Here is a 113,141-nt window from a genome sequence, read left to right on the forward strand (position 1 = left end):
TGAGATTGACAACAAAGGACATGGTCAAGCTCCCAACAAGTGCCGGACGATGAAGACAGTGGCAAAGGCTGTCGCCATGAAGGTTGCCGTCGCGACCAAAGAGCGGATGGAAAGCCGCGACAGCCCGCAGACGCCATGCCCACTGGTGCAGCCATTGCCGTAAACCGAACCGAAACCGACAAGCAGCCCGGCAAAAGCCATCAGCGGCATGTCGGAAGAAACGGTTTGAGGGGTCTCGTTGCCGGTGACCAGCAGATAGATCAGAGGTGCTGCCACAAGGCCCAGTATGAATCCCAGGCGCGACAGGAAGGCACCGTCAGCATATGGCGGCAGCAGTTTGCCGGCGATGCCGCTGACGCCAGCAATGCGTCCTTCCCACGCCATCAGCAGCACCGCCGAGAGGCCGACCAGAACGCCGCCCATGGTGGACGCGATGGGTGTGAATTCAGTCATTCTTGCTATCTTCCATTGAAATGGATTGGGCGCCCGGCTGGCAGAACATGCGGTAGAGCAGCGTTACGATCTCCACTACCCGCTCGTCGGCGAGACGATAAAAGACGGATTTCGATTCCTTGCGTCCGGCAATCAGTCCGGCATCACGCAGTTCGGCAATCTGCTGCGACAATCCCGGCTGACGTATGCCGAGGCTGTCTTCGAGATCGCGCACCGAACGCTCGCCGTCGACGAGTGCACAGACGATCATCAGGCGGCTGGGATTGGCGAGCTTCTTCAAGAAATCCGAAGCCTCCCCTGCCCGTTCAAGCAGATCTGACATCGCTGTATCGGGTTCGAGCTTCACGATATTGACCTTGGTTCGCCACCGCACCGTCCCGATTTCCGTTCTGCCAATCGGATTTGCCGGACGCTTCATTCATGCAGGCGTCACCACAACGGTGTCGCTGTTACGCTTACATATATATGATTGCATTTTTTTGCAATCGAAACTTTGCAATGATTGAGGCCTGATACCAAGCATCTACCCTGCCCGGCCGTCCCTCCCATTCAGGTCGGGAGCGATCGAGCTGCGTCCGGCAGAATGCTCAACGGACGGCACCGTGGACGGCTAGTCGTCGGATTGGCGGCGGTTGACCTTGTTGCGCGCCCAAAATTCCAGCCGCTTCTTGATATCCCGCTCAAAACCTCGCTCGTTGGGCGCGTAGAATTCCGGACGATTGGGGCCGGCCAGTTCGTCGGGCAGGAACTCCTGCCCGGAGAATGCGTCGGGATAGTCGTGGTCGTATTTATAGCCCTCGTGGTAGCCGAGTTCTTTCATCAGCTTGGTCGGCGCATTGAGGATGTGTTTAGGCGGCGCCAGCGATCCGGTCTGCTGTGCCATGGCTATCGCCTGGTTGAACCCCATATAGGAGGCGTTCGACTTGGGCGCCGTTGCCACATAGGTGATGGCCTGCGCCATGAACAGCCGTCCCTCTGGCCACCCTACCCGCTCGAATGCGGTCCAGGCAGCAACGACCTGCGGCATCGCCTGCGGGTCGGCCATGCCGACGTCTTCGGATGCCGCACATGCCAGCCGGCGGAAGATCGTGGCAGGCGATTCGCCGCCGACAACCATGCGCGCCGCCCAATAGAGGGCCGCCTGAACGTCACTGCCGCGCAAGCTCTTATGGAAGCAACTGAGCATGTTGTAATGCTCTTCCTGGCCCTTGTCGTAGACCGGCGCCCGCTTCTGGACGGTTTCGGCCAGCCCAGCAACGTCCAGCACTGTGCCGAAGGGAAGCGCGAGCAACTCCTCGCAGAGCCCGATCAGATAGCGGCCGTCGCCATCAGCCATGGTCAACAGCGCGTCACGCGCGGCTGCGTCGAGCGGAAGCGTCTTGCCGGCATGCGCTTCCGCACGCTCGGCAAGGACGGCGAGGTCTTCTTTTTCGAAGCGCTTGAGCGTGTAGACTTTTGCGCGCGACAGCAGTGCAGCGACCAGGCTGAAGCTCGGGTTCTCCGTCGTCGCGCCGATCAGCACAATCGTGCCGTCCTCGACATGCGGCAGCAACGCGTCCTGCGTGGTCCTGTTGAAACGGTGGAGCTCGTCGACAAACACCACTGTCTGCCGCCCCGCCCCGCTGCGGAGCTGCTTGGCGGCATCGACGACCTTTCGCAGATCCGCAACGCCTGAGAGAACCGCCGAAAGCTGGACGAAATCGAGGCCGACTTCCTTGGCGACCAGCCTGGCAATCGTCGTCTTGCCAACCCCCGGCGGCCCCCAAAGAATGAACGACGACACTTTCCTCGACTTGACCATGCGCCCGATCGGCCCGTCAGGGCCGAGTATATGGTCCTGCCCGATGACCTCGCGGAGGCTTTGCGGGCGCAGCGTTTCGGCAAGCGGACGCGGAACGGACTCGTCGAAAAGGGAGCTCAAAACCCAGCTCCCCTGACGATCCCGCTATTTGCCAGCTTTTCCAGCATGGTCCTCGTGCACTCAGTAACGCAGCATCTGCCGCATGATGCGACCGTCGCGCTCGACGGTGAACCGCCACCAGCGCGTGTCTTCCTCGGCAAGCTGCTTCAGCTTTTCGGCGGTGTCGATGGTTTCGCCGTTGAGTTCACGTACGATGTCGCCCGCCTGGAAACCAAAACCTGCAGCGGCCGAGCCGCCGTCAACGCCGACAATCACCACGCCTTTGGTGTCGGTCGCGACTCGCAGGCGCTGCGCCAGCCGCGGCGACAGCACGGCGACCTTGGCACCGGCAAACGGGCTGCGGCCGCCCAACAGGACCTCATTCGAGCTGGCGCCTTCAGGCGCGCGCTCAAGCGCCACTTCGACGGCCTTCTCTTCGCCCTTGGTCAGCACCGACAGCGTCGCCTTGCCGCCGATCGGCTGGGTCGCCAGACGATAGTCGAGCGCTTCCATGTGCTCGATTGCCGCACCGTTGAACGACAGCACGACGTCACCAGCTTTGAGGCCCGCTCGTGCCGCCGGACCATTCTCGTCGACCGACGAGATCAGCGCGCCCGAGGGATGATCCATGCCGAGCGACTCGGCGATCTGCGGCGTTACCGGCTCGAACGAGGCACCGATGAACGGCCGTTCGAAGAACTCCGCGCCGCCCTTGGCGGCTTCGGTGAAGGCACGCACCATGTTGGAAGGGATGGCAAAGCCGATACCGATCGAGCCACCGGTGCGGCTGAAGATCGCGGTATTGATGCCGATGAGTTGGCCGCCCATGTTGATCAGCGCACCACCGGAGTTGCCCGGATTGATGGCGGCGTCAGTCTGGATGAAGAAGCCGGAGTCGGACACACCGATATGCGTGCGGGCGAGTGCCGAAACGATGCCGCTGGTCGTGGTCTGGCCGACGCCGAAGGGATTGCCGATGGCAAGCACCAGGTCGCCAACCTGCAGCGCGTCGGAATCGCCAATGGCGATTGTCGGGAACGGCTTGTCGGAATCGATCTTCAGCACAGCCAGGTCGAGCGAGTCATCCTTGAGCAGGACCTTGGAGGTGAACTCGCGGCCGTCCGACAGCGCCACCTTCACCTCGTCGGCGTCCTGGACGACGTGATTGTTGGTGACGATGATGCCGCTCGCATCGACGAGCACGCCCGAGCCGAGCGACGACCGATTGCGCGGTGCGCCACGGCCGAAAAACTGTTCGAAGAACGGATCGCCTTCAAAAGGCGAACGCGCCTTCACCTGCTTGGAAGCGTAGACGTTAACGACCGCAGCAGCCGTATCCTTGACCAGCGGTGCGAACGAAAGCTGCATCTCCTCGCGGCCGAAGGGCACGCGACGATCGGGACCTGGCGTGGCTGTACCGTCCTTGCCGCCGTTCAGCAGGTCGGTCAGCACGTCCGACAGGCCTGGATCTTCGGCGGGCTTGGTCGCTTCCTGGGCCGCAACACCACCGGCAACGGCCATCCAGGCGCCGAGCGCGAGCAGCAAATATCGTTTCGCACGCATGGCGAATCCTCCAACGCATAAGTCGCGCCATTGTCGTGACGATTGTGCAAATTGAAAGGCTGTATGCGCGCGAAAGCGCTTATTTCCGCATAGTTGGCGCAGGATGCGGAAGAACCGCTGCAGCGTCGGGCAATCGCTCAAAACAAAAGGGGCCACAAGGGCCCCTTCGGTTCTAAACAACGGTGCGGAAAGCTTATGCAGCTTCGGCTTCGTTCGTAGCTTCGGCTTCGAGGCGAACGCGGTCGCCCGCACCCTTGGCCGAGGTGTCGCGCTCGACGAACTCGATGACAGCCATCGCGGCGTTGTCACCGCGGCGGAAGCCAGCCTTCATGATGCGCAGGTAGCCGCCGTTGCGGGTGGCGTAACGCGGCGCGACGATGTCGAACAGACGCTTCACGACGTCCTCGTTGCCGATCTGGGCGATCACCTGGCGGCGGGCATGCAGGTCGCCGCGCTTGCCGAGAGTCACCAGCTTCTCGACGATCGGACGCAGGTCCTTGGCCTTTTCGAGCGTGGTCACGATCTGCTCGTGCTCGATCAGCGAGACCGAGAGGTTGGCGAACATGGACTTGCGGTGGCTTACGCTGCGAGCGAAGCGGCGGCCTTTGAAACCGTGGCGCATGACTCTTTTCCTTCTTCAGTTGTTCAAGAGGCCACGGCCTCTAATGGTTTTCCGCAAGGCCGTCGGACCGGAATATCCGGTCCTCGGAACCATGCTCGACTAGGTCTTTTTAGTACTGGTCTTCGTATCGCTTGGCGAGGTCTTCGATGTTCTCCGGCGGCCAGTCCTGCACTTCCATACCGAGGTGCAGGCCCATTGCGGCCAGAACTTCCTTGATCTCGTTGAGCGACTTGCGGCCGAAGTTCGGCGTACGCAGCATTTCTGCTTCCGTCTTCTGGATCAGGTCGCCGATGTAAACGATGTTGTCGTTCTTGAGGCAGTTGGCCGAACGGACCGAAAGCTCCAGTTCGTCGACCTTCTTGAGCAGCGCCGGGTTGAAGGCGAGCTCGGTAACGGCCTCGGCTGCAACTTCCTTCTGCGGCTCGTCGAAGTTGACGAACAGCGCGAGCTGGTCCTGCAGGATGCGAGCAGCGAATGCCACTGCGTCCTCACCGGTGATCGAACCGTCGGTCTCGATGGTCATGGTCAGCTTGTCGTAGTCCAGAACCTGGCCCTCGCGGGTGTTCTCGACCTTGTACGAAACCTTCTTGACCGGCGAGTAGAGGCTGTCGACCGGAATGAGGCCGATCGGAGCGTCTTCAGCGCGGTTGCGTTCAGCCGGCACGTAGCCCTTGCCGGTGTCGACGGTGAACTCCATACGGATCTCCGCGCCCTCGTCGAGCGTGCAGATGACGTGGTCGGGGTTCAGGATCTCGACGTCGCCGACCGTCTGGATGTCGCCAGCGAGCACGGCACCGGGGCCCTGCTTGCGAACGACCATGCGCTTCGGGCCGTCGCCTTCCATGCGGATGGCGATTTCCTTGATGTTGAGCACGATGTCGGTGACGTCTTCACGAACGCCGCCGATGGACGAGAACTCATGCAGCACGCCGTCGATCTGGACGGCAGTGACGGCAGCGCCACGAAGCGACGAGAGCAGCACGCGACGCAGGGCATTGCCGAGCGTCAGGCCGAAGCCGCGCTCGAGCGGCTCGGCGACCAGCGTGGTCAACGTCTTCTTCTTGGAAGAGAACTCGATCTTGTTTGGCTTGATCAGTTCCTGCCAGTTTTTCTGGATCATATTCGCTTCCTTCCGTTTGCCCGACACCATCCAATCGTGACGGGCGACCTGGAAACCGCAGACGAGCGCACAAGGCGCTCGCGCGGGGGGTGAAATATTAGACGCGACGCTTCTTGCGCGGGCGGCAGCCATTGTGCGGGATCGGCGTCACGTCGCGGATCGACGTGATGGTGAAACCCGCAGCCTGGAGCGCGCGCAGAGCCGACTCACGACCCGAACCCGGACCGCAAACTTCGACTTCAAGCATACGCATGCCGTGTTCCTGTGCCTTCTTGGCAACGTCTTCAGCAGCCATCTGGGCAGCGAACGGGGTCGACTTGCGCGAACCCTTGAAGCCCTGCGCACCAGCCGACGACCAGGCAATCGTGTTGCCCTGTGCATCGGAGATGGTGATCATGGTGTTGTTGAAGGTCGAATTCACGTGGGCAACGCCCGACGAGATGTTCTTGCGTTCGCGACGGCGAACGCGGCCGGCTTCCTTAGCCATGGTAGTCCTTTCAGTTGATCTCTTCACCGCCGTAATACCAGCGGCTACACCAGCCTGCGTTTAAGGTGTCAGGCCGAACACCCGCCCATAAAAGGCGAAACCGGCGGGCCTAAACCCGCCGGGAATGAAATTACTTCTTCTTGCCGGCAATTGCCTTGGCCGGACCCTTGCGGGTGCGCGCATTGGTATGCGTGCGCTGGCCGCGGACCGGAAGCGAACGACGGTGACGCAGGCCGCGGTAGCAGCCGAGGTCCATCAGACGCTTGATGTTGATCGAAACTTCGCGGCGCAGATCGCCTTCGACCTGATAGTCGCGGTCGATCGTTTCGCGGATCGCCAGAACTTCAGCATCGGTCAGCTGGTTGACGCGACGTTCAGCCGGGATGCCGACCTTCTCGACGATCTCCTGGGCGAACTTCTTGCCAATGCCGTGAATGTACTGAAGCGAGATCACAACGCGCTTGTTGGTAGGAATATTAACGCCGGCTATACGAGCCATTTTTTCACTCCATTTGGGCCGGACAATGCCGGCGCTTCAAGTTGCCCCGCGTCCGGTGGAGGCCGGCCCATGCGGGTTTTCCGTATCAATATGACTATGCACCCTACCGGGCACACAACATCATGCCTGAATGGAAGACGGGCCGCCATACTCCAGTACGGCCCATCAGTCAAGCACGAGTGCTGTTTTTAGTGCGTGGCGTCCGCGAGGACAGCCTCGATCTGCACGGTAACCTCGTCCATATCGGCCATGCCGTCGACCTGCTTGAGCAGATCGTTGGCGTAGTAGTAGCCGATCAGCGGCGCGGTCTTCTTGTAGTACTCGCGCAGCCGCTCTTCGAACACCTCGGCGTTGTCGTCCTTGCGGACGGCTTGACCAGCTGCCTTCGCATCTTCGGCGCGCTTGAGGATCCGGCCTACGAGCGCCTTGTCGTCGACAACGAGTTCGATAACCACATCGAGGTGCATGCCACGTTCTGCCAGCATGTCGGCGACTGCGTCGGCCTGCGCCAGCGTGCGCGGATAGCCATCGAGGATGAACCCCTTGCTGCAGTCGTCCTGATCGATGCGCTCGGCGACGATCGCGTTGACGATCTCGTCCGAAACCAACTCGCCGGCGTCCATGACGGCCTTGGCGCGCTTGCCGACATCGGTTTCGGCCTTCACCGCAGCCCGCAGCATGTCACCAGTGGACAATTGCGGGATGCCGTATTTCTCGACCAGTCGTTGCGCTTGTGTCCCCTTGCCCGCTCCCGGCGGCCCAAGCAAAATCAGCTTCATCTTCCCCTCTTACCTCCACGGAGCTTCGACTTCTTGATCAGCCCCTCATACTGATGGGCAATCAGGTGACCCTGAATCTGCGCCACGGTATCAAGGGTTACATTGACCACGATCAGAAGCGAAGTACCACCAAGGTAGAACGGAACGCCAGTTGCCGAAATCAGGAACTCGGGCATCAAGCAGACGAAGACGAGATAGGCAGCGCCGATGACCGTGACGCGGGTCAGCACGTAGTCGATGTATTCCGCCGTGCGTTCGCCGGGGCGATAGCCTGGGATAAAGCCCGAATGCTTCTTCAGCTGGTCAGCCGTATCCTTCGGATTGAACACGATCGCCGTGTAGAAGAAGGCGAAGAAGACAATCATCGCGGCATACAGCAGCATGTACAGCGGCTGGCCATGGCCAAGCGCGGCCATGACGGTGCTCACCCAGCCTGGCAGCGTAGCGGTATTCGAGAAGCCCGCGACGGTTGCCGGCAGCAGCAGCAGCGACGATGCGAAGATCGGAGGAATGACGCCAGCGGTGTTGAGCTTGAGCGGCAGGTGCGACGTATCGCCCTGGAACATGCGGTTGCCAACCTGGCGCTTCGGATACTGGATCAGAAGGCGGCGCTGGGCACGCTCGAAGAAGACGATCAACGCGATGACGACGATCGCAAGCACGATGATCGCGAGAATCAGGCCAGTCGACAGAGCTCCGGTGCGGCCAAGTTCCAGCGTACCGCTGATGGCGCTTGGAAGGCCTGCGACGATGCCGGCGAAGATGATCAGCGAAATGCCGTTGCCGATGCCACGCGCGGTGATCTGTTCGCCAAGCCACATCAGGAACATCGTGCCGCCGACGAGCGTGATGACCGTCGAAGCGCGGAAGAACATGCCCGGATCGGTGACGATGCCGTTGCCGCCTTCGAGGCCGGCTGAGATGCCGTAGGCCTGGACAACGGCCAGAAGGACGGTGCCGTAGCGGGTATACTGGTTGATGACCTTGCGGCCCTGCTCGCCTTCCTTCTTCAGCGCTTCAAGCGACGGAACGACCGACGTCATGAGCTGCATGATGATGGAGGCGGAGATGTAGGGCATGATGCCGAGGGCGAAGATCGCCATGCGCTGCACGGCGCCGCCGGCAAACATGTTGAAAATGCCAAGCACGCCGCGGCTCTGCTGGGTGAAAGCCTGGGCGAATGCGTCGGGATTGATCCCGGGAAGCGGAATGTAGGTACCGAGGCGATAGACCAAAAGCGCGCCGAGGGTAAACCAGATGCGTTTTCTTGAGATCTTCGGCCTTGGCGAAGGCTGCGAAATTCAGATTGGATGCTAGTTGTTCAGCAGCCGATGCCATTCAGGGTACTCCGCTTGGTCACGCCGAAATGCCGCGATGGGCGCGGCGCGTGTCACCGAAGCCACGAGATAGGCTCCGGACGGCAAACATGCAAGCGGCGGTATCTCTACCGCCGCTTACTTTGCAAAGCCTTTTACTCGGCGGCTGCCACTTCAGGCAGCTTCACCGATCCTCCAGCCTTTTCGATCTTCTCGATCGCCGGCTTGGAAGCGCCGGCAACGTCAAAGGCCACCTTGGCCTTGAGTTCGCCGTCGCCGAGGATGCGGACGCCGTCCTTGACGCGGCGAATCACGCCGGCCTTGACGAGGGCTTCCGCCGTCACGGTCTCTTTCGCGTCGAGCTTCTTGGCATCGATCGCGACCTGGATGCGGGCCAGCGAAACGGTGTTGTAGCTCTTGGCAAAAATGTTGGTGAAGCCGCGCTTCGGCAGGCGACGATAGAGCGGCATCTGGCCACCCTCGAAGCCGTTGATCGCGACGCCGGAACGGGCCTTCTGACCCTTGACGCCGCGGCCGCCGGTCTTGCCGGTGCCGGAGCCGATACCACGGCCAAGACGCTTCTTGGAGTGGGTCGCGCCGGCGTTGTCACGCAGATCGTTGAGTTTCATCTTCTATCTCCTGCGATCGGCCTACGCCTCGTCCACAACGCGGACGAGATGCTGGACAGCTGCGATCATGCCGCGCACGGAAGGAGTATCCTCCAGGGTGCGCTTGCGATGCATCTTGTTGAGGCCGAGGCCGACCAGCGTGGCACGCTGTTCCTTCGGCCGGCGGATCGGGCTACCGATCTGCTCGACGGTGACGGTCTTGGTTACTTTCTTGGCCATGGTCATTGTCCCTGGTCAGCTCGAGCGACTATTCTTCAGCCGCTACGGCGGTGCCGCGGCGGGCCTGAAGCGTCGAATACTTGATGCCGCGCTGTGCAGCCACATCCTTCGGATGCATCTGGCTCTTCAGCGCATCGAAGGTCGCACGAACCATGTTGTATGGGTTCGACGAACCCATCGACTTGGCGACGACGTCGTGCATGCCGAGCGTCTCGAAGACAGCGCGCATAGGACCGCCGGCGATGATGCCGGTACCCAGCTTGGCAGAGCGCAGCAGAACGCGACCGGCGCCCCAACGACCTTCAACGTCGTGGTGCAGCGTACGGCCCGAACGGAGCGGCACGAAAATCATTTCGCGCTTGGCAGCTTCGGTTGCCTTGCGGATCGCTTCCGGCACTTCGCGCGCCTTACCGTGACCAAAGCCAACGCGGCCCTTCTGGTCGCCGACAACGACGAGTGCTGCAAAACCGAAACGCCGGCCGCCCTTGACGACCTTGGCAACGCGGTTGATGTGGACGAGCTTATCGACGAATTCGCTGTCGCGCTCTTCGCGGTCACGGCTACGGTCGCGACCACCTTCCCTACGTTCTTGTGCCATATTCCTATCCTTATTTTTTTCCGGAAGCACGGGGGTTAAAAACCAAATCCGGCGTCTATAGCGTCGCCGGATTTATTGCAACTGGTCAGTGATGCGGCGCAGCGCCACGCGCTACGCCGTAAACTGCATCAGAAGTTCAGACCGCCTTCACGGGCAGCCTCGGCCAGCGCCTTGATGCGTCCGTGATAGATGTAGGCGCCACGGTCGAAAACGACGTCCTTGACGCCAGCCTTCGAAGCGCGCTCGGCGATCAGCTTGCCAACCGCAGTCGCGGCAGCAGTGTCAGCGCCGGTCTTCAGCGTGCCCTTGAGATCCTTCTCGAGGGTCGAAGCGGCGGCGAGCGTCTTGCCATTGGCGTCGTCGATGACCTGAACATAGATGTTCTTCGACGTACGGTGAACCGACAGGCGCGGACGGCCGTTGGCGACCTTCTTGATCTGGCGGCGGATGCGCGAAGCGCGACGCAGAGTGGTTTCTTTCGAAGCCATGGTAGTGGTTCCTTGCCTTCTGAAACGGGCGCGGCCATCTGCGGTAAGCCAAAATGCTTCCCGCGACCGCGCACCGCGGCGTTGCTATTACTTCTTCTTGCCTTCTTTGCGGACGATCTTCTCGCCTGCATAGCGGACGCCCTTGCCCTTATAGGGCTCCGGACCACGATATTCGCGGATCTCGGCGGCGACCTGGCCAACCTGCTGCTTGTTGATGCCGTTGACCACGATTTCGGTCGGCTTCGGCACCGTGATGGTGATGCCTTCCGGCGTCTGGTAGACGACGTCATGGCTGAAGCCGAGTGCCAGCTGCAGGTTCTTGCCCTGGAGCGTTGCACGGTAACCGACGCCGGTGATCTCGAGCTTCTTTTCGAAGCCGTCCTTAACACCCGTCAGGATGTTAACGATCTGCGTCCGCGACATGCCCCACTTGGAGCGGGCGTCCTTCGACTGGTCGCGCGGCTGGACAGCGATTTCGCCATTCTCCAGCGTGACCAGAACTTCGTTGTTGACCACGAACTTCAGCTCGCCCTTGGGGCCCTTCGCCGTGACGGTCTGGCCGTCGACGGCTGCGGTAACGCCCTGCGGAAGCTGAACGGGTTTCTTGCCAATACGAGACATAGTCCTCGTGCCTTTCTTGTTTCAGCCTAGGCAGATCAGAAGATCTGGCAGAGGATTTCCCCGCCGACGTTCTGTTCGCGCGCTTCGTGGTCGGCCATCACGCCCTTCGGGGTCGAAAGGATCGAGATGCCGAGGCCGTTGGCGACGGGCGGAATCGACTTGGACGAGACGTAGACACGGCGACCGGGCTTGGAGACGCGTGCGATTTCACGAATCACCGGCTGGCCGTCGAAGTACTTCAACTCGATTTCGATTTCGGACTTGCCGTTGTCGAAGTCGGTCTGGCTGTAGTCGCGGATGTAACCTTCCGCCTTCAGAACGTCGAGGACGCGGGCGCGCAGCCTGGAAGCCGGGGTCGACACGGTCGACTTCTTGCGGCCATAGGCGTTGCGGATGCGGGTCAGCATATCGCCGAGAGGATCACTCAAAGACATATCAAATGCTCCTTACCAGCTCGACTTGACCAGGCCGGGGATTGCTCCCACCGAACCCAGGTCGCGCATGGCGATACGCGACATCTTAAGCTTGCGATAGTAGGCACGCGGACGGCCGGTGATTTCGCAACGATTGCGGATACGGATCTTGGCCGAGTTGCGCGGCAGCGCGGCGAGCTTGAGCTGCGCGCGGAAGCGTTCCTCGATCGGCTTGGACTGATCCATGATGATGTCCTTGAGAGCCTTACGCTTGGCAGCGTACTGGTCCACAAGCTTGCGGCGCCGGTTGTTCTTCTCGACTGAGCTGGTCTTTGCCATTTCAGATTTTTCCTTTTCTCGCTGCCGTTACTGCCGGAAGGGGAAGTTGAAAGCCTTGAGCAGAGCCCGGGCCTCTTCGTCCGTCTTGGCGGTCGTGCAAACGATGATGTCCATGCCCCAGATCTGATCAACCTTGTCGTAATTGATCTCGGGGAACACGATGTGTTCCTTGATGCCCATAGCGTAATTGCCACGGCCGTCAAAGCTTTTTGGGTTCAGACCGCGAAAGTCGCGAACGCGCGGCAGTGCGATGTTCACCAAACGGTCAAGGAACTCGTACATGCGCTCCTGGCGGAGCGTCACCTTGGCGCCGATCGGCATCTGCTCGCGCACCTTGAAGCCGGCGATCGACTTGCGGGCGCGGGTGACAACCGGCTTCTGGCCAGCGATCATCGCCAGGTCTTCAGCGGCAACTGCGGGCTTCTTCGAGTCCGCGGTGGCTTCGCCAACACCCATGTTGAGCACGATCTTGTCGATGCGCGGAATCTGCATGACGTTGTCGTACTTGAACTGTTCCTGCATCGCCTGGCGGATGGTCTCTTTGTAGACCGTCTTCAAGCGCGGCTCGATGGTTGCATTAGCCATTGATGACTTCTCCCGAGCGCTTGGCGACACGCACCTTCGTGCCGTCCTTCTGGACCTGGAAACCGACGCGGGTCGGCTTGCCATCCTTGGGGTCGGTGAGCGCGAGGTTCGACAGGTGGATCGGCGCTTCCTTGGTGATGATCCCGCCCTCTTGGGTCTGGGACTGCTTCTGGTGGCGGCGGATCATGTTCACGCCGCGGACAAGTGCCTTGTCTTCCTTCGGCTGGACAGACAGCACCTCGCCGGTGCGACCCTTGTCCTTGCCGGCCAGAACGACAACCTTGTCGCCTTTACGGATCTTCTGCATTGTTCCGGCTCCTTACAGCACTTCGGGCGCGAGCGAGATGATCTTCATGTGGTTCTTGGCGCGGAGTTCGCGCGGAACCGGCCCGAAGATACGCGTGCCGATAGGTTCTTTCTTGTTATCGACAAGAACGGCCGCGTTCTTGTCGAAACGGATCACGCTGCCGTCCGGGCGACGAATGTCCTTGGCCGTGCGAACCACGACCGCCTTCATCACATCACCCTTCTTTACGCGGCCGCGCGGAATGGCTTCCTTGATCGACACCACGATGATGTCGCCAACAGAAGCATACTTCCGCTTCGAGCCGCCCAGCACCTTGATGCACATGACACGACGGGCGCCGGAATTGTCCGCGACGTCGAGGTTTGTTTGCATCTGAATCATGACTGGCCGCCTTCTTCTTCTCTAACGGGATGGGCTACCGCCCTCCCCGGCTTGTCCAAAATTCGTTGTTACGCCTGGTCGGTGGAAATGACGACCCAGCGCTTATCCTTGGATATCGGCTTCGATTCCTGGATAGACACCTGGTCGCCCACCTTGTGGGCGTTGTTTTCGTCGTGCGCCTTGTAGTTCTTCGACATACGCACGGTCTTCTTCATCACTGGGTGCGTGAAGCGACGCTCGACCTTGACGACGACCGTCTTCTCGTTTTTGTCGCTGACGACCGTACCCTGCAGGATGCGCTTTGGCATGGTTCTCGTCCTTAAGCCTTCTTGCCGGCCGATTTTTCGGCGGCGATGGTCTTGATACGCGCGATGTCCTTACGAACTTGCTTCACGCGCGCCGTCTTTTCCAGCTGACCGGTCGCCTTCTGGAAGCGCAGGTTGAACTGCTCCTTCTTGAGGCTGGCGAGCTCGTCAGTGAGCTGGTCCTGGGTCTTCGTCCTGACGTCTGAGGCTTTCATGATCAGCCCTTCCTTATTCTGCGATGCGCTGAACGAAGCGCGTCCTGACCGAGAGCTTGGCAGCGCCGAGACGCAGCGCTTCACGCGCCACTTCTTCGGAGACACCATCGATCTCGAACATCACGCGACCTGGCTTGATGCGGCATGCCCAGTAGTCGACGGCGCCCTTACCCTTACCCATGCGGACTTCGGTCGGCTTCGACGTGACCGGCACATCTGGGAAAATACGGATCCAGACGCGGCCCTGACGTTTCATTTCGCGGGTGATCGCGCGGCGAGCCGCCTCGATCTCGCGCGCGGTGACGCGGTTTGGCTCAAGCGCCTTCAGTCCGAAGCCGCCGAAATCCAGGTTGGTGCCACCCTTCGCGGTACCGTGGATGCGGCCCTTGAACTGCTTACGGAACTTTGTGCGCTTTGGCTGCAGCATCGTTCTAACTCCAAATTCCTATGCGTGTCAGGCGTTTTCGCGACGGCGGCCGCTAGGGCGCTCGCCAGCATGCGAATGATCGCCTTCGGTTGCGCGACGCTCGGAAGCCATCGGATCGTGCTCGAGGATCTCGCCCTTGAACACCCACACCTTGACGCCGCAGATGCCGTAGGCGGTCTTTGCCTCGGCAGTGCCGTAGTCGACGTCGGCGCGCAGGGTGTGCAGCGGAACGCGACCTTCGCGATACCACTCCATACGAGCGATTTCAGCGCCGCCAAGACGGCCCGAGCAGTTGATGCGGATGCCCTCTGCGCCGAGGCGCATGGCCGACTGCACCGCGCGCTTCATGGCGCGACGGAAGGCAATGCGGCGCTCGAGCTGCTGCGCGATCGACTGGGCGACCAGCGTAGCGTCGGTCTCGGGCTTGCGAACCTCGACGATGTTGAGGTGCGTCTCGGACTTCGTCATCTCCATCAGCTTCTTGCGAAGCTTTTCGATGTCGGCGCCCTTCTTGCCGATGATCAGGCCCGGACGTGCTGCGTGAATGGTCACGCGGCACTTCTTGTGCGGACGCTCGATCACCACCTTGGAGATCGCGGCCTGCTTCAGCTCGTTCTCAAGATACTTGCGGATCTTGATGTCTTCGTGAAGCAGCTGGCCGTATTCGCCGGTGTTGGCGTACCAACGCGAAATCCCAGGTGCGGTTGATGCCGAGGCGGAGACCAATAGGATTGATTTTCTGGCCCATTATGCGGCCTCCCCTTTCTCTTCGACTTCACGAACAACGATCGTGAGGTGCGAAAACGGCTTCTCAATGCGGCTGGCGCGACCACGGCCACGAGCGTGGAAACGCTTCATGACGATCGACTTACCGACAAAGGCTTCCGCCACCACCAGTGCATCGACATCGAGGTCGTGATTGTTTTCCGCGTTGGCGATAGCCGATTCGAGGGTCTTTTTAACCGTTCCGGCGATGCGCTTGCGCGAAAATTCCAGATCCGAAAGCGCGGTCGCTACCTTCTTGCCGCGGATAAGCGCGGCAACGAGGTTGAGCTTCTGCGGGCTGACCCGGATCGTACGGAGGACCGCACGTGCCTCGTTGTCAGCAAGCCTGCGCGGAGCTTTGGCCTTGCCCATGTTACTTCCTCTTTGCCTTCTTGTCCGCGCCGTGACCGTAATAGGTCCTGGTGGGAGCGAACTCACCGAACTTGTGGCCGACCATGTCCTCGTTCACCGAGACCGGGACGTGCTTCTGGCCGTTGTAGACACCGAAGGTGAGGCCGACGAACTGCGGCAGGACCGTGGAGCGACGGCTCCACATCTTGATCACCTCATTGCGACCACCTTCACGAACCTTCTCTGCCTTCTTGAGCAGATAGCCGTCAATGAACGGGCCTTTCCAGACTGAACGAGTCACTGGCGTTACCTCTTCTTAGCTCTTGCGCTGATGGCGCGAGCGCAGGATGAACTTGTCGGTCGCCTTGTTGGACCGCGTCTTCTTGCCCTTGGTGGGCTTGCCCCACGGGGTCACCGGATGGCGTCCGCCCGAGGTGCGGCCTTCACCACCGCCGTGCGGATGGTCGACCGGGTTCATGGTCACGCCGCGGTTGTGCGGGCGCTTGCCACGCCAGACCGTGCGGCCGGCCTTGCCGTCGTTGATGTTGCCGTGGTCCGGGTTGGACACGGCACCGACGGTGGCGATGCAGAGACCGCTGACGACGCGCTGTTCACCCGAGTTGAGGCGAAGGATCGCCATGCCCTGGTCGCGGCCGACGAGCTGGGCGTAAGCACCAGCCGAACGAGCGACCTGGCCGCCCTTGCCGGGCTTCAGCTCGATGTTGTGGACGATCGTGCCAACCGGCATCGAAGCGAGCGGCATTGCATTGCCCGGCTTCACGTCGACCTGCTCACCAGCGATGATCTTGTCGCCAGCCTGCAGACGCTGCGGAGCAATGATGTAGCTCAACTCGCCATCGTCGTACTTGATCAGCGCGATGAACGCGGTGCGGTTCGGATCGTACTCCAAACGTTCGACCGTGCCGACAACGTCGAACTTGCGACGCTTGAAGTCGATGATGCGGTACGAACGCTTGTGACCGCCGCCGATGAAGCGAGCCGTGATGCGACCGTAGTTGTTGCGGCCGCCCGACTTCGTCAGGCCTTCGGTCAGACCCTTGACGGGCTTGCCCTTGTGGAGGCCCGAGCGGTCGACGATGACCAACTGACGGGTGCTCGGCGTTACTGGCTTGAATTTCTTAAGTGCCATTGTCCTGTCCTCGCGGCCTAGCTCAGAGACCCGTCGCGACGTCGATCGACTGGCCATCGGCCAGCGTCACTACCGCCTTCTTGACGTCGCTCTGGCGGCCGATCGTGCCGCGGAAGCGCTTCACCTTGCCCTTGCGGACGAGGGTGTTCACAGCAGTCACCTTCACGCCAAACAGCGCTTCGACGGCAGCCTTGATCTCGGGCTTGCTCGCCTTCTTGGCGACGTTGAAGACGACCTGGTTGTTTTCAGAAGCCATGGTCGACTTTTCGGTGATCGCCGGGGAGACGATCACGTCGTAGTGGCGGAGATCCATCATTTGAAGCGCTCCTCGAGAGCCTCGACGGCGGCCTTCGAAAGGACCAGCGTGCCGCGGCGCAGAATGTCGTAAACGTTGATGCCCTGGATCGGCAGGACATCGATGTTCGGGATGTTGGTCGCTGCGCGCTTGAAGTTGACGTCAAGCTCAGCACCACCGATCACCAGCGCATTGGTCAGCCCCAGCGTCGCGAAATTCGCGAGCAGTGCCTTCGTCTTGCCTTCGGCGAGCGTCAGCTCGTCGACGATGATCAGGTTCGATGCCTTGGCCTTGGCCGACAGAGCGTGCTTCAGGCCGAGAGCGCGGACCTTCTTGGGAAGATCATGCTCGTGGCTGCGAACGACCGGGCCGTGGGCCTTGCCGCCGCCGCGGAACTGCGGAGCGCGTGCCGAATGGTGACGGGCGCGGCCCGTACCCTTCTGCTTGTACATCTTGGCGCCGGTGCGAGCGATTTCCGCGCGACCCTTGGCCTTGTGCGTGCCCTGCTGCTTCTTGGCGAGCTGCCAGCGCACGACGCGCTGGAGAACGTCTTCGCGCGGGTCGAGACCGAAGATCTCTTCCGAGAGCTCAACCTTGCCGGCATCTTTGCCCGCAAGCGTGGTGATCTTGAGATCCATTATTCCGCTCCCTCTGTGGCCGGAGCCTCGTTCTTCGTGGCGGCGCGGATGCCAGCAGGCTTCGGAGCGTTAGCCGGAAGCGCAATCTTGGCAGCGTCGCGGACCAGGATCCATGCGCCCTTCGAACCCGGAACCGCGCCGCGGATCAGGATGAGACCGCGATCGGTGTCGGTCGAGACAACTTCGACATTCTGGGTCGTGACGCGAACGTCGCCCATGTGCCCGGCCATCTTCTTGCCCTTGAACACCTTGCCCGGATCCTGGCGCTGGCCAGTCGAACCGTGGGTACGGTGCGAAACCGAGTTACCGTGGGTGGCACGACCACCACCGAAGTGGTGGCGCTTGATGACGCCCTGGAAGCCCTTGCCGATCGTCGTGCCCGTCACATCGACCTTCTGGCCGGGGACGAAATGCTCGACAGTGATCTCAGAGCCGACATCGAGCATGTTGTCGGCGGAGACGCGGAATTCAGCGACCTTCGACTTCGGCTCGACGGAGGCGGCAGCGAAATGACCGCGCAGCGCCTTCGTGGTATTCTTCACCTTGGCCAGGCCAACGCCGAGCTGAACGGCGGTGTAGCCATTCTTCTCTTTCGTGAGCTGTGCCACGACCTGGCAGTTCTCCATGCGGAGAACGGTGACGGGAACGTGTTCGCCAGCGTCATTATAGACGCGGGTCATTCCCACCTTCTGTGCAATTACACCTGAACGCATCGGTTCGTTTTCCTTCAGAGGAGCCGGTTGGATCTGCTCGCGCGGCTCATGTTAGCTCTTAGAGCTTGATTTCGACGTCGACGCCTGCTGCGAGGTCGAGCTTCATCAGAGCATCGACGGTCTGCGGGGTCGGATCGACGATGTCCAGCAGACGCTTGTGCGTGCGCATTTCGAACTGTTCGCGGCTCTTCTTATCGACGTGCGGCGAGCGGTTCACCGTGAACTTCTCGATCCGCGTCGGCAGCGGGATCGGGCCGCGAACATTGGCGCCGGTGCGCTTCGCGGTCGACACGATCTCACGCGTCGAAGCGTCGAGAACCCGGTGGTCAAACGCCTTGAGGCGGATGCGGATATTCTGTCCGTTCATGGTCACTTCCTTGTTCTGGCGCGGCGCGGGCGTATTCCCGCCCGCGACAGATCGTTAATTCGGATTATTCTTTGATCGAAGCGACGATGCCGGCGCCGACGGTACGGCCACCTTCACGGATAGCGAAGCGCAGCTTCTCTTCCATGGCGATCGGCACGATCAGCTCGACATCGACGGTGATGTTGTCGCCGGGCATGACCATCTCGGTGCCTTCCGGCAGCGACACGATGCCGGTCACATCAGTCGTGCGGAAGTAGAACTGCGGGCGGTAGTTGGTGAAGAACGGCGTGTGACGGCCACCTTCTTCCTTGGTCAGGATGTAGGCTTCAGCCACGAACTTCTTGTGCGGCTTGACAGTGCCCGGCTTGCACAGGACCTGACCGCGCTCGACGTCTTCACGGCCAACGCCACGGATCAGCGCGCCGATGTTGTCGCCAGCCTGGCCCTGATCGAGCAGCTTGCGGAACATTTCAACGCCGGTAACCGTCGTCTTCGAGGTTGCCTTGATGCCGACGATCTCGACTTCTTCGCCAACCTTGACGATGCCGCGCTCGACACGACCGGTGACAACAGTGCCGCGGCCCGAGATCGAGAACACGTCTTCGATCGGCATCAAGAACGGACGGTCGATCGGACGCTCTGGCGTCGGGATGTAGGCGTCGACAGCGGCCATCAGCTCGCGGATCGCGTCTTCACCGATCTTCTTGTCGGAATCATTGAGCGCAGCAACAGCCGAACCCTTGATCATCGGAATGTCGTCGCCCGGATATTCGTACTTCGACAGCAATTCGCGAACTTCAAGCTCGACCAGTTCGAGCAGCTCGGCGTCGTCGACCAGGTCGACCTTGTTGAGGAACACGACAAGGGCGGGAACGCCAACCTGACGGGCGAGCAGGATGTGCTCGCGGGTCTGCGGCATCGGGCCGTCGGCAGCCGAAACGACCAGGATCGCGCCGTCCATCTGGGCAGCACCGGTGATCATGTTCTTCACATAGTCGGCGTGGCCGGGGCAGTCGACGTGAGCGTAGTGGCGGGCCGGCGTCTCGTATTCGACGTGGGCCGTCGAAATGGTGATGCCGCGGGCCTTTTCTTCAGGCGCTGCGTCGATCTGGTCGTAGGCCTTGAACTCACCGAAATACTTCGTGATCGCCGCCGTCAGCGACGTCTTGCCGTGGTCAACGTGACCAATCGTGCCAATGTTCACATGAGGCTTATTACGCTCGAATTTACCTTTTGCCATGTGAGGTCTCCATTCTTGCTAGCCCGATAAGGGCGTTGAATTAATAAAACGCTGCAATTCGTTGGAATTACGCGTATTTCTTTTGAACTTCCTGAGCGACCGCGGTCGGAACCGCCTCATAGTGGTCGAACTGCATCGTGTACTGGGCGCGGCCCTGCGACATCGAGCGCAAGCTGTCCACATACTTGAACATGTTGGCCAGCGGCACCATCGCGTTGACGACGACAGCGATGCCACGGCTTTCCTGGCCCTGGATCTGGCCACGACGGCTGTTCAAGTCGCCAATGACGTTGCCGACATAGTCTTCCGGCGTCACGACTTCGACCTTCATGATCGGCTCGAGCAGCTGAACGCCCAGCTTCGGAGCGGCTTCGCGAAGGCTGGCGCGACCGGCGATTTCGAAGGCCAGCACCGAGGAGTCGACATCGTGGTAGGCACCGTCGATGAGCGTCGCCTTGACGCCGATCATCGGGAAGCCCGCGAACGGACCCGACGACAGAACGCTGCGGAGGCCCTTGTCGACACCGGGGATGTATTCCTTGGGAACCGCACCACCAACGATCTTCGATTCGAAGACGAAATCTTCGCCCTCTGGGTTCGGCTCGAACACGATCTTGATGCGAGCGAACTGGCCCGTACCACCCGACTGCTTCTTGTGGGTGTAATCCTGCTCGTGGGTGCGGGTGATCGTCTCGCGATACGCAACCTGCGGCGCGCCGACGTTCGCCTCGACCTTGAACTCGCGACGCATGCGGTCGACGATGATGTCGAGATGCAGCTCGCCCATGCCGGAGATGATGGTCTGACCCGACTCTTCGTCCGACTTGACGCGGAACGAAGGATCTTCAGCAGCGAGACGATTGAGCGCGAGGCCCATCTTTTCCTGGTCGCCCTTGGTCTTCGGCTCGATCGCGATCTGGATGACCGGCTCGGGGAATTCCATGCGCTCGAGGATGACCGGGTGCAGCGGATCGCAGAGCGTGTCGCCGGTGGTCGTTTCCTTGAGGCCGGCCAGAGCGACGATGTCGCCAGCGAACGCCTCTTCGATGTCGGAGCGCGAGTTCGAGTGCATCTGCAGCATACGGCCGAGACGCTCTTTCTTGCCCTTGACGGTGTTTTCGAGCGAAGCGCCCTTGACCACCTTGCCCGAGTAGATGCGGCAGAACGTGAGCGAACCGACGAACGGATCGTTCATGATCTTGAAGGCCAGCATCGACAGCGGCTCACTGTCGTCAGCATGACGCTCGATCTCGCCCTCGGTCTTGGCATCGATGCCCTTGATCGCAGGAACGTCGAGCGGCGACGGCAGGAACTCGACGACGCCGTCGAGAAGCGGCTGCACGCCCTTGTTCTTGAAGGCCGAGCCGCAGAACATCGGGAAGAACTTGACGGCGATGGTGCCCTTGCGGATCAGCGCGCGCAGTTCGTCGTTCGAGGGCATCTTGCCTTCGAGGTAGTTTTCGAGAGCCGTCTCGTCCATTTCGACGGCGGTCTCGATCATCTTCTCGCGGAACTCTTCGGCCTTGGCCTTGAGGTCGTCCGGGATCTCGACGACATCCCAGGCAGCGCCCAGGCTCTCGTCGCGCCAGACCAGCGCGTTCATCTCGATGAGATCGACAACGCCCTTGAACTCCGATTCAGCGCCGATCGGCAGCTGGACAGCGACCGCAGTGGCGCCGAGGCGCGACTTGATCATGTCATAGGAGCGATAAGAAATCGGCGCCGATCTTGTCCATCTTGTTGCAGAAGATCATGCGCGGGACGTTGTACTTGTCCGCCTGGCGCCACACGGTCTCGGTCTGCGGCTCAACACCTGCGTTGGCATCGAGCAGCGCGATGGCGCCGTCGAGAACGCGCAGCGAACGCTCGACTTCAATGGTGAAGTCGACGTGGCCGGGGGTGTCGATGATGTTGAAGCGGCGCAGATTGCCGTCACGGCCCTTCCAGAAGGTCGTGGTCGCGGCAGACGTGATCGTGATGCCGCGTTCCTGCTCCTGCTCCATCCAATCCATGGTGGCAGCGCCGTCATGGACTTCGCCGATCTTGTGCGACTTGCCCGTGTAATAAAGGATGCGCTCGGTGGTCGTGGTCTTGCCGGCGTCGATATGCGCCATGATACCGAAATTGCGGTAGTCTTCGATCTTATATTCGCGGGCCATGGGAGGTGCCTCTCAGTCGTTCGGTCGCGCCGTTACCAGCGGTAGTGCGCGAAGGCGCGGTTGGCTTCCGCCATCTTATGGGTGTCTTCACGCTTCTTCACGGCGGTGCCGCGGTTGTTAGCCGCGTCCATCAGCTCGCCGGAGAGGCGGTCGACCATGGTGGTCTCATTGCGGTTGCGGGCGGCAGTGATCAGCCAACGAATGGCGAGAGCCTGACGGCGCTCGGGGCGCACGTCGACCGGAACCTGGTAGGTAGCACCACCGACACGACGCGAACGCACTTCCACATGCGGCGCGACATTGTCGAGCGCCTGATGGAAGACGGTGACCGGCTCCTGCTTGGTCTTAGCCTGAACCTGGTCAAGCGCACCGTAGACGATCGTTTCGGCGATCGACTTCTTGCCGTCATACATGACGGCATTCATGAACTTGGTGACAACCAGATCGCCAAACTTGGGATCCGGGTTGATTTCGCGCTTATCTGCACTGTGACGACGTGACATGGTTCTTGTCTCTCAAACTTGGCCGACGCTCTATTACGCGGAGAACCTCGCGCAGCGCCTAAATTGCAGAACCCGAATTACTTCGGACGCTTCGCACCGTACTTCGAACGGCGCTGCTTGCGGTTCTTCACACCCTGCGTGTCGAGCACGCCGCGGATGATGTGATAGCGCACACCCGGAAGATCCTTCACACGGCCGCCGCGGATCATGACCACGGAGTGCTCCTGAAGGTTGTGGCCTTCGCCGGGGATGTAGCCGATCACTTCAAAACCGTTGGTCAGGCGAATCTTCGCGACCTTGCGCAGAGCCGAGTTCGGCTTCTTCGGCGTCGTCGTATAGACGCGCGTGCAAACGCCCCGCTTCTGCGGGTTGGCCTGCATGGCCGGAACCTTGTTGCGCTTCACCGGCGCAATGCGCGGCTTGCGGATCAGCTGGTTGACGGTAGGCATTAAACCCTCTTGTCTCTCAATTCCGTGTCTCAAGCCCGTTCGGGGCGGCTTCAAGCGCAAAATCCATACGCGAATTCGGGCCCCAAACCGCGACTTGCGGTCTTGCCCGAACAAAGGCAGAGGAAGCGAATCCGCTTCATGCACGCCGGAAATGTCTTCTCGCTCGTAAAAAACGAACCCTGTTTGAGGTGAACTCCAAAGCTTGTCGCTTCGGAAAGACCAACCTCACATCGGCTCAGACGAGGCGGTATCTACTCGCATGACCGCGAACCGTCAAGCCCGTCCCCCCCAAAAACCTTAACGAAACCGGGGCTTCGGGCGGTGCAAGGGGCCTGGAGCAACTTTATTGCGCTGCAACATGGCGCCGAAGCCGGTTTGTGACACTGTTTACCCTGTCTCGCATCCGTTCTTCATGCGAAAATCGACGAAACCGGGGCGAATCCCCATGCTTGCGAATCTGAAACCAGGGAATCACTGATGAACGACAATGACGAAAGGCCGGTGACGATCATCACGGGCCGAGTCTGGCGCAAGAAGGGAGGCAAGCCCGAAGGCGCGCATATCATGCTCGTCGCACCAGACGACGACACCGCCGTGCGCCTGGCGCTCGACGCTCTTGCCAAGGAAGGTTACGCCGAGGCCGAGCTCGACCAGATCGGCGATATGCAAGGCGAGCCGGACGACGAGCCCCACATCTCCGCCTATCAAGGCGCACTCGAAGGCGAAGTCTCGATCGTTACCTTCAACGAGCCGTTCTGACCGGTCGCATCGAGGGGTGAGTTCAGTTGACCGGCCCTGCCCCGCCGATATCGGCCATCTCCGGTTCGGCGGGTTTCTGCCCGGTGGCGCGATTGACCAGGACAGTCACGAACCACAACACCACGCCGATGCCGATCAGGATGCCGGCGATCTTGTATTGAACCGGATCGCGCCCGGTCCACGGACCAGCGAGGAAGGCGCAAGCCACGGCTCCCAGGATCGGCAGCAGCGTCGGGGTGCGGAAATGGCTATGAGCGACCGTATCCTTGCGCAACACCAGCACTGCGATATTGACCACCGTAAACACGCACAGCAAAAGCAGCGCCGTGGTTCCGCCCAGCGCGGGAACCTCGCCGACGAAAGTGATGAGCGCGAAGGCGAGCAAGGTGGTGAAGCCGATCGCGATGTAAGGCGTGCGGCGTGACGCATGGACCTTGCCGAGCGCCTCCGGCAACACACGCTCGCGGCTCATGCCGTAGACCAGCCGGCTGGCCATCAGCATGTTGATGAGCGCGCTGTTGGCGACCGCAAACATGGTGATGAAGCCGAAGATCTCCACCGGGAAGTTCGGTGCGCCGGCCTGGACGACCTTGAGCAAAGGGGTCTCGCCCTCGCCCAGCTCTTCTGGCGATACCAATGTGATCGCCGAGATAGACACCAGCACATAAATCACCCCGGTGATCAGCAGTCCGGTCAGCAGCACCTTCGGGAAGATGCGCGTCGGGTCCTTGCACTCCTCCGCCATGTTGACCGAGTCCTCGAAGCCGACCATGGCGAAGAAGGCGAGCGTCGTCGCCGCAATCACCGACCAGAAGGCGCTGCGGTCAGGCGCGGAATGGAACTGGGTGATCCGTGAGACATCGCCCTCGCCCGCGCCGATTGCCCAAAGGCCAATGACGATAATGATCATCAGGCCGGTGAACTCGACGCAAGTCAGCACGACATTGGCTTTGACGCTTTCGCCAACGCCGCGGAAGTTCACCGCCGCGACGATCGCCATGAAAGCCAGGCCAATCAACGTGATGCCGTAGGTTCCGGTAAGCCCGAGATCAAAGGCGCCTGACAGATTGGCGGCAAAGGCGCGCGAGGCCGTCGACGCCGAGGTGATGCCCGAGCACATCACCGCGAAAGCGACGATGAAGGTGATGAAATGGATGCCGAACGCCTTGTGGGCATAAAGGGCGGCACCCGCCGCCTTCGGATATTTGGTGACCAGCTCAAGGTAGCTGAAGGCGGTGATGACCGCCACGATGAAGGCGACAAGAAACGGCAGCCAGACCACGCCGCCAACCTGCTTGGCCACCTGCCCGGTCAGTGCGTAGATGCCGGTGCCGAGAATGTCGCCGACGATAAAGAGAAGAAGAAGCCAAGGGCCCATGACCCGATGGAGGCTCGGCTCGACCGCAACCGCCTGTCCTTTCGCATTGGAGGGGACGTCGGTCATCGGGCACTCCTCTCAGGGCTGATGCGCTTCAAGGAGAAGGCTATTTTCGTAAATTCACGATGTCAAACAGCCCCCAATACATTAGTCGCACCTTGCGGATTGCAGAGTAAACCCGCCATCGGTGCCAGGCTGGCGAGATCGTCAAGAAGAACCGCCGGATTGCTCCGGCGATACTCTGTGAAGGGGCGACACTTCATCTGCCTGTGCAGGCAGATCAGTTCGTGGCAGCATCCAGTTTCAGGACAACGAACTGGGTGAACTGTTCTGCGTTGAAATTGTTGTCTGAAGCGATGACCAGCGTGCGCTGGCCATCGACGTCCGGCCCCCATGTCACCGACTCGATGTTGTCGATGTCGAGCCCAAAATCGCCCTCCCCGATCTTCAGTATCTTGCGCTTGGACATCGGCTTTGCCGCAACGTCCTTGATCGAGGCAGCGCCCTTGACGTCGGTCGCACCGGTGAAGCTTGCCAGGTAGAAATTGATCTCGCTGCCGATACCAAGCGCGAAGGAACGTTCGATCGTCACAAGCTCATCAGGCCCAAAGAACAGGAATTCGGAAAGGCCGTTGTCATTGTAGTATGGGTCCTGGGTCGCCTTGGTGAAGATCGGGCCGTTGTCATAGACATACTCGGCGGCCACGGCGCCGCTGGCGATGTCGAACCCGATGATGCGCGACGGGCTGCCGGCCTCCAGCGTCGCCTTCTCGCCGTCTTGAACCAACGCATTCTCGGTTCCAGCCCAAAGGGTCTTGCCGTCAGGGGAAATGGCGAGGCTTTCGAAGGAGAGATTGCCGCGCACGCCGCGCGTCTTGTCGGCATTGGGCAGGTAGGCTTCGGGAATGGCGAAGCTCCTGATGTGGCTGCCGTCGGGCCTGGCTTCGTAGATCGCCGGCTGGCCGCCAGCATCGCCCTCGCTCGACCAGAAAATCCGGCTGGCCGACGCGTCGAAGCGGATCGCCTCCGGGTCAACGTCCTTCTTGGCGAACAAGGCCCCCTCAGCATTACGCAGATCAGAACTCGACACGATATCGATGCCGTGGACGCCCTTGCCGTCAATTGCAAGCTTGAGCGTGTAGAGCCGCGCTGGCGCGCGTTCCGAGCGATCGTCCGAAATGGCATAGAACAGCCCGCTGGCCGGATCGTAGTCGAGGCCGGAAATGCCGCCGAACTCGGTTCCCGCGATCTTCAGTCCGGTCGGCAGAACGACCTGGCCGAGCAGCGTCGCCTTGAGCGGCGCAACATCCTGCGCGTGGGCGGGCACCGCTGCTGAAGCCAGTAAGGCAGCGATGGCGGAAACAAGAAACTTCATGATGACGATCACCTGCAATGCGCGTTGAAGGAGCATTGCTAGCGGCGGCATTTGACAGGGACATGAAGCCTGAGTGTCACCGAAATGAAAAAAGGGGGCCGAAGCCCCCCTTTCCCAGTTCTTGCTGACGACGCCCTTACTGAGCGGCGTTGACCATGTCGGTCAGGATCGGCTCGGCGATCTCGACACCCGAGAGCTTGCGGCGCTCGTCGAGGATCAGTTCGTCGCGCGAGGTGGCGATGCGGCGGATCTGGCTCATCATGCCGCCCGTGCCGGCCGGGATGAGACGGCCGACGATGACGTTTTCCTTGAGACCCTGCAGCATGTCGGTCTTGCCGGCGACAGCAGCTTCCGTCAGCACCCTGGTCGTTTCCTGGAAGGAAGCGGCCGAGATGAAGGACGGCGTCTGCAGCGATGCCTTGGTGATACCGAGCAGAACCGGCTGACCTTCGGCAGGCTTCTTGCCTTCCTCGATCAGGCGATCGTTGACCTCGTCGAACTCGATGACGTCGACATGGTCGCCCGGGATGTAGATCGAGTCGCCCTGTACGGTGATCTCGACCTTCTGCAGCATCTGACGAACGATGACCTCGATGTGCTTGTCGTTGATCGACACGCCCTGCAGACGGTAGACTTCCTGGATCTCGTTGACGAGGTAGGACGCAAGTGCCTCCACGCCCTTGATGGCCAGAATGTCGTGCGGCGCAGGATTGCCGTCGAGGATGTAGTCGCCCTTTTCGATGGCGTCGCCGTCCTGAAGATGGAACGGCTTGCCCTTTGGGATCAGGTATTCGACCGGCTCAAGCGTCGAGTCATGCGGCTCGATGATGATGCGGCGCTTGTTCTTGTAGTCGCGGCCGAAGCGGACAGTACCGTCGATCTCGGCGATGATGGCGTGATCCTTCGGACGACGCGCTTCGAAGAGCTCGGCAACACGCGGCAGACCGCCGGTGATGTCCTTGGTCTTCGCGCTTTCCATCGGGATACGCGCCAGAACGTCGCCGGGGCGAACCTGGGCACCCGGCTCGACCGAAAGAATGGCCTCGACCGAGAGCAGGAAGCGGGCGTCGCCGCCCTTCGACAGCTTGCCGACCTTGCCCTTGGAGTCCTGAACCACCATTGCGGGCTTCAGATCGTTGCCACGCGGGGTCGAACGCCAGTCGATGACCTCACGCTTGGTGATGCCGGTCGACTCGTCGGCCGTTTCCTGAACGGAAATGCCGTCGACCAGATCCTCGAACGCCACGCGGCCTTCGATTTCGGTGAGGATCGGACGGGTGTAGGGGTCCCACTCGGCCACACGCTGGCCGCGCTTCACCTTGTCGCCATCGTCCACGAAGATACGCGAACCATAGGTGACACGGTGCGTGGCACGCTCCTTGCCGGCTTCGTCGAGGATCAGGATCGCCATGTTGCGGCCCATCACGACGAGGTTGCCGTCGGAGTTGCGAACCACGTTGCGGTTGCGGATCTCGACCTTGCCCTCATAGGAGGCTTCAAGGAACGAGCTGTCCACCACCTGCGCGGTTCCGCCCATGTGGAAGGTACGCATGGTAAGCTGCGTGCCCGGCTCGCCGATCGACTGCGCGGCAATGACGCCGACAGCTTCGCCCTGGTTGACAGGGGTACCGCGTGCCAGATCGCGACCGTAGCAGACCGCGCAGACGCCGACCTTGACTTCGCAGGTCAGTGCCGAACGGATGCGGACCGACTGAACGCCAGCCTTCTCGATGACCTCGATGTCGCGCTCGTCCATCAACGTGCCGCCCTTGACCAGCAGATCGCCAGTGACCGGGTGGTTGATGTCGTCGAGCGACGTACGGCCGAGGATACGCAGGCCGAGCGAAGCGACCACCTGGCCGGCATCGACGATCGGCTGCATGGTGAGGCCCTTGTCGGTGCCGCAATCAACCGAGTTGACGATGCAATCCTGTGCCACGTCGACGAGACGACGGGTCAGGTAACCGGAGTTTGCCGTCTTCAGAGCGGTATCCGCGAGACCCTTACGGGCACCGTGGGTCGAGTTGAAGTACTCGAGAACCGTCAGACCTTCCTTGAAGTTGGAAATGATCGGCGTCTCGATGATTTCACCCGACGGCTTGGCCATCAGGCCGCGCATACCTGCGAGCTGACGCATCTGGGTGGGCGAACCACGCGCACCGGAGTGCGACATCATGTAGATCGAGTTCATCGGCTTCTGACGGCCGTTGTCTTCGAACTCCACCGCCTTGATGCGGGCCATCATTTCGTCGGCGACCTTTTCCGAGCACTTGGCCCAGGCGTCGACTACCTTGTTGTACTTTTCGCCCTGAGTGATCAGGCCGTCATTGTACTGCTGCTCGTATTCCTTGGCCAACGCCTCGGTGTCAGCGACCAGCTTCTCCTTGCTATCCGGGATCAGCATGTCGTCCTTGCCGAACGAAATGCCTGCGCGGCAGGCATGAGCGAAGCCGAGAGCCATGATGCGATCGCAGAAGATGACCGTCTCTTTCTGACCGCAGTGGCGGTAGACGGTGTCGATCATCTTGGAGATGTTCTTCTTGGTCATCTCCTGGTTGGCCGTGTCGTAAGGCACGTTGACGTTCTTCGGCAGAAGTTCGCCAATGATCATGCGGCCCGGCGTCGTGTCGTGGATCTTGGACACGACATTGCCTTCGGCGTCGACCGTACGGAAACGACCCTTGATCTTGGCGTGCAGCGTGACAGCCTTGGTCTCAAGCGCGTGCTGGAGTTCGCCCATGTCGGCAAACGCCATGCCCTCGCCCGGCTCGTTCTGGTTGACGATCGAGAGATAGTAGAGACCGAGAACCATGTCCTGCGACGGAACGATAATCGGCGCGCCGGAAGCCGGGTGCAGGATGTTGTTGGTCGACATCATCAGCACGCGGGCTTCGAGCTGAGCCTCGAGCGACAGCGGAACGTGGACAGCCATCTGGTCGCCGTCGAAGTCGGCGTTGAAGGCCGTGCAGACGAGCGGGTGCAGCTGGATTGCCTTGCCTTCGATCAGAATGGGCTCGAAGGCCTGGATGCCCAGGCGGTGCAGCGTCGGCGCGCGGTTGAGCAGCACCGGATGCTCGCGGATGACCTCGTCGAGGATATCCCAGACTTCCGGCTTTTCCTTCTCGACCAGCTTCTTGGCCTGCTTGACGGTCGAGGAGTAACCCTTGGCGTCGAGGCGGGCATAGATGAACGGCTTGAACAGCTCGAGCGCCATCTTCTTCGGCAGGCCGCACTGGTGCAGCTTGAGTTCCGGACCGGTCACGATGACCGAACGGCCGGAATAATCGACGCGCTTGCCGAGCAAGTTCTGGCGGAAGCGGCCCTGCTTGCCCTTGAGCATGTCGGACAGCGACTTCAGCGGACGCTTGTTGGCACCGGTGATGACGCGGCCACGGCGGCCGTTGTCGAACAGTGCGTCGACGGCCTCCTGCAGCATGCGCTTTTCGTTGCGGATGATGATGCCAGGCGCACGCAGTTCGATCAGCCGCTTCAAGCGGTTGTTACGGTTAATGACGCGGCGATAGAGATCGTTCAGGTCGGAGGTCGCAAAGCGACCGCCATCCAGCGGGACCAGCGGACGCAGGTCCGGCGGGATCACCGGCACGACCTTCATGATCATCCACTCGGGACGGTTGCCCGATTCCATGAAGTTCTCAACGACCTTGAGGCGCTTGAGATACTTCTTCTGCTTCAGCTCGGACGTGGTCGTTGCAAGTTCCGAGCGCAGATCGCCAGCGATCTTTTCGAGATCCATTGAGGCAAGCAGGTCGTGGATGGCCTCAGCGCCGATCATGGCGGTGAAAGAATCCTCGCCATACTCGTCGACTGCGATCTGGTATTCTTCTTCGCCCAGGAGCTGGTGCTCCTTGAGCGCGGTCAGGCCCGGCTCGGTGACGATGTAGTTCTCGAAATAGAGAACACGCTCGATATCCTTGAGCGTCATGTCGAGCAGCGTGCCGATACGGCTCGGCAGCGACTTCAGGAACCAGATGTGGGCGACGGGCGCTGCGAGCTCGATGTGGCCCATGCGCTCACGGCGAACGCGCGACAGCGTCACTTCCACGCCGCACTTCTCGCAGATGACGCCCTTGTACTTCATGCGCTTGTACTTGCCGCACAGGCACTCGTAGTCCTTGATCGGGCCAAAGATACGGGCGCAGAACAGCCCGTCACGCTCCGGCTTGAAGGTGCGGTAGTTGATCGTCTCCGGCTTTTTGATTTCGCCGAACGACCAGGACAGAATCTTCTCAGGGCTGGCGAGCGAAATCCGGATGGAATCGAACACCTGCGCAGGCGCCTGAGGGTTGAAGAGATTCATGACCTCTTGGTTCATGCCGTTCTCCTTTTCGGGGCCCACGAAAGCCCCTTTTCATCTTGTGCGGGCCAGAGCGCCCGCCTGCTGTGTCGGCCGTCGCCGAAGAATTCTCGTCGAGCGAGCACGATCTTGACCGAAACCGGTACCCAAATCTGGGGATCATGCTCAACGGCGACGCCGCGGGGAAAAAATCCCGCGGCGCGCCTTGGTGCTTACTCGGCCGCGTCGGGCAGCCGGTGCGTTTCGTCGACCTTGGTGTTCTCAAGCTCGACATTGAGGCCCAGCGAACGCATTTCCTTGACGAGAACGTTGAAGCTCTCGGGGATGCCCGCTTCGAACGTGTCGTCGCCGCGCACGATCGCCTCGTAGACCTTGGTACGGCCTGCCACGTCGTCCGACTTCACGGTCAGCATTTCCTGCAGCGTGTAGGCGGCACCGTAGGCTTCGAGTGCCCAGACCTCCATTTCGCCGAAGCGCTGGCCACCGAACTGTGCCTTGCCGCCCAGCGGCTGCTGGGTAACGAGCGAGTACGGTCCGATCGAACGGGCATGGATCTTGTCGTCGACCAGGTGGTGAAGCTTGAGCATGTAGATGTAGCCCATGGTCACCTTGCGGTCGAACGGCTCACCCGTACGTCCATCGTACAACTGCGACTGGCCGGAGGTGTGAAGACCCGCCTGTTCCAACATGATGTTGATGTCGGCTTCATGCGCGCCGTCGAACACCGGGGTCGCGATCGAGACGCCACGCTTCATCTGCTCGCTGAGGCGAACGATGCTTTCGTCGTCATAATCACGAACCGGCTCGTTGCGGTCGTTGGCCGGAATGAAGCTCTCGAGCGTATCGCGCAGCGGCTGGATATCGCCACCAGACTTGTACGCCTCGATCAGTTCACCGATCTTCTTGCCCATGCCTGCGCATGCCCAGCCCAGATGCGTTTCCAGAATCTGGCCGACATTCATGCGCGAAGGCACGCCGAGCGGGTTGAGCACGATGTCCGCATGCGTTCCGTCTTCGAGGAACGGCATGTCCTCGACCGGAACGATACGCGACACGACACCCTTGTTGCCGTGACGGCCGGCCATCTTGTCGCCGGGCTGCATCTTGCGCTTCACCGCAACGAAGACCTTGACCATCTTCATGACGCCGGGCGGCATCTCGTCGCCGCGCTGCACCTTTTCGACCTTGTCCATGAAGCGCTGCTCGAGCTGCTTCTTGGAGTCGTCGTACTGGCCGCGCAGAGCTTCAAGCTCACCCTGCATCTTCTCGTCTTCGACGGCGAACTGCCACCACTGCGAACGCGGATAGTCGTCCAGCGTCTCCTTGGCGACGGTCGAGCCCTTCTTGAAGCCCTTCGGTCCAGCGATCGCGTCCTTGCCGATGAGCATGTCGCTCAGGCGGCTGTAGACGTTGCGATCGAGGATCGCCTGCTCGTCGTCACGGTCCTTGGCGAGACGCTCGATTTCCTCGCGCTCGATCGCCATGGCGCGTTCGTCCTTCTCCACGCCGTGGCGGTTGAAGACGCGCACTTCGACGACGGTGCCGAAGGTTCCGGGCGGCATGCGCATGGAGGTGTCACGGACGTCGGACGCCTTTTCACCGAAGATGGCGCGCAGAAGCTTCTCTTCCGGCGTCATCGGGCTTTCGCCCTTCGGCGTGATCTTGCCGACCAGGATGTCGCCCGGCGCCACTTCAGCGCCGATGTAGACGATACCGGCTTCGTCGAGGTTCTTCAGCGCTTCTTCCGAGACGTTCGGAATGTCGCGGGTGATTTCCTCAGGCCCAAGCTTCGTATCGCGGGCCATGACCTCGAACTCCTCGATGTGGATCGAGGTGAAGACGTCGTCGGCCACGATGCGCTCGGAGAGCAGGATCGAGTCCTCGTAGTTGTAGCCGTTCCACGGCATGAACGCGACGAGCACGTTACGGCCGAGAGCCAGATCACCGAGCTCGGTCGACGGACCGTCAGCGATGATGTCGCCCTTGTTGACCCGGTCGCCCATGCGAACCAGCGGGCGCTGGTTGATGCAGGTGTTCTGGTTCGAACGCTGGAACTTCATCAGACGGTAGATGTCGACGCCTGATTTGCCCGGATCGAGGTCTTCGGTCGCACGCACAACGATACGGGTCGCATCGACCTGGTCGACGATGCCGCCGCGGCGAGCGCCGATGGCAGCACCCGAGTCACGAGCGACGATCGGCTCCATGCCGGTACCGACGAACGGAGCCTCGGCGCGCACCAGCGGCACGGCCTGACGCTGCATGTTCGAGCCCATCAGAGCGCGGTTGGCGTCGTCGTTTTCCAAGAACGGGATCAGCGCAGCTGCGACTGACACCATCTGCTTGGGCGAAACGTCCATCAAGTCGACGTTTTCGCGCGGCGCCATCATCACTTCGCCGGCGTTACGGCAAATGACAAACTCGTCGACGAAGTGGCCGTCCTTGTCGAGCTCGGCATTGGCCTGGGCAACGAAGTGCTTGGCCTCTTCCATAGCCGAGAGATAGACGACCTCATTGGTCAGCGTGCCATCGACGATCTTGCGGTACGGGCTCTCGATGAAGCCGTACTTGTTGACGCGTGCGAAGGTAGCCAGCGAGTTGATCAGACCGATATTCGGGCCTTCCGGCGTCTCGATCGGGCAGATACGGCCGTAGTGGGTCGGATGCACGTCGCGGACTTCGAAGCCAGCGCGCTCGCGGGTCAGACCACCGGGTCCAAGCGCCGAAAGACGACGCTTGTGGGTGATCTCCGACAGCGGGTTGGTCTGATCCATGAACTGCGACAGCTGCGAGGAACCGAAGAACTCGCGCACGGCGGCAGCCGCCGGCTTGGCGTTGATCAGATCCTGCGGCATGACCGTGTCGATCTCGATCGAGGACATGCGTTCCTTGATCGCGCGCTCCATGCGGAGCAGGCCGACGCGGTACTGATTTTCCATCAGTTCGCCGACCGAACGGACACGGCGGTTGCCGAGGTTGTCGATGTCGTCGATTTCGCCCTTGCCGTCGCGCAGTTCGACAAGCGTCCTGACCACGGCAAGGATGTCATCCTTGCGCAGGACACGGACGGTGTCCTCCGCGTCGAGTTCGAGACGCATGTTCATCTTGACGCGGCCGACGGCCGAAAGATCGTAGCGTTCGCTGTCGAAGAACAGCGAGTTGAACATCGCTTCGGCGGTGTCGATGGTGGGTGGCTCGCCTGGGCGCATGACACGATAGATGTCGAACAGCGCGTCCTGGCGGCTCTCGTTCTTGTCGACCGTCAGCGTGTTGCGGATATAGCCGCCGACATTGATATGATCGATGTCGAGGATCTTGATCTCTTCCTCGCCAGCCGCGAGCAGAACCTTCAGGGTCTTTTCGTCGATCTCGTCGCCGGCTTCGAGGAAAATCTCGCCGGTGGCGTAATTGACGATGTCCTCGGCGAGGTAGCTGCCGAAGAGATCGTCTTCGGTCGCCTTGATCGCCTTGAGGCCCTTTTCGGCAAGCTGCTTGGCCTGACGCGCAGTGATCTTCTTGCCGCCTTCGACGACGACTTCGCCGGTGTCGGCGTCAACCAGGTCGCCGACAGCCTTGAGGCCACGGAAACGCTCGACCGAGAACGGAATGCGCCAGTGGTCGCCCGACTTCTTGTAGGTGATCTTGTTGTAGAAGGTCGACAGGATCTCTTCGCCGTCCATGCCGAGCGCCATCAGCAGCGACGTCACCGGGATCTTGCGGCGGCGGTCGATACGGGCGTGGACGATGTCCTTGGAGTTCGAACTCGATGTCGAGCCAGGAACCGCGATAAGGAATGACGCGCGCGGCAAACAGGAGCTTCCCCGACGAGTGCGACTTGCCCTTGTCGTGGTCGAAGAAGACGCCCGGCGAACGGTGCATCTGCGAGACGATGACGCGCTCGGTGCCGTTGACGATGAAGGTGCCGTTGGACGTCATGAGCGGCATGTCGCCCATGTAGACATCCTGCTCCTTGATGTCCTTGATCGACTTCGCGCCGGTATCCTCGTCAATATCGAACACGATGAGGCGCAGCGTCACCTTGAGCGGCGCAGCGAAGGTCAGATCGCGCTGACGGCACTCGTCGACGTCAAATTTCGGTGCTTCGAACTCATACTTGACGAATTCCAGCATCGACGCGCCGGAGAAGTCAGAGATCGGGAAGACCGACTTGAAAACGGCCTGCAGTCCTTCATCCGGACGGCCGCCCTTGGGCTCGTCCACCATCAGGAACTGATCGTAGGATGCCTTTTGAACCTCGATGAGGTTCGGCATCTCCGCAACTTCCGGGATCTTTCCGAAGAACTTGCGTACGCGTCTGCGGCCATTGAAAGTCTGGATCTGGGCCATCGTCGCTCCTTGCTGCCTTTCTTGGGGTGAGCGTCGCTAATGCTCACCTTGCATTTTCGCGCCGCCTCGGCGGCGGCCTATCCAAAACGGGCGAAAACCCGTTTCCTGAAAGCCGCTTGCGGCCATCAGGAAATAGGTTCCCCACAATCCCCCGGGTCACGGGAGCCGGTGGGCGGCAGTTGCGCCGCCCACCGAAACCGTGAGCTTACTTAAGCTCGATCTTGGCGCCAGCTGCTTCCAGCTGAGCCTTGAGCTTCTCTGCGTCGGCCTTGGAAACGCCTTCCTTGACCGGCTTCGGAGCGCCTTCGACGAGGTCCTTGGCTTCCTTGAGGCCCAGGCCGGTGATGGCGCGGACTTCCTTGATGACTTCGATCTTCTTGTCGCCGGCAGCTGCCAGGATGACATCGAACTCGGTCTTCTCTTCGACCGGGGCAGCAGCAGCGCCAGCAGCAGCAGCAACTGCAACCGGAGCAGCGGCGGAAACGCCCCACTTCTCTTCGAGGAGCTTCGACAGCTCAGCCGCCTCGAGGACGGTCAGGGCCGACAGGTCGTCAACGATCTTTGCGAGATCAGCCATTTTACTATTCCTTCAATCAGTTCGAACGTGTGTTGATGATAGCGAGGAACGGCCTCATGCCGCCTCGTCCTTCCGGGCGTAAGCGCCAATGACGCGCGCGACCGAAGCCGCCGGCGCATTGACGATCTGGGCGATCCGGGTAGCCGGGGTGGCGATCATGCCAACCAGCCTTGCACGCAGCTCGTCGAGCGACGGGAGCGCGGCCAAAGCCTTGACTCCGTCGGCGTTGAGCGAGGTCGTGCCCATCGAACCACCAAGGATGACAAGCTTGTCATTGGTCTTGGCGAAGTCGGACGCGACCTTCGGCGCTGCAATCGGATCCTCCGAATAGGCAACCAGCGTCTGTCCCTTGAACAGATCGATGATGCTTTCGGATTCCGTGCCCTGAAGAGCGATTTTGGCGAGACGGTTCTTCGCGACTTTGACGGTGCCGCCGGCCTGACGCATCTTCACGCGAAGATCGTTCATTTGCGCGACGGTAATACCGGCATAGTGGGCCACGACGACTGAACCTGCGTTCGAGAACGCGTCATTCAGGCCCGTGACGAGTTCGCGTTTTTCCGCTCTGTCCACTGCCTATCTCCAGTTGACCGCCTCCCATTTGCGGGCGAGCGGTCGGGTTGCCTTTTGCCGGGCGGCCAATCCAGAAATTCCAGATCACCCGAACGGCGCTCGAGGATCCTGCCCCCTTTCGCCACACCTGACGGGCTTGTGGCCCGGCGCGATGCGCAGACAAAAGGCAAACACGGTTCGAACCTTTCATTGGAGCAAAGGCTCCTTTGTCTGGTCTTCACCCGTCTCATGCAGGCCCATTCGAATTAAGGACCAAGGGTCGCTTGGACCGCCTGCAATCTCGGACAGGATTTTCGAAAGCCGTTTCCAGCTTCCGAAAATCCGGGCCCGGAGGCCCGGAATTCTTTCCAGGATCATGCCATTGCCGGCCGATCCGAATTCAAAGCATCAGGACGCTGCGAGCGTACCGAGATCGACCTTGAGGCCAGGGCCCATCGTCGAGGTGACAGACACCTTCTTGACGTACACGCCCTTGGCGCCTGCCGGCTTGGCCTTGTTGACCGCGTCAGCAAAAGCGCGGACGTTTTCTTCCAGCGCCTTGACGTCGAACGAGACCTTGCCGACGCCAGCATGGATGATGCCGGCCTTTTCGACGCGGAACTCAACGGCGCCGCCCTTGGAAGCCTTGACGGCTCCGGCGATGTCGGTGGTCACGGTGCCGACCTTCGGGTTCGGCATCATGCCGCGCGGGCCGAGCACCTTACCGAGACGGCCGACCAGCGGCATCATGTCGGGGGTGGCGATGCAGCGATCGAAGTCGATCTGGCCCTTCTGGACGATGTCGACGAGATCTTCAGCACCAACGATGTCAGCGCCGGCGGCGCGGGCTTCGTCGGCCTTGGCATCACGTGCGAACACCGCGACGCGGACCGTGCGGCCCGTGCCGTTCGGCAGGTTGACCACGCCGCGGACCATCTGGTCAGCGTGGCGCGGGTCGACGCCGAGGTTCATGGCGACTTCGATGGTCTCGTCGAACTTGACCGACGAGCGAGCCTTCAAAAGCTCGATTGCTTCACCAAGGCCGTAAGCCTTGTTCGCATCGATGCCTTCGCGGGACTTGGAAACGCGCTTTGCAATCTTAGCCATGATCTCAGCCCACCACTTCCAGGCCCATCGAACGAGCCGAGCCTTCGACCATCTTGATGGCGGCTTCGATGTCGTTCGCGTTCAGGTCCTTCATCTTGACTTCGGCGATCTCGCGCACCTTGGCGCTGCTGATCTCGCCAGCCTTGATCTTGCCCGGCTCCTTGGAACCCGACTTGAGATTGGCGGCCTTCTTCAGGAAGTAAGCCACCGGCGGCGTCTTCATGACGAAGGTGAACGACTTGTCCTGGTAATAGGTGATCACGACCGGGATCGGCGATCCCTTCTCGAGCTCCTGGGTCTGCGCGTTGAACGCCTTGCAGAACTCCATGATGTTGATGCCACGCTGACCAAGCGCCGGACCGATCGGGGGCGACGGTGTCGCCGAACCCGCGGAAACCTGGAGCTTGAGCTGGCCCGCAACTTTCTTAGCCATCTCTTTCCTGCTTTCGTTTTATGCCGGATGACCCGGCGGTTGCAGTTCGGTGGTGCGAAAAAGACAACCGGCTAAGCTGCCTCTTCTCCCACCATGCTTGCGCCAGGCCTACGCCCGGCACTGCCCACCACCGAAACCGGCGACGGGCGTTTCGATCAGCCCTTTTCGACCTGACCGAATTCGAGATCGACAGGCACAGCGCGCCCGAAGATCGAAACTTCCACCTTGAGGCGCGCCCGCTCCTCGTCCACTTCCTGGACGAAACCGTTGAACGACGCGAACGGGCCATCGGAAACGCGAACCGCTTCGCCGATCTCGAAAGTGACCGACGGCTTGGGCCGCTCGACACCTTCCTGGACCTGGTTCAGGATTCGCTGGGCCTCAGCCTCGGTGATCGGCACCGGCTTCGAATCACCAAGGAAACCAGTGACCTTCGGCGTGTTCTTCACGAGCGAGAAGACGGCGTCGGTCAAATGAGCCTTCAGCAGCACGTAACCCGGAAAGAACTTGCGCTCGGCGTCAACCTTGCGGCCACGACGGACCTCGACAACCTTCTCGGTCGGAACAACGATCTGCTCGATCTGCCCGCTCAGGCCTTTCTGCCTGGCCTTGTGCTCAATGTCCTCGGCGACCTTCTTTTCGAAGTTCGAATAGGCGTGGACGATATACCAGCGCGCAGTCATCTCAGGAATTCTCCGTAATCGCAGCCTTAGCGGCCAATGCCCAAGATCTGCTCGACAGCAAATGCCATCAGCTGGTCAGCGGCAAAAAAGAAAATCATCGCAATAATCGCAAAGCCGAGAACCATGACCGTGGAGATCATCGTCTCGCGCCGTGATGGCCACGTCACCTTCGCCGTTTCCGACCTTACCTGCTGCAGAAAGGTGAAGGGGTTCGTGGTTTTCGCCATGTGCCGCTCTGCTCTCAACGCCCGTTGACCGGACTTCTGGATGATCCCGTGACCGGGAGATGCCACCACATGAACGATCCCCGCGCCGAATCAACGCAACAGTTCGCCCATGCAATTCGGACGCGTAAAGCCGGATCCCCAGCTCCACGCGCCGCGTGTCTGTTTCGCTTACATAAAACCGATTCTCTTTCCACGCAAGTGGCAGGAATAAGCTTTACGTTTAAACGCCGCGTCGGAACCATCCAGTCGTTCCGTTCCGGCTATAGGAAGTCCTTATGCCTGAATTAGCGAATTCTGGCAAGACTGGCACGGGCAGCAGGGCTCGAACCTACGACCTGCGGTTTTGGAGACCGCCGCTCTACCAACTGAGCTATGCCCGTGCATCTCGCCGCGCATCATCTGCGCAGCACGGGCTTCCTAAGGATTTCCACCGCGTCTGTAAAGAGCGCATTGCGTCATGTTACGAACATTCACAGGCACGAATTTGCGCTGCGGCCACGGACCAGCCCTCGCCCGCTTCGACTGCGATGCCGTGCCATCCGCCGGTTCAGACAACTAAGGTTCAGGCTCCGCTTTCCTGCAACCGGCGCCGCCTCGCATTTCTCGCCACCAACAGCGCCGCCAACGCGCAAATGGCGAGCTCGAGCGCGAAGGTCCAGTGCAGGACAAAACTCAAGATCCAATGCGAGTAGGCGGCGGGAATGGTGACGAGTTCCACGGTACGACTGTTGAACGGCATCAGCCACGCCATCGGTGCGGCGATGGAATCCAGCACCATGTGGATCATGACAGCGACAAGGAAGACCACTGATGCCACGGTGAGTTGTGGCCGAAGCCATTTGACGACAGGCACGACAATGACGCCGAGGGCGAGCCAGAAGAGCGGCCAGTGCGTGACGTAGAAATGATGATGCGCCTGCCGTGCGCCGAGTGTGTAGAAGTAGAACATATCGAGGTCTGGAGCGACGCTCCCGAAAAGCGCCGCCGAGATGACGGCGTAAGCAGAACGGCGGACGCCCCTGACTGCTGCTCCCAAGACATATCCTGCCGGCAGATGGGCAATCAGCATATCGCGCCCTCCCGATGTTCCTATCAGGTCCCGCGACATTGCGGCGCTGTTAGGGCCACCGGAAAGGGCAGCGAGCTAGCGGATGCCGGGCGCAGTTACGGCTTGCCAGGCGGCACATAAGGACCGCCCGGCACACCCCAGCCCCAGCGCGGCATCGGCTCGTGCAGCGCGGGCGCGGCACCGTCCTGTGAATTCAGCTTGGCAAGCCGCGTGCCCCATTCGAGATAAGCGACGAAAGCCGAGCGAAACTCGGGATCGTCGGGCAGCCCAACCTCATCGGCGGCATCGAGCAAAAGGGTTATCCACTGCCGGCGCTGCGTCTCGGTCAGGTGCCTGTTGAGGTGATGGCTGATCATCGCGGCATGGCCACCATGGGCCTCGCTGTAGTCCTTCGGCCCGCCAAACACCTCGCCGATAAAGGCAGCGACGTGCGCAGGATGGTCACTGGTCATGTTACGGAACACCGGTTCGAGCACCGGATCGCTGCGCACCTTGGCGTAGAACACATCCGTCAGCAGGTTGAGCGGCGCCGCCCCGCCTGCCCAGTCGAACAATTTCGGCACGTCTTTTTGCATCGCCTTCCTCCATTCGTATTGAAGGCATATGGGGAGCGGAACCGTGGGACGGAAGTCCACGAAGAAAAGCACCTCAGTATCCGAGATCAACAGCCTAGGATCGTTTCAGCCACAGCCCAGTCATGGCAGGTTCGTCGATCTGCTTGAGCAGGCGCCACTACGCCACCCTACCGACTAGTGCATTGCCCGGCAGTTCACCGGCCGAGGTGAAGTCCGGCAAAGGCCGCTGTCGATCAGCAGTTGGACAGAACCCGACCTGGTCGTCAGGTAGCCCTCCCGGAGGAGAGCCAGCGCAACTTCATCCAACTTGCCAAAACCGGGTGCCGCATCGCCTACTTTCGGTCCAACCCCCATCTGCACGAGGTAATGATTGCGTATTGGAGCGTCCAGTGCCGGACTGGGACCCCAGCCGGCAGGAACTCCCTCGCCAATCAGTCGGGTCTTTCCTGCCGACAGCACCAAAAGGCAACTCTCGCCACATTCCGCCCCACCTGATCCCGCTATGCCCAGATATGGCCGCCCGTCACCTTGCCAGCCGGTGCAGCCCTTACCGTTCGGCTGGCAGCCGGCGAAGAACGTGCGCCCAACGGCCACATCAAGGCCGTTTGCGCGGACAACGCGCCCCATCAGCATCGCGGCAATCGGATCTCCCTCGCTTGAGGAAATTACCAATGGCAGCTTTATGTCACCTAGTTCCTTGAGCAGAGTTTCCAGCCGCTGCGGTGCAGCTTCGTCGACCTGCCCTTCGGCGGAGATCCATTCCGGGCAGTCAGGTTCACAGGCCCCGACCGAACGCACGACTGCCAGCCACATCCCGGGTTCTTTGGGCACGAGTGGCTTGGGGTAGGAATCGGACGCAAGCTTTTGTCCTGGCGCCAGGATGCAGTTCGCGGCTGGGGTCGCGATCCTGCAGTTCTCGATGCTTACCAGCACGTCAGTCGCGTCGAGGCTGGTTATCAGGTTCATGTTGAGCATTTCGACGGGCGCCAGCTGGCGCATCTCGGCGGCAGGCGTGCTTTGCCCGACCTCGTACATGGCCTCCTTGACCCCCATCTCCTGGAGATAGGCCAACATCTTGGACCTGAACGCCTTTCCCATCTTGGTGGTGGTGTAGCTGCCCACCGTCTTGCGGCCGACGACCTTGCGGCTGACGGTCTTCTTCTTGCCCTTCACGATCCGGTAGGTCTCGCGATAGGTAATTTTCTGCTGAGTCACGTAGGACGTCACCTGATGCACGCCCATATAGGCCCACTGGCCGACATGCCGGCGCACGCCGCCCGCGAACATCATCGAGCAGGCGGAGGCACAGTAGGCGCCAGCCGAATACAGCGCGCCCTGATAGATACCTTTCCTGGGCGGATCGAGCTTGCAGCCCTTCTGCTCAGGGGCGCATTCGACAAAGCGCGTCAGCCCGACCCCGATGTCGAACTTGCGGGCACGCAGGATGCGGCCCAATTCCAAGGCTGCCTCGACCCGGCCGCCGGGCGACGTCACGATGACCGGCAACCGCTTGTCGCCGAGCTTCTTGAGAAATTTCTTGAAAGCGGCAGGCGTTGCCTGCGTGATTGCGCCCTCGGCTGAAATCCATTCCGGACAGAAGGGCTCACACCCCGGCGCGGCGCTACGCACGACGACAAAACGCATGGGCGGTCCGTCGTCCTTCGGAGGGTTGTTCTTGGCGGCCTCCGCCACGGCCGGCAGCGATAGCGCCACCGCGATGACAAGGGCAAACGACAGGACAAGGTCCTGCCAGACCGCGCGCGCGCCCTTCCTCATGGCGGATCCCCCAAACCAGCCGCTACCCAGAGCGATAGTACTGGCGGAACCGGGACTTGCAACGGATCGGCACAAACAAAAAGGGCGCCCCGAGGGGGCGCCCTTGATGCAACTCGACGATGGAACGCCGATTATTCTTTGATCGAAGCGACGATGCCGGCGCCGACGGTACGGCCACCTTCACGGATAGCGAAGCGCAGCTTCTCTTCCATGGCGATCGGCACGATCAGCTCGACATCGACGGTGATGTTGTCGCCGGGCATGACCATCTCGGTGCCTTCCGGCAGCGACACGATGCCGGTCACATCAGTCGTGCGGAAGTAGAACTGCGGGCGGTAGTTGGTGAAGAACGGCGTGTGACGGCCACCTTCTTCCTTGGTCAGGATGTAGGCTTCAGCCACGAACTTCTTGTGCGGCTTGACAGTGCCCGGCTTGCACAGGACCTGACCGCGCTCGACGTCTTCACGGCCAACGCCACGGATCAGCGCGCCGATGTTGTCGCCAGCCTGGCCCTGATCGAGCAGCTTGCGGAACATTTCAACGCCGGTAACCGTCGTCTTCGAGGTTGCCTTGATGCCGACGATCTCGACTTCTTCGCCAACCTTGACGATGCCGCGCTCGACACGACCGGTGACAACAGTGCCGCGGCCCGAGATCGAGAACACGTCTTCGATCGGCATCAAGAACGGACGGTCGATCGGACGCTCTGGCGTCGGGATGTAGGCGTCGACAGCGGCCATCAGCTCGCGGATCGCGTCTTCACCGATCTTCTTGTCGGAATCATTGAGCGCAGCAACAGCCGAACCCTTGATCATCGGAATGTCGTCGCCCGGATATTCGTACTTCGACAGCAATTCGCGAACTTCAAGCTCGACCAGTTCGAGCAGCTCGGCGTCGTCGACCAGGTCGACCTTGTTGAGGAACACGACAAGGGCGGGAACGCCAACCTGACGGGCGAGCAGGATGTGCTCGCGGGTCTGCGGCATCGGGCCGTCGGCAGCCGAAACGACCAGGATCGCGCCGTCCATCTGGGCAGCACCGGTGATCATGTTCTTCACATAGTCGGCGTGGCCGGGGCAGTCGACGTGAGCGTAGTGGCGGGCCGGCGTCTCGTATTCGACGTGGGCCGTCGAAATGGTGATGCCGCGGGCCTTTTCTTCAGGCGCTGCGTCGATCTGGTCGTAGGCCTTGAACTCACCGAAATACTTCGTGATCGCCGCCGTCAGCGACGTCTTGCCGTGGTCAACATGACCAATCGTGCCAATGTTCACATGAGGCTTATTACGCTCGAATTTACCTTTTGCCATTGTCTCTTTCCTTGGGCATCGGGACCTTGGTTCCGGTCGGATGCGGGGCGATTACCGATAAAGGCCGAAAAAGACAAGCGCCTTTTGGCCAAACGCTGAGGTTGGGGCCAAAAGCGATGCTGCTCTTTCAGTGCAGGACGCACATATGGGGGCAAGCGGATGCAAATAAAAGACTTCCCGCATTGGGAGAGAGCCTGGAGCGGGTAGCGGGAATCGAACCCGCGTATTCAGCTTGGAAGGCTGCTGCTCTACCATTGAGCTATACCCGCGCCCTGAGCGCCGCGCGCCTGTTCAGGAGCGAAGTACGCTCTGGTATTACCTCGCGGCATGAGCCTTTCCGAAAGATGCGATCATCTTTCGGGGCCATGCGTCTATGGCGTCCGGGCCGGCAGTGGTGGAGGAGGTTGGATTCGAACCAACGTAAGCTGAGCTAACGGATTTACAGTCCGTCCCCTTTAACCACTCGGGCACTCCTCCAACTGCTTTGCCGGAGCCATGCTACGAGGCTTTTTCGATCCCGGTTCTGGGCGAAGCGCCCTGCCCCGAAATCTGCGTGGGCTTATGGCGACAAGGATTTGGCCTGTCAACCGGACAGCGTGCGTTTTCATGCGGATTATTCAAAGCGCCTGGCAACGGGCGGTATCCAAAGCCAGGTGGGGCGGCTATAGCAGGCGCATGAACGATACGAAAAAGCCCGGAACGCCCAAAGACAGCCACTACGCCAAGCTGAGGCGGACCTTTCGCGACCAAAAAAGCGGCGGTGCGCCTGAATTCCGCCCCAAGCGCCATGTGCCACCAGGTGAGAATGCTCCCGACGGCCTGGTGCGGCTCTACGGGCTGCACACGGTGCGCGCAGCGCTCGACAATCCGCGCCGCAAGATCCGCCACATGTGGGTCACCCGCAACGCGCTGGAGCGGCTGGAGATCACTGATCTTGGTGCCCTGCCCTTTGCATCCGAAATGGTCGAACCCAAGGACATCGACAAGATCACCGGCACGGACGCCGTGCATCAGGGCGTGCTGGTCGAGGCCGAGCCGCTGAAGTCCAAGGCTCTGTCGGCACTGGGTGATTCGCCACTGATTCTGGTGCTCGACCAGGTCACCGACCCGCACAATGTCGGGGCGATCATCCGCTCGGCGGTGGCTTTCGGCGCCGGCGCACTGATCGTGACGCAGCGCCATAGCCCGCACGAAAGCGGCGTGCTGGCCAAGTCTGCGTCTGGTGCGCTCGAACACATCGATCTGATCGAGGTGCGCAACCTCGCCGACGCGCTCGGCGAGCTGCACGAGGCTGGTTTCCAGACCATCGGGCTTGATTCGGAAGGCCCGGCCGAACTCGAAAAGACCTTTGCCGGCGACAAGGTTGCGCTGGTGCTCGGTGCCGAAGGCAAGGGCCTACGCCAGAAGACGCGCGAGACTGTGACTACGCTCGCCCGCCTCGACATGCCCGGTGCGATCCACTCGCTCAACGTGTCGAATGCGGCAGCTGTGTCGCTTTACGCGGCAAGGAAGTTCCTGCGCTAAAGTCCTTGACTGGCCGGCAGGCCAGCAGGTCCGGCACGACAACAAAAGCGACGCGTCGCGCCTCTTGACCTTCCAGCTGGCGGAAGCCGTAGCCTTTGGGCACAACGGAGTCTTGTCATGGCGCGTCGCCTCACGTTTTTGGCCCTCTTGTCAGCCAGCATCGCAGTCGGCGCTGTCTCCACTGCCATCGCGCAAACGACCAGCGTGGCCAAACTCGCGGGCAAGACGCACACCCATGGGCTCGCCTTCGACCGTGCCGATCCATCGAGCGTGCTGGTCGCAACCCACCACGGGCTAATGAAAGCTGCGCCTGACGGCACTGTGACGCCGGTTTCGGATAGTCGAGACGACTTCATGGGTTTTGTGCCGCATCCGACCAATTCCGAAATTCTGTTTGCCAGCGGCCACCCCCAGGGCGGCGGCAATCTCGGCTTCATCAAGTCGACCAATTCAGGAAAGAGCTGGGTGCAGATCGCGCCCGGCGTCGACGGTCCTGTCGACTTCCACCAACTGGCGGTCAGTCCCTCGAACCCCGACGTGCTCTACGGCTCGTATGGCGCGATCCAGAGCAGCCGCGACGGCGGCAAGACTTGGGCAATTGCAGGCGATGCACCGGCAAAGCTGATCGACCTGGCCGTCTCGCCGTCAGACCCTGACATCGTTTACGCGGCGACCGAAGACGGGTTGATGGTAAGCCGTGACGGCGCCGCAAGCTGGCAGCCGCCCATCCTGGCCGGCGTGGCTGTCACCACGGTCGAATTGACCTTAGACGGCACGATCTACGCCTTTGCGCCGGGACGCGGGCTGCTGCGGGCCACCGAGGCGGCGCCAACCTTCGCGACAGTGGCCGAAGGACCTGATCCGGCAGGCTATATTCTTCACCTGGCGGTGGACCGGCAGGCGCCCGCGCGCATGGTCGCGGTAACAGGCACCCGTGCCATCGTCGTCTCCAGAGATGGTGGCGCAAGCTGGACGATGCTGGGCAATTGACCTGCATGACACCGGCCGAACGTTGAACGGGCCCGCTGCGCTGCCGCAGGAGCCCGTTCATCGACAGTGATAAGAAAGCTGCGGCGTTGGGAACTTCCGCCGTGCCCTCCTTGCCTATGCCGCCTTGCCCTTTGTTTCGGCAACGTCGACGCCGACCTCGAAATTGGCCATGCGCTCCAGTGCGCGGACCAGCGCCGAGTGATCTTCCTTGGCCCCGCCATTGGCGGCGCAGGAATTGAACAGCTCCTGGGTCATCGAGGTGTTGGGCAGCGAAACGCCGAGCGCCTTGGCGCCCTGCAGCGCCAGGTTGAGGTCCTTCTGGTGCAGTTCGATGCGGAAGCCGGGCGCGAAGGTGCGCTTGTACATCCGCTCGCCATGCACCTCGAGGATGCGCGAAGCAGCAAGGCCGCCCATCAGCGCCTGACGGACCTTGGCCGGATCGGCACCCGCCTTGGACGCAAACACCAGCGCCTCCGCCACGGCTTCAATCGTCAGCGCAACGACGATCTGGTTTGCGACCTTGGTGGTCTGGCCAACGCCGTTGGGGCCGACCAGCGTGATGTTCTTGCCCATCTTCTCGAAAACCGGACGCGCACGCTCGAATGGCTTCTCCTCGCCACCGACCATGATCGTCAGCGATGCCGCCTTGGCACCGACCTCGCCGCCCGACACCGGGGCATCGAGATAATCGCAGCCCAGCTCATTGATCTTGTTCGCGAACGCCTTGGTTTCGATCGGCGAGATCGAGCTCATGTCGATCACGAGCTTTCCCTTGGAAAGGCCTGATGCAACGCTGTTTTCGCCGAAGAGAACGTCGGCGACCTGCGGCGTGTCCGGCACCATCAGGATGATGATGTCACAAGCCTTTGCCAGTGCCTGATGTCCGGTGACAGATTTCAGCCCCTTGCCCACAAGTTCGGCAGGCAGCGCGCCGCGATGATCGCTGGCGAGGACCTCGTATCCGGCATCGAGCAGATGACCCGCCATCGGTGCACCCATGATGCCGAGGCCGACAAATCCGATTTTTTCCATTTCCATATTCCTTCAATTCCAGTGGGCGCGCGATCAGGCAGCAGCGCTGCCCTTGTCGGCAAATCCAGCGAACCAGCCCAGGCCTTCGACCGTACCAGTCTTGGGCTTGTATTCGGCACCGACCCAGCCGGCGTAGCCAATGCGGTCGAGGTGCTCGTAGAGGAACGGGTAGTTGATCTCGCCCGTACCCGGCTCATTACGGCCGGGATTGTCCGCCAGTTGCACATGCGCGATGCGGGCAAGATTAGCCTCGATGGTGCGGGCGAGATCGCCCTCCATGACCTGCATGTGGTAGATGTCGTATTGCAGGAAGAGGTTATCAGAGCCGACCCGGTCGATGAGGCCAAGCGCCTGTTTGGTGTTGTTCAGGAAGAAGCCTGGGATGTCCCTGGTGTTGATCGGCTCGATCAGCAGGCGAATGCCCGCCGTCTTCAGCTTCTCGGCCGCAAAGGCGAGGTTTTCGACAAACACATTCTCCAGCACGTCACGGGCGTTGCCGGCCGGCGCGATGCCAGCCAGGCAATTGACCTGCTCGCAGCGGAGCGCATGGGCATAGGTGATCGCCTTGGCGACGCCCTGGCGGAACTCGTGGATACGGTCGGGCAGCACCGCGATGCCGCGCTCGCCTGCCGCCCAGTCGCCGGGCGGCAAGTTGAACAGGGCCTGGGTAAGGCCGTTCTTCTTGAGGCGCGCAGCAACGACGTCAGGCGCGTGGTCGTAGGGCGCGATGTACTCGACTGCCTTAAAGCCGGCGCGCGCGGCGGCATCGAAGCGGTCGAGAAAGTCATGCTCGCCAAAAAGCATCGAAAGATTGGCTGAGAACTTGGGCATTGGTGTTTCCTCGGAAAATCAATCGAGCAGCATGATTGCGGTCGGTGCGTCTTCGTTGCTCTCGGCAAGCTCTTCGAACTCGACGACATTGTCGATCTCGACGCCCATGGAGATGTTGGTGACGCGCTCGAGAATGAATTCGAGGACGACGGGCACCTGATGCTCCTTCATGAGTTGCTTGGCCTGCTTGAAGGCAGCGGCAAACTCCTCCGGCTTGCGCACCCGGACCGCCTTGCAGCCCATGGCCTCGGCAACCGCAACGTGGTCGACACCATATCCCGCTTCAGGGTCACCCGTGCGGTTGATGTTTTCGAACGACAGGCTGACTTCGAAATCCATCGCGAAGCCGCGCTGCGCCTGGCGGATCAGGCCGAGATAGGCATTGTTCACGACGACATGGATGTAGGGCAGCTTGTGCTGGGCGCCGACAGCCAGTTCCTCGATCATGAACTGGAAGTCATAGTCACCCGACAAAGCGACGATGTCGCGATCCGGATCGGCGGCACGAACACCGAGCGCTGCCGGCAGCGTCCAGCCGAGCGGGCCGGCCTGGCCGCAATTGATCCAGTTGCGCGGCTTGTAGACGTGCAGGAATTGCGCGCCGGCGATCTGCGACAGGCCGATGGTGGTGACATAAGTGGTGTCACGACCAAACGCCTTGTTCATTTCCTCATAGACGCGCTGCGGCTTGAGCGGAACCTGCTCGAAATGGGTCTTGCGCTTCATCGTCTTCTTGCGGGCCTGGCATTCCTTGGCCCAACCGGACCAATCACGCAGCTTGCCCGCCGTCTTCCACTCGGTGGCGACATCGAGCAAAATCTTCAAGGCCGCACCGGCATCCGAAGTCACGCCGAGATCAGGCGCAAAGACACGGCCGATCTGGGTCGGTTCGATGTCGATATGGATGAACTTGCGGCCCGCCGTGTACTTGTCGACCGAACCGGTGTGGCGGTTGGCCCAGCGGTTGCCGACGCCAAGAACGAAGTCCGAGGCCAGCATCGTCGCATTGCCATAGCGGTGCGAGGTCTGCAGGCCGCACATGCCGGCCATCAGGCGATGGTCATCGGGGATCGAGCCCCAGCCCATCAGGGTCGGGATGACAGGAACGCCGATGATCTCGGCGAATTCGATGAGCAGGTCCGAGGCATCGGCATTGATGACGCCGCCGCCGGCAACGATCAGCGGCTTCTCCGCCTCGTTGAGCATCGACAGCGCCTTTTCGGCCTGGGCGCGCGTCATCGCCGGCTTGTGAACCGTCAGCGGTTCATAGGCATCGATGTCGAACTCGATCTCGGCGAGCTGGACGTCGACCGGCAGATCGACCAGGACAGGCCCAGGGCGCCCCGAGCGCATCAAATGGAATGCCTTCTGCAGCGTCATCGGAACCAAGTACGGTTCCATGACGGTGACAGCCCACTTGGTGACGGGGGCTGCGATCGCCGCGATATCGACGGCCTGGAAGTCTTCCTTGTTCAACCGGGCGCGCGGCGCCTGGCCGGTGATGCACAGGATCGGGATCGAGTCGGCGGATGCCGAATAAAGCCCGGTGATCATGTCGGTGCCGGCTGGGCCAGAGGTGCCGATGCACAGGCCGATATTGCCGGCCTTGGTGCGGGTGTAGCCCTCGGCCATATGCGATGCGCCCTCGACGTGACGGGCAAGCACGTGACGGATCGAACCGCGTGCTTTCAAGGCCGAATAAAGCGGGTTGATGGCCGCACCCGGCACACCGAAGGCACACGAGATGCCTTCCTTTTCGAGAACGAGGACCGCTGCATCGACAGCGCGCATCCTGGCCATGGTCTTACCTCCAACTGGAAACTGATGTTGGGCAGATCGTCTCATCCCGGATCGCATTTTGCAATTTTTTCAAAATATTTTTTCATTTATACATATGCAAGCTTACCTCATGATTTTACATCACTTTTCATTTTTCGTTGCATCGCCAACTGATTTGGATGAAAAAGTTTTTTAAAAGCAGGATGGAGCGGTAGCATGGCAGCGATGGAAAAACGGCAGCGCGGACGGCCTCGCGCATTCCAGCCGGCACCGGACGCCGGATCGGTACAGTCACTCGACCGCGCGCTTCGCATCCTCGCCATTGTCGCGCATAGCGACGGGCTGTCGCTGAGCGAGATCTCGGCCGCCTCCGACCTTGCCGCGGCAACCGCCTATCGCATGCTGACCACCTTGCAGAACCACGGCATGGTCGAATTCGACAGCGACGGACAGCTGTGGTCGATCGGGGTCGAGACCTATCGCATGGGCGCGGCCTTCCTGCGCCGGCGCAAACTCGTCGACCGTGCACGCACTGTCATGCAGGAGTTGATGGAAAAGACCGGGGAGACCGCCAATCTCGGCGTCGCCGAAGATGATTGCGTGGTCTTCGTCAGCCAGGTCGAGACGCATCAGGCGATCCGCGCCTTCTTCCGCCCAGGCACGCGCAGCCCCTTCCACGCCTCAGGTATCGGCAAGGCGGTGCTGGCCCATCTCGACCGTGACCGGGTCAATGCCATCGTGCGCAAGGCGGGCCTCGACGCCTACACGGAACGGACACTCTCCGAACCGGCCGCGCTTGCCCGCGATCTCGACCAGATCCGCACCCGCGGTTGGTCCGTCGACGACGAAGAACGCTACCCCGGCATGCGCTGCATTGCAGCTGCGGTGTTCAATGAATTCGGCGAACCCATTGGCGGTGTTTCGGTTTCCGGACCCACCGTGCGCGTGACGTCCGAACGGCTCGGCGAAATCGGGCCGATCGTCAGGGATGCCGCTGCCGAACTGACCCGGATGATTGGTGGCTCGCCTGACGGCACTGTGCCAGGCCTTTGAAAACGCAAGCGGGAGAAGGGTTACCCCCTCTCCCGCTTTGCAAGTACGTACTGCCTAGAGGCGGCAGTAGCGCAACCGACCGTCATAGCCGACATAGGTGTCGGTACGCGGATCGTAGCTGCGGTAGCGCGCAAAGCAGCGCTGGACATGGCTGTCATAGGGATCGGCCGGGTAATAGGCATCATAGTACGGTGCAGGCGCCGGACGGTGACCTCCGGCAATGATCGCGCCGGCAATGAAGCCACCAGCTCCGGCGAGTGCGGCCGCTTCGGCTCTGGTCAGGCCGCTGGCGGATGACTGCTGGACGGTTCCAACGAGACCGGTTGCGACAACGGCGGCTGCGATAAGGCCCGAAATCATCTTGCTCTTGAAAGACATGGTGCTCTCCTTCGGTTGATCTGGGAGGCGTTCCTTCGCCTCATGCCCATCAGTCGCGGCAGGTGCGCAAAAGGTTCACGAGCCTGGAGAGTTTTTTTGGCAGCGATGCGAGACGGCATCTGGGCCGCTGCTTGACAGCGGCGCGACAACGGCTGAACAAACCTCATCCGCAATGACCATCGCTGGAACAACCATGAGCCTGTTTTCAGTCAAAGCCTTCTTCGCCGAACATGCCCCCGACATCGAAGTCATCGAGACGCCGACAAGCTCAGCGACAGTGGCGCTCGCCGCCGAGGCGCATGGCGTCGAGCCTGGCCAGATTGCCAAGACCATCTGTCTGCGGGTTGGCGATCGGGCGCTTCTTGTCGTCGCGCGCGGCGACGCGCGCATCGACAACCGCAAATCGCGCGATTCTTTTGGCGGCAAGCCGCGTATGCTTGACGCTGAACAAGTGGCGGAACTCACCGGTCATCCTGTCGGCGGGGTCTGTCCGTTCGGATTGGCGACGCCGCTTCCGGTCTATTGCGACGTCTCGCTGCGCGCTTATGACGAAGCCGTGCCGGCGGCTGGTGCCACCAATGCGGCAGTCAGGATCGGGGTCGAACGCATGGCAACGCTTGTCGGCGCCGAATGGTGCGACATCTGCCAGGATGCCGTTGCCAGGACCGATGCGGAAGCTGCTGAATAAGAAGAGCTGTTGCCCAAGGCCGTAAGGAAAAGATCAAACCGAACGTCAAACCTTGTTTCTCTTTGCCTATCTCGCGGAATTTCGGGGACAAGGGATGAAATGGGAACGAATTCCTGATAGCGCCAAGGCCAATCTGGCATAAAATCGCGGCAAGGAGAGAACAGAACCATGTCGCTTTTTTCTCGCTTATTTCGATCCAAGGCACAGAAGGCAGTTGACGGTCTTCAGGACGATTTGAACCGTCGTTTGTTGGCCGTCCAGGCAGGCCTGGAGCTCTTCCAAAGGACTACGAAGGCATTCGACATGTCTGGTATCGACGATGGCTCGTCGGAGGCCGCTTCTTTCAACGCGGCTCAAGGTCGGCACGCTTTTTTCACAAGTGCGCTCATTGACGATCTCGGGCATGTGGAGGAGCTCATCAAGGCAATGCGCCGCGCGCTTGAGTATAACAATGGGCGCCCAAATGCGGGCTTTGAACGGGAGGTAATGCAAGTCGAAAAGGACCTTGCAAGAACCAACACCAACATTGAGCGCCTGGGGAAGGTGTGCCGCCAACTCGTGGATATCGCAGGAGATATTGATCCTGATAGGGAAGAAGATCACGCCAATCTTAAGCAACTCATCGACTACGCCACGGTCCGCAAATGCGAACTCAAAGACACTCTATCTCAGATCGCGGAATTGTTGGACGATATGATTGCCCAAATCGATGCGGGCACGGTTGTAAACGACGAACTTGCGAGCAAGGCGTTTGCCGTCATGAAAGCTGGTACAGCACTTTCGTTGGCAAATGACGAGTGGATCGACTTCCTTGAGGCGGCAATCAGGGCCCCTTCACTTGATCCTTTCCGAGCAGAGATGTCACGGAAGAGGGATTGGATGGAAGAGCGTTTCAGGGTGTATGAAAATGCCAGCGTGGCGCTAGAGGCCCTTACGAAAGACAATAGTAGCACGGCGTAGTTTCGCCCTGGTGATCGCGCCTAAAGATGGCGGAAAAATCCGAGGGGTCGAACTCGACAGTTGAAACTGCGCTATACCCCCGGCACCCCTTCCGTTACTACGATGGCCGCCGTCGACCAGCGGCAGTAGATTCTGCCAATCGTCTCACGCCCCGGAACCATCTGGAATGCCGTGTCGCGGCGAATACGTCTGCCATCAATTCACTTGTCGTAGACGAGCGCCCTCGTAAGCATCTGCGCCTCCCTGATTGCGGAAGCCGCTAACGTGACACAGCTGATTGCGCTGGCCCGCAGGCGCATGTCCGGGAATCGTTCTGCTACCAAGGGAGACCAGCACCCCGGCCAGTTTCCCTGCCTGTAGCTCTGCCTCGCGGTGAACGTCGCTTCAATACGAGCCCCATCTGTACCTCCGGAGTACCGCGATGTGGACCGGAAGGGACGCCTAAGCCTTGGCGATGCAGGGAAATAAGGGCTTTCGTGTGGACTGTGGTGCCCCCGGCAGGAATCGAACCCGCGACCTTCGGTTTACAAAACCGCTGCTCTACCAGCTGAGCTACAAGGGCAATTTGCTCCGGTTAGCATATTTTGTGGCCCAGTAAAGACAATTTCGGGCGAGCAACGAAGCATCCCCAGGCGAGGACGCACCACGAGCCCTAAAACTGAAGCGTCGTTTCCACTATATCCAGTTCGCGGGCTGCTCTAACGCCGCGCTGGAGGTGATGGATGATCAGGTTCGTGATTATTGCCGTGGTGGTGATCGTCGCGTGGCTGCTGTTGCTCAAGCTGTTTCGCCAGATGAAAGAGGCGCAGGTCGACTGGACCGGCGTCGCCACGATCATCGGTTTCATCGTGCTCGCCGTTTACCTCCATTACGCCACCGGCATCGGCTGACGCCTGGTGGCGAGATAGCGCTAAGCGGCCGAAACCATCGACCTGGCAAACACCACACGATTGCGCCCCTTTTCCTTGGCCTCGTAGAGACAACGATCGGCGAGACGCATGAGCTGCGACGTCGGTTGCTGTCCGGCTGAAACAACCGCCCCGATGCTGACGGTCAGGCGATGTGGGCGTGCTTCCGCCGGAAAGAAGGCGAGCCCTTCGACCTCGGCGCGAATCCGTTCGGCAATCATCGCCGCCTCCTCCTGGTTGGCCGCAGGCAGGAACACGCAAAACTCCTCACCGCCTACACGCCCGACCAGATCGTGGTCGCGGATCGAGCTGCGCAGCGCATTCGAGATCAGCTTGAGCGCCTCGTCGCCGACCAGGTGGCCGAACGTGTCGTTGATGGTCTTGAAATTGTCGGCGTCGATCAACAGCAGCGCACCGCTATCGCTCTTGCGCCGGGCCTGCTTCGATTTCTCGAAAAATGCCTCGCGGTTCAACAGCCCGGTCATCTGATCATGCGTCGCTTTCGCCTTCAGCTGGGTGTGCGCTTCTGACAGTTCGGCAAGCGCCCGCTTCAGTTTTTCGTTCTGCCAGAAGATAAGGAAGCCGGCAGGAAACGCCGTCAGGATCGGCAGTATGGAGTTCATCGCAAAGACGAACGCCGTGAAGGACTGGCCGGCCGAATAACGGATCGCAAACGAGACGATCTGGCTCACGACGATGACGGCGATGGTGATCAAGCTGGCCTTGAACGCGATCTTCCACATGGCCATCCCCCTGCAACTTACGGCACGAGCCGGGGATAGCGATTGAAACTTAACGTTTTGCGATCTGGCTGCAGATGTACATCGCATCAACCGGCGCGATGGCGGGGTTGTGATTAAGAACTGGATTACGGCCGAGACCAGCACAGTCTTTGTCGGCTGGACACTTGACCTTTGCAAATCTGGCCATGGAATATACCGTCCGAGCGATCAAAGAAATCCGCGCTTGGAGTAGCAAATGCTAAAACAAATCTTGATGGCATCCGCCCTGGCGGTGATTGGCGCTTCGGCGGCACAGGCACAAACCTGCGAAAAGAACTTCAAGGTCAGCGGCATCCCGCTGGTCACGGTCGTCTCCTACAAGAGCTCGCAGTCGTTTCCCAAGGTCAAGCAGGCCGACGCCTTGAAGCGCCTCGCGCAGGCGGTCGCGGCCGAGGGTTTTTCCGGCATTACAGTCAACAAGGAACTCGGAGCCATCGACGCCGTCCAGGACGGGTCGGGCAGCGGCCGGGTGCAGACCCTGCGCGTCGTTGCCCGCAGCCAAGGTGGCGGCACCTTGGTCAACGCCATCTTCAACGTCCAGCCGGGTCAGGTAACGTCCAAGGAAGAGACACGCAGCGGCCTGTGCGTGATCATTCAAGCAGCCGGCGGCTAAGCATGGGTTTGACGCAACGAGCGCTAGCACCGTGACCGTGCCGCTCCCTTTGCTTCGGCAAAACCGCATGCTACCCCGTTGCCGGCGGCCGACACCGGCGTTCGGACCGCCGGCGGGGAGCACATGGACGCCAAGTCGCTGACATTTTCATTCGCATCTTCCGGTACACCGGAGGCGGATGCCGCGGCCGAGCGCCTTTCCAAGCGTTATGGCCAGATACCTTACGACAAGGCCGACATCGTCGTGGCGCTTGGCGGCGACGGCTTTCTTCTGCAGACGCTGCGCGAGACGATGAGCACCGGCAAGTGTGTCTACGGCATGAACCGTGGAACCGTCGGCTTCCTGATGAACGAATATCGTGAGTACGCCCTGCCCGAACGTCTTGCTGCGGCGGTCGCCGAAACCATCCGTCCGCTGGAAATGATCACTGTCGATGACACCGGCACATCAAGGGAAGCGCTGGCGATCAACGAAGTGTCGCTGTTGCGGCAATCCTATCAGGCAGCGCGCCTGCGCATTTCGGTCGACGGCAAGGTTCGGCTCGACGAACTGATCTGCGACGGCGTCATGGTGGCGACACCGGCTGGGTCGACGGCCTACAATCTGTCGGCCCACGGTCCGATCCTGCCGCTTGACGCTCCACTTCTCGCACTGACGCCTGTCAGCCCATTCAGGCCGCGGCGCTGGCGCGGTGCGCTCCTGCCCAAGACAGCCGTGGTTCGTTTCGATATCCTGGAAGAGCAAAAACGCCCGGTAAACGCAGTTGCCGACCACACCGAAGTCAAGTCGGTGGTCTCGGTCGAGGTCAAGGAATCGGCCAATCACACCGCCACACTGCTGTTCGATCCCGGTCATTCCTGGAGCGAACGCATCCTGGCCGAGCAATTCAAATACTGAACATTGGGCCACAGCTGGAAGTAAACTGCTGCAATCGCCTCCCGTGTGCCAGTTTGAGTTGACAAATCGCGCACTTACGCCTATCGCGTTGCGGCATATTGCAGGCGAGTTGCGCCTGTCGTGGCCAGTGCGCCGCGCCCTTGAACGAGCAAAGACAGCCAACAAACTTGTCCGAAGACACTCAGACCGCTCCAGAAGCGTTGACCTTCGCAGACCTCGGCCTTTCGCCGAAGGTCCTTTCCGCAGTCACCGACGCCGGCTACACGCAGCCTACGCCGATCCAGGCAGGTGCGATCCCGCACGCCCTGCAAGGCAAGGACGTGCTCGGCATCGCCCAGACGGGCACAGGCAAAACAGCATCCTTCGTGCTGCCGATGCTGACGCGCCTTGAAAAAGGCCGTGCCCGGGCTCGCATGCCACGCACGCTGATCCTCGAGCCGACGCGCGAGCTCGCCGCACAAGTCGAAGAGAACTTCGTCAAATACGGCAAGAACCACCGGCTCAACATCGCCTTGCTGATCGGCGGCGTATCGTTCGACGAGCAGGAAAAAAAGCTTGAGCGTGGCGCTGACGTGCTGATCGCAACGCCTGGCCGCATGCTCGATCATTTCGAGCGCGGCAAGCTTTTGCTGACCGGCGTCGAGATCCTCGTCATCGACGAAGCCGACCGCATGCTCGACATGGGTTTCATCCCCGACATCGAGCGCATCTGCAAGCTGATCCCTTTCACCCGTCAGACGCTGTTCTTCTCGGCGACGATGCCGCCCGAAATCACCAAGTTGACCGAGCAGTTCCTGCACGCGCCGATACGCGTCGAGGTCTCCAAGGCTGCATCGACCAGCACCAACATCACGCAGCGCCTCGTCAAATCAGGCCCCAAGCCATGGGACAAGCGCGAAACGCTGCGCAAGCTGATCAATGCCGAAGGCGATGCGATCAAGAACGCGATCATCTTCTGCAACCGCAAGGTCGACGTGTCGGAACTGTTCCGCTCGCTGGTCAAGCACGACTTCGACGCCGGTGCGCTGCATGGCGACATGGACCAGCGCGCTCGCATGGCGATGCTCGCCGGCTTCCGTGACGGCAAGCTGAAGCTGCTGGTCGCATCCGACGTCGCCGCGCGCGGCCTCGACATCCCCGAGGTCAGCCACGTTTTCAATTACGACGTGCCGATCCACGCGGAAGACTATGTCCACCGCATCGGCCGCACCGGCCGGGCCGGACGTCTCGGCAAGGCCTTCACCATCGTCACCAAGTCCGACACCAAATATGTCGACGCCATCGAAAGGCTGACCGGCCTGGCGGTGGAATGGCATGATGGCGACCTGTCGACTGTCGTTGCCAGCGAAGGTGACGACGAGGCTCCGCGCCGCGGTCGTGGTGCGCCGCGCCGCGCCGGCAAGGAAAAGCATGGCCGCGAACGCGACCGCAAGCCGCGTGAAGAAGCGCCTGTCGTCCAGGTGGCGGCAGCGCCTGCAAGCGAAGCTCCTCCGGTTGACAACGTCGTGTCCGACATCGACGAGCGCCGCGTGCGCAAGGAAGCGATCAGGAACGGCAACGCCGACCGCAAGCCGCGCGAGCATGAAGACAAGCCACGTCGCGACGACAATCGCGGCAACCGCCGCCATCAGCGCGAAGAAGACGATGACCGCACGGTTGGTTTCGGCGACGACCTGCCGGCATTCATGCTGATCACCACGAACGTCTGAGCGCGCTTGCGCCGCAACAAAAAATGGCCCCTTTCGGGGCCATTTTTTTGGTACTTGAGCGGAAGCCGGCTTACGCACCGGCACTCTTTACACCTCGTGGAGCACTGAATGAAAAACGGCCCGCAAGGGGCCGTTTTGTTAGCTTTCCTGGCTGCTCGCGATTCAGGTGAGCGGCGACAGCTGGATCTCGACACGGCGGTTCTGCGCACGGCCATCCGAGGTGGCGTTGGACGCGATCGGACGTGTCGCGCCAAAGCCGGTGACGGCAAAGCGACGCGAATCGACACCCTGGGCACCGAGATAGTTGGCCACCGACAACGCACGACGCTGCGACAGGTCGAAATTGTGCTGGTCGCCACCGGTCGAATCGGTGTGGCCGAACACGTCGACAGTGGTCTGGTTGAACTTCTTCAGCACCAGCGCAACCGAGTTAAGGGTGTCGTAGAAGCCCGACTTCACCGCATCCTGGTCGGTGGCGAAGGTGATGTTGGACGGCATATTCAGGATGATCTGGTCGCCGGCGCGGGTGACGCTGACGCCGCTACCCTGGAGCTGGGCACGCAGTTCGGATTCCTGCCTGTCCATGTAGCCACCGGCGAGACCACCGGCGAGAGCGCCGACACCGGCACCGATCAGCGCGTTGCGGCGGTCATTGCCGCCAGCGAGCAGGCCAAGGCCGGCACCGGCGAGCGCGCCGATGCCGGCACCTGCTGCCGCGTTCGAAACCTTCTGCTGACCGGTATAAGGATCGGTCGTGCAGGCGCCGACAAACATGCTGCCCGCCAGCGCGAAAATCACTGTCTTTTTCATAAGGAATGTCCCTCTCCGTACCGCGGAACGCAACGGCGCCCCGCGCAAAGCCCTTCCTCGGCCTTGTAGCATGAAATACGGCGAAAAACGGAACGGAAGCAGTGCCAGGCGCGCAAACTGCCACGCATCTGCATGACAATTTTTGCCTGTCACCAAAGGTTCTTGCCGTCGATCACCACAACCTCGATCTTGTCGAGATCAAAGTCGTCAAACAAGCGCGAATTGACGCTGACCCTGGGATTGTCGAAATCCGGCTCCCCGGTCGACCAGTCGGGTGTCTTGGTGAAGGTGCCGCAGCCACAGATGGCGCAGAAGCCATGCTTCACCGTCTTCGAACCCCATTCGTAAACCGAAACGTTTTCCGGCGGACTGGTGAGCGTGAACTGTGCGGGCGTGTAATAGGCCCACAGCGAGCCACGCTTGGAACAGAATGAACAGGTGCACGAAGTCACATTCTCCGGCACCTCCGTCACTTCGAACGTGGTTGCCTTGCAGTGGCAGCTTGCCTTGATGACCATGGCCAATTCCCTTGTATGTCTGCGCCCCCTCCGGCGACAGCACACAATATCCGGCCCCTCCTGACAAGCTGGCGTCAGGAGCCTCGTCAGCAGGGACGTTTAGTACGATTTCGGCGGCACGAACAAACAGATGGTCCGGCTATCATCAGCGCCTGCTATGGAACACCAGTGGTACTGACCGTCGGGCGAGGTATGGATGCGGGCGTCCTGATAGGTGACGACCTCGCCCGTGCCTTCGATGACATAGCCTTGTGGTCGTTCGCTGATCGCCTTCTTCGGTACTTCGCGGCAGTCATAGCCGGAGCAGCAGGCGAAAGGGTAGGTCCAGCCTTTTGGAGCGTCGTGCGAAAAGGCGGGTGGCGTGCTGAGCGAGATCAGCGCAAGCGCGGACACTGCGAGGGCATATCGGCGCAAGCGGGGCTTTCCTGGGCACAACATGGCGTCTTCCCCTGAGAACACCTCCCAAGCGAATCCTGCGCCCGCATGCTTAACGAAACGCTACCTGAAATGTTCCGCTGGCGGGCAACCCGGCCATCACGCTTTGGAGATGACCGGGTATGCGATGCCGAACAAAGCTGGCAGCTAGTCGATGTCGGCGACGGCCTGCCCTGCCCCACCCTCGATGCGCTGCGACAGCGACGCTTCCATGAAATCGTCGAGGTCGCCGTCGAGAACATCAGACGGGCTCGTGCTTTCAACGCCGGTGCGCAGATCCTTCACCAGCTGATAAGGCTGGAGAACATAGGAGCGGATCTGGTGACCCCAACCAATTTCGGTCTTGGCTGACTCCGTCGCGTTGGCGACGGCTTCACGCTTCTTCAGCTCTTCCTCGTAGAGGCGCGAGCGCAGCATTTCCCAGGCCTTGGCCTTGTTCTTGTGCTGCGAACGCTCTGCCTGGCAAGCAACCGCGATGCCGGTGGCGATGTGCGTGATGCGCACCGCCGAGTCGGTGGTGTTGACGTGCTGGCCACCAGCACCCGACGAACGGTAGGTGTCGATACGGACGTCGGATTCCGAGACATCGATCTCGATCGAATCGTCGACAACCGGATAGACCCAGATGCTCGAGAACGAGGTGTGCCGGCGCGCGTTGCTGTCGTAGGGCGATATGCGGACCAGGCGATGAACGCCCGATTCCGTCTTCAGCCAGCCATAGGCATTGTGGCCCTTGATCAGCAGCGTGGCAGACTTGATGCCGGCTTCTTCGCCGTCGTGGACTTCCAGCACCTCGACCTTGAAGCGGCGGCGTTCGGCCCAGCGCGTGTACATGCGCAGCAGCATGTTCGCCCAGTCCTGGCTCTCGGTGCCGCCGGCACCGGCGTGCACTTCGAGATAGGTGTCGTTCTGGTCGGCTTCGCCTGACAGCAGCGACTCGATCTGGCGCGCCCGGATTTCGCCAGCCAGTGAACGAATGGCGGTTTCAGCTTCGCCGACGATATCAGCGTCGCCTTCTTCCTCGCCCATCTCGATCAGGCCGATGTTGTCGTCCAGCGCCTGGCTCAGACCCTGGATGGCCTTGATGCTGTCGTCGAGCGACTGGCGCTCGCGCATCAGCTTCTGGGCTTCCTGCGGGTCGTTCCAGAGGTTGCCGTCCTCTGCCCGCATGTTCAGGTAATCAAGCCGCTTTATCGCCTGATCCCAGTCAAAGATGCCTCCTCAGCAGGCTTATGGCCTGCCTGATTTCATCGACGATGTTCTGCGTTTCCGCGCGCATGGAGATTGCTTCTTTTTGCTTGTTTCGCGCCCGAAGGCGGCTGTTGAATCCGCGCGGAACATAGGGACGAGGCCGCTTCCTGTAAAGCAAAATGGGCAGGCATCATCGCCCCCCGCCCACTCGCCTTGCGACAGCGTGAATTGCCTAGCCGGCATAGGCAGCTTCGAGTTTGGCAACATCGATCCTGGTCATCTGCAACATCGCCTGCATGACCCGGCTGGCCTTGGCGGCATCGGGATCGCCGAGCAAACGCGGCAAGGCTTCAGGGACGATCTGCCATGAAAGCCCGAACTTGTCCTTGAGCCAGCCGCACTGGCCCGGCTGGCCGCCTTCCGTGAGCCTGCTCCAGAAGTAGTCGACCTCGGCCTGGTCCTTGCAATCGACACTCATCGAAATCGCTTCAGTGAACTTGAACATTGGACCACCGTTCAAAGCGGTGAAATGCAACCCCTCCAGTTCGAACTCGGCAACCATGACGCTGCCGGCAGGTCCGGGCCCCGCCTCGCCATAGCGCGTCATCTTGCCGATCTTGGAATTCCTGAACACCGACGTGTAGAACGTCACCGCCTCTTCGGCCTGGTTGTCGAACCACAGGAACGGGCTGATCTTCTGCATCGTTTTCTCCTCTTGAAATGCAACTGTCGTGCCGTCGCTGAGCGACTGCTGCTGCAAGGACAACCGGGCTCGCAGGTTCCGACATGGCTTCGGATCTTGCGCGCCCAAGGGAGTCGTCACCCGCCAACGCTTATAAATAACCAAAAGATTATATAACTCTTTGGGTATTTGCAAGCGTTTGAGACAGACATTCGTGCAAACAAAAAATGCGCGCGGCCTAGCCACGCGCATTTGTCAGTTCCGTCGAGGATCCGGCGAATGCCGGACTGGCTAGCGATCCTAGTAGAGGCCACCGCCGCCTTCGCTGATGGCCTTGCTGGCCTGTGGCGACAGCGCTTCGCCGTAACCATTGGTACCGTCTTCACCCATGCCGATGACCCAGTAGCTGTCGGCAGGCCCGGTGCCGGGCTTGAAGGCTTCCATGATCGTGCCCGGCGCACCCTCGCCCGCCTGCATGCCGGTCTTGCGGTCGATCGAAATCAGCTTCATTCCGGCAGGCAGGACGAAGTCGACCTTGGGCGTGCCTTCGAGAGCAACCGTCATGAAGTCCTTGAACACCGGTGCCGCCAGGCCACCGCCAGTGGTGCCCTTACCGAGCCCCTGCGGCTTGTCGTAGCCGAGATACAGTCCGACGACGAGGTTGGGCGTGTAGCCAACGAACCAGGCGTCCTTCTCGTCGTTGGTCGTTCCGGTCTTGCCGGCAATCGGACGGTTGAGCGACAGCAATGTCGTGGCCGTACCACGCTGGACCACGCCTTCCAGCATCGAGGTGATCTGGTAGGCGGTCATCGGATCGAGCACCTGCTCGGAATTGTCGACCAGATCCGGTTCGGGCTGGTTGGCCCATTCGGTGGCGACGCAGCCTTCGCAGCCGCGCTCGTCATGCTTGAACACGGTCTTGCCGTAGCGGTCCTGGATGCGGTCGATCAGCGACGGCTTGATCTGGCGGCCGCCATTGGCCATCACGGCATAGGCTGAGACCATGCGCATGACGGTGGTCTCGCCCGCGCCCAGCGCCATCGGCAGATATGGTGCGAGCTTGTCATAGACGCCGAAACGCTCGGCATATTCGGCAACCGTCTTCATGCCCATGTCGTTGGCCAGGCGCACAGTCATGAGATTGCGCGAGCGCTCGATGCCGGCGCGCAAGGTCGAAGGACCGGCAGCCTTGCCGTCATAGTTCTTGGGCGACCAGCTTACATTGCCCGACTGGATGGTGATCGGGCCGTCCATGATCACCGATGCTGGTGTGTAGCCATTGTCGAGTGCCGCGGCGTAGACAAACGGTTTGAACGCCGAGCCGGGCTGGCGCATCGCTTGCGTCGCGCGATTGAACTCTGACTGTGCATAGGAGAAACCGCCGACCATGGCCAGCACACGGCCGGTATGCGGATCCATGGCGACAAGGCCGCCCGACACTTCAGGCACCTGGCGCAACGCATAGCCGTCGCCGTCGTTCTTCTCGACATAGATCACGTCGCCGGCCTTCAGCACTTCGGACGGAGAATTGGCCTTCACGCGCTTGCCGTCGGCGACGTAGCGCATGGCAAAGCTCATGTCGTCCTTCGACACCGTGCTTTTCTCGCGGTCCTTGGACAGCGCGCCGGAAATCTCGCGCTTGGGCTGCAAGCCAATTTCGAGGCCGGTCTTCGAGCTGTCGAGCACGACTGCCAGACGCCATTCGGGAACGTCGTCCAGCGCCTTGACCTCGCCGAGTGCCGTGCCCCAGTCGCCCGAGATGTCGATGTTCTTGACCGGGCCGCGATAGCCACGCAGACGATCATACTTCTCGAGACCCGACTGCATGGCCTTGCGGGCCATGGCCTGCAGCTTCGGGTCGAGCGTGGTGCGCACCGAAAGGCCGCCCTCGTAGAGCGCGTCCTGGCCGTATCGAGCGATCAGTTCGCGGCGCACTTCCTCGGTGAAGTATTCGCCGGCGAAGACATAGGTGCCGGTACGGCGCGGCGTGACGCCAAGCGGCGAAGCCTTGGCCTTGTCGCCTTCCTCACGCGAAACGTAGCCGTTGACCACCATCTGGTCGATGACCCAGTTGCGGCGCTCGATGGCACGGTCGGCATATTTGAACGGGTGATAGTTCGACGGGCCTTTTGGCAGCGCGGCGAGATAGGCGGCTTCGGCGACAGTCAATTCGTTTACCGACTTGTCGAAGTAGGTCAGCGCGGCACCCGCGATGCCGTAGGCGCCGAGCCCGAAGAAGATCTCGTTGACGTAGAGCTCGAGGATACGGTCCTTCGAGTAGGCCTGCTCGATGCGGAAGGCCAGCACCATTTCCTTGATCTTGCGCTCGTAGGTCTGATCCGAGCTCAAGAGGAAGTTCTTGGCCACCTGCTGGGTGATCGTCGACGCACCGACCTGGCGGCGGCCGGAACCGAAATTCTGGAAATTGGTCAAAACGGCACGGCCGAGGCCGGTCACGTCGATGCCGGGATGGTTGTAGAAGTTCTTGTCTTCGGCCGACAGGAACGCCGCCTTGACACGATCGGGCACGGCCTGGATCGGCAGATAGAGCCGGCGCTCGCGCGCGAATTCGCCCATTAACGCGCCATCGGAGGCGTGGACGCGCGTGGTTACCGGCGGCTCGTATTTGGCGAGCACCTCGTAGTCGGGGAGTTCCTTGGTGAGCTGGCCGAGATAGATCGCCACGCCTGCTGCAACGACGAGCGCAAGCGTCGTGCCGATGCCGAAGAAATAGCCGATAAGACGAATCATGCCCGCTCCAGTACAAGGTTCGGGGATTCCCTAAACCAACCCGCCATCACCGCAAGCCGCAGGTACTTGTCCCGATCCGCAATGGCCACCCATGTCGCGCGGTTGTGGACAAAATACGGCAACAGCCCCGCAAGCGCCAAAGAATCTGGCCGAAAACAGCACAAATGCCCGTTCCGCGACCTGTCGGCAATCCAGACAAGAGGGCGAAGCAATCTCATCAGCCGCCAGTACCACCCCTCTCGGCGACAAAGGCGGCCACCGCCTTCGAGATACTCGTAGCGGCCTTCTCGCGCCAATCGGCGCTGCGAAGCTGCTCTTCGTCCTGGGGATTGGAGAGATAGCCGAGTTCGACCAGCACCGACGGCACGTCAGGCGCCTTGAGCACCCGGAAACCGGCTGAACGATGCGGGTTGTTGATCATGCCCACCGTCGGCGACAGTTCGCCGACCAGTGAGCGAGCAAAACGAGTGGAAAAGCCGTGCGTCTCGCGCCGGATCAGATCAACGAGAATGTCCGAGACTGCGTGGTTTTCTTCGGCAACATCGACGCCGGCAAGCTGGTCGGAAAGGTTTTCACGATCGGCCAGCGCCTGTGCGTCAGCGTCGGATGCCTTGTCCGACACAGTATAGACGGTGGCACCGCGGATACCCTTCAGCCTGATCGTGTCGGCATGGATCGAGATGAACAGGTCGGCCTCTTGCTGGCGAGCGATGCGAACGCGGTCGTCGAGGCGAAGAAACTCGTCGCCCTCGCGGGTCAGGACGACCTTGTAGGCACTGTTGGAGGCAAGCTTGGCCTGCAGCTCTTTGGCAAAGGCGAGCGTGACCGTCTTTTCGACTGTGCCGTTCAGGCCTTCGGCACCACCGTCGATACCGCCATGGCCCGGATCAAGCACGATCGTGAACGGCCGGTCGCCGCGATGCGCGATCTTGCCGAGCCTGTCGGTCTTGGCCGTTGTCGAGCCCGTCGTTTCGGCCTGGACAGCGAGTGCGGCATCGAACTCACGCTCCGAGGCGGCAGCGATGTCGGCGACCAGGCGATACCCGGATCCGTCTTCATTCCTGAGGATATCAACCTTCTCGACGCTGAACGGCCCCTTCGACGTCACGATCAGCCGCGAAGCGCCCTCGCCCGACGCGCCATAGCGTACGCTCTTGATAAGACCGCGCGGCTTGAGATCCTTGGCGTCGAGCGCAAGCGTAGCGTCGGGAAGATCGACGACAAGACGATGCGGGCTGCGCAGCAGGAACCACTTCGGTTCCGGCTCGCGGTCGAAATTCATGACGATGCGCATGTGGGTCGCATCGCCTGCCATCTTGTAGTCGAGTGTCTTTATCGTTTCGGCAGCGCAAACGGGCTGGCAGTTGAAGCCGGCAAACATGACGAGGCACGCCAAAAACACAAACATCGCACGGCACGCCGTGCCGCCGGGCTGGACGCCCCCGAACGGGAAGCTCTTGCCAGTCAATGCCGCAGGCCCCATCTCAGTCTTGCCGCTCCAGAAAACCAGGTGCGCAGTCATTGCGCGCCGTTACCAATCGCCGGCCAGATACGCGGCCCCTCGATTAACGAGTGGTAACCAGAGAAGGTTAACCGAGTCTTTGTCGGAATGCTCCCCCTAGCGTTGCCGCACCTGCCTTTGCCGGCATCGGAAATCGGGGTTGCGCTCAACCTCGCCAAATCATAAAAGCGACATTGGATCACTGCAATCCTGGGCCCGCGCCCTCAGCGCCTTCCGCTAGGGAACCACGCGACGAGCGATGGCCCGACTCGCGACAGAGATAGATTTCAGTGATCGCGACGAGATTCGCAGGCGCGGCCCGTGGCGGGGTAGCGACTGCGTGAGAAAAACGGCCGGACACTATTCCGCGCCGGCTCTGTAAGAGCAAAGTAGCTGGTCCGGATTCCCGGGCTTAGATTTGAAACAAGGTTCCGCAAGGTCACGCATTGGCCACAGACGCAATCATGGACAGGTCCGCAGGTAACCGCGCCATCACGGCAGCGGGCGGCACCGCCATGGCGTTTTGGCTGCGACCGGTGGACGCAAAATCATCCGGCACCCCCTCATCAGCAAACTTACGGCGGCGGACGAGTTCCCGCAGGCCGCAGCTGACGGCTGCCGGGAGGACAAATAATGCCCAACAAGATGCTGATAGACGCCTCCCACCCGGAGGAAACACGGGTTGTCGTAGTTCGCGGTAACCGTATTGAAGAATTCGATTTCGAATCACAGGACAAGAAGCAGCTCAAAGGAAACATCTACCTCGCCCGCGTAACGCGGGTTGAACCGTCCCTTCAGGCTGCCTTTGTCGAGTATGGCGGGAACCGTCACGGTTTCCTCGCCTTCAGTGAAATCCATCCCGACTACTACCAGATCCCGGTTGCCGATCGGCAGGCGCTGCTGCGCGCCGAGGCGGAAGAAGCCGAGGACGAGGAAGACGAAGACAACGAAGGCGACGATAGCAAGAGCCAGGATCGCAACCGTGGACGCCGCAGGCGCCGCGGTGGCAAGAATCGTGGCCGCAACGACGAGAACAAGCCTGAAGGCTCGGGCGACGACGACGGCGCTTCCTCGGAAGAGGACGGCGAATCGATTGCCGCAAGCGACGCCTCCGACGCAAACGCCGACGAGTCGTCAGCCGACACATCGGCCGACGAGGACAATGGCGGCTCGGACGAGCGCGAGCCGACATCGATTGCCGCGTCCGTCGATGCCGACGTCGTTTCCGAACGGGCACCCGAGCCGACCGTCACGGAAAACGAAAACGGCGGCGTGATCGAGGAGGTCCACTCGGTCCACCACGACGATCACGAGATCGAGTCGGTCGGCGCCGAAGATGCGCTTGAAGAAGTGCGCAACCGCCGCAAGCCGGTTCGCCGCCACTACAAGATCCAGGAAGTCATCAAGCGCCGCCAGATCCTTCTGGTCCAGGTGGTCAAGGAAGAGCGCGGCAACAAGGGCGCTGCGCTGACGACCTATCTGTCGCTCGCCGGCCGCTATTCGGTGCTGATGCCCAATACGGCGCGTGGCGGCGGCATTTCACGCAAGATCACCAACGCCCAGGACCGCAAGCGCCTGAAGGAAGTGGTTGCCGATCTCGAGGTGCCGAAGGGCATGGGCGTCATCCTGCGCACCGCAGGTGAAAGCCGCACCAAGGCCGAGATCAAGCGCGACTACGAATATCTGATGCGCCTGTGGGAGAACGTCCGCAGCCTGACGCTGCAGTCGACCGCACCCGCGCTGGTCTATGAGGAAGGCAGCCTGATCAAGCGATCGGTGCGCGACCTCTACAACAAGGATATCGACGAGGTTCTCGTCGCCGGCGAAGACGGCTACCGCGAGGCCAAGGACTTCATGCGCATGCTGATGCCCAGCCATGCCAAGGTCGTCCAGCCTTACCGCGACATCACCCCGATCTTCGTGCGCAGCGGCATCGAATCGCAGCTCGAGCGGATGGTCCAGCCGCAGGTGACGCTGAAGTCGGGTGGCTACATCATCATCAACCAGACCGAAGCGCTGGTCGCCATCGACGTCAACTCCGGGCGCTCCACCAAGGAGCATTCGATCGAAGAGACGGCACTTCACACCAACCTTGAAGCAGCCGAGGAAGTCGCGCGCCAACTCAGGCTGCGCGACCTCGCCGGCCTGATCGTCATCGACTTCATCGACATGGAGGAGAACCGCAACAACCGTGCGGTCGAAAAAAAGCTCAAGGATTGCCTGAAGAACGATCGCGCCCGTATCCAGGTCGGCCGCATTTCGCATTTCGGCTTGATGGAGATGTCACGCCAGCGCATCCGCGCCAGCGTGCTCGAATCGACGATGAAGCCCTGCCCGCATTGCGGCGGCACCGGCCATGTGCGTTCGGAACTCGTCGGTTGCGCTGCAGGTCGTGCGCGCCATCGAAGAGTTCCTGCTCAAGGACTCGCGCAGCCACATCACGGTCAAGACCCCGGTGGCGACCGCTCTTTACGTGCTCAACCACAAGCGTTCCACGCTGGTGGATCTCGAAAGCCGCTTCGGCGTGACGGTCACGCTCGAAGCCGATGACAGCGTCGGTTCGCAGAACCATGCCATCTTCCGCGGCGCTATTGCCGAGAAGCCGGCGAACTTTGCCCTGCCCGTTGCTGCCCCGGCCTACGAAGAGCCAGAGGAAATCGAAGACGAGATCGTCGAAGAGGAAGAAGAGGCCGTCGTGGTCGAGGCACAGCCTGCCCGCGCGCCGCAGCCTGCAGCAGCCGAAGGCGAGCAGCACGACCGTAAGCGGCGCAAGCGCCGGCGTCGCCGTGGCGGCCGCGATCGCGACCGCGAGCATGGCGCTCAGCAGGATGGTGCCGTCGTTGCTGGCGAGGCCAGTGAGTCCGAGGATGGCGAAGACGACGTCGCCGCCGAAGTCGCTGTTTCCGAGGACGCCGGTGAAGCCGCTGTCGTGGACACGACTGCGGCCGAAGATGCTGCGGCCAAGAAGCGGCGTCGCGGCAAACGTGGCGGCAAGCGCAACCGCAAGGAAGACGAAGAGCCGTCGGCAGAGGGCGACGAACAGCTCGCATCCGACGACGCGACCGTCGCCGAAACCAGCGTGCGCGAAGTCGTCGCCGTCGAAGCGGTAGCGGTCGAAGTTGCCGCGGAGGAGCCGGAGGCTGTCGTCGAAGCCAAGCCGAAAAAGGCGCCGCGCCGCTCGGCCAAGGCCAAGAAGGCTGAGGCCGAAGCTGTCGAAGCTCCCGCGGTCGAGGCCGTTGCCGAAGCTGTCGCGCCTGAAGCCGAGGCCAAGCCCGAGAAGAAGGTGGCAAAGCCGCGTGCGCCACGCCGCAAGGCTGCCGCTGCTCCGGCCGAAGAAGACGTCGTCTCCGAGGCCCCCGCAGCGCCAGTTGCGCCCGCAGCACCTGTGATCACTTCGGTGGTCGAAGCCGAGACAGCCACCTCCACCGAGGCAAAGCCGAAAAAAGGCGGCTGGTGGCAGCGCAAGGGCTTCTTCTAATATTCAATACTTCTAATACAAAAGACCCCGACCAGCATTCGCCGGTCGGGTCTTTGATTTTTGACATTATTTTGCTTGCCGTCCGACACCATTTGCACCGATATACGGCACAGCAAATGGTTAGACTCATAATTTGCTTTTAATACTGCCCGGAGAGACGGCCGATGACGAGTGATAGCAAGATCGACATCCTAGGACTAACTGCCCATATCGTCAGCGCCTATGTAGAGAACAACAAGGTTCCAGCAACCGGCTTGCCAGAGTTGATCGCCAGCATCAACGCGTCGATCCTGTCGCTCGATCAACCTGCCGAAGCGCCCGCCGAAGCCCAGCAGCCGGCCGTGAACCCGAAGCGCTCGGTGCATCCCGATTACATCGTCTGCCTGGAAGACGGGAAGAAGTTCAAGTCGCTGAAGCGGCACCTGTCGGTGCATTTCGGGCTGACGCCCGAGGAATACCGCGCCAAGTGGGGCTTGCCGGCCGACTATCCGATGGTTGCGCCGAACTACGCCGCTGCGCGCTCGCAGCTCGCCAAGTCGCTTGGCCTCGGACGCAAGGCAGCCGCAGTATCTTCCAAGGCGGCGGCAACGCCAGCCAAGACACGCGGTCGCGCCAAGAAGGCATAATTTCTGGAAAAGCTAAAGACGCGCTTCGGGTTCGCCCGGAGCGCGCTTTTTATTGCGCGGCGACCACGTCCGCCGAATAGCGCAGTTCGCGCATCGGACGCACACGCTGGGTCGTCCTGTCATAAAGCGGATGGGCCTTGTAGGCGGCAAGCGCTGCCTGGTCGGCAAACTCGGCATAAACGACGATGTCGATCTCGTCCGAATACGGGTCAACCTTGGTGTTCACCGTCACTTCGAAGACGGTGGAATGCGGGATATTGCCAAGCGCCGATAATTCCTCGCGGATCATCTCGACGTCCTGTTTGTGCCGCGCGCTGAAAAACACGATGTGCCGGATCAAGCCGCGATTCCTTCTGCTGCTTTCGCTGGCGCCTTTTGGTTTGGCTTTTGGTCCGCGTCAATCCGACAAAAGGCAGCAGCACGATTCGGTCTTCCTACACATCAGCCTGTGATCATCCGCACGACGCGGTGCACCTCCTGGACCGCTGTGCCGGTGGCATTGCCATGGTTGTAGAGAACGTCCCAGATGAGGAACAAGGCGACGCACATTATCACGACGACATAGCGAATTTGATGCCCTCCCCGCAGTTGGACGAGAAGCCCGCTAAACCTGGCGAACCATTGCCTCACCTTAATGCATTAGTGATATCTAATAGCAAAGAAATTCACTTTCGCTGGCTGAATGCGCTGGGTCGAGCCCTGGGGCGCTTCTGGCATATCAGCGCTTGCCAGATGTCACTTGAAGTTCGAGATATTGGCGGTGAAGATCACGACAGATTCACCGCAGCACGCGGCAGTCTTGGCGCCCCCGAGCCAAGTCCATCGCGAGTTGACTGGAGATGCGTCCGGCGGCGCCTTTCCGACCAGACGAAGACAGCGGTGCACAAGCTTGCAGCAACAGGCCCGACACGCCGTACCGGGCAGAAAATTGGGACGTCGAGATGGCCCAGCGGAATTCGGACGGTTCTACGAATCAAAATGTGACGAGGCTTCACGAGGGCAACGTCGCGGACTTCGCCAGAGGTTTGCCGGCGCGTGTGCGCATGGCGCTGTCGGCGGCACTTCACCTGCCGCGCGGCTCGCTCAAGGTGAAGATGCCGGACGGACGCAGCATCTTGGTCGGCGGCAAGGCGCCGGGACCGGAGGCGGAAATCGTGCTGCACAATTGGAAGCTGCCCTCGCGCGCTTTCAGCGGCGGCACCATCGGGGTCGCCGAATCCTATATCGATGGCGACTGGGACAGTCCTGACGTCACGAGCTTCCTCGAACTGTTCGTGGTCAACAGCGAAGCGGGAGAAGGTGTCGCCGGCGGCGCCAACTGGCTGCTGTCGACCATCCAGCGCATTCGCCACTGGCTCAATGACAACACCCGCACAGGTTCGAAGCGCAATATCTCTGCCCACTACGATCTCGGCAACGCCTTCTACAGCCAGTGGCTTGACCCGAGCATGACCTATTCCTCGGGGCTCTATGCAACAGGCGCCAATGACCTGGCCGGCGCGCAGGCCGAAAAATATCGTGCCCTGGCGCGCGACACCGGCATTGGCCCCAACGACCATGTGCTGGAGATCGGCTGCGGCTGGGGCGGCTTCGCCGAGTTTGCGGCGCGCGAGATCGGTTGCAAGGTGACGGGGCTGACGATCAGCCGCGAGCAGTTCGATTTTGCCCGAAAAGCGCATCCACAATGCCGGGCTATCCGACAAGGTCGAATTCAAGCTGCAGGATTATCGCGACGAAACCGGCAGATATGACCGCATCGCCTCGATCGAGATGTTCGAGGCGGTGGGCGAAAAATATTGGCCGGCATTCTTCGCCAAGATGAAGCAGTGCCTGCCGTCCGGCGGCACGGCAGGCCTGCAGATCATCACCATCAACGAGGCTGCCTACCCGCTCTACCGAAAGCGGCCGGATTTCATCCAGCGTTATGTCTTTCCCGGCGGCATGCTGCCGACACCGACTTTGCTCAAATCGCTTGGCGCCGAACACGGGCTCGATTATCTGCGCGAGCGTGTCTTTCCGCAGGACTATGCCCGTACGCTTGCCGAATGGCGCACCCGCTTCTGGTCGTCCTGGGAACGCATCGTGCCGCTCGGCTTCGACGATCGCTTCAAGAAGCTCTGGGAGTTTTACCTGCACTATTGCGAGGCCGGCTTCCGCGCCGAGTATATCGACGTCAGGCAGGTGGTCTACAAGGCCTGAATACCTCCTCACCCAGCGAGTGAGCTGATCTGTCACTCAGATCGGTCAGCCACGACTTGTTGTGGCTCGCTTTGCGCCGCCAAAAAGCCTGATCGTTGCTCAAGCTAGTTCCGTGCACAACAGTGTCGGAGCGAATCAACACATGCGCAAACGAAGCATTTTTCTTCTCTCGACCCTTGCTCTTGCCGGAGCCGTCTACCTCAACAACACGTCGTTGCTTTCCAACCGTCCAGACGGAAAGCCGGTTCTCCTCGCCCATCGCGGACTGGCTCAGGAGTACGATCGCACCGGCCTCACCGGCGACACCTGCACCGCCGAGCGCATGCTTGCGCCACGGCACGACTATCTCGAAAATACCCTCCGCTCGATGGATGCCGCCTTCGCGCGCGGCGCCGATGTGCTTGAACTCGATGTGCATCCCACCACCGACGGCAAGTTCGCTGTCTTCCATGACTGGACCGTGGATTGCCGCACCGAAGGCAGCGGCGAAACGCGCAGCCATTCAATGGCGGACCTCAGGAAGCTCGACGTCGGCTACGGCTACACCGCCGATGGCGGCAAGACATTTCCGTTCCGAGGCCAGGGCGTCGGGCTGATGCCCGCGCTCGACGAGGTGCTGGACCGCTTCCCCAATCGGCGTTTTCACATCAACATCAAAAGCAACGACGAGAAAGAGGGCGAAGCGCTGGCAGCCTTCCTGTCAGGCTTGCCAGCGGAGCGCCGTGCCGCCCTCACCGTCGTTGGCGGTGACAGGCCGGTGCTGGCCGTCAAAGCCGCCCTGCCCGACATGCGCACGCTCAGCAAGAAGTCGCTGACCCGCTGCCTGTTACGCTACCAAGGGCTCGGCTGGAGCGGCTATGTGCCGGAGGACTGCCGGGGCGGAACGCTGTTTGTTCCGATCAACATCGCGCCCTGGCTGTGGGGCTGGCCGAACCGCTTCCTCGACCGGATGGAGAGCGTCGGCACCAATGTGTATCTGCTCGGGCCCTATCATGGCGGCGGCTTCTCGGATGGCATTGACGACCCCGCCGTCATCGACGCGCTGCCTGAAGGCTATTCGGGCGGCATATCCACCGACGCGCTCGATCTGGTCATGCCAGCCATCGAACGCCGAGCTGCCAACTGATCAGTTGGCCAAAAAGAAAGGGCGGCCGGATCTCTCCAGCCGCCCTGCCGATCCGCCAGATATCAAAGCGTGATCCGGTACTTCGCAAAGCCTTCGGCACCGTCGCCCGCCGGCTCGATCTTGACGGCTTTGACCTCAGATATGTGGTCCTTGGCCTTTGGCCCCGTTTCGAAGATCACCGAAGCACCCGCAACCGGGGCAAACGACCAGTTGGAGTCCGCAGACGGGTTGATCGTGCCCTGGTCGACGATGTAGCGAACGATCACGTCGCGATTGGTGTCGGGGGCCTCGAACACCAGTTTCGACGCGTTGATCTCGGGGAAATTGCCGCCGCCCCCGGCCCGGTAATTGTTCGACGCGACAACGAATTTCGCTGCGGGATCAATCGATTTTCCCTCGAACATAAGGTCGACGATGCGGTTTGAGCCAGCGTCCAGAACCGCACCCTTGGGGTCATATTTCGGCGGCTGCGCCAGATCGATCTTGTAGGTCACGCCGTCGATGACATCGAAATTATAAGACGGAAATTCAGGATTGATCAGCACCTGGTCGGGCTTGCCAGGCTCGACCTTGTTGAAGATACCGGCCGACATTTCCAGCCACTCCTTGACCTGGGCGCCGGTGACAGCCACCGCCTGCACGGTGTTGGGGTAGAGGTAGAGGTCGGCAACATTCTTGATCGCAACAGCACCGGCCGGAACGTCGGTGTAATAGTCCGGCCCGCCACGGCCGCCCGACTTGAACGGCGCTGCAGCCGACAGCACCGGCAGGTCCTTGTGCTCGGTGTCCTTGAGCATGTCCTTGATGTACCAGATCTGCGCCTGGCTCACGATCTGCACCGACGGATCGTCGGCGACGAGAGCAAAGTAGGAATAAAGCGGTGCTGAAGTCTTGCCGACAGGTGTGCGCACATAAGTGAGCGTCGCCTCGTGTTCTTCCTTGGCTGCAGTCTCGACCGCAGCCTTGCTCTCGACCGTCGGCACCACCTTCTTGTCGACACGCTTGGAGATCGGACGCGCCTCGCTGGTCGAGCTGACCACCTTCCAGGCATTGCCGTCGCGTTCAAGCAGCAGGTCGATCAGGCCGAGATGCGAGCCCCAGAAGCCGCCCATCACGCCGGGCTTGCCGTTGATCGTACCCTTGGCGTTGTCGAGCCCCTCGACCTTGTCAAATTTCGGCCCGGGGAAATCGAGATGGCTGTGACCGGTGACGATTGCGTCGATGCCCTCGACGCCGGCAAGCAGGATGGAGGCGTTTTCGAGGTTTTCCGCCGCCTGTGGCGTGCCCATGCCCGAGTGCGACAGTGCAATGACAATGTCGGCGCCCTGCTCGCGAATCTCAGGCACCCAGGCCTGCGCTGCCTTGACGATGTCGCGGGTCATCGCCTTGCCATGCAGGTGACGCGAATCCCAGGTCATCACCTGGGGCGGCACAAAACCGATCAGGCCGATCCGGATCGGATGTTCGGCTCCGGAACCATCCTTCACCTTCTTGTCGAGGATCACATATGGCTTGAGGAACAGTTCGTCCTTGGTCGCGTCGGCGGCCAGTTCTCCCTTGGTCAGGTTGGAGCAGACGACGGGAAAGTTCGCGCCGGCCAGAACCTTGAACATGTAGTCGAGGCCATAGTTGAATTCGTGATTGCCCAGCGTCGAGCAATCATAACCCAGCGTGTTCATCGCCTTGATGATCGGATGGACGTCGCCATCTTTCATGCCGCGCTGATAGGCCATGTAATCGCCCATCGGGTTGCCCTGAAGGAAGTCGCCATTGTCGACAAGGATCGAGTTGCTGGCCTCGGCGCGAATGGCGTCGATGATCGATGCCGTGCGGGCAACACCCATCGTGTCATTCGGCTTGTCTGCATAATAGTCGTAGGGAAACACATGGACGTGCAGATCCGTGGTTTCCATGATGCGAAGATGCGCCTGGTTGGCCTGCGCGCGTGCCGAAAAAGGGTGGAGCATCACAAGCGCACTCGCCGCAGCCGATCCCGCCAGGAAAGAACGGCGAGAAACAGATTGAATCACGTTGGACATTTTCATTCTCCAGGAAATGAACGGACAGTATTTAGCCGGCGTCCCAAAGATCAAATGTTGCGCCAAAATCCGTACGAGTTCCAGCCGACTCGCATGACAGCCTCGCGACAGTCTGTGGAGAATGGATTGGTCCAGCGCGATGCTACCGATTTCAGCCTGGTATCTGGCGCCGCTCAGAGCAGTTCCGGCCTTATCCCCATCACCGTGCGATCGACGATCTCGCGCAAGGCGAAGGATGAATTGATCTTGGTGACATGCGGCATCGCCGACAGCCATTCCTTGTGGATGCGCTCATAGTCGGGCAGATCGCGGGCGGCGATGCGAAGGATGTAATCATACTCACCCGACATCAGGTGGCATGACAGGATGTTGGGACAACGCTTTACCGCGACCTCGAAATCCGAAAGCGTCTTTTCGAATTGCCCCGACAGCGAAATGTGGACGATCACCGTCATCTGGTGACCGAGAGCGACATTCGAAAGACGGGCGTGATAGCCGCTGATGATGCCCGACTTCTCGAGGTTGTCGAGGCGGCGCGAGCAGGCCGACTGCGACAGCCCAATCTTTTCGGCCAGTGCCGCATTGGGCATCCGTCCATCCTTCTGAAGCGCGTCCAGAATGGCGATATCGATCCTGTCCAACGGCATTCTTCGAATTTCCTTCGATAATACAGAGGATGCGCGCAAAAATTAACGAACAACCCATGGTAGCGCAACCGTTTTCGCAAACATATTCGGAACGATTCGTGATTGACTTCGTCATCAGGGAGAAAGCCAAAATGGCTGCGGAGGAGCAGGAAGATGCGCGTAGGTTGCCCCAGAGAAATCAAGAACCATGAATACCGTGTCGGGCTGACGCCCGGCTCGGTCCGCGAATATGTCGCCCACGGCCACGAGGTCCTGGTCGAAACCGGTGCCGGCTCGGGCATAGGGGCCGACGACAATGCCTATCGAGCAGCCGGCGCCCAGATCGCCAGGACCGCCGAAGAGGTGTTCACCCGCTCCGACATGATCGTCAAGGTCAAGGAGCCGCAGCCCAGGGAGTGGGCGCAGCTGCGCGACGGCCAGATCCTCTATACATATCTCCACCTCGCGCCGGATCCGGAGCAGACCAAGGGGTTGCTTGCCTCGGGTGTGACCGCCGTCGCTTATGAGACGGTGACCGACGAGCGCGGCGGCCTGCCGCTTCTCGCGCCGATGTCCGAGGTCGCTGGTCGCCTGGCGATCCAGGCCGGCGCGACGGCGTTGCAGAAGGCCCATGGTGGCCGCGGCGTGCTGCTCGGCGGCGTGCCGGGCGTGCTGCCGGGCAAGGTCGCGGTCATCGGCGGTGGCGTCGTTGGCCTGCATGCGGCACGCATGGCAGCCGGGCTTGGCGCCGACGTCAGCATCATCGACCGCTCGATCCCGCGTCTGCGCCAGCTCGACGATCTGTTCGCCGGCCGCGTGCACACGCGCTACTCGACGGTCGAGGCACTCGAGGAGGAATGCTTCTCCGCCGACCTGATCATCGGCGCAGTGCTCATCCCCGGAGCCGCCGCGCCAAAGCTGGTCAGCCGCGAAATGCTGTCAGGCATGAAAAAGGGAGCGGTGCTGGTCGATGTCGCCATCGACCAGGGCGGCTGCTTCGAGACCTCGCACGCAACCACGCACGCCGACCCCACCTACGAGGTCGACGGCATCATCCACTATTGCGTTGCCAACATGCCGGGTGCAGTTCCGGTCACTTCAGCGCATGCGCTCAACAACGCCACGCTGCACTACGGCCTTGCGCTCGCCGATCGCGGCCTGAAAGCCCTCGCCGACGAGCCGCATCTGCGCAACGGCCTCAACGTCCACCGCGGACGGATTACCAATCGCGCGGTCGCCGAAGCACTTGGCTACGAGATGACGGAAGCAAAGTCCGCGCTGGCTGCCTGATTCAGCGAAATCCAACAGTAGAGCCGGTCGTAGCGATACGACAGGCTCTACTTGTTTTTGACTGTGGCCAAACCAGAAATGACGTTGCATTTCAGCAGAAGTGCTGGTGCAACCTCCCAGAACAATTCATTTTGACATCACTGTGATATTTTAGTCGCAGCGCCAACAGCCTTCGCGTGCCACAAAGCGGCATTGGCAGTGGGGTAGTGATTATGAAATTTGGTGGGTCTTTTTCGGCGCTCTTGCTCGGCGCGGCTTCAGTTGTGGCAATCGTCTCGGCGTCGCAAGCTGCCGATGCAGTGTTGGCGGAAGCAACTGGCTTCAACTGGAGCGGCATCTATGTCGGCATTGGCGGCGGTGTCGGGGCGGTGGAACGCAAGATGGAGCAAGTCGGCGCAGGCGGCACGTTCGGCCTTCCGGATTTTGGCGGCGACGGCGTATTTGCTGAAGCGACCGCCGGCTACGACTATATGGTGTCGGAACGTTTTCTGCTCGGCGCCTTCGTCGATGCGCGTGTCGGCAACATCGGCTTTTCCATTGAAAATGCGGTCGGCCCCGGCGAGGTAACACTCGAAGGCAAGTATGGCTTTGATGTTGCGGCGCGGGCCGGCTATCTGCTGACCCCCAATACGCTTGGCTATGTTCTTGGCGGTTATACTTGGCAGCACTTCGAGCTGAACGGTACGTCCTTTGGCCCGTCGACCGACAATGAACGGGACCGCGACGGTTACGTCCTCGGCGTTGGCCTGGAAACCGCCATAGGCAGCAACTGGACATTGAAGTCGGAGTATCGTTACGCCAACTACGGCAACGAAGCCGTTGTCAGCATGGGCGGCACGGACCTCGAGGTTGAACCGTCCACTCATACGTTCCACGTTGGCGCCAACTACCGCTTCGGCGCCCAGAACGGTGGCGGCGCATCCTTTGCCGCACCTGCCTACAGCTGGACGGGTTTTTATGTCGGCGGTGCCCTCGGCGCTGTTGCAAAGAACGACGAAATCAATATCGCCGGCTTCACTATGTTGAAAGGCATCGGCGGCCAGGGCGCATTTGGCGAGCTGAACGTCGGTTACGACCACGAGTTCAATGGCATCTGGGTTGCGGGCTTGCAGGTCGCAGGGCGCTACTCTGGCCTGGCGACCCAAATGTTTGCCTTTGGCGGCGATGCGCTTGAAGGCAAGACCGACTACGGCTTCGATATCGTCGCTCGCGTCGGTGCCAAGCTCAACGAGTCGACGCTTGCCTACGCGCTTGGCGGCTACAGCTGGCAGCATTTCACGGCCGAAGGTCTTGGCATCATGGGCTCCCCGGTGGACAAGATCGACTGGAGCTCCAGCGGTTTCACGGTCGGTGGTGGCCTGGAAACAGCGGTAACCAACAACGTGACGGTGAACCTCGAATACCGCTACTCGCGCTACCAGAGCGAAGAGATGTTCGAAGGCTTCTGGAAGTCGACGCCGGCTTTCCACAGCGTCCGCGTCGGCGCGAAGTACAAATTCAACTAAGAGCCTTTTCAGACGAACGAAAAAGCCCGCCGCAGCGATGCGGCGGGCTTTTTCGTGTCCTTCGGCTTGTCACCTGCCCTGCTTCCACAGAATGCACCCAAAAATAGTCGAGGGCTCGACCCGATCGTGGCGTCTTAGCTGCATCGCACGTAACGCAGTCATGCCATGAATGCCGGCGTGGGTCGCAGCATCGGGCATCAAAACGCTTGTTCCTGGTACAACCTGAGTGGCGACGCTGGCTTTGCTGCCTGTCATCGCCGAGGCGCAGCAGGTTTTGCTGCCAAGCCATTGGCGTTTTGGGACATTTCCTGGTCACGACACTCATGCCCGGACTTTAAATTGCCTGTTGGTGTGACATTTTAGCTGCACAACAGGCAACCTACACGTGCTAGCAAAGCGATATTGGGGTAAGGCGGGGTAGTGAATTATGACATTTGGCAAGACTTTGCGGGTGCTCCTGCTGGGCGCTGCGTCGGCTGGTGCGATCGGTCAGGCGGCATTCGCTGCCGACTCGGTAGCGGAAGCACCGGCGGCAGGCTTCAACTGGAGCGGCATCTATGTCGGCTTCGGCGGCGGTGTCGGGGCAGCATTGACCGGAATGTCGCCCACCTCGTTGGCCTCAATCAACGCATTTGGAGGGGACGGCGCCTTCGCCGAACTGTCGTTGGGATACGACCACCTCGTTGGTGATCGTTTGCTTGTTGGTGCGCTGATCGACGCCCGGATCGGAAAAATTCAGAGCCAGGGCTTCATCTTCGACCCGGATGTCCAAATCGGCGGAAAGTACGGCTTCGATGCCGGACTGCGCCTGGGATATTTGTTGGCACCATCCACTCTCGGCTACGTTGTTGGTGGCTACAGCTGGCAGCGCATGGAATTCAGGGCTCCAGTAGCAATAGGCGATACAGATTGGGGTGTTGACGGGTATTTCGTCGGCGCAGGCATGGAGACTGTGCTTACTGGTAACTGGACACTGAAGACAGAATATCGCTACTCGGACTATGGTGCGGCTGATCCCTTGCCAGCGCTTGGTGCACCAACAGGGGAGTTTGCACTCGACACCTCCACGCACACCTTCTCGATTGGCGCGAACTATCGTTTTGGTGGATCGAATGGCACCGCTGCAACTTTCAGCGCACCAGCTTACAACTGGTCCGGCTTCTATATTGGTGGCTCTGCCGGAGCCGGAGCCATGCTCACTGACGCATCGGATTCAGGCTTTATCCCCCTCAGCGGTGACGGAGTTTTCGGCGAGCTGAGCGTCGGATATGACCATCAGATCGGCGAGAACTGGGTGGTGGGCCTCGTTGCCGACGCTCGTTATGGCGGCATTTCGAGCAGCTTAGCTTTCCTTTCCGGCGAACTGGAGTTCAAAGCGGACTATGGCTTTGATCTCTTGGCGCGCGTTGGCCTGAAGATGTCGGATGCCACATTGGCATATGCCTTGGCAGGCTATGGCTGGCAGAATTTCGAACTTTCGGCGTCTGGACTAGGCCCCTCGATGGAACTGGACGACAGCGCTAGCGGGTTTGTTGTCGGCGGCGGTTTCGAAGTGGCAATTAGCGAAAAAACTGCCGTCAATCTTGAGTATCGCTACTCGAAGTATGGCGACCTCGATTTCGACACCGGATTTGTTCAACTTGAGCCGTCTTCGCACACCGTCCGCGTCGGCGCGAAATACAAGTTTAACTGAGACCGTTTCAGGCAAACGGCCCCACCCGCCGCAGCGATGCGGCGGGTTTTTTGTTTGCAGTTCAGTCAGATATCGGCGCCAGTTGATCTGACCGGCTCGTCGAGCTCGATGCGGCACTGGTAGCAATTGTTCTTTGCCGAGCGCATGTGCACGTAGGCGACGTCAGCGCGCCCAAGCAGTTCAGCGGCGCGACCTGGGATCTCGGGTGTCGGGGTCACCGCACCGGTGCCGTAGACGATCCGATCGTCCGCACCATAACCGCGCAGGATGTAGTCCCTTGTCCTGGTGAACAGTTCGGGCAATTCGCTGGTCTCCGCCGCACGGAGGCATTCCTCGGCATGCAGGAAGATCGGCCCGGTTTCGGCATAAGGCTGCAACGCCGGAAATGGACGATAGGCAAGGATGAGATAGGCCTCGCCGGCAGCGACATTGGCCAGGCAATGGCGACACGGCACGCCGTCACCATCGGAGATCTTGCGCTCCGGCTTCATGCCATAAGCGTCAGGTCCGCCCTGCTGAAGGGCCTTCACCGTTTCGGTGGGCAGAGCCTGGAAAAGAATGGTCATGGCGGCAATCCTTGTTGATCGGTTGCCGCAAGCTATGGCGAGTGGTGGTTTGCGCCCACCCGATTTCCTACACCGAGAGCGTTTCGTCCATCAGCGCGTCGAGCACCCTGACCAGGCCGGTGAATTCGCGCACACGTCGGATGGCCAGCAAGGTGCCGGCAACATAGGGCACGGCCGAAGTACCAGCGTCGTGGCGGATGGTCAGGCGCTCCTCCGGCAATCCGAAGACCGCCTCGCAGGACAGTTGATAGGACGGCAGGCGCAGCGAATGGACCTGCACCGCCGTTCCCTCGCCCATCGTCGCGCCACGCGCTTCCGGGTGGCCATAAACCTCCGACGTCGGCAATGCCGTCGGCGCGCCGCGAATTTCGGACAGCGTCTCGGCCAGCTCGAGCGCGGTTCCAGATGGCGCGTCCGGCTTGCGTGCGCTGGCATAGTCGATGATTTCGACATCGGGCACGTATTGCGCCGCCATCAGCGCGAACTTCTTCATCAAGGTCGCGGTGATCGAATAGTTGCCGGCGGCAACGACACCGACCCCGTTGGCACGGGCGGCGGCATTGATCTCGCGATAATCCGCAGCCCTCAGGCCCGAAGTGCCGATGACGACGTGACGGCCGCGGGAAATGGCCAGCATGACGTGGTCCCTCACCGCCACCGGCTTGGTGTAGTCGACGACGACGTCGCAGGGTGTATGCAGCGCCTCGACGAGCGTGCCGCTGAGAAGCTGGCCGGTCGGCTGGCCACCCGTGGCCACGCCGATGTCATGACCTACTGCCCTGCGCGCGACCGCGCCGACAAGCTGCATGTCACCTTGCGCCTGTATCGCCGGGATGAGCGCCTTGCCAACCCAGCCGGTGGCGCCGGCCATCACTACCTTGATCGTCATCACCCATCCTCCGATTTGGTATATTGTATACCATAGCAAAAAACGCAAATAAAGCCCGGCTCTCGCAAGCCGGGCTCCATTGGTGATGCGATCAGATGCTAGCGGATGAAGGCATCGTAGCGGCGCAGCGTGACGCGGCGATTGCGCCAGTTCTCGTTCTGGGTCGGCACCAGCAGGAACTCTTCGCCGTAACCTACTGTTTCCAGCGCATAGCGTGGGATGCCGAACTCGCGCACCAGCGTCTGCTTGAGCGACGCGGCGCGGCGCTCGGACAATGCCTGGTTTGACCCGAACGAGCCGACCGCATCGGTATGGCCTTCGATCAGCACACGCGCATCGGGATCGCGGCGCAGAATGCGATCGAGCGCGTTGGCGATGTTCTCGACCTTGCCATACTGCGAATAGGGCACCTCGGCCGAACCGAAGGCGAAGTTGATCGACTGGATGTCGATCGACGGCGCCATGCGGCGCAGGTCAGGCCGGCGCTTGAATTCGCGGACGGTGACGCGCTGGTTGGGCTTGAGCTTGGTTGTCGGCGCGGCTTGAAGCTGGCGCTCGATCTGCGACGCTGAAGGCGTCGTCGCCTGCGCGGCAGCGAGAGAAGGCGCGGCAAGCACGGCGATCAGCGCGGCAGCAAGCGTACGGCGGTTCAACATCTTCATTCTCCTTGCATAATTCGACCTTCAGGCCGGATCTGATGCGCGGAAAATGCCAGAACCAACCTGAAGAAGCGATGAACGGGTGGTTCAGCCGGGGTTGTGTGCGATCATGGCCGCATCACGCTTGCCGAGCGCTCGGCGAAGGTCATGGTCCGCACCGTCTCGGTCTTTTGCGCGACCGGCGAAAAACCCATCTTCTGGTACAGCGGCAGCGCCGCCGGATGATCGAGCGTGCAGGTCTGCACCGTTACCTTGTGCGGTCTGTAGGACCACGCTGCGGCGATCGCCGCGCCTAGGAACCAGCGTCCGATACCTTGCCCCGTGGCGTGGTCCATCATGCCGAAATAGGCGAGTTCGACCTCATCGGGCAGATGCGGCTTGATATCCATGAACCCGGCCGGGGCGCCATCGAGATAGAGCACCCTGATGTCCCGGTCCTCGCGGTGCAGCCCGGCGGCGAGTTCGTCATCGTCGAGCCTCAGGCTGTTGACCCAGTGCCATTTGCGGCCGACCCTGTCGGTGAGATAGCGATAATAGTGCAACGGGATGTCGCGGGTCTTGAGCAGCGCGATCTGGCGATTGACCGGCAGCGGCGGCGTATAGGCCGGCGGCACATGCATTTCCAGGAATGTGACCGTCACCTCGATATTTTCGCTGCGGTCGGCGGCCATGCTCATGCTTTCCCCGTCACGACAGGCGTGTCGGACATGCCGCCCCACTCGGTCCACGAGCCGTCATAAAGCCTGACGTCGCCATGGCCGAGCGATTGCAGCGCAAGCGTGATGACGGCAGCGGTGACACCAGAGCCGCAGGAGGTGACCACTGGCTTGGACAGGTCGAGGCCCGCCGCCTCGAGCGTTGCCTTCAGCCGGTCGAGCGGTAGAAGCTCGCCATTCTCCGACAGCGTCACCGACGGCACGCTGCGTGCGCCAGGCATGTGGCCGGAGCGCAAGCCAGCACGCGGCTCGGGATCGGTGCCCTCGAAGCGCCCGGCGGAACGCGCATCGGCGATCTGGGCGCTGCCGGTGTCGACGATCTTGCGCATCTCGGCGAGCGAAACGACCTGGGAAGCGTCGTAGTCGACATGAAACACGCCTGGAGCGGTCTTGGTCGGCTCTGCCGTCACCGGCCGTCCGGCCGCCTTCCAGCGGTCGAAGCCGCCGTCGAGAATGTAGACCTGGAACACGCCCATGATGCGGAACATCCACCAGACGCGCGGTGCTGTCTGAAAGCCCGGCCCGTCATAAATGACGATGGTATCGTCGGCGGAAATGCCCATCGAGCCGGCGAAGCGCGCGAACAAAGAAGGCGATGGCAATGTGTGCGGCAAGGCTGAATCAGGATCGACAACCAGATCCTGGTCGAAAAACACCGCGCCTGGAATGTGGGCGGCATCATGTTCAGCACGCGGGTCGCGCTTCTGCGCCGGCATGTACCAGGAGGCGTCGACGATCGACAGGCCCGGCGTTCCCAACCGCTTTTCCAGCCAATCCGCATCGATGACGAAAGCGCTCTTGTCGCCCATGGCTATTTCTCCAGGTTCAATTGGCAGGCTTCGCGCCGAAGCGTATGCGGAAGCGGCGGTTCGCGCCCCTTCTTTTCGATCTTGCCGATGTGGATTTCACCAATTTCGGCTGTGCTGGCAACATGGGTTCCGCCGCAGGGCTGGCTGTCGATCGAGGCATTGTCACCGATGCAGACCAGCCTGATCTTGCCGGTTCCCGATGGCGGGCGCACGTTTTTCGACTTCACCAGCGTCGGATTGGCGGCGAGTTCGGCGTCGGAAATCCAGCTGTTGTAAATCGGGTGGTTGGCGCGGACGAGCTCCATCAGCCGGGCGGTCACGTCTTCCTTGCTGAAGCCGGCATCGGGAATGTCGAAATCAACCCGCGAATCCTCCTCGCCGACCGCCGCTCCAGTGATCGGATATGGACATACGACCGTCAGCAGGTGGCAGGCGGCATGCATGCGCATCAGCAGAAGCCGCCGCGGCCAATCGATCGCAAGCTTCAGCCGCTCACCGATTTCAGGCACTGCCTGATCCAGGGCCGGCACGTGGATGATCTCTTCCTTGCTCTCGCCGGTGATCGTTGCAGCTATGGAAATCCGGCTGCCGTCGTCGCGCGTCAGCAAGCCAGTGTCGCCAGGCTGGCCGCCCGAGGTGGCATAAAAGATCGTCCGGTCGAGGATGACGCCGCCGCGCTCGTTGACGCCAACGACACTGGCCTCGGTCTCGCGCAGATAAGCATCGTCGCGAAAGACCGCCTCGGTCGAAAATGCCATCACGCCACCTGCTCGAACGGAACCGTGATATGCGGCTCGCTCTCCATCCAGGCCGGCACCGGCAGGCTCTTGCTGCGCAGGAAATCCGGATTGAACAGCTTGGACTGGTAGCGCGTGCCGAAATCGGCAAGCACGGTCACGATGGTATGCCCCGGACCGAGCTGGCGTGCGAGCCGTATCGCGCCGGCGATGTTGATGCCGGTGGAGCCGCCGACGCAGATGCCCTCTTCCTGGATCAGCCCGAAGACGATCGGCAGCGCCTCCTCGTCAGGGATCTGGTAGGAAAAATCAGGTGTGAACCCCTCTAGATTGGCGGTGATGCGGCCCTGGCCAATGCCCTCGGTGATCGAGCTGCCCTCAGCCTTCAGTTCGCCCGAGGTGTAGTAGCTGTAAAGGGCGGCACCCAGCGGATCGGCAATCGCGATCTTCACTGCGGCGCTCCTGGCCTTCAGGCCAATGGCCACACCGGCAAGGGTGCCGCCGGTACCGACCGCCGAAACGAAGCCGTCGACCTTGCCGTCGGTCTGCTGCCAGATCTCCTCGGCCGTGGTGCGGATATGACCTTCGCGATTGGCAACGTTGTCGAACTGATTGGCCCAGATGGCACCGTTCGGCTCGGATTTCGCCAATTGCTCTGCCAGGCGCCCGGAAACCTTCACATAGTTGTTCGGGTTCTTGTAGGGCACCGCCGGCACCTCGATCAGTTCGGCGCCGAGCAGCCGAAGCGCGTCCTTCTTCTCCTGGCTCTGCGTGTCGGGAATGACGATCACGGTGCGGTAGCCGAGTGCCTTGGCGACCACGGTCAGACCAATGCCGGTATTGCCGGCGGTGCCTTCGACAATGACGCCACCGGGCCTGAGCAGGCCGCGCTTTTCGGCATCGCGGATGATGAACAAGCCAGCACGATCCTTGACCGATTGGCCCGGGTTCATGAACTCGGCCTTGCCAAGTATTTCGCAGCCGGTTTCCTCGGAGGCCCGCTTGAGCCGGATGAGAGGCGTGTTGCCGATGGCATCGATCACCGAGCGCATGAAGATTCCTTCCTAATTCGCCTGAGAACCCTAGAAATGTGAGCCCGCGCTTTCAAGGGATGAAATTCTCTGGACCAGTCGCATCTGCGCGTCAACGCGCGCAAGCTCTCTCCTTGGACCAGCAGTTGCACCATCAACATGGCCCTGCCTAAAACAGCCTTTCCATATGCATGCCACACCGCTAGAGCTACGCGAGAAACTACTGCCCAGAGGTTTTAAGTGAGCACATACCGGGCCGACCCAGAACATGGGGTCGCGTGGATAACGGGCGGCAGCACCGGTATCGGCCGCAGCGTGGCCCGATTGCTGGCAAGCGAGGGCTACACCGTCGCCGTCACCGTCCGTCCCGATGATCCGATCGACACGCTGATCAAGGAGACCGTGGACCTCAAGGGCCGCGTGTTGTCGTTCCCTTCCGACGTCACCGACGAAGCCGGCATGGCAGCCGCCGTCGCTGCCATCGAGGCACAGGCCGGCCCGATCGTGCTCGCGATCTTCAATGCCGGCGCCTACAAGCCGGTAACAGGCGAAAACCTGCACGTGGAGGCCTTCCGCCAGAGTTTTGCCGTCAACGTCTTCGGCGTCATCAACGGTCTGGTGCCGGTGATCGAGCGGATGCGCAATCGCGGCCGCGGGCATGTCGTGTTCATGGGATCGATCAGCTGCTATTTCGGCTGGCCGACGACAGCCGCCTATGGCGCCACCAAGGCCGCGGTGAACGTCATGGCCGAGGCGCTGAAGTTCGACTTCGACAAGATGAACATCCGCACGCAGGTGATGAACCCCGGCTTCATCGACACGCCGCTGACCGAAAAAAGTGCCTATTACATGCCGGCAATGATGCCTGTCGACGCCGCCGCTGAGCGGATCTGCAAGGCGATACGCAACAGCGGTTTCGAGGTCACTTTCCCGCGCCGCCTGACATGGGCGATGAAGCTGCTGTTCCTGCTGCCGCGCCCGCTCAGGGAAAAAGCGCTGCGCATCGCTACGCGCTGGAAGTCCGAACCGTTGGTCTATCTCAGGCGCTCAAGCTTCGACTGACTTGTCAGCCTTGGCCACCGTTTCGGGTTTGGCGTCGCGCGCCCACAGGTAGATGACGATCGCGGCCCCGAGCATCATCACGTAGAACCAGAACAATGCCGAATAGGCTGCGGTCGCATCACCCGGCACCGCACTGGCCGTAACGACAGCGCCTGTTGCGAACTGCATCGCGCCAACGCCACCGATGGAGAAGAAATTCATCAGCGTCACGCCGCGTCCGATCAGATGCGGCGGCAGGAAAGCGCGGGCATGCGCCATCAACAGCCCGTAGCTGCTGCCGGTTACGCCGATGATGACGAAGATGATCGTGACTGTCGTTAGGTCTGAGACGACATTCAGCGCGAGATAGAGGATCGCCGCGAGACCGATGGTGTTACCGATGACGGCAACCCATTTCCGGGTTCGAAACATCGTGTCGAGCGGGCCATAGACAAAGGCACCAGCCACCATGGCAAGTGCCATGAAGAACGTCACCTGCCCGATCAACAGCGCGTCGGCACCGTAGACATCGACGAGATAAGGTCCCGACCACAGCCCCCTGATACCGGTCGTTGGCGCATAATTGATCGCGGTGAGCGGAATGATCGGCCACAAAACGCGCATGCGCAGCAGCTCGAGATAGCCGCCAAAGCCGGCATTGCCATTCTCGACCCCGTCAGGCGATTTCGGATCGCGCACCACAAACAGTACGGCAAGCGCTGCAACAATAGTGATGACGCCTAGCCCCGCCATGACCGGCCGCCAGCCGAACGCCTCGGCGGCCTGAGCCAGTGGCGCCGCGCCGATAACATTGCCAGCCGTGCCAAAGGCGACCATCCAGGAGGCGAGCACTGAAAAGCGGGCGATGGAAAAGGTGCGGGCGAAGATGAACAGCGACGACATCAGCACCGGCGCGCAACCGATGCCGATCATCGCCATCGCCGCGATCACCATCCAGGGAGCCGTAGCCGATGCGAAGACAAAGGCCCCGCCCCCGCCGCCGAGCAGAAGCAGCGTCGAGGCTGTGCGGCGTGGACCGAAACGGTCAAGCGAAACGCCGATGGCAAATTGCGCCAGGGCGAAGGTGATGAAGAAGGCACCGGAGGCAAAGGACAATTCCGCCTTGGTCGCGCCGAGCTCCGCGGTCAGTGCCGGTGTCAGCACCGCCATGAACGAGCGGTAGAATTGGGACAGCACATAAGCGATTGCAAGCGTCGCTATTCCGGCCATGCGGTCCCCTCAAACGAAAGGGCGGCCGAAGCACCGCCCCGACCGCCCTAACCTATTCATGCCATGTCAGCAAATGGACCAAGCCGGCCCGATCTGCTGCACAGATTACGCTGCGCGTGTGTTCGGCTTGCGTGCGCCGAAGCGGCGCTTGCCGCTCTTGGGCGCATTGCCATTCGGGCGATCGCCCTTCGGCTTGCCACCATTGTTGCCACGCGGGCGCTGGCCGCTGGGCCGGCGTTCCTCGCGGTCACCACGATCGTTGGCCGGCACGAAGCTGCGCGGCTCACCAGCTGGACGCGCCGGATCCGGCTCGCCAAGATGGTCGGCATCGATGGTCAGCTTCATTCGGATGATGCGCTCAACCTGCTTCAGCTTGGAGTTTTCCGAAGGGTCGACCAGCGTGACAGCAACGCCATTGGCGCCGTTGCGGCCGGTACGGCCGATGCGGTGGACGTAGCTTTCGGCTTCGTCAGGCAGGTCGAAGTTCACGACGTGGCTGATGCCCGGAACGTCGATGCCACGCGCAGCAATGTCGGTGGCAACCAGGATGCGGACCTTGCCGGCACGGAAGCCGTTGAGCGCTGCCTGACGGGCGTTCTGCGACTTGTTGCCGTGGATGACGGCAGCGGCGAAGCCATCGCGATCCAGGTCCTTCACGACGCGATCGGCGCCATGCTTGGTGCGGGCAAAGACCAGGACCGAAGTCATGGCTTCGTCGGCCAGCATCTTTGCCAGGATCTGACGCTTCTGCTTGGTGCGAGCGAGAATGATGCTCTGACGGATTTCAGCGGCCGTGGTGCCCTGCGGGGCAACTTCGACGCGAATCGGATCCTTGAGCAGACCTTGCGCCAATTCGGCGATCTCGGCAGGCATGGTTGCCGAGAACAATGCGGTCTGACGGTTGCGCGCGGTCGCCTTGGCGATGCGCTTGACGTCGTTGATGAAGCCCATGTCGAGCATGCGGTCGGCCTCGTCGAGGACCAGCCACTGCGTGTCGGCCAACACCAGGTCACCCTCGCGGACGAGGTCGGTCAGACGGCCCGGGGTGGCGATCAGGATGTCGACGCCCGGAGCGATCTTCTTGACCTGGGAGAAGCGCGATACGCCGCCGAGGACCAGCGCGGTCGAAACATGCGCGCCCTTGGCGAGGATCTTGATGGTGTCTTCGATCTGCACGGCGAGCTCACGCGTCGGCGCCAGGATCAGCGCACGCGCCGTCTTGGGCCGGCGCTTGGTGCCGAGCGCCATGATCTTGGACAGGATCGGCAACGAAAATGCTGCGGTCTTGCCGGAACCGGTCTGGGCGATGCCGAGGATGTCGCGGCCGGCCAGCTGCGCTGGGATCGACTCGACCTGGATCGGCTTGGGCTCGTTGAACCCGGCCATCTGGGTGGCCTTGAGGAGCACGCCGGTAATGCCGAGTTTGGCGAAGCCGTTCAGCTCCGCATTGATTTCATTCGTCAATATCTTCTTCTTTCGTGCGACGGCTATCCGCCACAAACAACAATGGCGGCAGGGCGCAACCTGCCGGCCTCAATCTCTCGTGAAACGACAAGGCGGCGGACGACCGTCCGCTCGGCTGCGCTGTCGTGCCCGCTGGCCTCATGCCGCGGGTCTATTTCGCCGCCTTCCGTCGCCGGAAGGGGTGAAAACAGACGCAACCAGTCTCTCTGAGGAGAAAGCCGTAAGCCCGGCTCAAGCGCCTATGACGCCGCATATGGATGATTTGGCAACAAATAGCAAGCCTTCCATGCTGCACCGCAACATCGAAGGACAAAAAAGCCGCTGTCGAACTGCTTCAGCCCGTGCCGACAACTTCGTTGAAAGTATCCAGGTCTACGTAGAATATCCTGGTGATCGCAATGATCAGCTCGTCGCCCCAATAGCCGTGCGATTTCAAGATGCTGACTGCGGTGAGTATGTCGACCGGTTCGGTCAGACGCCTCTTCATGCTTTCCTCGACAAACTGTTCCAAAGGCTGTTCCTTCGCCGGTTGCCCATACGCAATGACACAGACCAGAACACGCAATCAGAGGTACGGATCGCAGCTTGTGCGGAACTTGCCGACGCGGACGGCAGCTCCATTCTTCGATCGGGATGACGCGGGAAAAGCGGCCGACTCACAAGGCCGCGATCAGGTTAGCATAGCCGTACGAGTACGCTACCGCGGGGACGAACCTGCCTCAACCGAGGTTGCGCCGGTCGCGACGTCGAGAGCAAGTCGGACCATGCCGATGAACAACTCCTGGCGTTCCGCCGAATCCGTGTCCTCGTGGTTGACCAGGCTATCGACCACTGTGCAGATCGACAGTGCCTTGGCACGGAACCGAGCCGCGACCGTGTAAAGCGCGTTGGTCTCCATATCGACGGCAAGCGCGCCATGGGTGCGAAGCCCGGCAAAACGCCCAAGCACGTCGGGGTGATAAAACACGTCGCTTGAGACCGTCTGGCCGACATGGTGGTCGAGGCCCAGCTCCGCGGCTCGCCGGGCCGCCCGACACAACAGGTCGAAATCGGCACTGGGCGCATAGTCGTAGACACCGAAAAGCTGGCGATTGATGGCGCTGTCGCTGCTCGACGATTGCGAAATGACAAGGCTGCGCAGCTTGACGTGTGCGGCCAGTCCACCGCAGGTGCCGACGCGGATCAGCGTCTTTGCGCCATAGGTCTCAAGCAGCTCGTGCGCATAGATGGCGAGCGATGGCGCCCCTATCCCGGTGGTATGCAGGCTTATCGGGGCACCATGATAGCGGCCGGTGTAGGCGAGCGCACCGCGCACCCGGTTCACGCACCTGGCATCTTGCAGGAAGGTGGCGGCGATCCATTCCGTACGCTGGGGATCACCAGGCAATAGCACAGTCTCGGCGTAGTCGCCCCGTTTTGCCTCGTTGTGCGGCGTTGTCTGCATTTGTCACCCCCGACGACGCTTGCCCGCATGATGGCATGATCGCCACATACGGAAAAGCTAATAGACGTTCGGGCAGAATTGAATGGCAGCGCCTAGCTCTCAAGCACCTCTTTGACGACGGTCGCCAGTTGCTTGAGCGAGAACGGCTTGGGCAGGAAACCGAACTGGGCATCGGCCGGGAGGTTCTTGGCAAAGGCGTCTTCGGCATAACCGGAAACGAAGACGAACTTGATATCGGGCTGGCGCTTGCGCAATTCGCCCAGAAGCGTCGGTCCATCCATCTCGGGCATCACCACGTCCGACACGACGATGTCGATCTGGCCCTTGAGCTCATCGAATATCTCGAGCGCCTCGACGCCCGAAGACGCCTCGTGAACGGTATAGCCGCGCGAGGTCAGCGCCCTCACCCCGCCCATGCGCACGGCATCTTCATCTTCGACCAAAAGCACGGTCGCCGAACCGGAAAGGTCCTTGGCGACGTTGTTCTGCGCTGCTTCCGACTGCTTGGCAGCAGCAGCTGCTACGGCCTCGGCGCCGGACTTCGCCTCTTCCACCGGTACTGGCTTGGCGACATGGCGCGGCAGGAAGATACGGAACACCGTTCCCTTGCCAACTTCGGAGTCGCAATAAATGAAGCCGCCGGTCTGCTTGATGATGCCATAAACCATCGACAGGCCCAGGCCGGTGCCCTTGCCGACCTCCTTGGTGGTGAAGAACGGCTCGAATATCTTCTTCAGGACCTCGGGCGCGATGCCGCTGCCGGTATCCTCGACCTCGACCACGACGTAATCTGCTGGCACCAGTTCGCGATAGCCGTAGGCCTTGCACTCTTCGGCGGGCACGTTCTTGGTGCGAACCATCAGGTCGCCACCGTCAGGCATCGCATCGCGTGCGTTGACAGCGAGGTTGACCACCACCTGCTCGAACTGGCCGATATCGGCGCGGACCGGCCACAGATCGCGGCCATGGTCGATCTTGAGCTTGATGCTGTTGCCGACAAGGCGCGCCACGAGCGTGCGCAGATCAGCGAGCACGTCAGTCAGGCTCAGCACCTCCGGGCGCAGCGTCTGCTTGCGCGAGAACGCCAGTAACTGCCTGACCAGCGAGGCAGCACGGTTGGCATTCTGCTTGATGTTCATGATGTCGGGGAAGGATGGATCCGACGGACGATGATTGGTCAGCAACAGGTCCGACGCCATGATGATGGCGGTGAGCACGTTGTTGAAATCATGCGCGATGCCGCCGGCAAGCTGCCCGACCGCCTGCATCTTCTGGCTCTGCGCCATCTGGTTTTCGAGCGCCTTCTGCTCGGTGGTCTCGACCGCGTAGACGATCGCCGCTTCCTCGGCACCCTCGGCATCCGAACCGTCGGCGACGGCGTTGACGTAGAAGCGCATATGGCGCTCCTCATTGTCGGGCATGACGGTGTCGATGGGGGCGATGTCGGCCTGGCGCTGGTGCGCCTTTTGGAGAGCTGCTGCGAATGCCGCACGGTCGCGGTCGTGGATGACCGTGTCGAGACGGACCTTGCGGTCGACAGCATCTCGGTCGACGACCGACGAAAACAGCGACAGGAACGGCGCGTTGGTACGCAGGATGCGGCCATTGTGATCGACGCCGGCAATCGCCATCGGCGTCGAATTGAAGAAGCGCGTGAAGCGCACTTCCGAAGCGCGCAATTGCGCCGATGAATCCTCGCCCTGCATGCGGTTGAGCACGATGGTGCGCGTCGGCCCGTTGACGCCTTCGCGGCTCGCCGAGACGCGATGCATGAAGCGCACCGGCAAAGCCTCGCCGGAAATGGTCGCAAGGTCGAGATCGATGACGGCATTGCGCGTGGTCCCCGGATCAGCCTTGACCGAGCGGACAAGCGCCATACCGTCGCCGGCGACGACCTCGTCGAGGCTGATGGCGCCAGGCGTGAAGCTTGCCAGGTCGATGCCGAGCCACTCGGCTAGCGTCGCGTTGACATAAGTGATGCGGCCTTCTTGATCGGCAGAGAAGAAGCCTGCCGGCGCGTGGTCGAGATGGTCGATGGCTTGCTGCAGGTCGAGGAAGAACCGCTCCTGCTCGGCGCGCTCTGGCGAAATGTCGGCAAGCTGCCAGGCATTCAGCGGTTGGCGCTGGCTCGGCACATTGAAGGCGCGTGCCTGCACGCGGTACCAGCGCGCGCCGGGCGCAGCACCTGGGCGAATGGATTGCGCCAGACGGAACTCGCCATCATTCGCCTCGCCGTCGCGCAGGCCGGACGCCAGTTGCGAGATCGTCGTTGACGCCTCGGGCACATCCGACAACAGGCCTTCGACCGTCTTGAGATCCGAAGCTGTCGTTGCGCCGGTCATGTCGGCATAGGCGCGGTTGGCGTAGACGACGCGACCCTTGGCGTCGGTCAGGACCAGGCCTTGCGACATCGAGTCGACAAAGGCCTTGGAAAGGCCGTCGGCAGGCGAGCGCGGCGAAATCTGGATAAAGCCGATCGCTGTTGCGAAGAGATAGCCGACACCGATCATTGCGAGCACGCCAAGCATGCCCATCAGGAAAGGATCGCCGAGGCGTTCGCGAAACAGCCCGAAGACGATCGCCGCGCCTGTCAGCACGACGATAAAGATGATCAGCCGGGTGATGGCATCGGGGCGCGCTGCCTGATCCACAATCGGAACCGGATAAAAGTCGTTGCGCGTTTCCTTGACCATGCCCCTGTGAGTCTCTCCGGCTCCCTCGTACCGGAGCGGTTGAATCACATTCTCCTTACCGGGAAAAGGCCTAGCCACAAAAAGGCGGTGCAAGCCCGGGGCAAGATCATGCGCTTAGCGTCAATCGTGCCTGCAATACGCGAATGGCAACTTGCCGTGCGCGACAGCTAAGAGTTAGTGTCGCCCCGGCGCGGCGACGGGGGTAAGACATGTTCGAATGGCTGGATAGCGTAGCAGGACCAGGATATGCGGCAGCGGTGCTGTGGACCTTTGCGGCACTTGTGCTGCTGGTCATCGTGCTCGTCATCGTCAAGCTGGTCCGCAGCCTGACCTTCGGCACCTTCGTTGCCGGCGGCAGGAACAGGAAGACGCGCCTCGCCGTCATGGATGCAACCGCCATCGACAGCCAGAGGCGGCTTGTCCTGGTGCGCCGCGACGACATCGAGCATCTGTTGCTGATCGGCGGACCAACTGACGTGGTTGTCGAAACGGACATCCGCATGACCGCACCGCGTCGTCCGGCGCTGACCGGCACGGAAGCGACGCAGCAAGCCGCCCAAGCGCCTCGCCCGCAGCCCGCAGTGCAGCAGGGGGCTCCTCGCCCGGCAACGCAAGCGCCTGCCAGGCCGCAACCGCAGCCAATACCGGCGCCGATCCAGCCACGCCCGGCACCGCCCAAGATGCCGGTTGCCTCGGCGCCGCTGGTCGCTACCAGCCCTGATCCCAAAACCTACGTCGCGCCGACTTACGCCGCTCCGGCTCGAGCGGCGCCCGCGCCCACGGCAGCACCTTCGCCTCGCGACCTCATCGACGACACGCTGATGAAGGAGCTTGAAGTTTCGCTCGACGACAAACCGCAGGCCAGATCGGCCAAGATTGCCGATCCGTCACTCGACGACGAAATGGCGAAGCTGCTTGGCGAGCTTACCAGCCACAAGCGGTAAGCACGCTCGACGAAGCAAAATGCGGACAAGAAAAAAGGCGGCCTAAGCCGCCTTCTTCATTTCTTCGGTATTCCGCGATCAATCGTCTCGATAGACCTTCTCGCGGCGCTCGTGACGCTCCTGAGCCTCGATCGACAGCGTGGCGATCGGACGCGCGTCCAGTCGCTTCAGCGAAATCGGCTCACCGGTTTCCTCGCAATAGCCGTAGGTACCCTCGTCAATCCTCTGCAGCGCCGAGTCGATCTTGGAGATCAACTTGCGTTGACGGTCGCGCGCCCTGAGTTCAATGGCACGGTCCGTCTCGGACGATGCACGATCGGCAAGATCCGGATGGTTGGCGTTTTCCTGCTGGAGTATTTCGAGGGTTTCGCGAGCTTCGCGGAGGATGTCGTTCTTCCAGGCAACCAACTTAGCTCTGAAGTAAGACTTCTGCCGTTCATTCATGAACGGCTCCTCATCGGAGGGCACGTAGCCAAGAGTAACGGTATCGTTCATTCGACTCACCCGACAACCCCGTTTTGGCGCCTATATATTCGCGGGCCAAGCCCCACACAAGCGTATTCCTCGAAAAGTTTGCGCCGATCCGAATGGAGCGATTCTGGCGTGGCAAGAGCGCAACTCTCCGCCTAAGAAACGCACAACATCATCGTCCGGTTGCAAGGTGCCCGGTGCTTGGCTACATCCAGGGATGACAGTTGGCACAGGCTCGTCGGGAGCTTGAGCTTCCGGGAGCGACATTTGAGCAAGCTCTACCTTCTCCGACACGCCAAGGCTGGCTGGGCGTTGCCCGGCGTCAGGGATTTCGACCGACCGCTCGATGCCACTGGTATCGCGGACGCCGAAGCGACCGGCACGGCGATGCGCGCCAATGGTTATGTGCCGGAACTGACGCTCTGCTCCAATGCCCGGCGTGCCCGCGAAACGCTGGAAGGCCTGGCTGCCCATGCCGACACCGGTCGGGTCGTCTTCACCGACGATCTCTACAGCGCCGATGCCGCCGGCTACTTCGACAAGATCCGCGAAAACGGCAGGCATGGCTCGGTTCTTGTCATCGGGCACAATCCAATGATGGAAGATCTCGCCATGGCCGTTTCTGGCGAGGGCGAGCAAAACGCGCTGCACACGCTGCAAACCGGCTTCCCGACTTCCGGACTGGCGGTGATCCGGTTCGAAGGCGAACTTTCCGCCGCCGAGCTCGGCCATGGCTATCTCGAGGCGTTTCTCACACCGGCCGATCTTTGAAATCAGCCGCCATTTCAAATCCTTGCCGCGGCACCTATATCCAACGCGACCGCATGGGGATCGACGATTGGCGTCTCTGACCACTTTCACCGACGAGGCGCGCATAGCGCTCGACACGTTTTCCGGCCGCGCCACGGGGCTGTTTTCGCCTTCACTGCGGCTCGGCGTGACCGGACTTTCACGTGCCGGCAAGACCGTGTTCATCACCGCCTTCGTGCACAATCTGATCCAAGGTGGGCGACTGCCCCTGTTTGAAGCGCAGAAGTCGGGGCGCATCTCGCGCGCCTTCCTTGAGGAACAGCCCGACGACGCGGTGCCGCGCTTCCAGTACGAGGATCACGTCGCAGCGCTTGTCGACCAACGCATCTGGCCGGATTCGACCCGCGCCATTTCCGAACTCAGGCTGACCATAGAATTCGAGTCAGCTTCGGGCTGGAGCCGCATGTTTTCAGCAGGAAAACTGTCGGTCGATCTTGTCGACTATCCCGGTGAATGGCTGCTCGATCTGCCGCTGCTGAGCAAAAGCTACGACGACTTCTCCAGGGAAGCGTTCGAACTTGCGCGGCTGCCGGTTCGCGCCGACCTGTCCGAGGCCTGGCGCACCCTGGCGGCCACGGTGAAACCCGAAGCTGATGCCGACGAGATGACCGCACGGCGGCTTTTCGAAAGCTTCGCGGCCTATCTCAAGGCATGCAAGGACGACGAGCGCGCATTGTCGACACTGCCGCCTGGGCGCTTCCTGATGCCCGGCGACCTCGAAGGCTCGCCGGCGCTGACCTTCGCGCCGCTTCCCGGCCTCAGCCAACGCGCCCGCCCCCGGCTCGCTACACGCGATGATGGAGCGGCGCTACGAGGCCTACAAGACACATGTGGTAAAGCCGTTCTTCCGCGAACATATCGCGCGGCTCGACCGGCAGATCGTGCTGATCGACGCGATGCAGGCACTGAACGCCGGCCCCGGCGCCATCGCCGACCTGGAGCGCGCGGTGACCGAAATCCTCGCCTGCTTCCGCCCCGGCCGGGGTAATTTGTTGACCGACCTGTTCTCGCGGCGCATCGACCGCATCCTGGTCGCCGCAACCAAGGCCGATCATCTGCACCATGAGAGCCACGACCGGCTGCAGTCGATCGTTCGGCGCCTGACCGATCGCGCCGTCGCACGGGCCAATCTTTCGGGTGCCGAGGTCGACGTGCTGGCGCTTGCCGCAGTCCGCGCCACCCGCGAAGGCACAGTCAAGCAAGGTCGCGAGACGCTGCCTGTCATCATCGGAACGCCGATCGAAGGCGAGACGATCGGCAAGGAGAGCTTCGATGGCAATGGCGAAACCGCCATATTTCCCGGTGACTTGCCGGAAAAAGCGGATGTCGTGTTTCAGGATTTCGGTACCAATCACCGCCAGGACGCCAACGACCCGACGATCCGCTTCGTGCGCTTCCGCCCGCCCAGGCTGGAGCGCACGGCTGAAGGCGTAACGCTATCGCTGCCGCATATCCGGCTCGACCGGGCGCTGCAGTTCCTCATCGGAGACCACCTCGCATGAGCGCTCCCCGAAAGCCCGCCGCATTCCGCATCGAACCGGAACCAGAGCAGCATGTGGCTCCCGCCAAGACGTCGCCGGCGGCGGAGCAGCGCAAGCCGCGCGCGCTGGCGACCGATGCCGTGATCGTCACGCCGGCCGAGTTCGATGTCTTCGACGAAGCCGACATCGCTGCCGCCGAACCGCCGCCGGCCACCGCTCCCAGGCGAAAATCCCGTATCGGCGCGATTTTCCTCACCGCAGCAGGCGTCTTGATCTCGCTCGGTGTCGGGCTGTGGACCGACCAGCTTATCCGCGACCTGTTCACCCGCGCCGACTGGCTCGGCTGGGTGGCGCTGGGTGCCGCCGGCATGGCGGCGCTTGCCCTTATCGTCATCCTGTCCCGCGAACTTCTGTCGGTCTTCCGGCTCGCTTCGGTCGAACGCCTGCGCAACCGTGCGACAGACGCCATCGAGCGCAACGACCCTCGTGCAGCCCGCAACGTCGTCGATGAATTGTCGAACCTGCTGGCGTCGAAGCCTGAAACGGCGGCCGGCCGCCGTGCCTTGGCTGACCTGCGCGGCGAAGTGATCGACGGTGGCGACCTCGTGCGGCTTGCCGAAACCGAAATCCTGACACCACTCGACGCGCAGGCCAAGATCCTCATCCTGGACGCCGCCAAACGTGTGTCGCTGGTGACGGCGGTCAGCCCGCGCGCACTTGTCGACATCGCCTATGTCGTGTTTGAGGCCGGTCGCCTCATCCGGCGCTTGTCCGAACTCTATGGCGGCCGCCCCGGTACGCTCGGCTTCTTCCGGCTCGCCCGCGCAGCCCTTGCTCATCTTGCCGTCACCGGCTCGATCGCCGTCGGCGACAGCTTCGTCCAGCAGCTTGTCGGTCACGGCCTTGCCGCCAAAGTGTCGGCCAAGCTCGGCGAAGGCGTGGTCAACGGCATGATGACGGCCCGCATCGGCATCGCCGCGATGGAGACGGCGCGGCCCCTGCGCTTTGCTGCCGTCAAACGCCCCGGCATGGGCGATTTCCTTGCGGCGCTCACCACCTTCGCGACCAAAGACAAGGGCACCGAAAAGGCCAAATAGACGAAGCATTAACCATTCTTGGTCATGGTCCTCGCAGCTAATTGTTCCAGTTTCCTGCTGTCGGGTGTGCCCATGAAGCGCTTGTTGTTGTTCGCTGTCCTGCCTGCCGTGGCCATGGCATTGCCTGCCGTCGCGCATGCCGACACAGTCAAGGCACCCGAGCGCGACAAGAAGTTCTTCAAGACAGTTGAAGGCGAATGGGTCGGCCCAGGCGAGATCGTCGCCGGAAAATACAAGGGCACCAAGTTCACCTGCAATTTCACCGGCTCGACGCCCGATGGCAAGATCGGCATGTCGCTGGACGGCGGATGCCGCGTCGGGGTGTTCACCCAGAAGATGTCGGCCACCATCGAACAGAAGGGACGCAGCGGCTATCGCGGTAAGTTCCTGGACGGCTCCGAAGGTAAAGGCCTCGACATCATCTCCGGCAGCGTCGTCGACGGCCGCAAGGTTATCCTGTCGCTCAACCGCAACCAGCTCAACGGCGTCATGCAGGCGCGGATGCCCGACGACAATTTGATGCATGTCACCGTCTCGGTACGTGTCGACAAACAATTGGTGCCGGTGATCGGCATGAAACTATCGCGTGTCGATGGCACGGCGGTTGGTGCCATCGCCAAGAACTGATTCTTCATTTCCGCAAAGAAAAAGGGCGGCACCTGAGGTGCCGCCCTTTCCTTTTCAGCTGAAGAATCAGCCCTTGATCGTGGTCAGCAGTTCGTCATAGGCCTTGCAGGCCTCTTCCGATGTCGTCGCACCGGTGTACTTGGACGCGACTTCCTGCACCTTGGCGGACAGTTCGGCAGCCTTGGCCGGATCCTTGGTGACGGCTTCCTGAAGCGCGGTCGCCACTTCCTGGCCCTTCTTGGTCAGCACTTCGGCGGTGCATTCCGGCGCCTTCGAGCAGGCCGAAAGGCCAAGTGCGGCAACGCCGAGCACGGCAAACAGAATATTTCTCATGTCAGTCTTCTCCTCGTAGCCGGCAGAAAACGCCGGCGGCTGTTCAACCCCACGCGTGGTCGAAACCACGCCCGCCTTAGCGTCTAGCCATGTCACACGCAATGGCAGGTTGTGGGGCCAGAGGCATGGCATCCCGATTCGGCGACAATGTTGTGGCAAGTTCGTTCGATAGGCTGGCCGGGCTGTTCGGAAGCGCTTGAAGCACCTATCTTGGCTGTTTCTCAAAGCGGCCGGGATGCCGCCAAGACAAGGATCGACAAGGCGCATGGCGGCAGAGGCAACGGGTGTCGATCTGGTTCCAGTGGTGGCGTTGCTCGCGGCAGGCGTCGTTGCGGTTCCCATTTTCAAGCGCCTCGGCCTCGGCTCGATTCTCGGCTATCTCAGCGCCGGCGTGGTCATCGGCCCGTTCGGCATCGCCATCTTCTCGGAATCGGAAACCATCCTGCATGTCGCCGAGCTAGGCGTGGTGATGTTCCTTTTCATCATCGGCCTTGAAATGCAGCCATCACGACTGTGGGGTCTGCGGCGCGAAAATCTTCGGGCTCGGCGCCCTCCAGGTCGGCGTCTGCGCCCTGTTGTTGACCATGGTCGGATTGGCAGGAGGCTTCCTGGTCTCCCAGTCCTTCGTCGCTGGCGCCGGCTTTGTGCTGACCTCAACTGCAATCGTCATGCAACTGCTCGACGAGCGCGGCGAGATGTCGACGCCCAAGGGCCAGCGCATGGTTTCGATCCTCTTGCTCGAGGACCTCGCCATCGTGCCCTTGCTGGCGCTCGTTGCCTTCCTGGCTCCGGTTGCCGCCAATGACGTCGGCACCGGCTGGGCCGGGCGGCTGACCGACATCGGCGTCGGCGTCGCCTCGATCACCGGCCTAGTGATCGCCGGCCGCTACCTGCTCAATCCACTGTTTCGTGTGCTTGCCGATTCGCGTGCCCGCGAGGTCATGACCGCCGCAGCGCTGCTTGTCGTGCTGGGGTCGGCGCTCGCCATGCAGCTCGGCGGCCTCTCCATGGCAATGGGTGCCTTCCTCGCCGGCGTGCTGCTGTCCGAATCGACCTTCCGCCACCAGCTCGAGGCCGATGTGGAACCCTTCCGCGGCATCCTGCTCGGCATGTTCTTCATTGCCGTCGGCATGTCGCTCGACCTCTTGGTCGTCGTCGCCAATTGGCAGATGATCGCCTTCTATGTCGTCATCTACATGCTGATGAAAGGCATCGGCATCTATGCCGTTGCCCGCTTCCTGAAGTCTGGGCATCGCGAGGCGCTGGAGCGCGCGGTAATCATGGCGCAAGGCGGCGAATTCGCCTTTGTGCTCTATTCCTCCGCCCTTGCCGTCGGCATCATCGACGGCGAGGCCAACGCGATCCTGACTGCCATCATCATCATCTCGATGGTGCTGACTCCATTGGCGATCATGGTGCTGCGCCACTTCACACCCCAGGTTGAACAGTCGCTCGAAGATGTCGACGTGGCGGCAGAACTCAGCGGCAGCGTGCTGGTCATCGGATTCGGCCGGTTCGGCCAGATCGCCAGTCAGCCATTGCTTTTGCGCGGCATCGACGTGTCGATCATCGACAACGACGTCGAAATGATCCAGGCGGCTGCCGATTTCGGCTTCAAGATCTATTATGGCGACGGCACCCGTCTCGATATCCTGCACGCCGCGGGCGCGGGACGCGCGCGCGCCGTGCTGATATGTGTCGACAAGGCGGAAGTTGCTGTTCGCATCGCCGAGCATCTGCGGTCCGAGTTCCCGCTGGTGCCGGTGCTGGCGCGGGCCTACGACCGCGGCACCGCAATCCAGCTCATCCGCGCCGGCGTCGACTACCAGCTGCGCGAGACCTTCGAATCAGCGCTGCTTTTCGGCGGCTCAACTCTGGAGAAACTGGGCGAAGATCCCGACGAGGTCATTGAGGTCATCGAGGAGGTGCGCCGTCGTGACGCCGCGCGCCTCGAGATGCAGTTCGCGGGCGACATCCAGTCCGGGCGCAATTATCTCAAGGGCAACATTCCCGGCCCGGTACCAACACCGCTGACGCCGCCACGCCGTACCGCCAAGGCGCTCAACGAGGAAGCGGCCGATGCGATCGCCAAGAAGACCGTCGCCCCGGGTGCATAGCACCCGCAACGAACAAGCAGGAGGAACTGATCATGGTGGACAGGCAGCGTGCAACCGAAGTTGTCGCCTATTGGCGTGAGGCTGGCCCCGAAAGCTGGTTCCGCAAGGACGAGATGTTCGACGACAGCTTCCGCGGCCGCTTTGGCGACCTGCATATGGCAGCGGCGAAACGCCAGTGCGATACTTGGGCAAACGATGCCGAAGGCGCGCTGGCGCTGATGATCCTGCTCGACCAGTTTCCGCGCAATTGCTTCCGTGGCAGCGGCCACATGTACGCCACCGATCCGCTTGCCCGCCATTTCGCGCGGCAAGCCGTTGCCGATGGCCACGACCTCGCCACCGAAGGGTCGATCAGGGTGTTCTTCTACCTGCCGTTCTCGCATTCTGAGACGCTGGCTGACCATGATATCCCGCTTGAACGCTCGACAGCCCTTGGCGGTGACTATCTGAAGCACGCCATCGGCCATCGTGACATCGTCGCTCGTTTCGGCCGATTCCCGCACCGCAACTTCATCCTCGGCCGCGAGTCGACGGAGCAGGAGCTGGCGTTTCTCGAAGCCGGTGGCTTCTCCGGCTAGCGCGGCGGTCTCTGGAGTAGCCGGGCCTCAAAGCTCCAGGCGCATCAGCGGTCGGCCAGGCTTGCGTTCGACCGCACGCGCAAAGCCTGCCTTTTCGAACACGCGCGTCGAGCCGACAAACAGGCTGACCAAATTCTTGCCGTTCGATTGATCGATCGGGCAGGCTTCGAGCACGCGCGCGCCAGAGCGGCGCGCGAACGCTATTCCCGCGTCGACTAGGCGGTGTGTCAGGCCATGGCCACGGGCCTTGCCACGGATGAAGAAGCACGAAATTGCCCAGACGGCGGGATCGCCGGCGTCTCCGGGCTTGAGCGGCGCCGAGCCCCGGCCGGCATTGTTGAACTCGGGCACGTCGGCACGCGGGCCGATCTGCATCCAGCCAACAGCTTGGCCATCTGCGAATGCAAGCAGCCCAGGCGGCGGGCCGACCTCGATTCGCGCCTTGATGTGATCCTTGTTGCTCTCGCGGTTGTTGTCCCGCCGGACCGCCGGCGGCAGCCTGAAATAGGTGCACCAGCAGCCGTAGCAAGCGCCTTGTTTGCCGAACAAATCCTCGAAATGCGGCCACAGATCAGGCGTCAGCGGCAAGATGGCATCAGTCATGGCTTGTCTCCGTCACGCGGCCTTGTCCCGGCCGGGCGGCTGACATAAAATCGCGCTTGTTCTCTTTATGTTCGCAGCGAAGGCGATGCCTGTCAACGATTCCAGCCACGGTTTTTGCCGCGACTGCCTTGCCCTTCAGCGTGGGTCGGGACCGCGTTGCCATGCCTGCGGCAGCCCTCGCCTGTTGCGCCATCCCGAGCTCTACAAGCTGCATCTCGCCCATATCGACTGCGATGCCTTTTATGCGGCGGTGGAAAAACGCGACAATCCTGCCCTGAAGGACAAACCGGTCATTATCGGCGGCGGCAAGCGCGGCGTGGTCTCGACCTGTTGCTACATTGCCCGTATCCATGGCGTGCGCTCGGCGATGCCGATGTTCAAGGCGCTGGAAGCCTGCCCAGAGGCGATCGTGATCAGGCCCGACATGGAAAAATATGTCCGCGTCGGCCGTGAGGTGCGCTCGATGATGCAGGCTCTGACGCCACTGGTCGAGCCACTCTCCATTGACGAGGCCTTTCTCGACCTCGACGGCACCGAGCGATTGCACGGGCTGCCGCCGGCACTGGTACTCGCGCGCTTTGCCGTCGCCGTGGAAAAGGAAATCGGGATCACCGTCTCGGCCGGTCTGTCCTATTGCAAGTTCCTCGCCAAGGTGGCCTCGGACTTCCGCAAGCCGCGCGGCTTTTCCGTCATCGGCAAGGCCGAAGCTGTCGGTTTCCTGGCACAACAGCCGGTGACGATGATCTGGGGCGTGGGCAAGGCCTTTGCCGCGACGCTCGAAAGCGACGGCATTCGCAGCATTGGCCAGTTGCAGCGCATGGACCGCGGCGACCTGATGCGGCGCTACGGCACGATGGGCAGCCGGCTCTACCACCTGTCACGCGGCCAGGACGACCGGCAGGTTTCGCCCGACCAGGAAGCCAAGAGCGTGTCGGCGGAAACCACTTTCGATAGCGACCTCGCCTCATCGGCAGAACTCGTGCCGGTATTGCGGGCGTTGTCGGAAAAAGTCTCGGCGCGGTTAAAGAAGGCAGGGATCGCCGGGCGGACGGTGGTGCTGAAACTCAAGACCCAGGACTTCAAGATCCGGACGCGCAACCGCCAGCTTGCCGATCCGACACGCCTTGCCGACCGCATCTTCCAGACCGGCATGCAGATGCTGTCGAAGGAGACCGACGGCACCAAATACCGCCTGCTCGGCATCGGCGTAAGCGACCTGTCCGACGACGAGCGCGCCGACCCGCCCGACCTTGTCGACGTCCAGTCGCGCAAGCGTGCACTGGCTGAAGGCGCCATCGACGTGCTCCGCGGCAAGTTCGGCAAGAACGCCGTCGAGACCGGCTATACCTTCGGCAAAGGCCGCAACGCTCACCCGCCGGAGCCGCTGGACGACTAGGCTATAGGGGCGAGCCACGCCCTGTGTTCAGTTCGGCTCGCCTTCGATGATGCTGATCCGTGGGCCGGCATCGATCACCTTGGTCAGCCGGAAGCCGGATGCATCGAAAAGCCTCGCGAATTCATCCCTGGTCCGCTCTTGCCCGCCGGGTACGGCCAGCATGTTGAGGTCTGCGAACTTGGCCCGCGCGCCTTCGTTGGGCGGCGCCAGGACGGCCTCAAGCACGACCAGCATTCCATCCGGCCTGATCGCCCGGCGGCAGCTTTTCAGCACCGCGATCGAGCGCTCGTCGTTCCAGTCGTGCAGTATCCATTTCATCACATGCGCGTCGGCGCCCTCTGGCACGGCGGCGAAGAAATCTCCACCGACCACGTGACAGCGATCGGCCACCGACGCCGCCCTCAGAACGGCTTCCGCACCTTCGACCACCAGCGGTTGGTCGAACAGGATGCCGCGCTGCGATGGATTACGGGCAAGGATCGCCGCCAGCAGCGCGCCCTGTCCGCCACCGACATCCATGACGACTTCAAACCGGCTGAAGTCATAGGCGGCGAGAACCGCTGCAGCGACGGCCGGCGCGAAGGATGACATCGCCCGATCGAAAATCAGAGATTCCTCGGGATGGTCGATGCGGTACTGCCAGACACCCGTGCCATGCGCATGGGCGAAGGCGTTCTCACCGGTGCGCACGCTGTGCAACAGCTCGCCCCAGGCATCGCGGTAGTAGGGGCGGCCAACCATCCGCGCCCAAGGCGCGACAGAGTGCTCGGCATTCGAACGCAGCCCCGCCCCGAGGGCCGTCAGGGAGAACTGCCTTGCAATGTCCTCATGGAGTACCCCGACAGAAGCGAGCGCGCGCAAGAGCCTGTAGAGCGCCTGTGGATGCGATCCGGTGGCGGCGGCGAGATCGTCGCTGGAGCGCGGCCCGCTACTCAACTGATCGGCAATGCCAAGTGTTGCGGCGACGCAGATCGCCTGGGACACCTGGTACCCGTTCACCATCTGCATGAGGTCTGCGGCTGCGGCTTTCTCGTCCATCACGGCGCCCTGATTAGCGTGCAAGCGAACGCTAAAATACCAGCAGGGGTTGCCGGCGACAACGTAGCGCCATTCAATACGAGCCGAGAAAAAAATCTTTGACGTGTCGATTCCGCTGTCCTCCACTCGTCGTGTTGGCAGATCGGAGGTCAGGCAATGGTTGCCCGGCCTCGCAACCTGGGAGACGAAGATGCGTTTCATGATCGTGGTCAAAGCCAGCAAGGATTCGGAGGCCGGCGCCATGCCACCACCGGAGATGTTCGCGGCGATGGCGGACTATCACGAGGAATTGGCGAAAGCCGGCGTGCTGCTCGACGGCAACGGCCTGCAGCCGAGTTCCAAGGGCTGGCGTATCAGTTGGGCCGCCGGCAAGAAGAAGATCGTCGACGGGCCGTTCACCGAGACCAAGGAGTTGATCGCCGGCTACACGATTATCCAGGTCAAGACGCGCGAGGAAGCCATCGAATGGGCCAACCGCTTCCCCAACCCACAGATTGACGACGGCGAGATCGAAATCCGCCAGATGTACGAACTGGAGGATTTTGGCGAGAGCGAAGCCATCGAGCGTTTTCGTGAGATAGGCATGGCGACGGGCAAGTAGATGAACGCTGCCGGCAGGCGCTACCAACCCGGGCCGCCCTTGCCGGCCCGGGACGATGGTGATGTGATCGGGCTGGTGAAAAGCCGCGAAACACATCGCGCCATCGAGACCGTCTTCCGGATCGAGCGCGCCAGGATCATCGCCGTGTTGACGCGCTTCGCGCGCGATGTCGGGCTGGCGGAAGAATTCGCACAGGACGCGCTCATTGCCGCCCTCAGGCACTGGCCTGACGCAGGTGTGCCCGACAAGCCGGGCGCCTGGCTGATCGCCACCGCCAAGCGGCGCGCTATCGACCATTTTCGCCGTGCCAAGATGGCCGAGGGCAAGATCGCACTGCTCGGTGTCGAAGCCGAAAGCATGGTCGAGCTTCCGGACCTCGACGACGACATCGGCGACGAAATGCTGAACCTGATGTTCATAGCCTGTCATCCTGTGCTGCCGCCCGAGGCACGCGTGGCGCTGACGCTTCGACTGGTCGGCGGACTGACGACGGAAGAAATCGCGCGCGCATTTCTCGTTTCCGAACAGGCCATGGCGCAGCGTATCGTCCGCGCCAAGCGTAGCCTTGCCGAAGCCCAGCTCGCATTCGAGCTTCCACAAGGAACCGAGCGTAGCGAACGCCTTTCGTCGGTGCTTGAGGTTCTCTACCTCGTCTTCAACGAAGGCTATTCCGCCACCAAGGGCGAATTCTGGATGCGGCCCCAACTCTGCAACGAGGCGCTGCGGCTGGGGCGTATCCTCGCGGGCCTTGCCCCGGGCGAGTCCGAAGTTCACGGCCTCGTTTCGCTGATGGAGCTACAGGCGTCGCGCCTTGCCGCCCGCACCGACGCGGCAGGCATGCCGGTGCTGTTGCTCGACCAGAACCGCGCGCGCTGGGACCGGTTGCTCATCAAGCGTGGGCTTGCCGCTCTTGCCCGCGCCGAAAAGCTCTCGGCCAGGCCTGGGCCCTACACACTCCAGGCTACAATCGCTGCTTGCCACGCGCGTGCCCGAACCCCTGAAGAGACAGAATGGGTACGCATCGCAGCGCTCTACGCTGCACTGGCGGCGCGGATCCCCTCGCCTGTCGTCGAGCTCAACCGCGCAGTCGCGATTGCCATGGCCTTCGGTCCAGCGGCCGGGCTTGAGCTAGCCGACCATCTGGCAAGCGACCTGGCGCTGCACGGTTATCACTTACTGCCTGCCGTGCGGGCTGACCTGCTGATGAAGCTTGGTCGCCTCATTGAAGCCAGCGCCGAATTCAAGCGCGCCGCGTCGCTCACCCAGAACGACCGCGAGCGGGCCCTTCTGCTCCAGCGGGCGCAATGGTGTGACGAACAGCGCCTAGTCTAGACGAGCTCCACCTCGACGACACCCGGCACCGCCCGCATCGCCGACGCAATCGACGGCGTAATGCGGTAGCGGTTGGGCAACTCGATCTCGATCTCACCCTGTGCCTCACCCTTGAGCACGATGAAGCTGACCTCGCCCTCGCCGCGCACGGTCAGCTGGTTGGACAGCATGTTCAGCGGGGCTGCGTCGCGCACGAAGATGCGCAGTGTCTTTTGCACCCGGCTCGCTTCGTCCTCCAGCGACTGCACGGTCTGGATGCGCAGGTTGACGCCCTCTGGCCGGTCTTCGGCAGCGACGGTGACGACCACCGACCTGCCCGGCTCGCACAGGTCGCGGTACTGCGCCAGCGTTTCGGAAAACATCACCGCCTCGTACTGGCCCGAGACATCCGAGAACTGGACAATGCCCATCTTGTTGCCGGTCTTGGTCTTGCGCTCCTGCTTGGTGGTGACCGTGCCGGCCAACCGGCCTGCGGTCGCGCCGCGCTTCACCGCAGCGGCAAAGTCGGCCCAGTTCTGGACGCGCATCTTTTCGAGCGCCGACTTGTATTCATCGAGCGGATGCGCCGAGAGGTAGAAGCCGACGACCTGGAATTCGCGGTGCAGGCGATCAGCCGGCAGCCAAGCATCAGCCACCGGCAAATGCAGCGACGGCGCCTGCCCCGAGGCAGCGCTGCCGAAGATGTCGGACTGTCCGAGCGTGGCGTTCTCATGGGCGCGTGAGGCCAGGCCCATCATGCGCTCGATACCCGCCATCATCGCCGCGCGCTCATGGCCGAAACAGTCGAGCGCGCCAGCCATGATCAGGCTTTCGAAAACACGCTTTCCAACCAGTTTCGGATCGATCCGCTCACAGAAATCGGCAAGGCTGGCAAACGGCTTCTCGGCACGCTTGGCAACGATGTGCTGCACCGCCGCCTCGCCCACGCCCTTGATGGCGGCAAGCGAGTAGAAGATCTTCTTTTCGCCAACCTCGAAGTCGCGGAAGCTGGTCATCACCGACGGCGGCACGACATCGATGCCAAGGCGCATCGCATCCTGGCGGAAGTCGTTCAGCTTGTCCGTATTGGACATATCGTAGGTCATCGAGGCCGCAAGGAACTCGACCGGGTAATGCGCCTTGAGATAGGCCGTCTGGTAGGAAACGATGGCGTAGGCTGCGGCGTGTGACTTGTTGAAGCCGTAGTCGGCGAACTTGGCCAGAAGGTCGAAGATGAAGTTGGCCTGCGGCTTGGCGACACCGCCATCCACCGCACCGGTGACGAAGCGCTCGCGCTGCTTGTCCATCTCGGCGCGGATCTTCTTGCCCATGGCGCGGCGCAGCAGATCGGCTTCGCCGAGCGAATAGCCCGACAGCACCTGCGCAATCTGCATGACCTGCTCCTGGTAAACGATAACCCCTTGGGTCTCCTTCACCAGGTAATCGATCTTGGGATGGATCGACTCGATCTCTTCTTCGCCGTGCTTGCGGGCGTTGTAGGTCGGGATGTTTTCCATCGGGCCGGGGCGATAAAGCGCCACCAGCGCGATGATGTCTTCGATGCGATCGGGCTTCATGCCGATCAGCGCCTTGCGCATGCCGGCACTTTCAACCTGGAAGATGCCGACGGTCTCACCGCGCGACAGCATGGCATAGGTCAGCGGATCGTCGAGCGGAATCAGCGCGAGGTCGATATCGACGCCACGGCGGCTGATGAACTCCAGCGCCTTTTGCAGCACCGTCAGCGTCTTCAGGCCAAGGAAGTCGAACTTCACCAGCCCGGCCTGCTCGACATATTTCATGTTGAACTGGGTGACCGGCATGTCCGAGCGCGGATCCCGGTACATCGGCACCAGTTCCGACAGCGGACGGTCGCCGATGACGATGCCGGCGGCATGTGTCGAGGCATGGCGATAAAGCCCTTCGAGCTTCCGCGCCATGTCGAGCAGCGTCTGGACGATCGGCTCGCGTTCGGCTTCCTCGGCAAATCGCGGCTCGCCCTCGATCGCCTGGCCAAGCGTCACCGGATTGGCCGGGTTCTGCGGCACCATCTTGCACAGCTTGTCGACCTGGCCGTAGGGCATCTGCAAGACGCGGCCGACGTCGCGCAGCACGGCGCGCGCCTGCAGCGTTCCGAAGGTGATGATCTGGCCGACCTGATCGCGGCCATACTTGCCCTGAACGTAGCGGATGACCTCTTCGCGCCGGTCCTGGCAGAAGTCGATATCGAAGTCGGGCATCGAAACGCGGTCGGGATTGAGGAAGCGCTCGAACAGCAGGGAGAAGCGCAGCGGGTCGACGTCGGTGATGGTCAGCGCATAGGCGACCAGCGAGCCTGCGCCCGAACCGCGTCCGGGGCCAACCGGTATGCCCTGCTGTTTGCCCCATTTAATGAAGTCAGCAACGATCAGGAAGTAGCCTGGGAACTTCATGCGCTCGATGATGCCGAGCTCGTATTCAAGGCGTTCCTTGTACTGTTCGGGCGTGTAGCCCTCTGACAGACCACGCGATTCAAGCCGCATGGCAAGACCTTCATGGGCCTGGCGTGTCAGCTCCGCCGCTTCGGCCGCGACCGCCGCATCGGCATCGGCAATATCGCCACCGGTAAAGCGCGGCAGGATCGGATTGCGGTTCTTGGGGTAGTACGAGCAGCGCCGGGCGATCTCGACCGTATTGTCAATCGCTTCCGGCAAATCAGTAAAAAGCTCCGCCATCTCCTTTTGAGATTTGAGGAAATTGTCTGGCGTAAGCCTGCGACGATTGTCTTCCGCAACCACCGATCCCTCGGCAATCGCGATGAGCGCGTCATGTGCCTCGAAGTCGGCACGCGCGGCAAAGAACGCCTCGTTGGTGGCAACCAGCGGCAGATAGTGGCGGTATGCCAGTTCGATCGTCGCGGCCTCGACAACCCGGTCATAGCCGGCCAGCCGTTCGAGCTCGACGTAAAGCCGGTCGCCGAACATCTGCTTCAAGGCCAGCAGGCGGCTTTCGGCAATTGCGTTGTGATCGCTCTTGATCGCAGCACCAATCGGCCCGCGCGGACCGCCGGTCAGGCAGATAATGCCATCGGCCGTAGTAGCAAGCCAATCAAGCGTCGCATGCACCGGATCGCCGGGTGGCGTTTCGAGATAGAGGCGGCTGACCAGCCGAACGAGGTTGGCGTAGCCGGCTTCGGTCGCTGCGATCAACACCACCGGGTACAGGTCGAGCGCCTGCTTCCAGCCATGGCTGCGCTGGGTGGTGTCGCCGCCATCGGCAAAGTCGACATCGACCTGGCAACCGATCAATGGCTGCACGCCATCCTTGGTCGCCTTCTGGGCGAATTCGAGCGCCCCGAACAGGTTGTTGGTGTCGGCGACGGCAATGGCAGGTGCGGCGTCTTTGATCGCGTGGCCAACAACCTTGTCGAGCTTCAGAGCGCCTTCAAGCAATGAATAGGCCGAGTGGACACGCAGGTGAATGAACATTCGGTCGGAAGCCTCTGGCTTCTCTGCATTTTTCAACGCTTCGCGCTTGAGCGGATCGCGTGGGAGCCTGTCACTCGACATCGAATCGTTAGCCTTGCAAGGGAAAATTCCACGGCCATGTTCAGCCACGTCCGCCGCCATGTCCATCCCGCAAGGGGTCGCGCCGGCAACGCCTTGTGGAGTATCATCACCACCGCCGCTTTACGACTGACATGCGTCGCCTTCGCGGTTGATCGCATAGGCAAAACCTGAAACCTTGCCGCCGACATTTGCCCCCTGATTTTGCTTGAAGGAACATCGCCATGAAAACCCGCGCCGCCGTTGCCGTAGGAGCTGGAAAGCCGCTCGAGATCATGGAGGTTGACCTCGAAGGACCGCGCGAGGGCGAGGTGCTGGTCGAGATCAAGGCGACCGGCATCTGCCACACCGACGAGTTCACGCTTTCCGGCGCCGATCCCGAAGGCATCTTTCCTGCCATCCTCGGCCATGAAGGTGCGGGTGTCGTCGTCGATGTCGGCAAGGGCGTCACGTCGCTCAAGAAGGGCGACCACGTCATCCCGCTGTATACGCCCGAGTGCCGTTCGTGCCCGTCCTGCCTGTCACGGAAAACCAACCTCTGCACCGCGATCCGCTCGACCCAGGGCCAGGGCCTGATGCCTGACGGTTCGTCGCGGTTCTCGATCGGTGGGGAAAAAATCTTCCACTACATGGGCTGCTCGACCTTCTCGAACTTTACCGTGCTGCCCGAGATCGCACTGGCCAAGGTCAACCCGGACGCGCCTTTCGACAAGATCTGCTACATCGGCTGCGGGGTTACGACAGGCATTGGTGCGGTCATCAACACCGCCAAGGTGGAGATCGGTTCGACGGCCATCGTCTTCGGTCTCGGCGGCATCGGCCTCAACGTGCTGCAGGGCCTGCGTCTGGCCGGTGCCGACATGATCATCGGCGTCGACATCAACAATGAGCGCAAGGCCTGGGGCGAAAAGTTCGGCATGACGCATTTCGTCAATCCGAAGGAGGTCGAGGGCGACATCGTGCCTTACCTCGTCAACATGACCAAGCGTGGTGCCGATCAGATCGGCGGTGCCGACTACACCTTCGACTGCACCGGCAATGTCAAGGTGATGCGCCAGGCACTGGAAGCCAGCCATCGCGGCTGGGGCGAGTCGATCGTCATTGGCGTCGCCGGTGCCGGCCAGGAGATTGCGACGCGGCCGTTCCAGCTGGTCACCGGCCGGACCTGGAAGGGCACCGCCTTTGGCGGCGCACGTGGCCGCACCGACGTGCCGAAGATCGTCGACTGGTACATGGAAGGCAAGATCCAGATCGACCCGATGATCACCCACACACTCAAGCTCGAAGACATCAACAAGGGTTTTGACCTGATGCATGCAGGCGAAAGCATCCGCAGCGTCGTCGTCTACTGATGAGCACAATCGCATACGAGGTCGACGTCAGGAGCCTGAACGACCTGTCCCCGCGCGACCTCTACGCGATGCTGAAAATGCGCATCGACGTCTTTGTCGTCGAGCAAAAATGCGCGTTTCCCGAAATGGACGGCAAGGACCCCGAGGCGCTACACCTCAGGCTGCTTGCCGGCACGGAACTGCTGGCGAGCACGCGCATCATCGCGCCCTCCGGCCTCGGCGATCCGGCCTGTATCGGCCGGGTCGTGGTGTCGCCCGATCATCGCGGCAAGCGGCTAGGCGACAAGCTGATGGCCGAATCCATCGCCGCCTGCGAGCGGCTGTTTCCGGGCCGACCGATCGCGCTGTCGGCGCAGAGCCATCTTGAGAAATTCTATGCGTCCTTCGGCTTCGACACCGTGTCGGAGGAATATCTGGAAGACGACATTCCGCATATCGATATGCTCAGGCCTGTTTCGCGCACAAGTGCCTGACACCCAGGCGGGCTCATTCCAGCCAGGTTGTTTCAAAAGCTCCCGCAACATGCAGGTCGGTGGTCTCAAGGCGGCCGGGCCCGAGATTGGCGAACTTGTGCGGCGTGTTTGCCGGCGCGACCAGTATCTGCCCGGCCTCCGCCTCGATCGTCTGGTCGCCGACGGTGAACAGAGCCCGCCCAACGCGGACGATGAAGACCTCCGGATAGGGATGTGTGTGAAGCCTGGGGCCGCCGCCGACCTTGTCGCTTGAGAAAAACACCACCGAGACGTCCGCCCCATAGGCCCCGCCCTGGAACTCACCATGCCATGCATCGGGCTTTTCGGCCCATTGTTCGCGATTGATCAGATGTGCCATGGTCGGCCTCCATTCGACGCGCTCGACCATAACCAAAGATGCTCTCTGCCGGAACTGTGCCTGAAATGACCGAAAATGCCCCCATCATCTATGTCGATGCCGACGCCTGCCCGGTGAAGGACGAGGTGGTGAAGGTCGCCGAACGGCTGGACCTTATCGTCACCTTCGTCTCCAACGGTGGCCTCAGGCCGTCACGCGACCCGATGATCCGCAACGTCGTCGTGTCCAAGGGCGCGGACGCAGCCGATGACTGGATCGTCGAAAATGCCCGCGCCAACGACATCGTCGTCACCGCAGACATTCCGCTGGCGGCCAGAACCGTCGCGCTTGGCGCGCATGTCCTGGGCCCCACCGGCCGGCCTTTCACGCCGGAGACCATCGGCATGGCGGTCGCCATGCGCGACCTCAAGCAGCATCTGCGTGAGACAGGCGAGAGCAAGGGCTACAACGCGTCCTTCGCGCCACAGGATCGCTCGCGTTTTCTCGGCGCGCTCGATCAGATCGCGCGCCGGGCCGTAAAGGCGATCCAGGCGCCATGAAACCGTTCGGCCGTCACTTCATCTTCCTGGCAAGCGCTGGCCTCGGACTGGTGGCGCTTGGCGTGGCCATGCTGCTCCAGCATCCGCTCAGCTCCAGCATCAGCATCGGCGCCAACGCGTTTTTTTCTACCTACATCTTCCTGGTGCTGCGCGAGATGCCGAGGCTGACAGCCGATTTCCTCAGCCGGCGCGCCCAGC

At 61.5% G+C, this 113,141-nt stretch carries 106 protein-coding genes, 4 tRNA genes and 9 pseudogenes (2 of these 119 running past the window's edge); 32 read left to right on the forward strand and 87 right to left on the reverse strand.

Annotated elements, in window-relative coordinates; all coding sequences use genetic code 11:
- From ACHMW7_RS17845 to rpsL, 36 genes and pseudogenes are all read right to left on the reverse strand, one after another.
- Positions 1-22, reverse strand: partial view of a DUF6691 family protein gene (locus tag ACHMW7_RS17845; protein ID WP_395446923.1) — the 5' portion only. It extends 407 nt beyond the left edge of the window; the window shows 22 of its 429 coding nt (coding positions 1-22); it begins with the start codon at positions 20-22; its stop codon lies beyond the left edge, outside the window.
- 2 nt (positions 23-24) lie between these two features.
- Entirely contained in the window at positions 25-453 is a 429-nt protein-coding gene (locus ACHMW7_RS17850; protein WP_395446924.1) for a YeeE/YedE family protein, read from the reverse strand.
- A complete protein-coding gene (locus tag ACHMW7_RS17855) occupies positions 446-775 on the reverse strand; it encodes an ArsR/SmtB family transcription factor (protein ID WP_395451356.1) in 330 nt (109 codons plus the stop codon). The genes ACHMW7_RS17850 and ACHMW7_RS17855 overlap by 8 nt, the downstream gene beginning before the upstream one ends.
- A gap of 288 nt (positions 776-1,063) precedes the next feature.
- Positions 1,064-2,374 (reverse strand): replication-associated recombination protein A, encoded by a 1,311-nt coding sequence (locus tag ACHMW7_RS17860; protein WP_395446925.1) that lies wholly within the window; start codon positions 2,372-2,374, stop codon positions 1,064-1,066.
- A gap of 60 nt (positions 2,375-2,434) precedes the next feature.
- On the reverse strand, positions 2,435-3,916 hold the full coding sequence (locus ACHMW7_RS17865) for a DegQ family serine endoprotease (RefSeq protein ID WP_395446926.1): 1,482 nt from the start codon (positions 3,914-3,916) through the stop codon (positions 2,435-2,437).
- A gap of 193 nt (positions 3,917-4,109) precedes the next feature.
- Positions 4,110-4,538, reverse strand: coding sequence for a 50S ribosomal protein L17 (gene rplQ, locus ACHMW7_RS17870; RefSeq protein ID WP_395446927.1), 429 nt, complete (start codon positions 4,536-4,538; stop codon positions 4,110-4,112).
- 109 nt (positions 4,539-4,647) lie between these two features.
- Positions 4,648-5,658, reverse strand: a complete 1,011-nt coding sequence (locus ACHMW7_RS17875; protein ID WP_055976463.1) for a DNA-directed RNA polymerase subunit alpha — start codon at positions 5,656-5,658, stop codon at positions 4,648-4,650.
- A gap of 97 nt (positions 5,659-5,755) precedes the next feature.
- Positions 5,756-6,145, reverse strand: a complete 390-nt coding sequence (rpsK, locus tag ACHMW7_RS17880; protein ID WP_184774718.1) for a 30S ribosomal protein S11 — start codon at positions 6,143-6,145, stop codon at positions 5,756-5,758.
- A gap of 130 nt (positions 6,146-6,275) precedes the next feature.
- On the reverse strand, positions 6,276-6,644 hold the full coding sequence (gene rpsM / locus ACHMW7_RS17885) for a 30S ribosomal protein S13 (RefSeq protein WP_108608175.1): 369 nt from the start codon (positions 6,642-6,644) through the stop codon (positions 6,276-6,278).
- A gap of 188 nt (positions 6,645-6,832) precedes the next feature.
- Positions 6,833-7,423 carry an adenylate kinase gene (locus ACHMW7_RS17890; RefSeq protein WP_395446928.1) on the reverse strand — a complete coding sequence of 197 codons (591 nt, stop codon included), beginning with the start codon at positions 7,421-7,423 and terminating at the stop codon, positions 6,833-6,835.
- Positions 7,420-8,761 (reverse strand): annotated as a pseudogene (secY, locus tag ACHMW7_RS17895) (preprotein translocase subunit SecY). Before secY ends, ACHMW7_RS17890 begins: the two are co-directional and overlap by 4 nt.
- Positions 8,762-8,894: 133 nt before the next feature.
- A complete protein-coding gene (gene rplO, locus ACHMW7_RS17900; protein ID WP_184774723.1) occupies positions 8,895-9,368 on the reverse strand; it encodes a 50S ribosomal protein L15 in 474 nt (157 codons plus the stop codon).
- 21 nt (positions 9,369-9,389) lie between these two features.
- On the reverse strand, positions 9,390-9,587 hold the full coding sequence (gene rpmD / locus ACHMW7_RS17905) for a 50S ribosomal protein L30 (protein ID WP_109577106.1): 198 nt from the start codon (positions 9,585-9,587) through the stop codon (positions 9,390-9,392).
- Positions 9,588-9,615: 28 nt separating this feature from the next.
- Positions 9,616-10,185 (reverse strand): 30S ribosomal protein S5, encoded by a 570-nt coding sequence (gene rpsE, locus ACHMW7_RS17910; protein ID WP_395446929.1) that lies wholly within the window; start codon positions 10,183-10,185, stop codon positions 9,616-9,618.
- A 128-nt stretch (positions 10,186-10,313) separates the two neighbouring features.
- The gene (gene rplR, locus ACHMW7_RS17915) at positions 10,314-10,673 is read right to left on the reverse strand and encodes a 50S ribosomal protein L18 (RefSeq protein WP_395446930.1); all 360 of its coding nucleotides are present in this window, start codon (positions 10,671-10,673) and stop codon (positions 10,314-10,316) included.
- Positions 10,674-10,760: 87 nt separating this feature from the next.
- Positions 10,761-11,294 carry a 50S ribosomal protein L6 gene (gene rplF, locus ACHMW7_RS17920; RefSeq protein WP_395446931.1) on the reverse strand — a complete coding sequence of 178 codons (534 nt, stop codon included), beginning with the start codon at positions 11,292-11,294 and terminating at the stop codon, positions 10,761-10,763.
- A 35-nt stretch (positions 11,295-11,329) separates the two neighbouring features.
- Positions 11,330-11,728 (reverse strand): 30S ribosomal protein S8, encoded by a 399-nt coding sequence (rpsH, locus tag ACHMW7_RS17925; RefSeq protein WP_395446932.1) that lies wholly within the window; start codon positions 11,726-11,728, stop codon positions 11,330-11,332.
- A 12-nt stretch (positions 11,729-11,740) separates the two neighbouring features.
- Positions 11,741-12,046 carry a 30S ribosomal protein S14 gene (gene rpsN, locus ACHMW7_RS17930; RefSeq protein WP_395446933.1) on the reverse strand — a complete coding sequence of 102 codons (306 nt, stop codon included), beginning with the start codon at positions 12,044-12,046 and terminating at the stop codon, positions 11,741-11,743.
- Positions 12,047-12,073: 27 nt separating this feature from the next.
- On the reverse strand, positions 12,074-12,631 hold the full coding sequence (rplE, locus tag ACHMW7_RS17935) for a 50S ribosomal protein L5 (RefSeq protein ID WP_395446934.1): 558 nt from the start codon (positions 12,629-12,631) through the stop codon (positions 12,074-12,076).
- On the reverse strand, positions 12,624-12,938 hold the full coding sequence (gene rplX / locus ACHMW7_RS17940) for a 50S ribosomal protein L24 (protein WP_395446935.1): 315 nt from the start codon (positions 12,936-12,938) through the stop codon (positions 12,624-12,626). The genes rplE and rplX overlap by 8 nt, the downstream gene beginning before the upstream one ends.
- A gap of 12 nt (positions 12,939-12,950) precedes the next feature.
- A complete protein-coding gene (gene rplN / locus ACHMW7_RS17945) occupies positions 12,951-13,319 on the reverse strand; it encodes a 50S ribosomal protein L14 (protein WP_006205457.1) in 369 nt (122 codons plus the stop codon).
- Between the two features lie 68 nt (positions 13,320-13,387).
- Positions 13,388-13,627 carry a 30S ribosomal protein S17 gene (gene rpsQ, locus ACHMW7_RS17950; RefSeq protein ID WP_395446936.1) on the reverse strand — a complete coding sequence of 80 codons (240 nt, stop codon included), beginning with the start codon at positions 13,625-13,627 and terminating at the stop codon, positions 13,388-13,390.
- Positions 13,628-13,638: 11 nt separating this feature from the next.
- Positions 13,639-13,839, reverse strand: a complete 201-nt coding sequence (rpmC, locus tag ACHMW7_RS17955) for a 50S ribosomal protein L29 (RefSeq protein ID WP_395446937.1) — start codon at positions 13,837-13,839, stop codon at positions 13,639-13,641.
- Positions 13,840-13,852: 13 nt separating this feature from the next.
- Positions 13,853-14,266, reverse strand: coding sequence for a 50S ribosomal protein L16 (gene rplP, locus ACHMW7_RS17960; protein WP_055976423.1), 414 nt, complete (start codon positions 14,264-14,266; stop codon positions 13,853-13,855).
- Positions 14,267-14,293: 27 nt separating this feature from the next.
- Positions 14,294-15,014: pseudogene (gene rpsC, locus ACHMW7_RS17965) on the reverse strand (30S ribosomal protein S3).
- Positions 15,014-15,403 (reverse strand): 50S ribosomal protein L22, encoded by a 390-nt coding sequence (gene rplV / locus ACHMW7_RS17970; protein WP_055976417.1) that lies wholly within the window; start codon positions 15,401-15,403, stop codon positions 15,014-15,016. Before rplV ends, rpsC begins: the two are co-directional and overlap by 1 nt.
- A gap of 1 nt (position 15,404) precedes the next feature.
- Positions 15,405-15,683, reverse strand: a complete 279-nt coding sequence (gene rpsS / locus ACHMW7_RS17975; RefSeq protein WP_055976414.1) for a 30S ribosomal protein S19 — start codon at positions 15,681-15,683, stop codon at positions 15,405-15,407.
- A gap of 15 nt (positions 15,684-15,698) precedes the next feature.
- Positions 15,699-16,532: a 50S ribosomal protein L2 gene (gene rplB / locus ACHMW7_RS17980; RefSeq protein ID WP_055976411.1), complete on the reverse strand. Its 834-nt coding sequence runs from the start codon at positions 16,530-16,532 to the stop codon at positions 15,699-15,701.
- Between the two features lie 22 nt (positions 16,533-16,554).
- Positions 16,555-16,848, reverse strand: a complete 294-nt coding sequence (locus ACHMW7_RS17985) for a 50S ribosomal protein L23 (RefSeq protein WP_184774736.1) — start codon at positions 16,846-16,848, stop codon at positions 16,555-16,557.
- Entirely contained in the window at positions 16,845-17,465 is a 621-nt protein-coding gene (gene rplD / locus ACHMW7_RS17990) for a 50S ribosomal protein L4 (protein ID WP_115732105.1), read from the reverse strand. Before rplD ends, ACHMW7_RS17985 begins: the two co-directional genes overlap by 4 nt.
- Positions 17,465-18,178, reverse strand: coding sequence for a 50S ribosomal protein L3 (rplC, locus tag ACHMW7_RS17995; RefSeq protein WP_395446938.1), 714 nt, complete (start codon positions 18,176-18,178; stop codon positions 17,465-17,467). The genes rplD and rplC overlap by 1 nt, the downstream gene beginning before the upstream one ends.
- A gap of 58 nt (positions 18,179-18,236) precedes the next feature.
- A complete protein-coding gene (rpsJ, locus tag ACHMW7_RS18000; protein WP_006205468.1) occupies positions 18,237-18,545 on the reverse strand; it encodes a 30S ribosomal protein S10 in 309 nt (102 codons plus the stop codon).
- A 64-nt stretch (positions 18,546-18,609) separates the two neighbouring features.
- Entirely contained in the window at positions 18,610-19,785 is a 1,176-nt protein-coding gene (gene tuf / locus ACHMW7_RS18005; protein WP_395446939.1) for an elongation factor Tu, read from the reverse strand.
- A 67-nt stretch (positions 19,786-19,852) separates the two neighbouring features.
- A pseudogene (gene fusA / locus ACHMW7_RS18010) lies at positions 19,853-21,944 on the reverse strand (elongation factor G).
- A 32-nt stretch (positions 21,945-21,976) separates the two neighbouring features.
- The gene (gene rpsG / locus ACHMW7_RS18015; RefSeq protein ID WP_067961877.1) at positions 21,977-22,447 is read right to left on the reverse strand and encodes a 30S ribosomal protein S7; all 471 of its coding nucleotides are present in this window, start codon (positions 22,445-22,447) and stop codon (positions 21,977-21,979) included.
- A 77-nt stretch (positions 22,448-22,524) separates the two neighbouring features.
- Positions 22,525-22,896 (reverse strand): 30S ribosomal protein S12, encoded by a 372-nt coding sequence (gene rpsL, locus ACHMW7_RS18020; RefSeq protein ID WP_008837709.1) that lies wholly within the window; start codon positions 22,894-22,896, stop codon positions 22,525-22,527.
- Between the two features lie 477 nt (positions 22,897-23,373).
- Here rpsL and ACHMW7_RS18025 point away from each other — a divergent pair, with 477 nt between their 5' ends.
- The gene (locus tag ACHMW7_RS18025) at positions 23,374-23,655 is read left to right on the forward strand and encodes a transcriptional regulator (protein WP_395446940.1); all 282 of its coding nucleotides are present in this window, start codon (positions 23,374-23,376) and stop codon (positions 23,653-23,655) included.
- A gap of 22 nt (positions 23,656-23,677) precedes the next feature.
- Here the strand turns inward: ACHMW7_RS18025 and ACHMW7_RS18030 are convergent, their stop codons facing one another.
- From ACHMW7_RS18030 to ACHMW7_RS18110, 17 genes and pseudogenes are all read right to left on the reverse strand, one after another.
- Entirely contained in the window at positions 23,678-25,099 is a 1,422-nt protein-coding gene (locus tag ACHMW7_RS18030; protein WP_395446941.1) for an APC family permease, read from the reverse strand.
- Between the two features lie 214 nt (positions 25,100-25,313).
- Complete coding sequence (locus ACHMW7_RS18035; RefSeq protein WP_395446942.1) at positions 25,314-26,408, reverse strand: esterase-like activity of phytase family protein; 1,095 nt, start codon at positions 26,406-26,408, stop codon at positions 25,314-25,316.
- A gap of 136 nt (positions 26,409-26,544) precedes the next feature.
- Positions 26,545-30,741: a DNA-directed RNA polymerase subunit beta' gene (rpoC, locus tag ACHMW7_RS18040; protein ID WP_395446943.1), complete on the reverse strand. Its 4,197-nt coding sequence runs from the start codon at positions 30,739-30,741 to the stop codon at positions 26,545-26,547.
- Positions 30,742-30,935: 194 nt separating this feature from the next.
- Positions 30,936-35,070, reverse strand: a pseudogene (rpoB, locus tag ACHMW7_RS18045) (DNA-directed RNA polymerase subunit beta).
- Between the two features lie 205 nt (positions 35,071-35,275).
- Positions 35,276-35,647, reverse strand: coding sequence for a 50S ribosomal protein L7/L12 (gene rplL / locus ACHMW7_RS18050; RefSeq protein ID WP_395446944.1), 372 nt, complete (start codon positions 35,645-35,647; stop codon positions 35,276-35,278).
- 54 nt (positions 35,648-35,701) lie between these two features.
- A complete protein-coding gene (rplJ, locus tag ACHMW7_RS18055; protein ID WP_184774688.1) occupies positions 35,702-36,220 on the reverse strand; it encodes a 50S ribosomal protein L10 in 519 nt (172 codons plus the stop codon).
- Between the two features lie 387 nt (positions 36,221-36,607).
- Positions 36,608-37,306 (reverse strand): 50S ribosomal protein L1, encoded by a 699-nt coding sequence (gene rplA / locus ACHMW7_RS18060; RefSeq protein WP_395446945.1) that lies wholly within the window; start codon positions 37,304-37,306, stop codon positions 36,608-36,610.
- 4 nt (positions 37,307-37,310) lie between these two features.
- Entirely contained in the window at positions 37,311-37,739 is a 429-nt protein-coding gene (gene rplK, locus ACHMW7_RS18065) for a 50S ribosomal protein L11 (RefSeq protein WP_055973823.1), read from the reverse strand.
- 155 nt (positions 37,740-37,894) lie between these two features.
- Positions 37,895-38,422 carry a transcription termination/antitermination protein NusG gene (gene nusG / locus ACHMW7_RS18070; protein ID WP_395446946.1) on the reverse strand — a complete coding sequence of 176 codons (528 nt, stop codon included), beginning with the start codon at positions 38,420-38,422 and terminating at the stop codon, positions 37,895-37,897.
- 26 nt (positions 38,423-38,448) lie between these two features.
- A complete protein-coding gene (gene secE / locus ACHMW7_RS18075; RefSeq protein WP_184774692.1) occupies positions 38,449-38,649 on the reverse strand; it encodes a preprotein translocase subunit SecE in 201 nt (66 codons plus the stop codon).
- Between the two features lie 304 nt (positions 38,650-38,953).
- Positions 38,954-39,029: transfer RNA gene (locus ACHMW7_RS18080), tRNA-Trp, on the reverse strand.
- Between the two features lie 182 nt (positions 39,030-39,211).
- Positions 39,212-39,718 carry a metal-dependent hydrolase gene (locus ACHMW7_RS18085; protein ID WP_395446947.1) on the reverse strand — a complete coding sequence of 169 codons (507 nt, stop codon included), beginning with the start codon at positions 39,716-39,718 and terminating at the stop codon, positions 39,212-39,214.
- A 95-nt stretch (positions 39,719-39,813) separates the two neighbouring features.
- Complete coding sequence (locus tag ACHMW7_RS18090; protein ID WP_395446948.1) at positions 39,814-40,293, reverse strand: group II truncated hemoglobin; 480 nt, start codon at positions 40,291-40,293, stop codon at positions 39,814-39,816.
- Between the two features lie 174 nt (positions 40,294-40,467).
- Entirely contained in the window at positions 40,468-42,069 is a 1,602-nt protein-coding gene (locus ACHMW7_RS18095; RefSeq protein WP_395446949.1) for a hypothetical protein, read from the reverse strand.
- Between the two features lie 131 nt (positions 42,070-42,200).
- A complete protein-coding gene (gene tuf, locus ACHMW7_RS18100; RefSeq protein ID WP_395446939.1) occupies positions 42,201-43,376 on the reverse strand; it encodes an elongation factor Tu in 1,176 nt (391 codons plus the stop codon).
- A 195-nt stretch (positions 43,377-43,571) separates the two neighbouring features.
- Positions 43,572-43,645, reverse strand: a tRNA-Gly gene (locus ACHMW7_RS18105).
- Positions 43,646-43,768: 123 nt separating this feature from the next.
- Positions 43,769-43,853 (reverse strand) — tRNA-Tyr (locus ACHMW7_RS18110).
- A gap of 198 nt (positions 43,854-44,051) precedes the next feature.
- Here ACHMW7_RS18110 and rlmB point away from each other — a divergent pair.
- Complete coding sequence (gene rlmB / locus ACHMW7_RS18115; protein WP_395446950.1) at positions 44,052-44,900, forward strand: 23S rRNA (guanosine(2251)-2'-O)-methyltransferase RlmB; 849 nt, start codon at positions 44,052-44,054, stop codon at positions 44,898-44,900.
- 117 nt (positions 44,901-45,017) lie between these two features.
- Positions 45,018-45,890, forward strand: coding sequence for a WD40/YVTN/BNR-like repeat-containing protein (locus ACHMW7_RS18120; protein ID WP_395446951.1), 873 nt, complete (start codon positions 45,018-45,020; stop codon positions 45,888-45,890).
- A gap of 114 nt (positions 45,891-46,004) precedes the next feature.
- Here the strand turns inward: ACHMW7_RS18120 and ACHMW7_RS18125 are convergent, their stop codons facing one another.
- Genes ACHMW7_RS18125 through gcl form a run of 3 tightly spaced genes read right to left on the reverse strand, consistent with a single transcriptional unit; the run spans position 46,005 to position 49,553 of the window.
- Complete coding sequence (locus ACHMW7_RS18125; RefSeq protein WP_395446952.1) at positions 46,005-46,922, reverse strand: 2-hydroxy-3-oxopropionate reductase; 918 nt, start codon at positions 46,920-46,922, stop codon at positions 46,005-46,007.
- Between the two features lie 33 nt (positions 46,923-46,955).
- Positions 46,956-47,753, reverse strand: a complete 798-nt coding sequence (otnI, locus tag ACHMW7_RS18130; protein ID WP_395446953.1) for a 2-oxo-tetronate isomerase — start codon at positions 47,751-47,753, stop codon at positions 46,956-46,958.
- Positions 47,754-47,771: 18 nt separating this feature from the next.
- A complete protein-coding gene (gene gcl / locus ACHMW7_RS18135; RefSeq protein ID WP_395446954.1) occupies positions 47,772-49,553 on the reverse strand; it encodes a glyoxylate carboligase in 1,782 nt (593 codons plus the stop codon).
- Between the two features lie 195 nt (positions 49,554-49,748).
- On the opposite strand from gcl, the gene bhcR reads away from it, so the two are divergent.
- Positions 49,749-50,585 (forward strand): HTH-type transcriptional regulator BhcR, encoded by an 837-nt coding sequence (bhcR, locus tag ACHMW7_RS18140; RefSeq protein ID WP_395446955.1) that lies wholly within the window; start codon positions 49,749-49,751, stop codon positions 50,583-50,585.
- A gap of 54 nt (positions 50,586-50,639) precedes the next feature.
- Here the strand turns inward: bhcR and ACHMW7_RS18145 are convergent, their stop codons facing one another.
- Positions 50,640-50,963 carry a BA14K family protein gene (locus ACHMW7_RS18145; RefSeq protein WP_395446956.1) on the reverse strand — a complete coding sequence of 108 codons (324 nt, stop codon included), beginning with the start codon at positions 50,961-50,963 and terminating at the stop codon, positions 50,640-50,642.
- Positions 50,964-51,156: 193 nt separating this feature from the next.
- On the opposite strand from ACHMW7_RS18145, the gene ACHMW7_RS18150 reads away from it, so the two are divergent.
- Together ACHMW7_RS18150 and ACHMW7_RS18155 are read left to right on the forward strand one after the other, a co-directional pair.
- The gene (locus ACHMW7_RS18150) at positions 51,157-51,651 is read left to right on the forward strand and encodes a YbaK/EbsC family protein (protein ID WP_395446957.1); all 495 of its coding nucleotides are present in this window, start codon (positions 51,157-51,159) and stop codon (positions 51,649-51,651) included.
- A gap of 168 nt (positions 51,652-51,819) precedes the next feature.
- Positions 51,820-52,611: a hypothetical protein gene (locus ACHMW7_RS18155; RefSeq protein ID WP_395446958.1), complete on the forward strand. Its 792-nt coding sequence runs from the start codon at positions 51,820-51,822 to the stop codon at positions 52,609-52,611.
- A gap of 486 nt (positions 52,612-53,097) precedes the next feature.
- Here the strand turns inward: ACHMW7_RS18155 and ACHMW7_RS18160 are convergent.
- Positions 53,098-53,173, reverse strand: a tRNA-Thr gene (locus ACHMW7_RS18160).
- 160 nt (positions 53,174-53,333) lie between these two features.
- On the opposite strand from ACHMW7_RS18160, the gene ACHMW7_RS18165 reads away from it, so the two are divergent.
- Positions 53,334-53,501: a hypothetical protein gene (locus tag ACHMW7_RS18165; protein ID WP_395446959.1), complete on the forward strand. Its 168-nt coding sequence runs from the start codon at positions 53,334-53,336 to the stop codon at positions 53,499-53,501.
- A gap of 20 nt (positions 53,502-53,521) precedes the next feature.
- On the opposite strand, the gene ACHMW7_RS18170 is transcribed toward ACHMW7_RS18165, so the two are convergent.
- The gene (locus ACHMW7_RS18170) at positions 53,522-54,406 is read right to left on the reverse strand and encodes a GGDEF domain-containing protein (RefSeq protein ID WP_395446960.1); all 885 of its coding nucleotides are present in this window, start codon (positions 54,404-54,406) and stop codon (positions 53,522-53,524) included.
- A gap of 91 nt (positions 54,407-54,497) precedes the next feature.
- On the opposite strand from ACHMW7_RS18170, the gene ACHMW7_RS18175 reads away from it, so the two are divergent.
- The 3 genes from ACHMW7_RS18175 to ACHMW7_RS18185 all read left to right on the forward strand — a co-directional run bounded on the left by ACHMW7_RS18175 (position 54,498) and on the right by ACHMW7_RS18185 (position 57,520).
- A complete protein-coding gene (locus tag ACHMW7_RS18175; RefSeq protein ID WP_395446961.1) occupies positions 54,498-54,914 on the forward strand; it encodes a hypothetical protein in 417 nt (138 codons plus the stop codon).
- Between the two features lie 123 nt (positions 54,915-55,037).
- Positions 55,038-55,811, forward strand: coding sequence for an NAD kinase (locus ACHMW7_RS18180; RefSeq protein WP_395446962.1), 774 nt, complete (start codon positions 55,038-55,040; stop codon positions 55,809-55,811).
- Between the two features lie 167 nt (positions 55,812-55,978).
- Entirely contained in the window at positions 55,979-57,520 is a 1,542-nt protein-coding gene (locus tag ACHMW7_RS18185) for a DEAD/DEAH box helicase (protein ID WP_395446963.1), read from the forward strand.
- A gap of 162 nt (positions 57,521-57,682) precedes the next feature.
- Here the strand turns inward: ACHMW7_RS18185 and ACHMW7_RS18190 are convergent, their stop codons facing one another.
- The 7 genes from ACHMW7_RS18190 to ACHMW7_RS18220 form a co-directional block, all read right to left on the reverse strand.
- The gene (locus tag ACHMW7_RS18190) at positions 57,683-58,330 is read right to left on the reverse strand and encodes an OmpA family protein (RefSeq protein WP_395446964.1); all 648 of its coding nucleotides are present in this window, start codon (positions 58,328-58,330) and stop codon (positions 57,683-57,685) included.
- A 149-nt stretch (positions 58,331-58,479) separates the two neighbouring features.
- Positions 58,480-58,848 (reverse strand): GFA family protein, encoded by a 369-nt coding sequence (locus tag ACHMW7_RS18195; protein WP_395446965.1) that lies wholly within the window; start codon positions 58,846-58,848, stop codon positions 58,480-58,482.
- Between the two features lie 99 nt (positions 58,849-58,947).
- A complete protein-coding gene (locus ACHMW7_RS18200) occupies positions 58,948-59,286 on the reverse strand; it encodes a hypothetical protein (RefSeq protein WP_395446966.1) in 339 nt (112 codons plus the stop codon).
- Positions 59,287-59,430: 144 nt separating this feature from the next.
- Positions 59,431-60,562, reverse strand: a protein-coding gene (gene prfB / locus ACHMW7_RS18205; protein ID WP_395446967.1) for a peptide chain release factor 2 whose coding sequence is annotated in 2 segments (ribosomal slippage) — positions 59,431-60,495 and positions 60,497-60,562 — 1,131 coding nt in all. Because the reading frame shifts where the segments join, the coding sequence is not laid out codon by codon here.
- A gap of 144 nt (positions 60,563-60,706) precedes the next feature.
- Positions 60,707-61,177: a VOC family protein gene (locus tag ACHMW7_RS18210; protein ID WP_395446968.1), complete on the reverse strand. Its 471-nt coding sequence runs from the start codon at positions 61,175-61,177 to the stop codon at positions 60,707-60,709.
- A gap of 279 nt (positions 61,178-61,456) precedes the next feature.
- Positions 61,457-63,907, reverse strand: coding sequence for a penicillin-binding protein 1A (locus tag ACHMW7_RS18215; RefSeq protein WP_395446969.1), 2,451 nt, complete (start codon positions 63,905-63,907; stop codon positions 61,457-61,459).
- A 217-nt stretch (positions 63,908-64,124) separates the two neighbouring features.
- Complete coding sequence (locus ACHMW7_RS18220) at positions 64,125-65,390, reverse strand: N-acetylmuramoyl-L-alanine amidase (protein WP_395451357.1); 1,266 nt, start codon at positions 65,388-65,390, stop codon at positions 64,125-64,127.
- A gap of 651 nt (positions 65,391-66,041) precedes the next feature.
- Between ACHMW7_RS18220 and ACHMW7_RS18225 the strand changes: the two are divergent.
- A pseudogene (locus ACHMW7_RS18225) lies at positions 66,042-68,886 on the forward strand (ribonuclease E/G).
- A 164-nt stretch (positions 68,887-69,050) separates the two neighbouring features.
- Positions 69,051-69,512, forward strand: coding sequence for a MucR family transcriptional regulator (locus ACHMW7_RS18230; protein ID WP_395446970.1), 462 nt, complete (start codon positions 69,051-69,053; stop codon positions 69,510-69,512).
- 49 nt (positions 69,513-69,561) lie between these two features.
- On the opposite strand, the gene ACHMW7_RS18235 is transcribed toward ACHMW7_RS18230, so the two are convergent.
- Positions 69,562-69,852, reverse strand: a complete 291-nt coding sequence (locus ACHMW7_RS18235; protein ID WP_395446971.1) for a Dabb family protein — start codon at positions 69,850-69,852, stop codon at positions 69,562-69,564.
- A gap of 601 nt (positions 69,853-70,453) precedes the next feature.
- Here ACHMW7_RS18235 and ACHMW7_RS18240 point away from each other — a divergent pair.
- Positions 70,454-71,711 (forward strand): annotated as a pseudogene (locus ACHMW7_RS18240) (class I SAM-dependent methyltransferase).
- 142 nt (positions 71,712-71,853) lie between these two features.
- Positions 71,854-72,837, forward strand: coding sequence for a glycerophosphodiester phosphodiesterase family protein (locus ACHMW7_RS18245; protein ID WP_395446972.1), 984 nt, complete (start codon positions 71,854-71,856; stop codon positions 72,835-72,837).
- A 62-nt stretch (positions 72,838-72,899) separates the two neighbouring features.
- Here ACHMW7_RS18245 and ACHMW7_RS18250 read toward each other — a convergent pair whose 3' ends face one another.
- Positions 72,900-74,876 (reverse strand): bifunctional 2',3'-cyclic-nucleotide 2'-phosphodiesterase/3'-nucleotidase, encoded by a 1,977-nt coding sequence (locus ACHMW7_RS18250; RefSeq protein WP_395446973.1) that lies wholly within the window; start codon positions 74,874-74,876, stop codon positions 72,900-72,902.
- Between the two features lie 173 nt (positions 74,877-75,049).
- Positions 75,050-75,523, reverse strand: a complete 474-nt coding sequence (locus ACHMW7_RS18255) for an Lrp/AsnC family transcriptional regulator (protein WP_214385829.1) — start codon at positions 75,521-75,523, stop codon at positions 75,050-75,052.
- 153 nt (positions 75,524-75,676) lie between these two features.
- On the opposite strand from ACHMW7_RS18255, the gene ald reads away from it, so the two are divergent.
- The 3 genes from ald to ACHMW7_RS18270 all read left to right on the forward strand — a co-directional run bounded on the left by ald (position 75,677) and on the right by ACHMW7_RS18270 (position 79,990).
- Positions 75,677-76,792 (forward strand): alanine dehydrogenase, encoded by a 1,116-nt coding sequence (ald, locus tag ACHMW7_RS18260; protein WP_395446974.1) that lies wholly within the window; start codon positions 75,677-75,679, stop codon positions 76,790-76,792.
- A gap of 299 nt (positions 76,793-77,091) precedes the next feature.
- A complete protein-coding gene (locus ACHMW7_RS18265) occupies positions 77,092-78,297 on the forward strand; it encodes an outer membrane protein (protein ID WP_395451358.1) in 1,206 nt (401 codons plus the stop codon).
- 427 nt (positions 78,298-78,724) lie between these two features.
- Complete coding sequence (locus ACHMW7_RS18270) at positions 78,725-79,990, forward strand: outer membrane protein (RefSeq protein WP_395446975.1); 1,266 nt, start codon at positions 78,725-78,727, stop codon at positions 79,988-79,990.
- Between the two features lie 65 nt (positions 79,991-80,055).
- On the opposite strand, the gene ACHMW7_RS18275 is transcribed toward ACHMW7_RS18270, so the two are convergent.
- From ACHMW7_RS18275 to ACHMW7_RS18305, 7 genes and pseudogenes are all read right to left on the reverse strand, one after another.
- On the reverse strand, positions 80,056-80,556 hold the full coding sequence (locus tag ACHMW7_RS18275; RefSeq protein ID WP_395446976.1) for a DUF1203 domain-containing protein: 501 nt from the start codon (positions 80,554-80,556) through the stop codon (positions 80,056-80,058).
- 67 nt (positions 80,557-80,623) lie between these two features.
- Entirely contained in the window at positions 80,624-81,445 is an 822-nt protein-coding gene (gene dapB / locus ACHMW7_RS18280) for a 4-hydroxy-tetrahydrodipicolinate reductase (RefSeq protein ID WP_395446977.1), read from the reverse strand.
- 98 nt (positions 81,446-81,543) lie between these two features.
- A complete protein-coding gene (locus ACHMW7_RS18285; RefSeq protein ID WP_184774267.1) occupies positions 81,544-82,101 on the reverse strand; it encodes an OmpA family protein in 558 nt (185 codons plus the stop codon).
- 110 nt (positions 82,102-82,211) lie between these two features.
- Positions 82,212-82,775: a GNAT family N-acetyltransferase gene (locus ACHMW7_RS18290; RefSeq protein WP_395446978.1), complete on the reverse strand. Its 564-nt coding sequence runs from the start codon at positions 82,773-82,775 to the stop codon at positions 82,212-82,214.
- Between the two features lie 2 nt (positions 82,776-82,777).
- Complete coding sequence (gene sseA, locus ACHMW7_RS18295; protein WP_395446979.1) at positions 82,778-83,629, reverse strand: 3-mercaptopyruvate sulfurtransferase; 852 nt, start codon at positions 83,627-83,629, stop codon at positions 82,778-82,780.
- 16 nt (positions 83,630-83,645) lie between these two features.
- Positions 83,646-84,387 (reverse strand): annotated as a pseudogene (locus tag ACHMW7_RS18300) (alanyl-tRNA editing protein).
- Complete coding sequence (locus ACHMW7_RS18305) at positions 84,387-85,418, reverse strand: cysteine synthase A (protein ID WP_395446980.1); 1,032 nt, start codon at positions 85,416-85,418, stop codon at positions 84,387-84,389. The pseudogene ACHMW7_RS18300 and the gene ACHMW7_RS18305 overlap by 1 nt, the downstream one beginning before the upstream one ends.
- Before the next feature lie 219 nt (positions 85,419-85,637).
- Here ACHMW7_RS18305 and ACHMW7_RS18310 point away from each other — a divergent pair, with 219 nt between their 5' ends.
- Entirely contained in the window at positions 85,638-86,459 is an 822-nt protein-coding gene (locus tag ACHMW7_RS18310) for an SDR family NAD(P)-dependent oxidoreductase (RefSeq protein ID WP_395446981.1), read from the forward strand.
- Here ACHMW7_RS18310 and ACHMW7_RS18315 read toward each other — a convergent pair.
- From ACHMW7_RS18315 to cckA, 5 genes are all read right to left on the reverse strand, one after another.
- Positions 86,445-87,668, reverse strand: a complete 1,224-nt coding sequence (locus ACHMW7_RS18315; RefSeq protein ID WP_395446982.1) for an MFS transporter — start codon at positions 87,666-87,668, stop codon at positions 86,445-86,447. The genes ACHMW7_RS18310 and ACHMW7_RS18315 overlap by 15 nt on opposite strands.
- A gap of 105 nt (positions 87,669-87,773) precedes the next feature.
- Complete coding sequence (locus ACHMW7_RS18320; RefSeq protein ID WP_395446983.1) at positions 87,774-89,132, reverse strand: DEAD/DEAH box helicase; 1,359 nt, start codon at positions 89,130-89,132, stop codon at positions 87,774-87,776.
- 334 nt (positions 89,133-89,466) lie between these two features.
- Positions 89,467-89,619 carry a hypothetical protein gene (locus tag ACHMW7_RS18325; protein ID WP_395446984.1) on the reverse strand — a complete coding sequence of 51 codons (153 nt, stop codon included), beginning with the start codon at positions 89,617-89,619 and terminating at the stop codon, positions 89,467-89,469.
- Between the two features lie 210 nt (positions 89,620-89,829).
- Positions 89,830-90,576: a purine-nucleoside phosphorylase gene (deoD, locus tag ACHMW7_RS18330; protein WP_395446985.1), complete on the reverse strand. Its 747-nt coding sequence runs from the start codon at positions 90,574-90,576 to the stop codon at positions 89,830-89,832.
- Between the two features lie 92 nt (positions 90,577-90,668).
- Complete coding sequence (gene cckA / locus ACHMW7_RS18335) at positions 90,669-93,269, reverse strand: cell cycle histidine kinase CckA (protein WP_395446986.1); 2,601 nt, start codon at positions 93,267-93,269, stop codon at positions 90,669-90,671.
- A 209-nt stretch (positions 93,270-93,478) separates the two neighbouring features.
- On the opposite strand from cckA, the gene ACHMW7_RS18340 reads away from it, so the two are divergent.
- Complete coding sequence (locus tag ACHMW7_RS18340; RefSeq protein ID WP_395446987.1) at positions 93,479-94,213, forward strand: hypothetical protein; 735 nt, start codon at positions 93,479-93,481, stop codon at positions 94,211-94,213.
- A 78-nt stretch (positions 94,214-94,291) separates the two neighbouring features.
- On the opposite strand, the gene dksA is transcribed toward ACHMW7_RS18340, so the two are convergent.
- A complete protein-coding gene (dksA, locus tag ACHMW7_RS18345) occupies positions 94,292-94,708 on the reverse strand; it encodes an RNA polymerase-binding protein DksA (protein ID WP_067961780.1) in 417 nt (138 codons plus the stop codon).
- Positions 94,709-94,951: 243 nt separating this feature from the next.
- On the opposite strand from dksA, the gene ACHMW7_RS18350 reads away from it, so the two are divergent.
- The 4 genes and pseudogenes from ACHMW7_RS18350 (at position 94,952) to ACHMW7_RS18365 (ending at position 98,699) form a co-directional block, all read left to right on the forward strand.
- Positions 94,952-95,455, forward strand: coding sequence for a SixA phosphatase family protein (locus ACHMW7_RS18350; RefSeq protein ID WP_395446988.1), 504 nt, complete (start codon positions 94,952-94,954; stop codon positions 95,453-95,455).
- Between the two features lie 67 nt (positions 95,456-95,522).
- Positions 95,523-96,996: pseudogene (locus ACHMW7_RS18355) on the forward strand (YcjX family protein).
- A complete protein-coding gene (locus ACHMW7_RS18360) occupies positions 96,993-98,072 on the forward strand; it encodes a YcjF family protein (protein ID WP_395446989.1) in 1,080 nt (359 codons plus the stop codon). Before ACHMW7_RS18355 ends, ACHMW7_RS18360 begins: the two are co-directional and overlap by 4 nt.
- Positions 98,073-98,144: 72 nt before the next feature.
- A complete protein-coding gene (locus tag ACHMW7_RS18365; RefSeq protein ID WP_395446990.1) occupies positions 98,145-98,699 on the forward strand; it encodes a hypothetical protein in 555 nt (184 codons plus the stop codon).
- Positions 98,700-98,765: 66 nt separating this feature from the next.
- Here the strand turns inward: ACHMW7_RS18365 and ACHMW7_RS18370 are convergent, their stop codons facing one another.
- Complete coding sequence (locus ACHMW7_RS18370) at positions 98,766-99,032, reverse strand: hypothetical protein (RefSeq protein ID WP_395446991.1); 267 nt, start codon at positions 99,030-99,032, stop codon at positions 98,766-98,768.
- Between the two features lie 265 nt (positions 99,033-99,297).
- On the opposite strand from ACHMW7_RS18370, the pseudogene ACHMW7_RS18375 reads away from it, so the two are divergent.
- Both ACHMW7_RS18375 and ACHMW7_RS18380 read left to right on the forward strand, forming a co-directional pair.
- A pseudogene (locus ACHMW7_RS18375) lies at positions 99,298-101,149 on the forward strand (monovalent cation:proton antiporter-2 (CPA2) family protein).
- 32 nt (positions 101,150-101,181) lie between these two features.
- Positions 101,182-101,727, forward strand: coding sequence for a DUF924 family protein (locus tag ACHMW7_RS18380; protein WP_395446992.1), 546 nt, complete (start codon positions 101,182-101,184; stop codon positions 101,725-101,727).
- A 27-nt stretch (positions 101,728-101,754) separates the two neighbouring features.
- On the opposite strand, the gene ACHMW7_RS18385 is transcribed toward ACHMW7_RS18380, so the two are convergent.
- Positions 101,755-102,330, reverse strand: coding sequence for a GNAT family N-acetyltransferase (locus tag ACHMW7_RS18385; protein WP_395446993.1), 576 nt, complete (start codon positions 102,328-102,330; stop codon positions 101,755-101,757).
- 67 nt (positions 102,331-102,397) lie between these two features.
- Between ACHMW7_RS18385 and ACHMW7_RS18390 the strand changes: the two genes are divergently transcribed.
- Entirely contained in the window at positions 102,398-103,726 is a 1,329-nt protein-coding gene (locus tag ACHMW7_RS18390) for a DNA polymerase IV (protein WP_395446994.1), read from the forward strand.
- 27 nt (positions 103,727-103,753) lie between these two features.
- Here the strand turns inward: ACHMW7_RS18390 and ACHMW7_RS18395 are convergent, their stop codons facing one another.
- Complete coding sequence (locus ACHMW7_RS18395) at positions 103,754-104,965, reverse strand: methyltransferase (RefSeq protein ID WP_395446995.1); 1,212 nt, start codon at positions 104,963-104,965, stop codon at positions 103,754-103,756.
- Between ACHMW7_RS18395 and ACHMW7_RS18400 the strand changes: the two genes are divergently transcribed.
- Both ACHMW7_RS18400 and ACHMW7_RS18405 read left to right on the forward strand, forming a co-directional pair.
- Positions 104,955-105,365, forward strand: a complete 411-nt coding sequence (locus ACHMW7_RS18400; protein ID WP_395446996.1) for a YciI family protein — start codon at positions 104,955-104,957, stop codon at positions 105,363-105,365. The two genes, ACHMW7_RS18395 and ACHMW7_RS18400, sit on opposite strands and share 11 nt — an antisense overlap.
- A 75-nt stretch (positions 105,366-105,440) precedes the next feature.
- Entirely contained in the window at positions 105,441-106,697 is a 1,257-nt protein-coding gene (locus ACHMW7_RS18405; RefSeq protein WP_395451359.1) for an RNA polymerase sigma factor, read from the forward strand.
- Here ACHMW7_RS18405 and dnaE read toward each other — a convergent pair.
- A complete protein-coding gene (gene dnaE / locus ACHMW7_RS18410) occupies positions 106,694-110,143 on the reverse strand; it encodes a DNA polymerase III subunit alpha (protein ID WP_395446997.1) in 3,450 nt (1,149 codons plus the stop codon). The genes ACHMW7_RS18405 and dnaE overlap by 4 nt on opposite strands.
- A gap of 302 nt (positions 110,144-110,445) precedes the next feature.
- Here dnaE and ACHMW7_RS18415 point away from each other — a divergent pair, with 302 nt between their 5' ends.
- The gene (locus ACHMW7_RS18415) at positions 110,446-111,573 is read left to right on the forward strand and encodes an S-(hydroxymethyl)glutathione dehydrogenase/class III alcohol dehydrogenase (RefSeq protein WP_395446998.1); all 1,128 of its coding nucleotides are present in this window, start codon (positions 110,446-110,448) and stop codon (positions 111,571-111,573) included.
- The gene (locus ACHMW7_RS18420; protein ID WP_395446999.1) at positions 111,573-112,046 is read left to right on the forward strand and encodes a GNAT family N-acetyltransferase; all 474 of its coding nucleotides are present in this window, start codon (positions 111,573-111,575) and stop codon (positions 112,044-112,046) included. The genes ACHMW7_RS18415 and ACHMW7_RS18420 overlap by 1 nt, the downstream gene beginning before the upstream one ends.
- 13 nt (positions 112,047-112,059) lie before the next feature.
- Here ACHMW7_RS18420 and ACHMW7_RS18425 read toward each other — a convergent pair whose 3' ends face one another.
- Positions 112,060-112,404 carry a cupin domain-containing protein gene (locus ACHMW7_RS18425; protein ID WP_395447000.1) on the reverse strand — a complete coding sequence of 115 codons (345 nt, stop codon included), beginning with the start codon at positions 112,402-112,404 and terminating at the stop codon, positions 112,060-112,062.
- 65 nt (positions 112,405-112,469) lie between these two features.
- Between ACHMW7_RS18425 and ACHMW7_RS18430 the strand changes: the two genes are divergently transcribed.
- Both ACHMW7_RS18430 and ACHMW7_RS18435 read left to right on the forward strand, forming a co-directional pair.
- A complete protein-coding gene (locus ACHMW7_RS18430) occupies positions 112,470-112,943 on the forward strand; it encodes a YaiI/YqxD family protein (RefSeq protein ID WP_395447001.1) in 474 nt (157 codons plus the stop codon).
- Positions 112,940-113,141, forward strand: the beginning of a protein-coding gene (locus ACHMW7_RS18435; protein ID WP_395447002.1) for a DUF1345 domain-containing protein. It continues 461 nt past the right edge of the window; 202 of the gene's 663 nt are visible here — the first part of the coding sequence; its start codon is at positions 112,940-112,942; its stop codon lies off the right edge, out of view. The genes ACHMW7_RS18430 and ACHMW7_RS18435 overlap by 4 nt, the downstream gene beginning before the upstream one ends.

The organism is Aminobacter sp. UC22_36 (genome assembly GCF_044056035.1).
GTDB lineage: Bacteria > Pseudomonadota > Alphaproteobacteria > Rhizobiales > Rhizobiaceae > Aminobacter.

Bases quoted from the DNA above. Each gene is read 5' to 3' on its own strand.
- ACHMW7_RS17850 (WP_395446924.1), bottom strand. From the start codon at position 453: ATGACTGAATTCACACCCATCGCGTCCACCATGGGCGGCGTTCTGGTC.
- ACHMW7_RS17855 (WP_395451356.1), bottom strand. From the start codon at position 775: ATGTCAGATCTGCTTGAACGGGCAGGGGAGGCTTCGGATTTCTTGAAG.
- ACHMW7_RS17865 (WP_395446926.1), bottom strand. From the start codon at position 3,916: ATGCGTGCGAAACGATATTTGCTGCTCGCGCTCGGCGCCTGGATGGCC.
- rplQ (WP_395446927.1), bottom strand. From the start codon at position 4,538: ATGCGCCACGGTTTCAAAGGCCGCCGCTTCGCTCGCAGCGTAAGCCAC.
- ACHMW7_RS17875 (WP_055976463.1), bottom strand. From the start codon at position 5,658: ATGATCCAGAAAAACTGGCAGGAACTGATCAAGCCAAACAAGATCGAG.
- rpsK (WP_184774718.1), bottom strand. From the start codon at position 6,145: ATGGCTAAGGAAGCCGGCCGCGTTCGCCGTCGCGAACGCAAGAACATC.
- rpsM (WP_108608175.1), bottom strand. From the start codon at position 6,644: ATGGCTCGTATAGCCGGCGTTAATATTCCTACCAACAAGCGCGTTGTG.
- ACHMW7_RS17890 (WP_395446928.1), bottom strand. From the start codon at position 7,423: ATGAAGCTGATTTTGCTTGGGCCGCCGGGAGCGGGCAAGGGGACACAA.
- rplO (WP_184774723.1), bottom strand. From the start codon at position 9,368: ATGAAACTCAACGATCTGCGTGACAACGCCGGCGCGACCCACTCCAAG.
- rpmD (WP_109577106.1), bottom strand. From the start codon at position 9,587: ATGGCCAAGAAAGTAACCAAGACCGTCACCGTCGAGCAGATCGGTAGC.
- rpsE (WP_395446929.1), bottom strand. From the start codon at position 10,185: ATGGCACAAGAACGTAGGGAAGGTGGTCGCGACCGTAGCCGTGACCGC.
- rplR (WP_395446930.1), bottom strand. From the start codon at position 10,673: ATGGCTTCGAAAGAAACCACTCTGCGTCGCGCTTCGCGCATCCGCCGC.
- rplF (WP_395446931.1), bottom strand. From the start codon at position 11,294: ATGTCTCGTATTGGCAAGAAACCCGTTCAGCTTCCGCAGGGCGTTACC.
- rpsH (WP_395446932.1), bottom strand. From the start codon at position 11,728: ATGTCTTTGAGTGATCCTCTCGGCGATATGCTGACCCGCATCCGCAAC.
- rpsN (WP_395446933.1), bottom strand. From the start codon at position 12,046: ATGGCAAAGACCAGCTCAGTCGAGAAGAACAACCGGCGCCGCAAGCTT.
- rplE (WP_395446934.1), bottom strand. From the start codon at position 12,631: ATGGCTAATGCAACCATCGAGCCGCGCTTGAAGACGGTCTACAAAGAG.
- rplX (WP_395446935.1), bottom strand. From the start codon at position 12,938: ATGCAGAAGATCCGTAAAGGCGACAAGGTTGTCGTTCTGGCCGGCAAG.
- rplN (WP_006205457.1), bottom strand. From the start codon at position 13,319: ATGATTCAGATGCAAACAAACCTCGACGTCGCGGACAATTCCGGCGCC.
- rpsQ (WP_395446936.1), bottom strand. From the start codon at position 13,627: ATGCCAAAGCGCATCCTGCAGGGTACGGTCGTCAGCGACAAAAACGAG.
- rpmC (WP_395446937.1), bottom strand. From the start codon at position 13,839: ATGAAAGCCTCAGACGTCAGGACGAAGACCCAGGACCAGCTCACTGAC.
- rplP (WP_055976423.1), bottom strand. From the start codon at position 14,266: ATGCTGCAGCCAAAGCGCACAAAGTTCCGTAAGCAGTTCAAGGGCCGC.
- rplV (WP_055976417.1), bottom strand. From the start codon at position 15,403: ATGGGCAAGGCCAAAGCTCCGCGCAGGCTTGCTGACAACGAGGCACGT.
- rplB (WP_055976411.1), bottom strand. From the start codon at position 16,532: ATGGCACTTAAGAAATTCAAGCCAGTAACGCCGAGCACCCGTCAGTTG.
- ACHMW7_RS17985 (WP_184774736.1), bottom strand. From the start codon at position 16,848: ATGATGGATCTCCGCCACTACGACGTGATCGTCTCCCCGGCGATCACC.
- rplD (WP_115732105.1), bottom strand. From the start codon at position 17,465: ATGGATCTCAAGATCACCACGCTTGCGGGCAAAGATGCCGGCAAGGTT.
- rplC (WP_395446938.1), bottom strand. From the start codon at position 18,178: ATGCGTTCAGGTGTAATTGCACAGAAGGTGGGAATGACCCGCGTCTAT.
- rpsJ (WP_006205468.1), bottom strand. From the start codon at position 18,545: ATGAACGGACAGAATATCCGCATCCGCCTCAAGGCGTTTGACCACCGG.
- tuf (WP_395446939.1), bottom strand. From the start codon at position 19,785: ATGGCAAAAGGTAAATTCGAGCGTAATAAGCCTCATGTGAACATTGGC.
- rpsG (WP_067961877.1), bottom strand. From the start codon at position 22,447: ATGTCACGTCGTCACAGTGCAGATAAGCGCGAAATCAACCCGGATCCC.
- rpsL (WP_008837709.1), bottom strand. From the start codon at position 22,896: ATGCCTACCGTCAACCAGCTGATCCGCAAGCCGCGCATTGCGCCGGTG.
- ACHMW7_RS18025 (WP_395446940.1), top strand. From the start codon at position 23,374: ATGAACGACAATGACGAAAGGCCGGTGACGATCATCACGGGCCGAGTC.
- ACHMW7_RS18030 (WP_395446941.1), bottom strand. From the start codon at position 25,099: ATGACCGACGTCCCCTCCAATGCGAAAGGACAGGCGGTTGCGGTCGAG.
- ACHMW7_RS18035 (WP_395446942.1), bottom strand. From the start codon at position 26,408: ATGAAGTTTCTTGTTTCCGCCATCGCTGCCTTACTGGCTTCAGCAGCG.
- rpoC (WP_395446943.1), bottom strand. From the start codon at position 30,741: ATGAACCAAGAGGTCATGAATCTCTTCAACCCTCAGGCGCCTGCGCAG.
- rplL (WP_395446944.1), bottom strand. From the start codon at position 35,647: ATGGCTGATCTCGCAAAGATCGTTGACGACCTGTCGGCCCTGACCGTC.
- rplA (WP_395446945.1), bottom strand. From the start codon at position 37,306: ATGGCTAAGATTGCAAAGCGCGTTTCCAAGTCCCGCGAAGGCATCGAT.
- rplK (WP_055973823.1), bottom strand. From the start codon at position 37,739: ATGGCTAAGAAAGTTGCGGGCCAGCTCAAGCTCCAGGTTTCCGCGGGT.
- nusG (WP_395446946.1), bottom strand. From the start codon at position 38,422: ATGACTGCGCGCTGGTATATCGTCCACGCCTATTCGAACTTCGAAAAG.
- secE (WP_184774692.1), bottom strand. From the start codon at position 38,649: ATGGCGAAAACCACGAACCCCTTCACCTTTCTGCAGCAGGTAAGGTCG.
- ACHMW7_RS18085 (WP_395446947.1), bottom strand. From the start codon at position 39,718: ATGCTGATTGCCCATCTGCCGGCAGGATATGTCTTGGGAGCAGCAGTC.
- ACHMW7_RS18090 (WP_395446948.1), bottom strand. From the start codon at position 40,293: ATGCAAAAAGACGTGCCGAAATTGTTCGACTGGGCAGGCGGGGCGGCG.
- ACHMW7_RS18095 (WP_395446949.1), bottom strand. From the start codon at position 42,069: ATGAGGAAGGGCGCGCGCGCGGTCTGGCAGGACCTTGTCCTGTCGTTT.
- tuf (WP_395446939.1), bottom strand. From the start codon at position 43,376: ATGGCAAAAGGTAAATTCGAGCGTAATAAGCCTCATGTGAACATTGGC.
- rlmB (WP_395446950.1), top strand. From the start codon at position 44,052: ATGAACGATACGAAAAAGCCCGGAACGCCCAAAGACAGCCACTACGCC.
- ACHMW7_RS18120 (WP_395446951.1), top strand. From the start codon at position 45,018: ATGGCGCGTCGCCTCACGTTTTTGGCCCTCTTGTCAGCCAGCATCGCA.
- ACHMW7_RS18125 (WP_395446952.1), bottom strand. From the start codon at position 46,922: ATGGAAAAAATCGGATTTGTCGGCCTCGGCATCATGGGTGCACCGATG.
- otnI (WP_395446953.1), bottom strand. From the start codon at position 47,753: ATGCCCAAGTTCTCAGCCAATCTTTCGATGCTTTTTGGCGAGCATGAC.
- gcl (WP_395446954.1), bottom strand. From the start codon at position 49,553: ATGGCCAGGATGCGCGCTGTCGATGCAGCGGTCCTCGTTCTCGAAAAG.
- bhcR (WP_395446955.1), top strand. From the start codon at position 49,749: ATGGCAGCGATGGAAAAACGGCAGCGCGGACGGCCTCGCGCATTCCAG.
- ACHMW7_RS18145 (WP_395446956.1), bottom strand. From the start codon at position 50,963: ATGTCTTTCAAGAGCAAGATGATTTCGGGCCTTATCGCAGCCGCCGTT.
- ACHMW7_RS18150 (WP_395446957.1), top strand. From the start codon at position 51,157: ATGAGCCTGTTTTCAGTCAAAGCCTTCTTCGCCGAACATGCCCCCGAC.
- ACHMW7_RS18155 (WP_395446958.1), top strand. From the start codon at position 51,820: ATGTCGCTTTTTTCTCGCTTATTTCGATCCAAGGCACAGAAGGCAGTT.
- ACHMW7_RS18165 (WP_395446959.1), top strand. From the start codon at position 53,334: ATGATCAGGTTCGTGATTATTGCCGTGGTGGTGATCGTCGCGTGGCTG.
- ACHMW7_RS18175 (WP_395446961.1), top strand. From the start codon at position 54,498: ATGCTAAAACAAATCTTGATGGCATCCGCCCTGGCGGTGATTGGCGCT.
- ACHMW7_RS18180 (WP_395446962.1), top strand. From the start codon at position 55,038: ATGGACGCCAAGTCGCTGACATTTTCATTCGCATCTTCCGGTACACCG.
- ACHMW7_RS18190 (WP_395446964.1), bottom strand. From the start codon at position 58,330: ATGAAAAAGACAGTGATTTTCGCGCTGGCGGGCAGCATGTTTGTCGGC.
- ACHMW7_RS18195 (WP_395446965.1), bottom strand. From the start codon at position 58,848: ATGGTCATCAAGGCAAGCTGCCACTGCAAGGCAACCACGTTCGAAGTG.
- ACHMW7_RS18200 (WP_395446966.1), bottom strand. From the start codon at position 59,286: ATGTTGTGCCCAGGAAAGCCCCGCTTGCGCCGATATGCCCTCGCAGTG.
- ACHMW7_RS18210 (WP_395446968.1), bottom strand. From the start codon at position 61,177: ATGCAGAAGATCAGCCCGTTCCTGTGGTTCGACAACCAGGCCGAAGAG.
- ACHMW7_RS18215 (WP_395446969.1), bottom strand. From the start codon at position 63,907: ATGATTCGTCTTATCGGCTATTTCTTCGGCATCGGCACGACGCTTGCG.
- ACHMW7_RS18220 (WP_395451357.1), bottom strand. From the start codon at position 65,390: ATGGGGCCTGCGGCATTGACTGGCAAGAGCTTCCCGTTCGGGGGCGTC.
- ACHMW7_RS18230 (WP_395446970.1), top strand. From the start codon at position 69,051: ATGACGAGTGATAGCAAGATCGACATCCTAGGACTAACTGCCCATATC.
- ACHMW7_RS18245 (WP_395446972.1), top strand. From the start codon at position 71,854: ATGCGCAAACGAAGCATTTTTCTTCTCTCGACCCTTGCTCTTGCCGGA.
- ACHMW7_RS18250 (WP_395446973.1), bottom strand. From the start codon at position 74,876: ATGTCCAACGTGATTCAATCTGTTTCTCGCCGTTCTTTCCTGGCGGGA.
- ACHMW7_RS18255 (WP_214385829.1), bottom strand. From the start codon at position 75,523: ATGCCGTTGGACAGGATCGATATCGCCATTCTGGACGCGCTTCAGAAG.
- ald (WP_395446974.1), top strand. From the start codon at position 75,677: ATGCGCGTAGGTTGCCCCAGAGAAATCAAGAACCATGAATACCGTGTC.
- ACHMW7_RS18270 (WP_395446975.1), top strand. From the start codon at position 78,725: ATGACATTTGGCAAGACTTTGCGGGTGCTCCTGCTGGGCGCTGCGTCG.
- ACHMW7_RS18275 (WP_395446976.1), bottom strand. From the start codon at position 80,556: ATGACCATTCTTTTCCAGGCTCTGCCCACCGAAACGGTGAAGGCCCTT.
- dapB (WP_395446977.1), bottom strand. From the start codon at position 81,445: ATGACGATCAAGGTAGTGATGGCCGGCGCCACCGGCTGGGTTGGCAAG.
- ACHMW7_RS18285 (WP_184774267.1), bottom strand. From the start codon at position 82,101: ATGTTGAACCGCCGTACGCTTGCTGCCGCGCTGATCGCCGTGCTTGCC.
- ACHMW7_RS18290 (WP_395446978.1), bottom strand. From the start codon at position 82,775: ATGGCCGCCGACCGCAGCGAAAATATCGAGGTGACGGTCACATTCCTG.
- sseA (WP_395446979.1), bottom strand. From the start codon at position 83,629: ATGGGCGACAAGAGCGCTTTCGTCATCGATGCGGATTGGCTGGAAAAG.
- ACHMW7_RS18305 (WP_395446980.1), bottom strand. From the start codon at position 85,418: ATGCGCTCGGTGATCGATGCCATCGGCAACACGCCTCTCATCCGGCTC.
- ACHMW7_RS18315 (WP_395446982.1), bottom strand. From the start codon at position 87,668: ATGGCCGGAATAGCGACGCTTGCAATCGCTTATGTGCTGTCCCAATTC.
- ACHMW7_RS18325 (WP_395446984.1), bottom strand. From the start codon at position 89,619: ATGAAGAGGCGTCTGACCGAACCGGTCGACATACTCACCGCAGTCAGC.
- deoD (WP_395446985.1), bottom strand. From the start codon at position 90,576: ATGCAGACAACGCCGCACAACGAGGCAAAACGGGGCGACTACGCCGAG.
- cckA (WP_395446986.1), bottom strand. From the start codon at position 93,269: ATGGTCAAGGAAACGCGCAACGACTTTTATCCGGTTCCGATTGTGGAT.
- ACHMW7_RS18340 (WP_395446987.1), top strand. From the start codon at position 93,479: ATGTTCGAATGGCTGGATAGCGTAGCAGGACCAGGATATGCGGCAGCG.
- dksA (WP_067961780.1), bottom strand. From the start codon at position 94,708: ATGAACGATACCGTTACTCTTGGCTACGTGCCCTCCGATGAGGAGCCG.
- ACHMW7_RS18360 (WP_395446989.1), top strand. From the start codon at position 96,993: ATGAGCGCTCCCCGAAAGCCCGCCGCATTCCGCATCGAACCGGAACCA.
- ACHMW7_RS18365 (WP_395446990.1), top strand. From the start codon at position 98,145: ATGAAGCGCTTGTTGTTGTTCGCTGTCCTGCCTGCCGTGGCCATGGCA.
- ACHMW7_RS18370 (WP_395446991.1), bottom strand. From the start codon at position 99,032: ATGAGAAATATTCTGTTTGCCGTGCTCGGCGTTGCCGCACTTGGCCTT.
- ACHMW7_RS18380 (WP_395446992.1), top strand. From the start codon at position 101,182: ATGGTGGACAGGCAGCGTGCAACCGAAGTTGTCGCCTATTGGCGTGAG.
- ACHMW7_RS18385 (WP_395446993.1), bottom strand. From the start codon at position 102,330: ATGACTGATGCCATCTTGCCGCTGACGCCTGATCTGTGGCCGCATTTC.
- ACHMW7_RS18390 (WP_395446994.1), top strand. From the start codon at position 102,398: ATGTTCGCAGCGAAGGCGATGCCTGTCAACGATTCCAGCCACGGTTTT.
- ACHMW7_RS18400 (WP_395446996.1), top strand. From the start codon at position 104,955: ATGCGTTTCATGATCGTGGTCAAAGCCAGCAAGGATTCGGAGGCCGGC.
- ACHMW7_RS18395 (WP_395446995.1), bottom strand. From the start codon at position 104,965: ATGAAACGCATCTTCGTCTCCCAGGTTGCGAGGCCGGGCAACCATTGC.
- dnaE (WP_395446997.1), bottom strand. From the start codon at position 110,143: ATGTTCATTCACCTGCGTGTCCACTCGGCCTATTCATTGCTTGAAGGC.
- ACHMW7_RS18415 (WP_395446998.1), top strand. From the start codon at position 110,446: ATGAAAACCCGCGCCGCCGTTGCCGTAGGAGCTGGAAAGCCGCTCGAG.
- ACHMW7_RS18420 (WP_395446999.1), top strand. From the start codon at position 111,573: ATGAGCACAATCGCATACGAGGTCGACGTCAGGAGCCTGAACGACCTG.
- ACHMW7_RS18425 (WP_395447000.1), bottom strand. From the start codon at position 112,404: ATGGCACATCTGATCAATCGCGAACAATGGGCCGAAAAGCCCGATGCA.
- ACHMW7_RS18430 (WP_395447001.1), top strand. From the start codon at position 112,470: ATGACCGAAAATGCCCCCATCATCTATGTCGATGCCGACGCCTGCCCG.